The following is a 114,342-nucleotide window of genomic DNA, read 5'->3' as shown; positions in this document are numbered from 1 at the left end:
CGAGCTCAACGTGCCGATCCGCGTCACCTCCGGCCCGGCCATCCAGCACGCGGGCGATCTGGCCTCGGTGCTCAGCGCACTGGAACCGGGGGAGGTGCTGTTCATCGACGAGATCCACCGTCTGCCGCGCGCCGCGGAGGAGCTGCTGTACATCGCCATGGAGGATTTCCGCGTGGATGTGATGGTGGGCAAGGGCCCGGGCGCCACGTCCATTCCGCTCACCCTGCCCCGCTTCACCGTGATCGGCGCCACCACGCGCGAGGGCATGCTGCCCAGCCCGCTGCGCGCGCGATTCGGCTTCACCGCGCATCTGGACTACTACCCGCACGAGGAGCTGGAGAAGCTGGTCGAGCGTTCCAGCACGGTGCTCGGGATCACGCTTGAGGAAGGGGCTGCCGAACAGCTGTCCCTGCGCTCCCGAGGCACGCCGCGAATCGCCAACCGTCTGCTGCGCCGCGTGCGCGACTGGGCCATCGTCCACGATCTGCCCACGGTGGGTGCGGAAGACGTCAAGGAGGCGCTCGAGCTGTACCAGATCGATTCGCAGGGTCTGGACCGTCTGGACATCGCGGTGCTCAACGCCATCGTGCGCAACTTCAACGGCGGCCCGGTGGGACTCAACAACCTTGCCGCCATGGTGGGTGAGGAGTCGGAGACCGTGGAGACCGTCTGCGAGCCGTATCTGGTGCGCGAAGGCTTCCTCGTGCGCACGCCCAAGGGCCGAGTGGCGACCCGGAAGGCTTGGGAACACTTGGGTTTGCAGCCCGGCAACGATGTCACCACAGTGTTTTAGACTCGATTTGTTCTGGCTAAGGAACGTGTGCGCCGCGCGCAGCAGGCCGCGGCCGTTATGAAGGAGAACCCGTTATGCCGTTTGATCCCTCGATGCTGTTCATGATCGTCATCCTCGTCTTCATGATCGGCATGATGTGGTGGCAGTCCAAGAAGGCCAAGAAGCAGCAGGCCAAGGTCAACGATTTCCGCGAGTCGCTGCAGACTGGCACCGAAGTGGCCACCTACTCCGGCCTGCTCGGCAAGATCGTGTCCGTCGATCTGGAGAAGGAACAGGCCGTGATCGACTCCGAGGGCTCCCTGTCCCGCTGGCGTCTGCAGGCCCTCACCGAGCCGCCCATCGTCCCGGCCTACGTGCACGACGACGAGGTGGATGAGTACGGCAACCGCCTGGAGGACAAGGCGGACGACCAGTCCCAGCAGGACGAGCAGGACGCCGACGAGGCCCAGAAGCCGATCGAGGCGACCGCAGAGCAGAACGCCAAGGACGAGCAGACCAAGTAGGCGCTACAGTCGGTAGGGCACATCCGCCGGCAATACCGTCAGCAAATCAAAGGGGCAAGTCATGACCAACGACATTCGCATCGACCAGCTGGACGTGTTGGGCGTCGAGGACGCCGAATACGTCGTCTCCCTGATCCGAACCATCCCCGACTTCCCCAAGCCGGGCATCCACTTCAGGGATTTCACCCCCGCAATGACCGATGCGAGGGGCCTGCAGCTCATGCTCAAGGCCCTTGAGAGGACGCTGCCGGTCCCGGCGGACCAGATCGACCTGATCGCCGGTCTGGAGGCCCGCGGATTCCTGCTGGGTCCCGCTTTGGCGGCTCATCTGGGCAAGGGGTTCGTTCCGGTGCGCAAGGCCGGCAAGCTGCCGCCGGAGACCATCAAGGAATCCTACGAGCTTGAATACGGCACCGCCAGCATCGAGATCGAGACCGCGGCCGTCCACAACGGCCAGCGCGTGCTGATCGTGGACGATCTAATCGCCACGGGCGGCACCGCGGCGGCGGCGGCCAAGCTCATCGAGTCCGCCGGCGGCAAGGTGGCGGGCTTCAGCTTCGTCATGGAGCTGCAGGGTCTGGACGGCCGCGCTGCGCTGGGGGACCACCCGGTCGCCTCCCTGACCGTCATGCCGGCCTGACCGCGAGCCGACGAACATCACCGCGGTCCACAACAGCTCACAATCGCATAGAGCATAAAGAGGATATACGCCCATGGATCTTTACGAATATCAGGCCAGGCAGCTACTTGAGGAGCAGGGCATTCCCACGCCTCAGGCCATCTTCGCGGAAAACTCGCATGACGTGGCCGAGGCCGCCGACAGGATCGGCTACCCGAACGTCATCAAGGCGCAGGTCAAGATCGGCCACCGCGGGCAGGCGGGCGGCGTCAAGCTCGCCAAGGACCGGGAGGAGGCGATTCTCGACTCTGAATCCATCCTGCCCATGACCATCCACGGCCACAAGGTGTCCGGCGTGCTGGTGGCCGAGGCGAAGAACATCCTGCACGAGTACTACGTCTCCATCTCCGTGGACCGCACCTCGCGCGACTACGACGTGCTCGCCACCGCGAACGGCGGCACCGAGGTCGAGGAGATCGCCAAGCAGCACCCCGAGGCCGTCAAGCGCCTGCACATCAGCGCGCTGGGCGATTTCGACATCGAGGATGCCCGCAAGATGGCCGGCGAGATCGGCTTCTACCATGCCGACGTGGAGCAGGCCGCGCAGATCCTGCTCAAGATGTGGGAGGTTTTCAAGAAGAACGACGCCACGCTCGTCGAGATCAACCCACTGGCCAAGATCGGCGATCCGGACGACGAATCGTCCAAGTCGCTGTGCGCGTTGGACGCGAAGATCTCGCTGGACGACAACGCCGCATTCCGCCACGACGGGTGGAAACGCTTCGAGGATCCGATCGTCTCCGATCCGTACGAGCAGAAGGCCCGCGAACGCGGCCTGCACTACGTGCACCTGCACGGCGAAGTGGGCGTGATCGGCAACGGCGCGGGACTGGTCATGAGCTCCCTGGACGCCGTGTCCGGCGCTGGCGAGGACCAGGGCACGGGCATCAAGCCGGCCAACTTCCTGGACATCGGCGGCGGCGCCTCCGCGGAGGTCATGAAGGACAGCCTGAGCATCGTCCTTGCCGATCCGCAGGTCGTTTCCGTGTTCGTCAACGTATACGGCGGCATCACCTCCTGCGTGGAGGTCGCCGAGGGCATCCTCAAGGCGCTTGAGGAGATCAACACCGCCAAGCCCATCGTGATCCGATTCGACGGCAACGCGGCGCAGAAGGGCCTGCAGATCCTGCTGAGCGCGGACAACCCGCGCATCCATGTGGCCCGAACCATGGAGGACGCGGCCCAGCTGGCCGCCAAGCTCGCCGCGGAACAGAAAGGTGAACGCTGAAATGACGCTTTTCATCGACCATAACGCCCCTGTGATCGTCCAGGGCATCACCGGTCATCAGGGCATGACGCACACCGCGCGCATGCTCAAGGCCGGCACCAACATCGTCGGCGGCGTCAACCCGCGCAAGGCCGGCACCGAGGTCGTCTATCCGGGCGCCCGGAACGGCGAGGACGCGCACATCCCCGTGTACGCCACCTGCCAGGAGGCCAGGGAGGCCACCGGGGCGCAGGCCAGCGTGGTCTTCGTGCCGCCGCGCTTCGCCAAGGGTGCCATCGTGGAAGCCGTCGAAGCGGGCATCGGCCTGATCGTGGTCATCACCGAAGGCATCCCGGTCGCGGACACCGCCTACTGCGTGGCATTGGCGCAGCGGCACGGCGTGCGCATCATCGGTCCCAACTGCCCCGGACTGGTCACGCTGTCCGACGATCCGGCCAACCCGGGCGTGAACCTGGGCATCATCCCGGACGGCATCGTGGGCCGCGGCCCCATCGGTCTGGTGTCGAAGTCCGGCACGCTCACCTACCAGCTCATGGGCGAACTCGCCGAGTACGGCTTCACCGCCTGTCTGGGCGTGGGCGGCGATCCGATCGTGGGCACCACGCTGCTGGAGGCACTCCAGCAGTTCAACGACGACCCGGATACCAAGGCCTGCGTCATGATCGGCGAGATCGGCGGCACCGCCGAGCAGGAGGCCGCCATCTGGGCGCATGAGCACATGACCAAGCCGATCGTCGCCTACATCGCCGGCTTCACGGCCCCCGAAGGCAAGCAGATGGGACACGCCGGCGCCATCGTCTCCGGCGGCAAGGGCACGGCCAAGGACAAGAAGGAAACGCTCGAGCGCGTGGGCATCAAGGTGGGCCGCACCCCCGGCCAGACCGCACAGTACATGCGCGAGATCATGGCCAATCTGGACTGACGGCCGATTGTCCAATATGGTCAAACGAGGCCTCAAATCCCTTGGCGCGGGAGCTGTTGCCGCCCTGCTCGCCATCGTCATCTATCTGGCTGCGCTGGGCTGCTTCATCGCCCTGATGCTGCTGGTGATCTCGATGGAGGAGGGCGGCACCACGCTGACCAACGGCACCGTGCCGCTCACGGAGGCGATGGTTTTGCTCTCCCAAGGCTCCGGATTCTCTTCCGGGGTGATCACGCTGACCATCATGCCGCTGCTGCTGACCGTCATGCTCATCGCCATGGTGGCCGTGCTGGCGGCCCGCATGGGAACCAGCGTCCTCGGATATGCGGCCGGTCTGGCCATCTGGGAGGGCGTCAACCTCTATCTGCACATGAGCCTCGCGCAGGGATCGGTCTCCGGGGTCACCCCTCTGGACGAGTCCGGCATGGTCGCGCTCAAGTGCGGGATCGTGTTCACCATCGGCTATGCGATGGCCGCCTTGCCCCGCAGCGCGGCCGTACGTGCATTCCGCGAGAAGCTATGGCCCAAGGTGTCCGCGCAGGTCCGGCGCACGATCGCCCTCGGCGTGGGCATGGCCGTGCTGATCGTCCTCACGCTCATGACGATCGCGCTGGTGACCGTGATCGTGTGGGTCGTGCTCGACTACGACGGCATGGGCACCCTGTTCGCCATGCTGCATATGGGCATGGGCTCGCGCATCATCACCACCGCGGCCATGGTCGCATGGCTGCCGAACTTCATGATCTGGGCCCTGTCGTGGGTGAGCGGCGCGGGATTCTCCATCGGCGAGCTCGCCGCATTCAGCCTGTGGGTGGGACAGTCCACGGACTTGCCCCCGTTGCCGGTGTTCGGCCTGCTGCCCAGCCCGGTCACCTCGGAGGGCCTGCGGATCGCGTTTGTGGTGATGCCCGCCGCCTTCGCCTTCCTGATCGCGCTGACCATGATCCTCATGCGCCGGGGCTTCGGTCTGGCTGGACGCATGCGCGGCAACGGCGAATCGTTCATGTCACGCAGGACCGTGCTTGAGCTGGCTTATCCGGCCGGGGCCTGCTGCATCGCCGCCGCGTTGGTCGCACTGTTCTCCACACTGTGCTTCGCGCTGTCCAACGGTTCGCTGGGCACGGGCAGACTCGCGCATGTGGGCGTGGACGTCACCCAATCGGCGCAGACGATCGGCCACGGCGTGGCTTTGGGATTGCTCGCCGCGTGGCTGTGCGCGCTGATTGGCATCGCCGGCTACTTCGGGATACGCTGGAGTGCAGGGCGCATCCGCTCTCGGGGCGTGCGCGATGCGAAGGACGGGCAGTCGTCGTCCGGCACCGCGGAAACCGGCGGGACGGAGCGTTCCTCACGCTCGTTCCGGTCGCGCGCCGGGGACATCCAGTCCACCGAGACGCTTTCCCGCGTCGCCCGATCCACCACCCGTCCATGATTTCCAATGTTTTTTACCAATGATTCCAACCATTCCAACTATTCCAAGGAGGAACAAGGGATGACCAACAGCCAACGACCGATCAAGCGCGCGCTGGTATCGGTGTTTCACAAGGAGGGCATCGAGGTGCTGGCCCAGGCGTTCATCGACGCCGGCACCGAGGTCGTGTCCACCGGCTCCACTGCGGCCAAGCTGGCCGAGCTGGGCGTGAACGTCACGCCGGTCGAGCAGGTCACCGGGTTCCCCGAGTGCCTCGACGGCCGTGTGAAGACCCTCGACCCCCACATCCACGCCGGCATTCTGGCGGACATGACCAATCCGGAGCACGCGGCCAAGCTGGCCGAGCTGGGCATCAAGCCGTTCGATCTGGTGGTCGTGAACCTCTACCCGTTCGCGGACACCGTGCGTTCCGGCGCCGACGAGGCCGCGACGATCGAGAAGATCGACATCGGCGGTCCGTCCATGGTCCGCGGCGCGGCCAAGAACAGCGCGACCGTGGCCATCGTCACCGATCCGGCCGATTATGCGCTCGTCGCCTCCCGCGTGGCCAACGGCACCGGCTTCACCCTCGAGGAGCGCCGCTGGCTGGCCGCCAAGGCCTTCGCACACACCGCGTCCTACGATGCGACGATCAACGAGTGGACCTCGAAGCACTGGCCCAAGCCCGCCACCATCGAAGCCGCCCCCGCCGCGGAAGGCGAGACGGACGCCGCCGTTGAGGCCGTCGAGGCGAAGTTCCCGAAGACCTTCACCCGCACTTGGGACAAGGCCCACGTGCTGCGCTACGGCGAGAACTCCCACCAGCAGGCCGCCCTGTACGTCGACCCGCTCAACCAGAACGGCTTCGCGCACGCCGAGCAGCTTGGCGGCAAGCCGATGAGCTACAACAACTACGTGGACGCCGACGCCGCCTGGCGCGCGGTGTGGGATCTGGCCCCCGCCATCGCCGTGGCCGTGGTCAAGCACAACAACCCCTGCGGTCTGGCCATCGGGGAAACCGCGGCGGAAGCCCACCAGAAGGCCCACGCCTGCGATCCGGTGAGCGCGTACGGCGGCGTGATCGCCTGCAACTCCACCGTCACCCTGGACATGGCCAACAGCGTGCGCCCCATTTTCACCGAGGTGATCGTGGCCCCCGACTACGAGCCGGAGGCGCTGGAGCTGCTGAAGACCAAGAAGAAGAACCTGCGCATCCTCAAGGTGGCCGAGCCGCCGCACGGCCACGCCCAGTTCCGTCAGATCGACGGCGGCGTGCTTGTGCAGGACATGGACCTCATCAACGCGGTGGGCGATGATCCGAACTCGTGGAAGCTCGTGTCCGGCGAACCGGCCGACGAGCAGACCCTCAAGGATCTGGTCTTCGCTTGGCGCGCGATCCGCTGCGTGAAGTCGAACGCCATCCTTGTGGCGCACGATCAGGCCACGGTGGGCATCGGCATGGGTCAGGTCAACCGCGTGGATTCCTGCCATCTGGCCGTGGAGCGCGCCAATACGCTCGGCGGCGAGGGCGTGGATCGCGCCAAGGGCTCCGTGGCGGCCTCCGATGCCTTCTTCCCGTTCGCCGATGGCGCCGAGGTGCTCATCGACGCGGGCGTGAAGGCGATCGTGCAGCCCGGCGGCTCCATCCGCGACGAGGAGGTCATCGAGGCGGCCAAGAAGGCCGGCGTGACCATGTACCTCACCGGCACCCGCCACTTCTTCCACTGATCGGTCGTCCGGCCCAGTCGGTTCACGCCGATCGGACCAGACGCATCGGTTGCATGCGGCCCGCCCGTCCAATCAGGCAACGGGCGGGCCGCCCATCATTCACACCACCACACGCGCAAGGACGATGACATGAACAGGAAGCATCCCTTCGTTTCCGAATCTCATGAGGGCAATCCCGTCTACGAATGGTGTCTGCTGGCCGTGGTGGTGATCGCGGCCGTCGTCGCCGTGCTCGGATACACAACGGCCGCGACGGTGATCATTGCCGTCGCGGCCGTTCTCAGCGGGCTGCTGCGCCTGTTCCTGCGCGATCGCAGCCCGTTCAAGGTGCGCTCAGTGGCGTTCGATGCCTTCATCAGTCTGGCTCTGGGCATTGGCCTGATCGCCCTGGACTTCTCCGTACGCATACTGTTCTGAACCCATGCCCTGCGCAGGCTCGGAGGCATCGGCAAGGACGCCGGACTGCTCCTGGGCGAGGGCGGATGTCTTGGCCGCAGCGGCGGCAACCATCTGGTTCGCGATCATCGCGACGGCCACCAGCGCGGCGGCGAACACCGGGGCGATCCAGAACACCCACAGCTGGGAGAGCGGTTCCACCGTCAGTCCCTTGCCGTGGGCCATGATCGCCACGCCGGTGGCACGTGCCGGATTCAGCGCGGCGCCCGTGACCGGGTACGTCAGCGCGGCGCCCAGGCCATATGCGACGGCGGTGGCCCAAGCGTGGGAGGAATCGGCCGTGCCGTCCTCGCGCAGCGTGGACACGGCGGCGCCCACCACGATCAGCCCGGCAATGAGCTCCACGGCAACGGCCAGCATCACGCCGAAGGAAATGCCGGCGCCGGACAGCGCGCTGGAGGAGCGGGAGGCGTCATCGAAGCCGTTGACGACAACCGTGAACCACATCTGGCCAGTCACGTTTTCGCTGGTGGGCAGCACGATCGTGTAGAGCGCGGCCGCGGCGATGCCGCCGAGCACCTGGGCGACGATGTATGCGATGCCATCGATCCATCCGGTCTTGGAGGTGAGCATGGCCGCCACGGTGACCGCGGGGTTGAGCTGCGCGCCGGAAACCTTGCCGAACAGGGCCGCGACGGCGCCGTAGGACAGCACGGTCACCAGGATGATTGGGGTGACGCCGGCGTACTGGTAGATGAGCTGGCTGAGCGTGTAGACGATCAGCAGCGGGAAGATCGCCAACGCGGAGCCCGCGAACTCGGCGAGGCAGCGCATGGCGAGCAGACCGGGATGCGCCTGGGCGCCGCCGCGCGGTTTGCCGGTTCCGGAGGGCTGGACGAGTGCGTTTGCGGCGGCATCCTGCTCCTCGAACGGGGACGCGGGGGAGACGGGGGCTGCGGGCGATGGGGCGGCCACAGGGGACGTCTGCGTCTCAGTGGAAACGCCGGCCGGGGCGCCGGACATGTTGGGATTAGACATATGCGTTGTTCCTTTGCCTTGGGATATGGATAGACGCCTCCCGAGTCTAGCAGTCCCGTCTTGGCTCCAATCGATCCGGTTCGACACGCGGGAGGGACTGGTCCGCGGATGCCGTTACAATCATTCTGCTTTATTTGAATTCGGCGCGGCATACGGTCCGCGCCCCGGCCACGTTGGGAGAACGATGCCACATCAGTATTCCCGCGCCAACAATGCGCAAGAAGAATCCCGTAACAACGAAGGCGAGCGCCTGCAGAAGATTCTGGCCCAGGCGGGCTTTGGATCGCGCCGCAAGTGCGAGCAGATCATTCTGGACGGCCGCGTGGAGGTGGACGGCGAGCTCGTCACCGAAATGGGCACGCGCGTCGACATGAGCCGTCAGGAGGTGCGCGTGGATGGTTCCCGCGTTCGCCTCAACGGCAATCACGTCACGCTGGCGCTCAACAAGCCCCGCCGCGTCCTGTCCGCCATGGAGGATCCGAAGGGCCGCTACACGCTGCGCGACATCATCGGAGACAAGTACGAGCGCGTCTTCCACATGGGCCGCCTCGACTACGAGTCGGAGGGCCTGATCCTCATGACCAACGACGGCGAGCTGAGCCAGCACGTCATGCACCCCAAGTACGAGGTGGAGAAGACCTACGTCGCCACCGTCGAAGGCAAGCTGAGCGGCACGGTCGCGCGCCGACTGGTCACCCAAGGCGTCCAGCTGGACGACGGCTGGATCAAGCTGGACCGCTGCGCGATCCTCGACCAGACCCGCGAGTTCACCATGGTCAAGGTGGTGCTGCACTCGGGCAAGAACCGCATCGTGCGCCGCATCTTCGGCGCCATCGGCTTCCCGGTCCGCCGTCTGGTGCGCACGCAGATCGGTCCGATCAAGCTCGGCGAGCTCAAGCCCGGATCCTACCGCGTCCTGTCCCAGCCCGAGCTGCGCTCCCTGAGCAAGGAGGTGGGTCTGTGATCACCGTCGCCATCGACGGTCCGGCCGGCGTCGGCAAGTCCAGCGTCTCCAAGGAGCTGGCCCGCCGCTATGGCCTGGCCTATCTGGACACGGGCGCGATGTACCGCGCCTGCGCCTGGTGGTGCCTGCACGAGGGCATCGACCTCGACGCCGAGACGCCGGATGAGCAGCGCATCATCACCACGGTGGGCGCGTTCTTCACGGATGATCACTTCGACATCTCCGTCGATCCCGATCATCCCGTGGTGACCTGCGATGGCGAGGACATCTCCGAGGCGATCCGCTCCGCCGAGGTCTCCGCGCATGTCTCCGTGGTCTCCGGCATCCTGCCGGTGCGCAGCATCCTCATCGCCGCCCAGCGTGCTTTCATCGCCCGCGAGGCTTCCGCCGAATCGCATTCCGGCGGCGAGGGCATCGTGGCCGAGGGCCGCGACATCACCACCGTGGTGGCGCCCGAAGCCCAGGTGCGCGTGCTGCTGACCGCCCGCGAGGAGGTCCGCGAGGCCCGTCGCGCCGGTCAGGCCGCCGATTCCGGAGCCCATGTGGGCGCCGACGACGTGGCGAAGCGCGATGCGATGGATGCGAAGGTCACCAACTTCACCACCGCCGCGGACGGCGTGGTCACGATCGACAACTCGGACATGACGCTCGAGCAGACCATCGACGCGATCGCCAAGCTCGTGGAGGATGCGTTCGAGGAGCAGGCCTACGAGCAGTACGCCGCCAACCTCGAGGGCTACGATCTGGACGAGGCCGACGAGGCGCTTGTGGAAGGCCATGGCGACTTCGAAGAGGACTCCGCGCCCAGCGAAAGCGCCGTGGGCGTGATCGCCGTGGTCGGCCGCCCGAATGTGGGCAAGTCCACGCTGGTCAACCGCATTCTGGGCCGTCGCGCCGCCGTGGTGGAGGACACCCCGGGCGTGACGCGCGATCGCATCAGCTACGACGCCGAATGGGCAGGCCGCGACTTCAAGCTCGTGGACACCGGCGGCTGGGAGACCGATGTGGAAGGTCTCGACTCGGCCATCGCCAATCAGGCCGAAGTGGCCGTGCGGCTCGCCGACGCCGTGATCCTCGTGGTGGACGGCCAGGTGGGCATGACCGCCAGCGACGAACGCATCGTGAAGATGTTGCGCTCCAGCGGCAAGCCGATCACGCTCGCCGTGAACAAGGTGGACGACGGCGCCAGCGAGTATCTGACCGCCGATTTCTGGAAGCTGGGCATGGGCGAGCCGATGGGCATCTCCGCCATGCACGGCAGGGGCGTGGGCGATCTGCTGGATGAGGCCCTGCGCAAGCTCGACGAGGCGAACACCGCCTCCGGCACGCTCACCCCGACCGGACTTCGCCGCGTGGCCCTGATCGGCCGCCCGAATGTGGGCAAGTCGTCGCTACTCAACCAGCTGGCGCATCAGGAGCGTTCCGTGGTCAACGATCTGGCGGGCACCACGCGTGATCCGGTGGACGAGATCGTGGACATCGACGGCGAGGACTGGCTGTTCATCGACACGGCCGGCATCAAGCGACGCCTGCACAAGCTGTCCGGCGCCGAGTACTACTCGTCGCTGCGCACCACGGCCGCGCTCGAGCGATCCGAACTGGCCCTGGTGCTGTTCGACGCCTCCGAGCCCATCTCCGATCAGGATCTCAAGGTGATGAGCCAGGCCGTGGACGCCGGCCGCGCGATCGTGCTGGTGTTCAACAAGTGGGACGCCATGGATGAGTTCGACAAGCAGCGCCTTGAGCGACTGTGGAAGACCGAATTCGAGCGCGTCACCTGGGCGCAGCGCGTGAACCTGTCCGCGAAGACCGGCTGGCACACCAACCGTCTGGCCAACGCCATGCGTCAGGCGCTTGACTCGTGGGACAAGCGCGTGCCCACCGGCAAGCTCAACGCCTTCCTGGGACGCATCCAGGGCGAGCATCCGCACCCGCTGCGCGGTGGCAAGCAGCCCCGCATCCTGTTCGCGACCCAGGCGTCGAACCGCCCGCCGCGATTCGTGGTCTTCGCCACCGGCTTCCTGGAGCACGGCTACCGCCGCTTCCTGGAACGTTCGCTGCGCGAGGAGTTCGGATTCGAGGGCTCGCCCATCCAGATCTCCGTGAACGTGCGCGAGAAGAAGAAGCGCAAGTAGCCTCACCGGTTCCGGCGGTTTTGGCTTCCCGCCGTGCATAATGGCGGATCGCAGAATGAGCGGATCCGATGCCATGGCATGCCGAATGGGCGTGCTGGCCATCGGATCCGCTCATTCTGCACGGGTTACGGGGCAGAATGAGCAGATCCGATGGCCTGCAGACATATTTCGCTCGTCGCACATCAGATTTGCTCATTCTGCGAATCGCGCACGGCAAAGTGAGCGGATCCGATGGGCAGAGTCGCGCTGAGCCGCCATTGCGGGGTTCCGTCTTCGGCACGCGTGATCGTGTGATCGATCGTGCCTCCAAGCCGTTGGAATTGCGCGGCTTTGGCATGCAGACCGGTGCCGGCGCTCATGCTCTCCTGTGTATGACCGTCGCCCACAACATTGCACGAGTCGAGCATCGCCGTATCCCCACGCATCATGACGCAAATGCGGCACGCGGTGTGCGGCCGCGCATGCTTGGCGATGTTGTTGCAGGTCTCGTCGATGAGATCGTGCAGTGCGTCGATCGCTTCCACGTTACAGCCTGCCGGCAAAGCGCCGTCCAGTCCCGCGTCCACATCGAATCCGATTGCGGTGAGACGGTCCGCCGCTTCGGCCAGATGATCGCGCAGCATGGCCGTTTCGCCAAGGGGATCGGCATCTGAGCCATTCATAACATTTGAGTGCTCAGCGTTCTCGGAATCATCGTCATTTTCATCAATTCCAGCCAGCCGATTGCCATCAAGGATGTCGATCACACCGCGGGTCTCCTCCAGTGCATCGCGTGCGACGGCGGCCAAATCCCGCAACTCCCCGAGCAGACGGCCATCATCAGGCATCGCCGATTCCCAGTCGGCGCGGTCATTGTCCATGCGCAGGATCAGATAGGCGAGCCGATTCGTGACGCGATCGTGGATGCGCGTGGCGGCCCGCGCGCGCCGATCCTGCTCGGCCATCGCGCGACGTCGCTCCTCGAGCTCCCGCTGTGCGGTGCGCGCATGATCGAGCCGCTCCCACCATGCCATGAGCAACCCCAGCAAGGGGGAGACCACCAACGGCAGAACGCCAACGGTCGGCTCGGATTCCATCCCGTCACCGAATCCGCCGGTAACCGTTCCCGCCATCGCGCCCGCGGCCAGAGCCAGCACCTGCACGATCGCGATGCAGCCGCCTCGTCGAGGATGGCGATGCGTGGCGAGCATACAGGTTGCGGCGGCGGGCAACGCCGTCAGCAAGGTGGCGGCGGACAGCGGCGGAATCAGACATGCGCAGATCCACAGCGCCGCATTTGCATAGCCGGCGGCCATCGGACGCCAGTATGCGGCGATCATTACCGTGCAGGAGGCGAGGAGCAAAGCGGCGGAGGGCGGCGTGACGGCTCCGGCCATGATCGCCGCCGCGCCGAACACCGCCGTCAGGCCCGCGCAGGCCGCAATCGTGATGGCCCTAAGGTAATCCAGCACCGGGCGTTCCCCGTTTGAAGTCCTCACGATTCCAGTCCTCACAGCAGCCCCCGGCGTTCGCACAGGGCGATCAGATGCGTGCGGTTGCGCGCTCCGAGCTTGTCGCATGCCCGTCGGACGTAGGTGGCGACGGTGTAGCGGCTGAGCGAAAGCGCGCGGGAGATGCCGTCGGTCTCCACGCCGTCGGCGAGCATGCGGATGATCTGCAGCTCGCGCGCGGACAGCATGCCGGTCGGACATGCCCCGGTCTGATTGGCGTGATCGGCATGGGCAACATCGGGAGCGTCGATCGCAACCCCCACATCGTGGAACGTGACGCCCGGCACCGGCGACGGACTGGCCTGTCCACGCGCGGCGCATTCGATGGCGTCATGGATGCCCGGCAGATCGGTTTTCGAAACGATGGCCTGGGCACCCGCCCCCGCCGCGCCGGCCGCATAGGTCCGCAGGGCGAACGAGGTGATGCACACCAGCCCCACCTTGAGGCCGGCCCCACGGATCCTCGCGCACACGTCGGCTCCAGGCATCGGCTCCATGGACATGTCCACCAGCAGGACGTCCGGACGGCTGTGCGGATCGCGGCACAAATCGATGGCGTCGCCGCCGTTCCCGGTCACCCATGCCACGCGGATGCCCTCCATGCGCGTCAGCAGCGCGCGCAATGCGCCCAGAGTGAGCACATCGTTGTCGACCATGCCCACCTGGATCGGAACATCGTTTACGCGCAACACTTTCGTCATGCTTCCATTATCCGCACGCGGGCGGCGCGAGCACGTTCCGTCACACGGTGGGGGACAGAACTGGAGGCTGCAGCCGGATGCGCATACGGTGAGGCCATCCGCGGCCAATTCGGGATCAGGACCGTTTGGCGAAGTCACGAAGGGGAATGCCATGCATCGCAGATTGCTGATGGCGTCGTCCGCGCTCATCTGCTCGGTTGCCGTGTTCCTTGCCTGGGTGCTGTGCGATCTGCACGACCGTTCCCTGCCGCAGGAGCTGCATCCCACGGCCGTGGTAAGCGTGGCAGCGCCCGATGGAATGGACGACGCCGAGGTATTCCGGCAGCTGGAGGAACGCAATGCTGCACTGAATCTGGGACTGGTGAAAATCGTGCCCGATATGGAACGCGGCACCGATGCGCAGGTGTTCGTGCCGTTGCCCGGCACCGCACTGTATGGTTTGGAGCCGGGGTCGTCGATTCGCCGGTTCGGCTCGCTGCCCGATGGCAGGATCGCCGGCATGGATCGATTGGACAGCGCGTCGGCGAACGGACAGTATCTGGTGTGCGGCAGATGGGACGGCGTGACGCGATCGGCGTTCGACGCATGGGCAGCCGGAACGGGCGTGCGATTGGAATACGGCAGCGATGGTATGGAAGGCGATCTGCGCATGTTGCTGGGGCAGTCCGCCTTCCGCGTGGCCATTGGCGCGACGGTGGCTTTGATGGCCGTGCTGGCGCTGTTCTGGCTGTCCTTCAAGGCCCGGTCGCGCGCGTTGCGGGTGCTGGCCGGCGTTCCCGGATGGAAGATCCAGTTCGACGATGCGATGGGGCTGATGTCTCCCATGCTGGCCGTCGCCGCAGTGGCGGATGCGGTTGCCATGCTGGCTGTGCTGGCACTGCGCGGCGCCGTGTTCGTGCCGTATCTGCTGCGGGTGATGCTGCTGTTTGAGGCGATGGTCTTCGGCTCCCTGCTGGTGTTCGAGATCGCTGTTGCGGCACTGTGCTGGCCGTCCGCCCGCATGATCGCCAGCCGCCGGCCCATGCCCCGTGGATTGCTGCGCGCCTCCGTGCTGGTCAAGGCCATGGCATTCATCGCGGTGCTTGTTGTCATCGCCCCGTCCGCGGCCGCATTCGGCGAGGCGTCCGCATCGGCGCGCGAGCAATCCGTATGGCGCAGGCTGCGCGATCAGGTCTCCGTTTCCACTGCGTTCGGGCCTGATCGAACCGATATGGACGCGAAAGCCGCCGAGTTGGTGCGCACGATGGAGGAGCAGGGAGATGCGGCGCTGTCGTACGCGTTCTTGGATGGGCAGGATGCCGATGCTGTAACCGGGATCGTGACCCGGTCGTGGCTGGACCTGATCGGCATCAACCCAGACGCCACAGCCGGCATCCGGCCGATCGCCAACGCCGAGCTGCCCGAACAGGCCGCGGAAACGATCGGCCAATTCGCCGCCTGGGCCAGGAACGATGCGGCGGCCCGCCATCTGACGGCCGAATCGCGTTGCTACGCGGTAGATGGCGTGGCCGTGCCCTTGCTCAAAGGCGGCTCCGACGAGATGCTGTTCCCCAAACGCGCAACGCTCATTGTGGTTCCGGATATGGCGGATTTCTCTGATTCCGGCTTTCTTGTGCCGGCGTTGTCCTCGCGCAACATCGTCCTGACGGGTCTGAACGCCACCCGGGCGCAGGTGGGCCGATTGGGACTCAGCGGCATGGTCTCGGTGCGGTACGTCGCCGAGGATCAGATTCTGCGCGCGCAGTTCGCCGCGTATTTCGCATGGATGAGGGCGGCGTCGATCATCCTGCTGCTCGCCGCATTCGCCATGGTCGCCTTCGTGGGCGCCGATGTGCGCGCTACCCTGCGCGCGGATCATGATTATCCGCTGCTTTTGAACGGATACGCGCCTCTTCGGCTCGCCGCCCCGACGATCCTTGCGGAAACCCTGTTCGGGACGGTGGTGGCGGCGATGGTCTGCGGTGTGCTGGTCCTGCTGCACAGCGGGGGAGACGCCGCCGCTCCGCTCGGCTCTGCCACCTTGCTCGTATGCGTCACTCTGTTCGCCGCCGCCTTGGCGATGGCGTTCTCCGCATGCTGCCATCGGACGGCCGTAGCCGGCCGGTTCCACTCAATCACGGAACGCACGATGTAGCCGCACGATCGAAATCCTGGTCAAACCCCGATCATAATTCCATGGAAAGGATCCATCATGACCACCATCATCTGCCGTGATCTGGCGATCGGCATCGGCGGACGAACCATCGCCAGCGGCATCGATCTGAATCTGGTCCCCGGCACCATGACCGCGTTGACCGGTCCAAGCGGATGCGGCAAAACCACGTTGCTCAGCACCATCGGGCTGTTGCAGGATCCGATCCGCGGCACGCTGACCATCGACGGCACTGATACGACCGGGTGGAGCCAGCGACTTCGCCGCGGGTTCTGGAGGGACAAGGCCGCGTTCATCTTGCAGGATTACGGCATCATGGACGAGGAAACCGTGGCATTCAATGTCAGTATGCGGCTCAACGCGATCGGCTTGGCCGTGGGCGGCGACCGTCGGCGCATCCGCAATGCACTTGGGCTCACAGGATTGGCATCACGCGGAGGCGAGATCGCTTCACATCTGAGCGGTGGCGAGAAGCAGCGGCTCGGCATCGCACGGGCCATCTACCGCAATGCCTCCGTGATTCTGGCCGACGAGCCCACCGCCTCGCTCGACGCCGGCAACCGCGCCAACATCATCGGACTGCTGCGCGAGCGGGCGGAACGCGGGGCGACTGTGGTTCTGGCCACGCATGATCCGGTGCTGGTGGAGGCATGCGATCAAGCGTATCCTGTCGGTGTTCGCAATATATGAGGATATACTGCCATTCGCATACCCAAACGCTTTCAATTCATCAAAACGAAATTCATCCGCATGAAGGAAATCACATGACTCCAGAAACCAACAGACACACCCGCAGACCTCGCATCATCGTTTTCGCCGCCCTCGGCGCGTTCCTCGCAACCGTTCTCGTTGCGCTGGCCCTTGTGCTTTCCGGCGTCGTCTCGTTCGCGCAAGGAGATAAAGTGCCCTGCAACAGTCTCACCACGTATGATCAGGTCCAAGCCGCGATGACGGACCACGCCGACGTCATCCAGCGCATCCGCTCCGTGGGTGCGGGCTCGGACGTCACCGTCGAACCCATCCGAGCGAACTGTCCAACCTCGGACGGGCAATCCGAACATACCGGACAGGCCGACCAACTCGGATACCTGCGCATCACATACGCCACCGACGCCGAGCGCGACGCCATCCAGAACATGCTGAGCGATGCGACCCTTGGCGTGTGGGCCACGCTGGAAATCCGGTAGCGCTCCGGCAGCGTTCATCACGCATCCGATCCGCTCACTTTGCGACCCGCACAGCGCAGAATGAGCGAATCGGATGGCTGACCGGCCGATTTCGCGTGGCACACATCCGATCCGCTCACTCTGAGGATTCAATCACGCAGAATGAGCGGATTCATTGCCGTGGAACCCGAATCCGGGGCCGAATCCGGGGTGCGGAACATCGGATTTGCTCACTTTGTGGCTCACGCTGCGCAAAGTGAGCAGATCCATTGCCTTACTGGCCCAAAACGGGCTCCACCGCAATGGATTCGCTCATTCTGATGAAAACAAGCTCCAGAATGAGCAAATCGGATGGCTTGGCAGCGGAATCACACAGCACAACCGCGCGCTCAGTGCGACCGGATCCACCAGATGGCCAGCTGGGTGCGGTTCGTCATGCCCAGTTTGTCCAGAATCGCGCTGATGCGGTTGCGCACGGTGCCCTCGCTGAAAAACAGACGGGCGGCGATCTCACGGTTGTCGAGTCCTTCGGCCACCAGCGCGGCGATCTCCCGCTCGCGCTCGTTGAGGCATTCCTCCTCCGGCCCGGAAACGCCATCATGCGTTTCGCTCCCGCGCGCGGAATCAGGCATGTCTCCGGACGCCGACGTGGTCACGGATACGGTGAGCTTGCCCAGCACCTCGGCCCCCAGCACCACCTGACCGGCCATCACCGCCTCCAACGCGGGCCGCACGGAGGCCACGTCCTGCTTGATCAGATATCCTTTGGCGCCCAGTCCCACCGCCTGCGCGATGTACTCCCGGTCCGCGAACGTGGTCAGGAACAGGATGCGCGCGCCCGGATCGCGGGTAAGGATCTCCCGCGCCGCATCCAGCCCGTCCCGACCGGGCATCTGGATGTCGATGAGCAGCACGTCCGGCCGGCTCGACGGATCGCGGAAGTACGCGGCCACGGCCGCATCCCCGTCGTTGGCGGTCCATAGCACGTCGGCCGCGCCGGTGGCCGTCAGAATGGTCTGCAGCGATTGGCAGACGATCGGATCATCGTCGACGATCGCAATTCTCATGGGTTCCTCCTCGGTTGATCGGCGTTGTCAGACTCTTTGTCGTTGCCAGACGCTTTGTCGTTCCAGCGATCCTTCGGCACGGAGACGAACACGCGCCAGCCGCCGCCATACGGACCGCACGTCGCCGAGCCTCCCAGCTGCCGGGCACGCGATTCGATGTCCGCCACGCCCATGCCGCGCGGCAGTCCGTCGTCTCCGCCCGGATCCCCATCATGATTCACCCGCGCCTTCGCCGGTCCGCCGTCACGCACCACAAGCTGCCAAAACGCGGGGAAATCACGCAACGTCACGCTTGCCCCCGGCGCGTCGCTGTGCCGCACCACATTCGTCAGGGATTCGCGGATGATCGTGGCGAAAGCACGCGCCACGGGCGCCGGCGCGGAGTCGATGCCATTGGCAAGCGCGACCGAGAATCCCGCGGTAGCCCCGTCGAACGACCGGACCGCGTCATCGATACGCGCGCCGAAATCGGTGCCTTCATCCTCCAGATCGTGCACCGATCGCCGCACCATCGTCATCGCATCATGCAGCGTGACGCCCACCTCGTCGAAGCCCCTGCCGGCCACGGCGTCGTTGGTGGCATCGGCGACCGCTTTGCCCGCTTCGACCTGCATGATCGCGCGCGTGAGCAGATGGCCCACGTTGTCATGGATTTCCCGGGCGATGCGCGTGCGCTCGGCGAGCGTGGCCATACGCACCGATCGGTCACGCTCCTCGGACAGGTCGGCCAGCCGCACGCGGTTCGACCGGGCCGCGTCTCGCGCGCGGTCCTCGAAGGCGTTGAGATCGGACCGCAATCGTTCGGCCATCGATGCGCGGCTGCCGAACGCGAAGGACGCACACACAGCGACGGCGACCGGGGCGGCGGCGGTCAGCGAGGCCATGTCGATGCTCCCGTCCACCAGCGTCCGCAGCACAGGAACGATCCACATCCATCGCAGCGCCGAGCGCAACGGATCCGTGAGGGACTCGGGGACGCGCGCACGGGCTGCGTCATAGGCGACGGGCGTCATGAACGCGACCCATGACGGGCATGCGACGGCCGCCACGGACATCAGGCACACGGGAATCCACGCGTGATGCGAGCCCATGAGCCATTCGGCCAGCGCGGATGCGCACACGACGGCCAGCAGCCCGGCGATGAACACGGCGTCCAGTGCCGCGGGATGGGGGCCGGTCAGGGCAAGCGCCGCCCCCAATGCGAGCAGCAGCCCCTTGTCGATCATGATGCGCATGCGTCGGGCCTCCCTTACGCTCCTGTTCCCGCTCCAGCGTATCGCAAAACCGGCGCGGAGCGGGGGATCGCGGTCGGCAACGTCCCGCAATGGCAAGTGATGACAAATGTCACCGTCCCGGGAACGAATCGTGACATTCGCCGGTGGCGGCCGCACACCCTCGGGCCGCATGATGGAGCCATCGACGAAAGGAGCGATCATGGAAGACAAGACCACAACCCCGGCCGTGCAGGTCAGCCGGCTGGTCAAGCGCTACGGCGACATGGTGGCGCTAGACTATTTCGACCTGGAGGTGCGCCCGGGGGAGATCTTCGGCCTGCTGGGGCCCAACGGATCGGGCAAGACCACGGCGATCAACTGCATCCTCGCCCTGCTGGCGTACGAATCGGGCACGATCCGCGTGTTCGGTCAGCCGATGACGCCCACCAGCTACGCGCTCAAGCGGCGCATCGGCATCGTGCCGCAGGATGTGGCCGTGTTCAATGAGCTCACGGTCGAGGAGAACATCGACTACTTCTGCTCGCTGTACGTGCCGCGCAAGTCCGACCGCGAACCGCTCGTCAGGGAGGCGATCGACTTCGTGGATCTGGGCGAGTTCCGCGCCTTCCGGCCGGGCAAGCTGTCCGGCGGCCTGCTGAGGCGCCTCAACATCGCGTGCGGCATCGCGCACAAGCCGGATCTGATCTTCTTCGACGAGCCGACCGTGGCCGTGGACCCGCAGAGCCGCAACGCGATCCTCGAGGGCATCCAGCGGCTCAACAAGGCCGGAGCCACGGTGATCTACACCAGCCACTACATGGAGGAGGTGGAGCGGATCTGCGACCGCATCCTCATCATGGACCACGGCCGCCATCTGGCGCTCGGCACCGCGGACGAGCTCAAGGGCATGATCGACAAGGGGGAGCGGATCACCGTGGAGACCCTCGATCTGACCGATGACGCTCTGACGGGCATTCGGGCTCTGCCGTTCGTCATCGACGCCTCGTACGACGGGCGAGAGCTGGAGGTGAGCTGCCGTCGCGGGGAGCACAATCTGGTGGACCTGCTGGCCGCGCTGCGCGAGGATCACGCGAACGTGGGGCATCTGACGAGCCGGCCGCCCACCCTGAACGACGTGTTCCTGGAGCTGACCGGCAAGGCGCTCAGGGACTGACGGGGGATTGCCATGTGGACCACATTCCTCACCGTATTGAAGGTGAATCTGCGCAACAGGACCGCGCTGTTCTGGCTGGTGCTGTTCCCGGTCGTCCTCGCCACCATGTTCACCGGCATGTTCGGCGGACTGGCCGAAGGCTACAAGGTCAAGCCCGTCCCGATGGCGGTGGTGGCCGACGCGAACTGGGACAAGGCCTACAGCGCGCAGGCCGTCGTCACCGCGCTGGCGGACGGAACCGCAACACCGGAGGGGACCGCGACGGGGTCCGGCTCCGGGGCCGCGGACAACGGTGGAACCGCCACGGACGGCCAGCGTCTCCTGACCATCACCGAAACCGATTCCGTCGAGGGCGCCGAACGCCTGCTCGCGGACGGCACGGCGAAGGGCTATCTGGCCGCCGACGGCGACGGTCGCCTCGCGCTCACCCTGAGCCGCAAGGCCGCCATCGCGGCGTCCGATTCCACGGACGGGTCCGGTCTGGCCATCTCCGTGGCTGCCCTCAAGGTGGCGGTGGACATGTACAACCGCACCGACGCCGTCACCCGCCAGGCGCTCAAGGACAATCCCCAGGCCCTGCTGAGCGAATCGTTCTGGAGCACGGTGGGCTACGACGCGCGCATGACCCGCGAGATCACGCTCACCAATTTCAAGCCGGACGTGACGGCCCGGTACTTCTACGCGCTGCTGGCCATGGCCTGCCTGATGGCCATGTCCTACGCGGCCAACGCGGTCAGCATGACACAGGCGAACCTGTCCGCGCTGGGCATCCGCCGCACCGTCGCGCCCCTGAGGCGGTCGAGCCAGCTGCTCGCGGGATTCCTGGCCTGCTGGCTGTGCTCGTTCGCCGCGCTGCTCATCGCCCTGGCCTATATCCGCTACGTGTGCGGCGTCGGGATCGGCGGACGCGAGCCGGCGGCCGTGGTCGCCGTCGCGGTGGCCTCGTTCATGACCAGCTCGGCCGGCACCCTGTTCGGCACAATCCCCAAGCTGCAGGCCTCCGCCGGAGCCGCGCTCATCAGCGCCGTCAGCTGCCTGCTGTCGCTGTTCACCGGCCTGTACGGCGGATTCGCCATGCAGCTGAACGACTGGATCGCCCGCAACGTGCCCGTGCTCGGCGCGATCAACCCCGCACAACAGGTGGTCAACCTGTTCTATTCCCTCATGTACTACGACGGCTACGGCCCTTTCCTGCGCACCTGCGGAACGCTGCTCGCCATGAGCGCGCTGTTCCTCGCAGTCGGCGTGATCCTGCTGAGGAGGCAACGTTATGAACACCTGTAAGGCCACCCTACGCATCCTGTCCGCGCACAAGCTGTATCTGATCATCTATCTGGTGCTTCTGGGCATCCTGATGCTCTCGATGAGCTGGTCGATGCTGTCCTCCAGCGCGTCGTCCGCGAACGCCGGGACCAGCGCCGATCCCACCTACGATCCGGGAAGGCCGACCGTGGCGGTGGTGGACCGCGACGCGAACCGAGGCGGCGTGGCGGACGGCATGCGATCGTATCTGTCCGCGTCGAGCGATCTGACCGATCTGCCCGACGATCCGGAGACGCTGCAGCAGGCGGTCGCCTCGCACTGGACCGATCTGATCGTCATCATCCCAGACGGTTTCGCACAGGGGCTGCTCGACGCGACCGCCGACGGGACGGACGCCAGTGGCAAGGCCGTCGAACCGCCAAGCGTCCAGACCGTGACCAGCTACACGTCCGGCGCGGGCACGATGGCCGGCATGACCGTCAACGGATTCCTCACGATCACGCGCACGGCGCTGGCCGGGTCGATCGCGCAGGTGGATCTGCCCGATCAGGTGCTGGACGGGATCCGGACGGGCATCGAGTCCGGTTCCGCGGGTGCCGGCGCCGCGGGGACCATCGGATCCGGCTCGAATGCCTCCGGTTCCGATTCTTCCGGTTCCACTGTCTCTGGTTCCGTCGCATCGCTCGACGATCTGAAGGCCGCCCTGACCGGACGCTCCGAGACGAAGGATTCCCCCCGCACGCCGACCTTCGACGATCTGTCCAAGGCGGTGACCCGTGCGGTCGACGTTTCAACGGACAAGGACGCGAACCGCGCGATCGCCGTCGTGGACGTGCCGGACCACGATGAGTCGGATGCCGCGAGCGCCGAGCAGGTGGCGGCGGGCGGCTTCGGCAACACGATGAAGACCGCCCTGTACCCGCTGTTCCTCGCCATGACCATCTGCACCTCGATCATCCTGAGCGCGTTCTCCAACGGCGAGGTGAGCCGGCGTCTGATCGCCTCGCCGCAGCGCATGACGACCATGGCCCTGCAGCGGACCGCGACGCTGTGCGTCTTCGCCCTGCTGGTGTGCGTGCTCTATCTGGCGGCGACGATCGCGCTCATGGCGGCCGCCGGCCTCACGGTCGCGGACGTGTCCCCGTCCGGCTTGGCGATGACGTTCGGCTCGACCTGCGTGTACGCGCTCATGACCGTGGCGTGCGGCTTCATGCTCAGCGAGTGCGGCTTCTCGGAGGTGGCGGCGAACGGATTCGCCAACATTTTCGGTCTGGCCTTCCTGTTCTCCTCCGGCCTCTCGGTTCCGCTGGACATCATGCCCGCCGCGATGGTCGCGCTGGCCAAGCTGCTGCCCGGCTGGTGGTACTGCGTCGCGATCGACAACGCGCTCGGCATCGGCACCGCGTCCGCCGCGGGTGCATCCGTGACCGGCTGGCTCGGCTCCCTCGCCCTGGTGGCCCTGTTCGGTGGCGCGTTCCTGTGCATCGGACTCGCCGTGGGCCGCATCCGGCGGAGCCGCAAATAAGGGGCCAGGTGCCCTGCGGGTGCCGGAATGGACGAAAACGCAACCCGGATCGTCCATTCCGGCACGTCCATTTCGGTACCCGCGCGCTGTTGTATCCTGGTGTGCGGTCACAACAAGGGGCAACACAGGACAACAGGAAGGCGGCATTCATGCAGCAGACGGACACCGAGGGCGGCAAGCGCAAGCTGATCAACGTTGTGGGGGCGGCGATTGTGCGCGATGGCAAGGTGCTGTGCGCGAGGCGTGGCCCCGGCAAGGCCCTCGCCGGCTTCTGGGAGTTCCCCGGGGGCAAGATCGAGCCGCACGAGACGCCCCGTCAGGCACTCCACCGCGAGATCGAGGAGGAGCTGCTGTGCGAGGTCGAGGTGGCCGAGCAGGTGCGCACTAGCGAATACGACTACGACTTCGGCACCGTCCGCCTCACCACGTTCGTCTGCCATCTGACGGCCGGTAACCCGCGTCTGACCGAGCACACCGAAATCCGCTGGCTCGCCCCGCAGGACATGCCGTCCCTCGAATGGGCGCCGGTGGACCGCGAGGCCGTCGCGATCATCGCCGGCAAGCGTTTCTTGGCCCCGGAAGCGGCATAGCGCGATGCGAGCCGAGTCCATGGCCGAGCCCCTTCCCCGAACGAGCCACGACGACATCGGTGCAGCCGACGCAGCCCATGCAGCCGATGTAGCCGATGATGCGAAATCCGTCCTGGACGACGTCATCGCCGGCCTGATCGGGTCGAAGCTGGAGGCATCAGGCACATACCGTCCCGTCCTGATCGCCAACAGGCCGGATGGTTTGACGATGGGAGGAGAGCTCAGCGAGGAGATCGCCTCCTGCGATGCGTTCGACATGTCCGTGGCATTCGTTTCGGCGGGCGCACTGCTCACGCTGTTCGAGGATTTTCGGACGCACGGCAGACGGGCATCCGCGCATGGCGGGCAGACGCCGAGCAGGCTGATCACGTCCACGAAGAACTTCTTCAACGATCCGAAGGCGTTCTGGGAATTGCTGCATCTGCACGACGTGGCCGGCGTGGACGTGCGCGTCTGGAACGGCGCATCGCAGGAAGGCTCGGAGGACGCCGGCGCCGCGATCCATGCCCGTCCGTTCCACCCGAAGGGCTATGTGTTCGCGCGCCGCATGCGCAACGGACGACCGTACTACAACCTCTACGTGGGCAGCTCCAATCTCACCGGCCCGGCGCTGGACACGCAGCGGGAATGGAATCTGCGCGTCTCATCACTGGGCGAAGGCGATCTCGTGCGGCAGTTCCGCGAGGAACTCGACTCCCAGATCGCCGACTCCGAACCGCTGACCGAAGATTGGATCCGGCGGTACGAGGAGGATTTCAAGCGCTACGCCCCGCCTCGCCGGGAGATCCTGCGCGATCTGGAGACGCGCACGATCGAACCCAACGCCATGCAACGGGAGGCTCTGCGCAATCTCGCCGATCTGCGACGGCAGGGCGAGCACCGTGCGATCATCATCTCCGCCACGGGCACCGGCAAAACGTATCTGTCGGCCTTCGACGTGCGGGCCGCCAAGCCCAGGCGCATGCTGTACATCGCCCAGCAGCAGCAGATCCTCACCAAGGCCATGGAATCCTACCGCCGCGTGCTCGGCTGCGACGATTCCGAGATCGGCCTGTTTTCGGGCACCAGCAAGCAGCACGATCGGCGCTACGTGTTCGCCACCGTGCAGACGATGCGCAACCCGGAGGTGCTCGCGCAGTTCGCATCGGACGAGTTCGACTATGTGCTGATCGACGAGGCCCACCATGCCGGCGCGGAAGGCTACCGGAAGGTGATCGACCACTTCCGTGACGCGGCGTTCATGCTCGGCATGACCGCCACCCCGGAGCGTCCCGACGGCTTCAACGTCTTCGAACTGTTCGGCCACAACATCGCATACGAGATCCGTCTGCAGAAGGCGTTGGACGAGGGCATGCTCTGCCCGTTCCACTACTACGGCGTGGCGGAATACATCGGCTCGGGGGACGGCGGGACGATCGGCGTGGCGTCAGGGGCGTCCGCCGAGGAGAAACGCCAGCTCAAGTACGAGATCGACCAACTGGCCACGCCCGAGCGCGTGCGCTACATCATCGACAAATTGCAGGAATACGGGCAGTTCGGCCTTCCGGTCACCGGGCTGGTGTTCTGCAGCCGCCAGGAGGAGGCCCGGGAGCTGTCCCGCCTGTTCAACATGCAGATCAACCAGCAGGCGGAGCGCCCGTACCACACCGCCGCTGTGACCAGTACCGACGAGAACGGACGGCCGGTCACGCCCGAACGGCGCGACGAGTATGTGAAGCAATTGGAGAACGGCGAGCTCGACTACCTGTTCACCGTCGACCTGTTCAACGAGGGCGTCGACATCCCCGCGCTCAACCAGATCGTCATGCTGCGCAGCACCGAATCGAGCATCGTATTCACCCAGCAGCTGGGCCGCGGCCTGCGCCGGTTCCCGCACAAGGACAGCGTCGTGGTGATCGATTTCATCGGCAACTACACGAATAATTTCCTGATCCCGGTGGCTCTGTACGGCAATACCGGCGATCGGGACATCGCGCGCCGCAACATGCAGCGCAAATCGATCGGCCTGTCGTCCATCAGCTTCGATCCGATCGCCCGCGAGCGCGTGCTCAGGTCGCTGGATGCCGCCGACTGGTCGGATATGAAGCGCCTGACCCATCAATACCGCATACTGCGATTCGAGCTCGGGCGCATCCCGATGCTGACCGACGTATACCGCCATGACCCGTCCCTGCCGATGACGATGGCTTCGAAGGGCAGCAACTATCTGGACTTCGTCCGGTCGCGCGAGCAGAGCATCGGACGTGGCAAACAGCCGGGCGGGCAGCGGAACGCAACGTTTCTGGACCAATTGGAGCCGGTTTCCGCAACCGCCGACGCCGTCCTGAAGATGGCGACGGAACTGCTGCTGCCCGGTTTGCGGCCGCACGAGCTGATCATTCTCGACCGGCTCATCAACGCGAACGGGCCGATGGGCAGGGATGCGCTGATGGCCGCGATCCACGGCGAGTTCCCCGCGGCGGATCCGTCGGGCGACCAGTTCGACTCCGCCATCCGCGTGCTCGACTACACCTACTTCACCGATCCGAACCGCAAGCGGTTCGGCGGCTCTCCGCTGATCGAAGCGGCGGGGGAGACGTACCGCGCTTGCACATGGCTGACGGACGAGTTGTCATCCAACCGCACGTTCCGCGATTTCCTCGCCGACACGATCCGCGTGGGCATGCTCAACTGCCGCGACCTGCTCTCCGCGTCCGGCGGCCGGCGTCGCGCCTTCGACCGCGCGTTCCGTTACGGACGCAAGTACTCGCTGGCCGACGTGATGCGGCTGTGCGGGTGGGGGAAGGAGAACACCCCGCAGAACGTGGGCGGCTACTGCCTGGACAAGGAAACCGGGACCATGCCGATCTTCGTCAAATACGCGGCCAGCCAGTACGAGGACGAATTCCTCAACGCGCAGGAGATGCGGTACTTCAGCAAGAACGGCCGCACCCCGAATTCGCCCGAATTCCAATGGGTCCGCGAAGGCGAGGGGCCTGATTGGGACGCCTCCCATTTCGTGCCGCTGTTCGTGATGCGCAAGGCCGAAGCGAAGGACGGCAAGTATTACTACGTCGGCCGCGTGACGGCGTTCGATCATCCCACCCTGACATCCAAGCCCAGTGCCGACGGCCGGGGAAGCGTCAAGGTCACGCTGTCCACGCTGCGACTGGCCGAGCCGATCGATCCGGAGCTGTACCGGCATCTGATCGGGTGACGGGATGCGGGGCGACATTGCATCCGTGATATTGCATCCGCCGGCTGCCACGGGATTGACAAGCGCAGCCCGCAGACCGATCATGGGCCCGTGGGCATCAGCATCAAACGCATCTATGACGAGCCGGACGCGCGGGATGGATTCAGGATTCTCGTGGACCGATTGTGGCCGCGCGGCATGCGGAAGGAACGGGCGGGCCTCGACCTGTGGATGCGGGACATCGCGCCCTCTTCGCAGTTGCGCAAGTGGTTCGGTCACGTCCCCGAACGCTTCGCCGAGTTCAGCCAACGGTACCGTGGGGAGCTGGATGCCAACACCGAGGCGGTCGATGAACTCCGCGATCTCGTGCTGGCGCGCGGGACGGTCACGCTCCTGTACGCCGCAAAGGATCCCGTGACCAACCATGCCGCGGTTCTGCGCGACTACATGAACGCGAACATCGCGGACCACGCCTATCACCTGTTCGACGCACGGACGCCCATCGCGGCACTGTGCGACTGCATCCGCGTCGGCAAGGGACTGCGCGACGCCATCGTGATGCGCATCATCGATCCGTCGCTGACCGTTGGAGAGTTCCAAGTCCTCGCGACCCCTGGCGCATCCTGCAGGACCCGTATTCCCGATGCCGTCGGCGAAATCGTCGCCAATGGCCCACGCCATCCATCGGAAAACGATGGGATGCGCATCATGACGGCCGCCGAGGGCATTGCGCACGAGGCATGGGAGCGCAACGATCCGAACCTGCACGCTGTCGCCGGATACCTCATGTGGATCTGCGGGGATCGGGGAACCTGCGGTCTGGAGGCCAAGGCTGCGCTCATGCTCGACCCCAACGATCAACTGGCGCTGATGGTCTTGCGCCTGCTGGATTCGGAAGAGCCTCGAATCATGGCGGAATGAGGGTTGCCCAGCCATGTACCCGATTCGTACCCGATAAACAAAAAAGCGGAATTCCTTGGGTTGAAAACCCGTGGAATTTCGCCAATCTCGTCGGGCCAGCGGGATTTGAACCCGCGACCCCTTGACCCCCAGTCAAGTGCGCTACCAAGCTGCGCTATGGCCCGATCGTCGCCCGATCGCTCGCGGCAACGAGTTGTTAACTTACCACAGAGTGTCCGGATCGCCTAATCCCAGCGTGTCGCGCCAGACATTGCGCAATTCGCATCGCCCACAACGGTTTGTTGTAAGCGCAGGTTGGGCCATATGGCCGCGGCTAGACTGGGAGCGTCAGGCGCACGGCGAGGCGCGCAAGCCATCATCCGATTCAGGAGGCAACCATGTCGGTTGGTCAAGTCATCAAATGCGTGCGCGAGGAATGCGGTCTCACCCAGTCGCAGTTCGCGCACAGGCTGTACGTCACCCAGCAGGCGCTTTCCCGGTGGGAGCAGGGCACGGCCGAGCCGAGCCTCGACATGCTGCGGCTCATCAGCACCCGTTTCGACGTCCCCATGTCAAGGCTCATGGAAATGCCCGGCGCCGGATTCTGCCAAAGCTGCGCCATGCCGCTTTATGATCCGCAGGAGCACGGCACCGAATCGGATGGCACCCGCAACGGCGACTACTGCAGGTACTGCTACGACGACGGCGGATTCCTGCAGGACTATGCCAGCAGCGACGAGCTGATCGCCGCATGCGCGCCGATGATGGCCGAATCCTGTCACATCAGCGTCGAGCAGGCCGAGGACTGCATGTCGGCGCTGCTGCCCGATCTCAAGCGCTGGCGGCAGCAGGACGACCAGCCACAATCCCGGCCATAACGTGCTAGGCTGCCCGTCAGAGCCGCAATGACTCCCGGACGATGGACAAGTACCCGGTTCGACAAGACTTGCCATGACTCCAAGGAGCGTGATGGCCATGTCCTGGCTTGTTCTCATTCTTTCCGGTATATGCGAATCCGTATGGGCGATCGCCCTTGACAGTTCGGAGGGATTCTCCAAAATCGTTCCCACCGTGGTGTTCACGGTCGGTCTTGTCGCCAGCATGGGCGGCCTCGCATACGCGATGAAGCACATCCCACTCGGCACTTCTTACGCCATCTGGGTCGGCATCGGCGCGTCAATCACCGCGGCCTATGGCATGATCAGCGGCGAGGAACCCCTGTCGCCGCTGCGCATCCTGCTTATCTGCGGGTTGATCGCCTGCGTCGCGGGATTGAAGATCGTCGGTTGATGACGGCGAATCGGTTTACGCCGACGACACGATCCGGGGCGCCCAAATTCCGCAAGAATCGCTTTCCTGACGGTTCCGGCTCGGTATATGCACTCGGTATATTGCATAGTGGGGGCGGATTTCAGGCTTTTCCGAGCGATATACATCAAAGTGGGGGCGTGTCCGCGGCGACATGGCGGGTATGCGGGGAAAGCAGCTGTTGGAAAACCGCGGAAAATGGCCAGGCCTATGCCGTCGTTATGGCGGATGTTCGGCATTTCACGCCCCCACTTTGATGTTTATCATCCTGCAAAGGCCGAAATCCGCCCCCATTATGCGAGATAGCCGTCATTACAGCCGGATGGGCCTAAGCAACGATCAGACCCATCCAGCGCTTTGCCCGCCGGCCCACCAACCCGTACAATATTCCGGCTGGCGCGATCGCGCCGAAAAAGTCATACACGGCATATTCAAGAGAGCAGTATGGGATTCAGATTCCGCAAGAGCATTGGACTGGGCAAATTCGGCCGCATCAACATCGGCAGAAAAGGCATCAGCAGCGTGACGCTGGGCAGGCGCGGCGGCCCGCATGTAACGGTCGGCAAGGATGGCACGAGCGTGGGGACATCGATTCCCGGCACGGGGATCAGCTACGAGAAGCGCATCGGCCGGCACAGCGGCGGTAAGAGCGGCGCGGGCAACGATCAGTCCGCAGAGGCCACCCAGGTGATGCCCGCGGTCGCGCAGCCCGCGCCACCCGATCCGGCCACACGGGTCATGGCTCCCGTCGTTCCGCCGGTGGCGGGATCCCAACCGCCTTCCGGCACGGACGGCGGCAGTGGCAACCGCAACGGCGGCAGGCATGGCGGATCAGGCAATGCCAACAAACTCAAGAAGACCAAGAAGCCCTGGTACAAGCGCTGGTGGGTCTGGATGCTCACGGTCCTGTTCGTCGTGGGCGGCGCAAGCTATGCTTTGGAGCCTTCGGCGGAAGTCCCGAACGTGGTGGGCATGAACGCGACCGAGGCCCGGACCGCGTTGAGTGCCAAGGGCTTCACGAAGATCTCGTTTGACCCGCTGGCCGCTGGCGACGACTCTCTGTGGATCGTCAGGGGCCAGACGCCCGCCGACGGCAAGCACAAGACCAGCGAGTCCGTCGAGCTGACCATCAAGAAGAACCTCTCCGGCATTCCCGACGTGGTGCAGGCGGGCATGACCCTGACCGCCGCCGAAAGCGCTCTTACCGAATCCGGGTACACCGCGGACGATTACACGATCGCGAGCGACGACGGTAAAACCGTCACGGACGCCTCGCGCTACACGGTCGTCTCCGTGACGGCGGGTGATCCGCCCACTATTCGCGTGCATGACAGCAAAGCCGACGAAGAGGCCACCGCAGCTCAGAAAACCGCCGAAGAGGCCGAAGCCGCGGCACAGAAGGCGGCGGAGGAGGAAGCCGCCAAGAAAGCCGCCGAGGAAGAGGCAGCCAAGCAGAAGGCCACCGAGGAAGAGGCCGCGCAGAATAAGGCGGAAGAGGAGGCAGCCAAGAAGGCCGCGCAGGAGCAGGAGCAGAAGCAGCAGTCATCCGCGACGCCAAAACCGACGCCCACGCCGCAGAAAACCACGTCGAGCGGCAGTGGTTCGGGCGGCTCGGACAGCGGATCCGGGTCCGGTTCGTCGTCCGGCGGTTCGTCGACGTCCGACAGCGGCGTGCTCGTGGCGATCTGCAAGGACGGCACGCAGTCGACGTCGTCGCCTGGTGCCAAGGACTACCGCGGCATGTGCTCCAGCCACGGCGGCATCGCCCAGAAGCTCGGCAGGCGGTAGCGTCACCCGTTCCCCGCGCCCGCCCATCACACACACATATTGCGGGATGAGCAAATCCCCACACGGACGCGGCAGGCGCGGTAATGGTGTGACATGGAGCGTGACCGGGCGTGCGGGCGTGACGTGGCATGTGACAGGGTAGTGTACACGCCACGTCACGGCTCCCCAAAAACCTTGGAATCAAGCCATTTCCAAACCCGTGTGACCGGGCGTGGGCACCCCGCGTCACGCACCTGCGCCCCGGGTCACACGCCATGTCACGCGTTACACCCCGCGTCACGCACCCGGTCACGCCTTCAAGGCGCACCCACACCGCGTCACACCCGCATGACTGCCCCAGCGCACCCGCCCGCGCGCCCCCACCCATCCGAATCCGGACCGCAACTGGCGTGGCGAAACAATCAACCGCTATTCTTTACGACCGAACAACGTCCAAGCACGCCCAACGACGAACGTCAGGGAGCGATGGAAGAGCCAATCGGGAGAGAAAGGGAAAGCGCGTATGTCCATGCACATATTCCGCACCAAATCGGTCGAGCAGACCATAGCCGAAACAGGGGAGGAGGGCCGCACCCTCAAACGAAACCTCACATGGTGGGATCTGTCCATCATGGGCGTGGCCGTGGCCGTGGGCGCGGGCATCTTCTCGGTGGGCGCGCAGGCCGCGGCGTACCACGCGGGACCGGCCGTGATCATCAGCTTCCTGATCGCCGGCATCGTGTGCGGCGCGGCCGTGATGTGCTACGCGGAGTTCGCCTCCATGATCCCCGTGGCCGGATCGGCCTACACGTTCACGTACACCACGGTGGGCGAGATCATGGCGTGGATCATCGGCTGGGATCTCATCCTGGAGATGCTCATGGCCGGTTCGGTGATCTCCAAGTACTGGGGCGTGTACCTCAACGACTTCATGCGCCTGATGGGCTGGGACCTCAACACCAACATCATGATCGGATCGTTCCATCTGGACGTGGCGCCGATCATCATCGTCGCGTTCTTCACCACGCTGCTGGTGTTCGGCACGAAGATCGGCGCGCGCGTGGACGGCGCGATGACCGTGCTCAAGATCGCGATCGTGTTCTTCGTGGTGATCGTGGGCTTCTTCTACGTGAAGGCCTCCAACTACACGCCGTTCATTCCGCCGAGCGAGCCGGCGTCCGCCTCCGCGGGCGCGACCTCCGCGGTCAGCGGCGAGATGACCCAGCCGCTGTGGCAGTTCGTCACCGGCATGACGCCCACCATCTACGGCGTGCCCGGCATCCTGTCCGGCGCGGCGCTCGTGTTCTTCGCGTTCATCGGCTTCGATGTGGTGGCCACGGCCTCTGAGGAGACCATCAACCCCAAGCGCAACGTGCCGCTGGGCATCGGCGTGGGCATGGCGCTGATCATCGTGATGTACATGCTCGTGGCCATCGTGACCACCGGCATGGTCTCCTACAAGGAGCTGGCCGCGCAGGACAGCCCGTCGCTGGCCACGGCCTTCGAGCTCGTGGGCGCCAACTGGGCCGCGAAGATCATCAGCTTCGGCATCGTGCTGGGCCTGGCGACCGTGGTCATGGTGCTGCTGCTGGGACTGACGCGCGTGGTGTTCGCCATGAGCCGCGACGGCCTGCTGCCCCGCGGCCTGTCCAAGACCGGCCGCCATGGCACGCCGGCCACCCTGCAGATCGCCGTGGGCGTGGTCGTGGCCCTCGTCGCCGCCTTCTTCGACATCGGCGTCCTGTCCGACATGGTGAACATCGGCACGCTCTCCGCGTTCACCCTGGTCGCCATCTCCATCCCGATCATGCGCAGGAAGCGTCCGGAGCTGCCGCGCGCGTTCAAGATGCCCGGCAACCCGTGGGTCCCGCTGCTGATCGCCGCCGCGAATCTGTGGCTCATGCTCAACCTGAGCGTGCTCACCTGGATCCGCTTCGTGGTCTGGCTGGTGGTGGGCTTCGCCGTGTACTTCGGCTACGGCTACCGCCACGCGCGCCTGGGCACCGGCGAGCTCGACGCCGAGGTCAACGGCGCGGTCCCGGCCGCCAAGTAGTACCAAACGCACACCGATCGTGTGCGTTCACCCCTGCATTCACCCCCGTGGAACGGCCCTTTCAGCCTCCGCGGGGGTGTTTTTCATCCCCCGTTCACGCAATCTTCCGCCATCTTTCGGCTCGTTCGGGGCAATAACCCCCGAACATGGGTACACTGGACACTATTGCATATAACGAATGCACATGAATGCATCTCTAGAAAGGGGCTGTATGGCCAACGCCGATCCGTTCGCCGCCTCAGCGGCGAAAATGCGCGAACATGGCATGAGCGAGCTGTCCATCGCACAGTTCGAGCGTCTGTACCGAGTCTGGCAGAACGAGACATCCTCCAGCTGGATCCGCGAATCGGACGTGGAGCCGCTCACCGGCATCCCCAGCTTCCACGACGTCTACAAGACCATCGATCATGACAAGGCCAAGACCGCCTTCGCCAAGACCGCCTTCCTCAAGCTCAACGGCGGTCTGGGCACTTCGATGGGCCTCGAGTGCGCGAAGTCCCTGCTGCCGGTGCGCCGCCACAAGGCCAAGCCGATGCGCTTCCTGGACATCATCCTCGGTCAGGTGATCACCGCCCGCACCCGTCTGGGCGTGGACCTGCCGCTCACCCTCATGAACTCCTTCCGCACCTCGGAAGACTGCATGAAGCTGGTGCGCAACAACCGCAAGTTCCATCAGGAGGACATCCCGATGGAGATCATCCAGCATGCCGAGCCGAAGATCGACCTCGCCACCGGCGAGCCGGTCTCCTTCCCCTCCCATCCCGATCTCGAATGGTGCCCGCCGGGACACGGCGACCTGTACTCCACCATTTGGGAGTCCGGTCTGCTGGACAAGCTCGAGGAGCACGGCTACGAGTACCTGTTCATCTCCAACTCGGACAACCTTGGCGCGCGCCCCTCGCGCACCCTGGCCCAGTACTTCGAGAACACCGGCGCCCCGTTCATGGCGGAGGTGGCCGTGCGCACCTACGCCGACCGCAAGGGCGGCCACATCGTGCGCGACAAGGCCACCGGCAACCTCATGCTGCGCGAGATGAGCCAGGTCCACGAGGACGACAAGGCCGACGCGCAGGACATCGGCAAGCACCCGTACTTCAACACGAACTCCATCTGGGTGCGCGTGGATGCGCTCAAGGCCAAGCTGGCCGAGCACAACGGCGTGATCCCGCTACCGGTGATCCGCAACTACAAGACCGTGGACCCCACCGATCCGTCCAGCCCCAAGGTCATCCAGCTGGAGACCGCCATGGGCGCGGCGATCGGCCTGTTCGAGGGCGCGATCTGCGTGCAGGTGGACCGCATGCGCTTCCTGCCGGTCAAGACCACGAACGATCTGTTCATCATGCGGTCGGATCGATTCCATTTGACGGATTCCTACGAGATGGAGGATGGCAACTACATCTTCCCGAACGTGGATCTGGACCCGCGCTACTACAAGAACATCAACGACTTCAACGAGCGCTTCCCGTACAACGTGCCGTCGCTGGCGGCCGCCAAGTCCGTCACCATCCACGGCGACTGGACGTTCGGCCAGAACGTGAGGCTGTTCTCCGACGCAGTGCTGGAAGACGAGGGCGAGCCGTCCTACGTGCCGAACGGCGAGTTCGTGGGACCGCAGGGCATCGAGTCCGACGACTGGGTGGTCTGATCGCCGTCGCGTCCGAATCGGCCGTGGCGTGCACCCCGATCAGAGCGATCGGGCGCGTAGCATGCCGCGGCCGATTCAGCCATTCAAGAAACATGGACGCGTTATTTTGAGGAAAAGTGCGTAGAACGCGAGAAAACCCCTTACAATGGGGTGAGTGCGCGGAAGCGCATAGTTGATCGATATGCTAATGAGACGTGAGGACTAATGGCAGAGGGTACGAATGGCAGGCGGCGGTTCTCCGACAAGTGGGGAAAGCACGAATTGGACGTGCTGGCCGTGTTGTCATCGGCGTTTCCCCAGTGGCTCACTTCCCGCCAGATTGCGCAGCGTGTGAAGGCGTACGCCGATTCCTACGGCGAGCTGGCGGATCAGGCCGCCAAGGCGGCGTTCGCCAAGCAATTCCAACGTGATCGCGCCAAGCTGGCCGCGATGGGCATCGCCATCGAATCGCGCCAGCCCGAATATTCGTCGAAGTCCGAGGGTCAGGACTTCGCCTCCTACCGCCTGCAGCTCGGGGACGAGCCGCGCGTGCGCCTGCACTTCGAGCAGGAGGACCTGCCGGTGCTCGCCGCGGCGAACTATCTGGCCCGTTCCATCTCCATGTCGCAGGCCTCCGAGGAGGAGCACCAGCAGACCTCCCGCACCGCCCCGCGCGTGCCGCAGACGCCCATCCCGGGCCTCGGCCTCGACTCCATCGCGCCGGGCCTGGGCACGCAGACCATCCCCGCCCAGCTCATGAAGGTGGTGGACTCCCGCCGGTTCGCGGCCACCGTGGACGTGGACGGCGAGCACATCAACGTCGCCTACCGCGACACGGACGACCTCGCCATGTACGTGCTGGAGCATCCGGGCGCCTCCATCATCAGCCCCAAGGAGGCCGTGGAGGCCTTCCACCGCCGCCTGAACGCGGCCGCCGGCCTTCAGGAGCTCGCGGATGCCGCCAAGGGCGAATCCGCGGCCACCGTGGTCTCCCAGCCCCTCGTGAGGCAGGAGCCCGCCGCGGAGGAGCACGCCAAGCCGCACAAGAAGTCCTCCGGATCGTTCCAGACCGGCTCCGAGGTGGACCGCCGCCTGCGCCTGATGCTGTTCCTTTCCGCGCATCTGGGGGAGGAGTACTCCCTCGCGGAACTGGCCGAGCGGTTCATCGGCAGGCCGCGCACGGACGACGAGCTCAAGAAGTCCGTCGCGGTGATCCACAAGGACATCAACACGCTCACCACCGTGTCCGACGACGGCGAGATGGCCGGCAGCCAGTTCTTCGACATCGACTGGTCCCTGCTGGACACCGAGGGCATCGTCTCGGCCACCAATTCCCTGGGCCTCGAGCGTCTCGCGGGCATCTCCCCGCAGTATCTGAGCCTGCTGACGGCCTCCGTGAGCTACCTCGCCCATTCGCCGTTGCTGCCGGACCAGCAGCGCGGACAGGCGCAGTCGCTCTACCAGCGCCTTCGCCCGCACGTCAAGGCCGGCGAGACCCCGTGGCTGAGCCTGACCGGCTACGAGCTCGAGCCGAACTGCTTCACCGCGGTGCGTCGCGCCATCAACGACGGCGCGCTGATCGACATGGAGTACACGGACGGCGCGGGACGCACCCGCCGCAAGGTCGTCGCCCCGGCCAAGATCTTCGTGGACGAGGGCCTGTACTACGTGGCCGTGTGGACCAACGTGGACGCCAAGAAGCGCGTCGCCAAGACGGACGGCGGCGAGGACAGCGCGAACTGGCAGGTGCTGCGCCTGTCGCGCGTGGAGCATGCGGACATCGTCGAGCCGGACAAGCCGGTTCAGATCCCGGACGTGCCGGTTGGCGAGCTGCGCAAGTGGAGCTTCGACAACGGCACGGCCGCGGCGTTCATCACGGACCAGCCGGACCTGCCGTTCATCAAGAACCTGCCCGGCGCCAACGTCGAATCCTACGGCGAGGGCGAAAAGGTGAGCCTGACCGTATCCTCCGACTCGTGGTTCGTGGCCTTCTGCATCGCGCACGCCCGCCACATTCTGGCCGTGGCGCCCGCCACCCTGCGATCGATGATCGTGGCGCGCACCGAGCGCGAGCTGAGCCTCGGAAGCAAGGAGTCGTAGGCATGCCCTGGTGGATCTGGCTGGTGCTCGCGCTGTTCCTGCTGGCGATGCTGGTCATCGGCGCCGCCTACGTGATCATGCACGCACTGAGGGCCCTGCATGTCGTCGGCGAGGTCGGCGAACGGCTCTCCGGTCCGCTGGCCGCCATGGGCGAGCAGCAGGCCGAGCCCGCACCCGCCGAGGATCCATCGTTCGCGCAGCCCCTGCGCGAGCCCCTGAACCGTTACATCGACGCGCACGCCGAGCTTCTGCGCCGGCGCGCGCACAAGGAAGACCGTCACGCCCGCACGTGGGGACGCTGGGCGTCGGACGAGTGAACACCATTCCCCGCAAAGGATCATGCCTGCACATCACCACCGCGCACAGCGCAACGAAGAGGAACGCAACCAGTCGGCCGCCGCACGCTATGCGGCGTTCCAATCGCGCCAGCGCCGCAGCCGTACCGCCGCGGCCCGGTTCGAGGAGACGCTGAGCTTCGCGCTGGATGATTTCCAGCGCGAAGCGATCGACGCGCTTGAGGACGACAGCAACGTGCTCGTCGCCGCGCCCACCGGCGCCGGCAAGACCGTGATCGCCGATTTCGCGATGTTCCTCGCGCAGGAGCGCAACGTCAAGGCGTTCTACACCACACCCATCAAGGCGCTGAGCAACCAGAAGTACCACGATCTTGCCGCCGTGTACGGCGAGGACCGCGTGGGACTGCTCACCGGCGACAATTCGATCAACTCCGAGGCGGACATCGTGGTCATGACCACCGAGGTCCTGCGCAACATGCTCTACGAGCATTCGACCACGCTCAACGCGCTGCGCTACGTGATCCTGGACGAGGTGCACTATCTGGCCGACCGCTTCCGCGGACCCGTCTGGGAGGAGGTCATCATCCACCTGCCCGCCTCAGTGAAGGTGGTGGGCCTGTCCGCCACGGTCTCCAACGTGGAGGACTTCTCGCAGTGGATCGCCTCGGTGCGCGGCGAGACCAAGCTGGTCGTCTCCGAACGCCGACCGGTGCCGCTGGAGCAGCACGTGCTCGTGCAGGCGGACGACCACACCGAGCCGGAGGTCATCGACCTGTACCGGCGCGACGGCAAGGGCGGGCAGACCACGCAGCTCAATCAGGAGCTTGTGCTGCGCCTGAGCCAGCTGGACCGGCAGGCGGCGCGACGGGCCGGAGCCGGACGGCATGCGCACGCATCCAAGAAGGTGGGTCGCGAACGGGTGGCCGGCCGCGACGGCAAGCCGATGCGCCACACGCCGCGCCGATGGGCCGTGGTGGACGAGCTCAACTATCTGGGCATGCTGCCCGGCATCTACTTCATCTTCTCGCGCAACGGCTGCGATCAGGCCGTGGACCAGTGCATCAACGCCGGCCTCGAGCTCACCACCGACGAGGAGGCCGCCCGCATCCGCTCGATCGTGGACGAGATGATCGACGGCCAGCTGTCCCGGGAGGACCTCAAGACCCTGCGCTTCAGCCAGTTCCGATTCGCGCTTGAGGAGGGTTTCGCCGCGCATCACGCCGGCATGGTCGCCCTGTTCCGCCAGATCGTCGAGCGTCTGTTCGAGGAGGGACTGGTCAAGATGGTGTTCGCCACCGAGACGCTGGCGCTGGGCATCAACATGCCGGCCCGCTGCGTGGTGGTGGAGAAGCTGGAGAAGTACGACGGCACCGGCCACGTGAGCCTGACGCCGGGGGAGTTCACCCAGCTGACGGGACGCGCTGGACGCCGCGGCATCGATACGATCGGCCACGCGATTGTGGTGGATCATGCCGGCTTCCTGCCGCAGACCGCCGCCGCCCTGTCCAGCAAGCGCGTCTATCCGCTGCATTCGAGTTTCAAGCCCACGTTCAACATGGCCGTGAATCTGCTCAACGCCAGCGACTACGGCACGGCCCGCGTCACGCTCGACCACTCCTTCGCGCAGTGGGAGGCCAACGAATCGGCCACCGCCCTGGAGGCGCAGATGGCCACGCTGAAGAAGGCGCTGGACGGCTACGAGAAGGCGTTCCGGTGCCAGAACGGCGATTTCAAGGAGTTCATGACGATCCGCATGACCCTGGCCGATCTGCAGAAGGGCGAACGCCGGCAGCTCAAGCATGCGGTCTTCACCTCGGAGGAGGCACGCAAGACCGCTTGGCGGAGTCTTGATCAGCGCATCGCCGCATTGAAGAAGCAGGAGCAGGAGCATCCCTGCCGCGATTGCCCCGATCTGCAGCAGCACTTGAAGTGGGGCCATCGCTGGGCGCGCGAGGCCCGCGAGCTGCAGCGCGTGAACAATCGGTACGATTCGCGCACCGGATCCGTGGCACGCCAGTTCGACCGCATCTGCGCCCTGCTGAGCCAGCTCGGTTATCTGGAGCGCTTCGACGAAGGAGACACGGTCGACTACCGCCTCACCGAACGCGGGCAGCTGCTGCGCCGCATCTACAGCGAACAGGATCTGGTGCTCGCCGAGGCGCTCGAATCAGGGCTGCTGGACGATCTTGACCCGGCCTCGCTGGCGTCGGTGCTCTCCGGCATCGTCTACGAGGCGCGCAGGGGTGCCGGCGGCGAGCCGCGCAACTATCCGGGCGGTGCCAAGGGACGGATCCTCAACACGGCGAGGGCGATCACCGCACTGCGCGGGCAGATCGGATTCATGTGCGCGGACAACGGACTGGACGACCCGCCCAAGCTCGATTTCGGCATCTGCGACATCGTGTTCGAATGGGCGTCCGGGCGGGATCTGGCGACCGTGCTGTACGACGTGGATCTGACCGGCGGCGACTTCGTGCGCTGCATGAAGCGGCTCGCCGATGTGCTCCAGCAGGTGGCGCAGACCGGCGTGTTCCGGGGTGAGGCGGGGGAGAAGCTCGCCGCGACCGCCCGGCGCGCGCACGATGCGGTCAACCGCGGCATCGTGGCGTATTCGGGCATCGAATGATCGGGCCGGAACGGCTCGGGCTGACGGCCCGTTCCGACGACTGGTCTAGCGGCCCGGGATGGACGAACCGGACGATGGGAATAACCCCGTCGTCCCAAGTGTTGAGTAACGTTGTATAGGCTGTTTTGAAGGAGGAAACATGGCGGAACGCTCCCTGAGGGGTATGAGCATCGGCGCGAAGTCGCTCGAGTCCGATGACAATGTGGATTTCGCGGCGAGGAATGACGTGGCGTACGTGTGCCCGAAGGGCCACCGCACCATCCTGCCGTTCGCCGAGGGCGCCGAGGTGCCGGATGAATGGGAGTGCCGCTGCGGTGCGATCGCGCACCGTGAGGGCGACAAGGACGCGGAGGCGGACGAGATCGCCAAGCCGACGCGCACCCACTGGGACATGCTGCTCGAGCGCCGCAGCGAGGATGAGCTGAAGGCCCTGCTGGAAAAGCGCCTGCAGATGCACCGCGACGGCTGGATCCCGGATTACGAGTGATCGCGGGGGATTGCAACGCATCACTCTTGCCGGACGTTTGGTTGTCAAACGATTGACATCATATGTCTGAACAGTGGGTGAACTGTTCGGCGCTTATGCGCATTATGGTATGCCCGGTCTTCGCGACCGGGCATAATGTTACCCGGATTATTCCCTCTGGCACCGATTGGCATTGAAGAGACTGGAGAGCAATCGACATGGCCCATCCCATGAAGGTCGTCCTGCTTGATCTGGACGGCACCCTTACCAAATCCGACGGCGGCATCATCCAAAGCGTCGTCAAGACCTTCGAGGAGCTTGGCCGTCCCGTGCCGGACGACGAGGAGCTGCACCGCTTCATCGGACCGGCCATCAGCGAATCCATGGCACGCAACCATATCCCGGAGAGCGAGATGGATCGCGCCATCGCCATCTACCGCAGCTATTACAACGAAAAGCCCGTGTTCGATGATCCCAACGAGCCCGGCGCCAAGGTGCCCGGTCAGCTCGTCAACGTGGTGTTCCCGGGCATTCCCGAGCAGCTTGAGCGTCTACGCGCCGACGGATACTATCTGGCGCTGGCCAGCTGCAAGCCGGAATTCCAGTGCGTGCCGATCTGCGAGCATTTCCACCTGACCGGCCTGCTGGACGGTGTCTTCGGGGCCAGCAGGGACAATTCGCGCCTCGACAAGGATCAGGTGATCCGATACTGCTTCGAGCGCATCGGATTCGATCCGGCGGCCGGCGACCAAGCGCTGATGATCGGCGACCGCTACACGGACATCGACGGCGCCCGCGCCTGCGGCATCGACACGATCGGCTGCCGCTGGGGCTACGCGCCGGCCGGCGAGATGGAGGAACACGGCGCGTACCGGATCATCGAGCGCGTCGATCAGATCGAGTCGGCGGTCAACGAATACTTCGCCGAGCACTGAGTCGCACCCCTCGGGTGCGGCGGGCGGCCGGCCTGTTTCCCCATGTCCCGTTCCCGTCAACGCGCTTCCTTGCCATGACATGTGCGCGCATGTGCGACAATGGAAGAGTAAGACGACGCACACGGGGCAAGGGGGACTGCATGCCACGATTCGATACCGATCTGTTCATGTTCGGCCTGCCGTTCGTCATCCCCGGTGCCATTTTTGCCATTATCGGGTTCCTCGCCTTGCGCCACGCACGGCTGATGGATGAGCGATGCACGTCATCCACGGAAGGCATTGTGAGCGAACAGGTCGACAACACGTCGGACGACGACGGCGATTCAACGAGTCATTCCTGGTATTTCGAGGTCACGTATGAAGTTGACTGCGAGACATTTACCATAAGCACAAAACCGTCGGACGACGAGAATCGGTTCCATGTGGGCGACCGACTGACCGTCGAATACGATCCGGCCGATCCGGACCGTTCGCGGCTCACCGTTGACGCCGACGACAACGACCGCTCCGGACTGAGAAGCATGGCTGCGATCGGCGTATTCTCCTTTGCGATAGGCGCCGGTGCGATGATCGCATCATTTCTGCTGGTGTAAGGAAACGCAGAGCGGAACGTTTGGTACGTTTCCGAGCCTATTTTGGGCTTCAAAACGTACCGATCGTTCCGCTCTGTTGTATTCGGGACCATATTAAGTTATCCGATAATGTACGTTATGTCAGATTGTATGGGAAAACGCTCCCCTCAGGTATATCGCGTATATCGCATCCGACATACAGCGCGTCCCGCACAAGACTTGCGATCCCATGCCGCTTCAGTGCGCATGATCGGCACCAACCGGTCACACATGCTCCAGGGATGATCGCGCGTCCGCATATATACGCACGAACGCATCGCGCGCAATAGGCCCAAAACGCCCCCATTGACCGTCACCCCGTTTTCTGACATAACGTAATCCCCGACCGAAGATCGCCGCCAAACCTTGGTGAAATCGGTTTCATAAATACATTGGTGCGAATGGATGCGATATGAGACAACCAAACCCCCTCCTGCGTCTCAAATCGCCACCCAAACCGGAATTGGGTGTATTTTGAGACGCAGAAAGGGTCGGGATTGTCTCAAAACGCACCCATTGTTGGTTTGGGTGGCGATTTGAGACCGCTGTATAGCCCCGCCTAGCCTCGCTCGGCCTCCCGCTCGCGCTCCGCCTTGCGCGCCTCGAGCTTCATGCGCAGTCGCGCCGCGGTCAAATCGTCGATCGGCCTGCCGGCGGGCTTGCCGGTCACGCCCAGGGCCCCGTCGGTCAGATCCACATGGTCCTCATGCTCCAAGGCCTCGCTGATCTGATGCCACAGTGATCCCACGGACACCCCGAACACGGCCTTGCCGCTATGCACGAGCTCGATGACCTGCTCATTGGTGGTGCATTCGTGGACCTCGTCGCCGTCGCACATGATCGTGACGTGCTCCAGCTGCGCCGCGGTGCGCTGCGTCAGGAATCCGATGGCCGTCGTGACGTTCTGCAGATTCACGCCGGCGTCCAGCAGACGCTTGGAGACCGCGAGGATCACCACATCCTTGAAGGAGTACAACCGCCGCGAGCCGGAGCCGTGCGACGGATTGATGGACGGCTCCACGATCTGCTTGCGCGCCCAGTAATCCAGCTGCCGGTAGGTGATGCCGGCCACCTTCGAGGCGACGGTGCCCCGGTATCCCCGGCGGCAATCCTGTTCGTCGGCGGTGGCGAACAGTTCACCCTGGACCGCATGGGGGCCGCGGTCCGCGCCGCCCGTGCGCACTGAGAGTTCCACCACGGCTCTCCCCTTTCATGAGAATCGATTGCGTATGGACGCCAATCAGACGCTCATACGCAAAGAAGCCGCGCACTCCACTGGAATGCCACGGCTTCTTCCCTATGATCTTATTGGTCGCATCGTCGTCGCGTCCGCGCCCGGCGTCCCGTCAGCGGATCACCGCGGACTTGGTGAAGAACACCAGACGGAACTTGCCGATCTGGATCTCGTCGCCGTTGTGCAGCTCGGCGTCGTCCTTGCGCTGGCGGTTCACATAGGTGCCGTTCAGGCTACCGGCGTCGATCACGTGGTATACGCCGTTGATGCGGCGGAACACCGCATGGGCGCGCGACACGGTGGAATCGTCAAGCAGGATGTCGGCGTTCGGATCACGGCCGACGGTCACCTCATCCTCGTCGAGCAGGTACCGGGAGCCGGTCACCGCTCCCCTGGTCGAGATCAGCAGCGCGGTCCCCTCGGACAGGCGGGCGATCGTATCCAGGTCCTCCTGCGTGAGCGGACGGTCCCCGGTGGTGGTAATCGGAATGGTGATGGCGGGCAGACCGATGATGGTGGTCTCGCCTGCGGTAGGAATCGGATCAGTCATACGCTCCATTGTACAAACCTTTCATGCCTTTTGTCCGCGATTCGGGCCGTTTCGCTATTCCACCGTCTTGGCGTACTTGTTCGGCGGTAACTGGCGCACGCTGCTGATGAGCACCTCGTCCGATTGTTGGACGCTCACCGTGGCCCCGAAATCGAGCTTGAGGGTGGAGCCCACGCCGCCGGCAATGTCGATGGCGCTCTGCAGCGTGGACGGGTCGCCGATCGCCTTGACGATGTACGGGCTGCTGACGATCTGGTCGTCGCACACCAGATCATCGCCGCTTCGGCGGATGGATGTGGAGGTGATCACCCGCACGCCGCCGAATTCGATCACCTCGGCGCCGGCGTTGCGCAGCTCCTCGATGAGGTGGAACATCGTGGCCGCGTCGATCGGATGGTTGGCGTTCTCGCCGATAGAGATGGTCACGCCCTTGCCCTTCGCGGGCAACCTGCCGGAGAGGATGCCGCTGGTCTGCTCGTTCTGCTGGGCGATGAGTCTGGCCTGTTCCTGCTTGTCCGCAGCGGCCTTGATGGAGTTGAGCTGCGCGATGAGCTCGGTCTTGCGCTCCTCCAGCTTGCTGACCTGCGCGCTGGTTTCGGTGAACAGGCGGCGCAGCTCGTCCTCGGTCATGGACTCGTAGGAGGACTGCGTGTTGTGCATCTGGACCATGTACCCGAATCCCAACAGCGCGCACAGCAGCATCACCAGCACGCTGGTCACGATACGGCTGCGGGTGGCGTTGCGGTTGAGATCGCTCAGCGGGGGCTTGCGGCGGATCACAGGAAACGAGCCGGTCTCGGTGCGGTCGTTCACGCGATCCCGGCGGTGCTGGTGTCGCATCGCGTTCTGCGGGTTCTTGGAATCCCTGTTTTGCGAATCATGCTCGGCGGCCATGCTAGCCCCTGAAGATGAATCGGCGGATGGCGGACACGTTGGAGAAGATGCGGATGCCGAGCACCACGATCACGGCGGTGGTCAGCTGCGAGCCGACGCCGAGCTGGTTGCCCAGGAACACGAGCAGCGTGGCGGTGATCACGTTGGAGAAGAACGAGATCACGAACACCTTGTCCGAAAAGCTGCGTTCGAAGTAGGCGCGCGCGGCACCGAGCAGCGCGTCAAGCGCCGCCACGACCATGATGGGCAGATAGGGCTGCAGCACAATGGGAATGTCCGGCTGCAGGAAAATGCCGATCACGATTCCGATGATCAGTCCGAGGACCGCTGCCATTTATTCGATGCTCCTTGCATACGAGAGGTTTCTTGACTCCGCTGCCTCCAGTCTAATGGTTTTGACGGAGGAGACCTGTGGATGAATGCCCGCGCTCTCCAACTGCGCGGCTACATCGCCCGAACCGCTCCCGGCGACGGCCGCCTTGAGCTTGGACGCGTCGCCGATCGCCTGGATGACATATGGGCTCTCGATCTTCGTCAGATCCACCAGAATGGTCTGGCCGGCCTTGCGGATCGAGGTCTGCACGCCAAGCCGGCACCCGTTCACGGCGATCGCCTCGGCGCCGGCGCCCCACAGCTGCGAGACGTACCACTGCAGGTCGCTGTCCGCCACCACGCGCAGCTGGGCGGACGACGAGCCGGTGCCGTCTGCGCTGGCGGAGATCGGGTTGGTGAGCGTGATCGAAACGCCCGGTCCCTCGACCGGCAACGCGCCGATCGATGTCTCGTCGAGTTCAAGCTGGGTGTTGTCCGCATCGGCGCCCACCTGATCGCTCAGCGTGGTGATCTGGCCGCGCAGATCGATCAGATCGCGATTGAGCTGATCCGACTGCGCCGAGGCTTCATCGATGCGGCTGATGTACCAATCGCGCTGCTGCTTGCGCGGGTCGGCGTGCAGACGCTGCACGACCACGGAACCGCTGATGCCCACCATCACGCAGATCAGGAAGACGATCACGCGCGTGGACCATACGGAAAAGGCCGATCGCTTGCGCTGGTCGAGCAGCGAGTCGGCATAGAGGGAATCCATGGGTCGATTGGTCAGATCGTCGATCAGACGCAGTGATTCGTCGGCCAGACGGCGACGGCGCGTCGAATTCTGCGCGTGAATGCCCAGCGGGCCTTCGGCATGGCGTGCGGTCAGCCGTCCCGCCCCGGAGGAGAACACGGCCCTGCGGCGCACGGGCGTGGCGTCCGCTGGCACGGGTATGGAGATCGGCTCAACCGTCATCAGGCGGTCCGCTCCCCCGCAGTCCCATCCGCGACGGCATCGCCCGCGGCCACGCCGTCGGCGCGCAGCAGATCATGCCCCTGCTTGAGGTAGATCAACCCGGCCATCCAGTACAGCAATACGCCCCAGATCATGCCAGCTACGCAGATCAGATGCAGGCCCTGCGTGAACCGTCCGGCCCACAGCTCGGCGATGATGAACGCGGGAATGGACATCATGAGTATGGCGGTGCCCGCCTTGCCCACGAAGTGCACGGGCAGCGGGCCGTAGCCGTGCTGCGCGAGGACGAGGACCTCGATGGCCATGACCAAATCTCGCAGGCCCACCACGATGAGCACCCACCACGGGATCACGCCGGCGATGCCAAGAGCGACCACCGAGCAGAAGATGAGGAGTCGATCGGCGACCGGATCGAGCACCTGACCGATCTTGCTCACCTGATTGAACTTGCGGGCCAGTGTGCCGTCGAGACTGTCCGAAAACGCGCTGAAGGCCAGAACGATCAGCGCCACGGCCATCTCGCGCCTCGCCACCAGCACGGCGAAGATCGGGATGGAGATGATGCGCAGCAGACTGATCGCGTTGGGGATGGTCCAGATGAGATCACGGGCCTCGGGACTGTACTGCGCATCCGCCTGATGAACCGCCACTCGCGACCTCCTTCGAAAAACCTCTTACGAGACTACCCCAACATGGCGAAAAAATGGCCGGAATATGGCGAATCCGCCCGGATCGAACGCCTCGAACGGGTTCAATACGGACGGATTCGATGAATCTGATGAAATTATGCCGCGGCCAAAGCGCGGACGAAGCCGCCGAAGCCGCCGCGGATCAGATGCGGGAGGCCTGCAACGCGGTCACGATGATGCCGCGCGCACCCACCTCGTACAGGTCGTCCATGAGCTGGTTGACCTTCTTCTTGGGGACCATGACGCGCACGGCCGCCCACTGCTTGTCGTGCAGCGGGGAGATGGTGGGGCTTTCGAAGCCCGGGGTCACGGCCACCGCGGCGGACACCTTGTCCACCGGGATGTCGTAGTCCATCAGCACGTACTGGTGGGCGGTGAGCACACCCTGCAGACGGCGGGACAGCACCGTGAGGCGCGGATCGTCGTCCGCCACGCGGGGCGAGCGGATCAGGCAGGCCTCGGAGTGCATGAGCGGATCGGCGAAGATGCGCAGCCCGGCGTTCCTCAGGGTGGTGCCGGTGGAGACCACATCGGCGATCAGGTCGGCCACGCCCAGCTGCACGGAGGACTCGACGGCACCGTCCAGATGGATGGTCTGGGCGTTGATGCCGTGGTTCGTCAGATAGTCCTGCACGAGCTTGTCGAACGTGGTGGCCACGCGCTTGCCCTCGATGTCCTCGAGGCGCGTGATCGGCGAGTCGTTCGGCGCGGCAAAGCGGAACGTGGACGCGCCGAAGCCGAGCGGCATGTGCTCGAGCGCCGGCGTGCCCGAGTTCCTGAGCAGATCCTCGCCGGTGATGCCCACGTCGATGGTGCCGGTGCCCACGTACACGGCGATGTCCAGCGGACGCAGGTAGAACAGCTCGATGTCGTTGTCCGGATCCTGCACCACAAGCTGGCGCGGGTTGGTGCGCAGCCGGTAGCCGGCCTCGGACAGCATGTCCCATGCGGGCTCGGAAAGCATGCCCTTGTTGGGCACTGCGATGCGAAGCATTGTGAAACCCCTTTTCGATTCGTTCCGGTGTTGCGGCGGGAAAGCCGTCACAGGTACTTGTACACGTCCTCGAGCGTGATGCCGTGCTTGACCATCATGACCTGCACATGGTAGAGCAGCTGGCTCATCTCCTCGGCCATGCGCTCGTTGCCCTCGTATTCGGAGGCGATCCAGGTCTCCCCGGCCTCTTCGACGATCTTCTTGCCGATGAAATGCGTGCCCTTGTCCAGCTCCTCGACGGTCAGGGAGCCTTCGGGGCGGGTCTTGGCCTTCTCGCTCAGTTCGGCATACAGGGACTCAAACGTCTTCATGGGGTGATGCTGCTTTCTTGTGATTGGTTGTTGTTCAGGCCTTGTAGGCGGCCTCGGCCTGGGCGCGGATCTGGTCGATCGCCTCGGCGGGGTTCTCTGCGCCGTAGACGGCGGAGCCGGCCACGAGCACGTCGGCGCCGGCCTCGGCCACGATGTGGGCGGTCTTGGGGCTCACGCCGCCATCCACCTGGATGTGGGTGTCCAAGCCGCGGCGGGTGATCTCGTCGCGCAGGCGGCGGACCTTGTTCATCTGGTTGTCCAGGAACTTCTGGCCGCCGAATCCGGGCTCGACGGTCATGATGAGGACCATGTCGAACTCCTCGAGGATGTCGAACAGGGGCTCGACGGGCTCGGCCGGGCGCACGGCGAAGCAGGCCTTGACGCCCATCTCGCGCAGCTGGCGGGCCAGACGCACCGGCGCATGGGTGGCGCCCATGTGGAAGGTGACGGACTGGGCTCCGCACTTGGCGAACTCGGGGGCCCAGCGGTCCGGATCCTCGATCATCAGGTGGACGTCCACCGGCAGGTCCGTGACCTCGCAGATGCGCTTGACGATCGGCTCGCCGAGCGTGAGGTTCGGGACGAAATGGTGGTCCATCACGTCCACGTGGACCAGATCGGCGTTGGAGATGGCCTTGAGGTCGCGCTCAAGGTTGCAGAAATCGGCGGACAGGATGCTGGGTGCGATTTGAATGCTCATGGTTCCTCATTCTATGAACGGGTAGGTACGGTGGGATCATCCGAAGGGGCCGGGGCATCCGGCGGAACCGGGGAGCCGGGCGCGGCGGACGCGGGCGCATCGGAGGCGGATGCGGGTGCGGGTGCGTCGGTCCCGCCCTTGCCGTCCTCCTCGCCGTAGGTCTCGATCTCGGTGACCGTGCGCAGCTTCTCGGCAAGCAGCGCGGGATCCTTGCCCCGCTGCATGATCAGCACGAGGGCGATCGCGCCGCACACGAACACGGCCATGGAGACCCACACGTTGATGCGCACGCCCAGGAAGGTGTGCGCGTAGTCGATGCGCAGGGCCTCGATCCAGGTGCGGCCGGCCGTGTACCACATCACGTAGATGGCGAACAGGGACCCGGCCTTGAGCGCCTTGATGGCCTTGGAGCCGATCCACACGATCAGCAGCGCGCCGATCAGGTTCCAGATCATCTCGTACAGGAAGGTGGGGTGGAACAGCGTGCCGGTGGGGCAGGTCCGCCCGTCGTAGCACTGCTCACCGGCCCCGATCGCGCTGCCGGCGGCGTCGATCTTCAAGCCCCAGGGCAGCGTGGTGGGGCCTCCGTAGAGCTCCTGGTTGAACCAGTTGCCAAGACGGCCGATGGCCTGGGCCACGAGCAGGGCGGGCGCGATGGCGTCCGCGAGCAGGGCCATGGGATAGTGCTTGTCCCGGCACCACGCCCACGCGCCGAGCGCGCCCAGGGCGATGCCGCCCCAGATGCCCAGGCCGCCGTTCCAGATCTTGAACATCTCCACCCAGTTGCCGCTGGCCCCGAAGAACCGCTCCGGCGTGGTGATGATGTGGTACAGGCGCGCGCCCACGATGCCGCAGGGCACGGCCACGATCGTGATGTCGAAGATCTGGTCGAACGTGCCGCCGTAGCGCTTCCACCGGAGGGTGGAGATCCAGACGGCCGCCACGATGCCCGCAAGGATGCACAGGGCATAGATGTGTATCGTCACCGGTCCGATCTGGAATTGCGAGATGGACGGCGACGGGATGTATGCGAGATTCATGGTCCTCATCCTAGGCGATGCGCATTACCGCGGGCTCGGGACCGCTCAGCGCGCGGCCGCGACGCCGTGGGCCAGCTCGTCGGACTTGGCGGCCAGATTGGCCAGTCCCTCGGCCTCGTCCAGCGCCTTGCGGCCGGAATCGTCCAGCAGCTGGTGGACCAGCGCGGAGCCGACGATCACGCCGTCGGCGTAGGCGCCCACCTTCGACGCCTGTTCGGCCGTGGACACGCCGATGCCCACGCACACGCGGGCGGCCCCGGCCTTGCGCGTGCGGTCCACCAGCGCCTCCGGGGAGTCGGTGATGGTCTTGCGCTCGCCCGTCACACCCATGCGGGAGGCCGCGTACACAAAGCCGCGGGATGCCTTGGAGACGACCTGAAGACGCTCGGCGGCGGAGTCAGGGGAAACCAGGAATATACGGTCCAGACCGTGGCGGTCGGACGCCTCGATCCACTCCCCCGCCTCGTCGGGGATCAGGTCGGGCGTGATCAGGCCCGCGCCGCCGGCGTTCTCGAAGTCGCGTGCGAAACGCTCCACGCCGTAGTGGTAGATGAGGTTCCAGTAGCTCATGATCAGCGGCACGCCGCCGGCGTTGGCCACGGTCTCCACGGCCTTGAACACGCCGTGGATGCTTTCCCCGTTGTTCAGGGCGATCTGGCTGGCGGCCTGGATGACCGGGCCGTCCATGACCGGGTCGGAGTACGGCAGGCCGATCTCGACGGCGTTGACGCCATGGTCCACCAGGGTCTTGAACGCCTTCAGGGAGATCTCGGGGTTCGGGAAGCCGTAGGGCAGGTAGCCGATGAACGCGGGCTTGTTCGCCTTGTCGAGCGCCTCGAACATGGTGGCCGTCTGGCTGGGCTTGTGGCTGATGCCGAGCGGCTGGCCGGACGGCGTGGTTGCGGTGTTGCTCATAATGTGTTTTGTCCTCTCAACGTGTTGCTTGGGTCTCGGCGCGGCCGTCTCAGGCGACGGTGTCCCCGTGCGCGCCGGTGACCTCAAGCGCCTTGGACTGCTCGTCGGTCAGGTAGCCGAACCACTTGCCGGCGGTGGCCATGTCCTTGTCGCCGCGGCCAGAGATGTTGATGATCATGACCGGGTGCTCGTAGCCCTTGGCCTTGAGGTCGGCGGCCGCCTTGTAGGCGCCGGCGACGGCGTGGGAGGACTCGATGGCGGGGATGATGCCCTCGGTCTGGCTCAGGTCGCGGAAGGCGTTCATGGCCTCCTCGTCGGTGGCCCAGGAGTAGTTGACGCGGCCGATGTCCTTGAGCCATGCGTGCTCGGGGCCCACGGAGGCGTAGTCGAGGCCGGCGGAGATGGAGTACGTGTCCAAGGTCTGGCCCTCGTCGGTCTCCAGCAGGTAGCTCTTGGCGCCCTGGAACATGCCGAGCTGGCCGGTGCCGGGGGCGAAGCGGATGGCGTGCCTGCCGGACTCGGGGCCGTTGCCGCCGGCCTCGTAGCCGTAGAGGTTGACGCGCTCATCGTCCAGGAAGGCGTTCATCACGCCGATGGCGTTGGAACCGCCGCCCACGCAGGCGCACACCGCGTCCGGATGGTCGATGCCGTACCAGTCCTTGAGCTGCTGCTTGGCCTCCTCGCCGATGATCTTCTGGAAGTCGCGGACCATCTCCGGGAACGGGTGGGGGCCGGCCACCGTACCGAGCAGGTAGTGCGTGTCCTTGACGTTGGTGACCCAGTCGCGCAGGGCCTCGTTGATGGCGTCCTTGAGGATCTTGTCGCCCAGGGTGACCTCCACGACCTCCGCGCCGAGCATGCGCATGCGAGCCACGTTGAGGGCCTGGCGGCGGGCGTCGATCTGGCCCATATAGATGCGGCACTTGAGGCCGAGCATGGCGCACACGGTGGCGGTGGCCACGCCGTGCTGGCCGGCGCCGGTCTCCGCGATCACGCGGGTCTTGCCCATGCGCTTGACGAGCAGGGCCTGGCCGAGCGCGTTGTTGATCTTGTGCGCGCCGGTGTGGTTGAGGTCCTCGCGCTTGAGGAACACGCGCGGCTCGATGCCCACCTTCTCGGCGATGCGGGCGGCGAAGCGCGGGGCCTCGGTCAGCGGGCTCGGACGGCCCACGTAGCGCTGGTTGAGGGTGACGAGCTCCCTGGTGAACTCCGGATCGGCCTTGGCCTCCTCGTAGACGCGCTGCAGCTCGTCAAGCGCGGTGATCAGGGCCTCGGGCACGTAACGGCCGCCGAACTGGCCCCAGTACGGGCCGTGGTGTTCGCTCAGCGGGGTGGTTTCGGATGCTTTCACTCTGTTGCCTGCTTTCACTAGTCGTTCAACTGCAAGTTCATGGTCGTCGGCGGTGGCCACGCCCTCGCCGACCAGCACGGCGTCCGCTCCGGCCCGTCCGTAGTCCTCCACCTCGACGGCGCCGAACACGCCGGATTCCGCCACCTTGATCACATCATCGGGCAGGTCGGCGGCAAGTTCGTTGTACTTGTTCACGTCCACCCTCAGGTCCTTGAGGTTGCGGGCGTTGATGCCGATCACGCGTGCGCCGGCCTTGCGGGCGCGCGCGATCTCCTCCCGTGTGTGGGTCTCCACGAGCACGGTCATGCCCAGATCGTGCGCGAGTCCCAGCAGGTGGGCGAGCGTGCGGTCGTCCAGGGCGGCCACGATCAGCAGCACCAGATCGGCGCCGTGCGCGCGGGCCTCCCAGACCTGATAGTCGTTGACGATGAAGTCCTTGCGCAGCAGCGGGATGTGCACGGCCTCGCGCACTTTGTCGAAGTCGTCCAGGCTGCCCAGGAAGCGGCGCCCCTCGGTGAGCACGGAGATCGCGCTGGCGCCGCCGCGCTCGTATTCGCGGGCCAGGGCCGCCGGATCGGGAATGTCGCTCAGATGGCCCTTGGACGGCGAGGCGCGCTTGATCTCGGCGATCACCGGGATGCCATCGGCCTTCTTGAGCCACGCGAACGCGTCGATCGGCGCGGGGGCGGCCATCACGGCCTCCTTGAGCTCCTCCAGCGGCGTGACCTTCTCGCGGGCGGCGGCGTCCTCCACGGCACCAGCCACCAATTCATCCAGGACCGACATGACCCTCCCTTGCCTAACGTATGGAACATGCGTCACTGTATGTCCCAACCCCAGACAGCGTCCCCTGCCGTCCCACGTTCCGGGCAAATACGGGCAATCGCGGCTGATCAACGTCATCCTGAGCGCGGCGCGGCTTTGCACCCACCGTCATCCTGAGCGAAGCGAAGGATCCTTTACTTTGCGCACGGACCAAGAATCCTTCGACTCCGCTTGGTTCCGCTCAGCATCGGCGAGGAAACGCGCCCCACGCATTGTTCTGTTTGCCCCACAGAATGAGTGAATCCGATTGCTGGCGGGGTCGGAATCCGTTCCCACGCAGCGGATTTGCTCATTTTGCTGTCGAGGGGCCGTGGAATGTGCAGATCGGGTGCGGCTATGCCGGGTGCATGCCGGTAGGAGGCCGTATCTCTGAAAGTGGGGGCGGATTTCGGCATGTGCATGATGCTATACATCACAGTGGGGGCGTCGATGATCGCACATTTGCCGTCCGGGGGGATGGAATTCGTGCCGAATCGGTCGTATTGGGGCAGGTTTCGAGCTCTTTTTGGCTGTCGTCGCGCCCCCACTTTCATGTATGTCGCTCTGCAAAGTGAGAAATCCGCCCCCACTTGGCGAGATAGCGGCGAAAAGCGCGCGTCATCCTGCGCGCAGCGCTGCGCTCAGCGAAGGATCCCTGGCCATTGCGCACAAGGCTAAGGATCCTTCGACTCCGCTTCGCTGTGCCCAGGATGACGGAAAGCCTACTCCAGCGCGGCGCCCTTGCGGTCGGGCACGAAGAACATCGTGACGAAGCCGACCACGTAGATGCAGGAGATCGTGCCGAGTGCGAAGCCGAACCCGTGGTCCGTCGCGATCGCGGCGATCGCCACCGGGCCCAGGCCGCCGCCGATGAAGCGTCCGGTGTTGTACAGGGCGGTCTGCGCGGTGGCGCGGAGCTCGGTGGGGAACAGCTCGGAGATCAGCGCGCCATAGCCGCCGATCATGCCGTTGGCGAACATGCCCATGAAGAAACCGCCCACGAGCAGGGCCGTCGGATCCTTGAGCTGGCTGTAGACGACCACCATCGCGGCCGCGCCGATCTGGAAGATCCAGAACGCGGGACGGCGGCCCAGATGGTCGGCGAGGAAGCCGAACACGGAGATGCCCAGCATCATGCCGACCACGGTGACGGCGGTCCAGATGCCGGTGGAGGTCAGGGACAGGTTGAGCTCCTTGTTGAGGTAGCTGGGCAGCCAGGTCATGATGCCGAAGTAGCCGCAGTTCTGCACGGTGCACAGCACGATGATCGCGATGGAGAACCGCACGCGCTCCGGCGTGGAGAACAGCTGCCTGATCGAGCCGTGCTCCCCCCGCGGTTTCGCGGTGCTTGAGGTACAGCGGCGGCTCGGGCACGAACACGCGGATCAGGATCGCCACGACGGCCGGCACGATGCCGATGGCGAACAGGCCGCGCCAGCCCCATGCGGTGATGATGGGCGCGCTCAGCAGCGAAGCGAGCAGCACGCCCACCTGGAAACCCAGGCCCACGCCGGAGGTCGCCTTGGCCCGGTTCTTCGGGCTGGATGCCTCGGCGGCGATGGCCATGCCGATGCCGAACTCGGCGCCAATGCCCACGCCCGCCAGAAAGCGGCACGCCGCCATGAACGCGAAGTTGGGCGCGAAGGCCGAAAACAGCGTGAACAGGCCGAAGAACACGACCGAATAGGTCAGCACGCGGATGCGGCCGTACTTGTCCGCCATCCGGCCGAACACCAGACCGCCCAGGAACGCGCCGGCCAGCGTGATCGTGGTGAGCGTGCCCGCCGTGGTCTTGTCGATGTTGAAGCTCGACATGATGCCCGACATCGCGAAGCCGAGGATCATCAGGTCGAGGCCGTCGAGGGCGTGCCCCACGGCCGACGAGAACACCGCCAGACCGGCATAGTGCTTCATGCCGCTGGCTCTGTCCACTGTCTCCTTATCCGCCATGAACATGGTCTCTCCTACTCTTGCTCTTCTGGGAATGAAAAAAACCCCGGAAGAGTGTAGTCGAGGGTGAACACAAGGTAAACGGGGCGTGTCATGACAATGTCACAACACACCCCGTCCCATCACATGGCCCGATCAGGCGCTATATCAGGCGCTCCTGAGCTGCGCGGCGATCTGCACGGATTCCACGCTGGCCTCGGCCTTGTTGCGCGTCTCCTGCCATTCGTTGGCGGGCACCGAATCGAGCACGATGCCCGCTCCGGCCTGCACGCTGGCCTCATGGTCGCGGATGAACGCGGTGCGGATGGCGATGGCCATGTCCATGTTGCCGGAGAAGTCGAAGTAGCCGATCGTGCCGCCGTAGATACCGCGGTCCGAGGGCTCCAGCTCGTCGATGATCTCCACCGCGCGGGGCTTCGGGGCGCCGGAGAGCGTACCGGCCGGGAACGCGGAGGTGAACACGTCGAAGGTGCTCAGATCGTCGCGAACATGGCCGGTGACCGTGGAGCAGATGTGCATGATGTGGCTGAACCGCTTGATGTCCATGAGCGAGACCACCTCGACGGTGTCCGGATCGCACACGCGACTCAGATCGTTGCGGCTCAGGTCCACGAGCATGATGTGCTCGCTGCGCTCCTTGGGGTCGGCCAGCAGCTCCTTGGCGAGCCTCGCGTCCTCCTCGGGGGTCTTGCCCCTCGGACGGGAACCGGCGATCGGGAATGTCATGGCGTGGCCGTGGTCCACCTTGATCAGCGTCTCCGGGCTGGATCCGATCACGTTGAAGTTGCGGCCCTGCGCGTCCGTGAGGGCCATGAAGTACATGTACGGGCTGGGGTTCAGCGTGCGCAGTACGCGGTAGACGTCGAACGGATCGGCCGGAGAGTCGATGTCCAGGCGCTGGGAAATGACCACCTGGAACACGTCGCCGTCCACGATGTGGCGCTTGGCCTCCTCCACGGCGTGCTCGTACTCGGCCTTTGCGGAGCGGAAGCGCAGTTCGGGCTGGGCGACGGACGGGTCCAGCACGCTCACGCGGTTCTCGTGCGGCTGCGGGGTGGACGCGGCCTTCTGCATGCGGTCGAGCCGTCCGATCGCATCGTCGTAGGCGAAGTCGGCGCGCGTGGGACGGTCGTCGAAGTTCACGGCGTTGGCGATGATCCACACCGAGCCGTCCACATGGTCCACGATCGCGATGTCCGTGGCCAGGGCGAGCACGGTCTCCGGCTGTCCGGTCTCATCCGGTGCCTCGGCGCGCAGCGTCGGCTCCCAGTGGCGGATCGCATCCCAGCCGACCGTGCCCACCAGACCGCTGGTGAGCGTGGGCAGACCATCCACATCGGGGGCCTTGAGCGTGGCGAGCGTGGCTCGGGCCACGTCGATCACATCGCCTTCGATGGGCACACCGACCGGCACCTTGCCCAGCCAGTCGGCCTTGCCGTCACGGGAGCGCAGCTGGGCCACGGAGTTGACGCCGATGAACGAGTAGCGGCTCCAGGAACCGCCATATTCGGCCGATTCGAGAATGAAGGTGCCGGTTCGGCCACCGGCCAGACGCTCATAGAAGCCCACCGGGGTCAGGGAGTCGGCGAGCAGGCGGCGCACGATCGGGATCACGCGGTATCCCTTGTCCGCCAGCTCGTGGAACTGCTCGCGGCTCGGCCACGTGCCGCCCCATGCCAGATGTTCGACGCTGCACTCGCTCATCGCTCGTCCTCCTGCTCTTCTTCCTTCACCCTGTGTCCCTCGACCACCGGCAGCGGGCCGCCCTCGAGGAAGCACGACCGCTTGCCGGTGTGGCATGCGGCCCCCACCTGATCGACCTCGACCAGCAGCGCGTCGCCGTCGCAGTCGAGCGAAACGCCCTTGACGTACTGCACATGGCCCGACGTGTCCCCCTTGCGCCAGTACTCCTGACGGGAACGGGACCAGAAGGTTACGCGGCCGGTGGTGAGCGTGCGGCGCAGGGCCTCGTCGTTCATGTAGCCGACCATGAGCACCTCGCGCGTGTCGTACTGCTGGATCACCGCGGCCACCAGTCCCCTGCCGTCGCGCTTGAGTCGCTCGGCGATGCGGGGATCCAGCGTCGTGCTGTTGTCATACGTCGTCATTGCTTCGTTGTTCTCCAATCGAATCGATCGTCGTGTCCGTCCGGGCCGCCGCGTTCAGCGCACGGTGTAGCCGTGCCGGCGCAGCTCGTCCTTCACGTCGCCGATCGTCATCTTGCCGTAATGGAACACGGATGCGGCCAACACCGCGTCGGCCCCGGCCTCGATGGCCGGAGGGAAGTCCTCCACCTTGCCGGCGCCGCCGGAGGCGATGATCGGAATCCTCACCTCGCGTCGCACCGCGCGGATCATCTCAAGGTCGAAGCCCTCCTGCGTGCCGTCGGCGTCCATGGAGTTGAGCAGGATCTCCCCCGCGCCCAGCTCCTCGGCGCGCTTGACCCACCAGATCGCGTCGATGCCAGTGGACTTGCGGCCTCCCATGGTGGTCACCTCGAAGCCCGACCGGGTGTGCTGCTCGCCGCGTTCACGGCGGGCATCCACGGACAGGACAAGCACCTGGTTGCCAAAGCGCTCGGCCACGCGGCTGATCAGCGTGGGGTCGTTGATCGCGGCCGTGTTGACGCCCACCTTGTCCGCGCCGCAGCGCAGCAGGGAGTCCACATCCTCGGGTGTGCGCACGCCGCCGCCCACGGTCAGCGGGATGAAGATCTGCTCGGCCGTGCGGGAGACCACGTCGATCATGGTCTGGCGATGCGAGCTGGAGGCGGTCACGTCCAGGAAGGTGAGCTCGTCGGCGCCCTGGCGGTAGTATTCGCGGGCCAGCTCCACCGGGTCGCCGGCGTCGCGGAGGTTCTCGAAATGCACGCCCTTGACGACGCGCCCGGCATCGACATCCAGGCATGGGATCACACGAACCGCAAGCGACATGGCCAAACTCCTGTTCCCTCGTTTCCGGGTGGCCGCGCGGCTCCGCGGCCGCCCGACCTACAACCGTTCAGCGTAGCTTCCGCCCGTTACAACAGTCCGCATGATGGACGGACGCCGATCGGCACTCACAATGACCGGACGGCTACGCGGCCACGTCCTTCTGCGGGGCAAGGTCCTTCGCGACCAGGTCCTTCCCCCTTGCGGCGAGCTGCCCGCAGGCGCCGTCGATGTCCTGCCCGCGGGTGTCGCGCAGCGTGGCGGTGATGCCGGCCGCATGCAGGATGTCCAGGAAGCGCTGCTCGTCCTCAGGCTTGGAGGCGGTCCACTTGGAACCCTCGATGGGGTTGAGCGGGATCGGGTTGACGTGCGCCCAGTTGTCGCCGTAGTGGTTGAGCCGCTTGGCGAGCAGACGGGCGTGTTCGGCCTGATCGTTGATGCCACGCATGAGCGCGTATTCAATGCTCACGCGCCGCTTGGAGGCGAGGAAGTAGTCATGCGCGGCGTCCAGCACGGCGGTGGTGTCGAAACGGCGGTTCATGGGCACCAGCTCGTCGCGCAGCTGGTCGCTGGGCGCGTGCAGGGAGACGGCCAGACGCACCGGAATGCCCTCCGCGGCAAGCTTTTTGATGCCCGGGACCACACCCACGGTGGAGACGGTGATGTTGCGCGCGGAGATGCCGAAGCCCTCCGGCGGCGCGGCGCTGATCTGACGGACGGCCGAAAGCACAGACCTGTAGTTGCCCATCGGCTCCCCCATGCCCATGAACACCACGTTGCTCAGACGCCCCGGGCCGCCGGCCACCTCGCCGTCGCGCATCATTTTGGCGGCGATGCGCACCTGCTCCACGATCTCCCCCGCGGACATGTTGCGCGTCAGTCCCAGCTTGCCGGTGGCGCAGAACGGACATCCCATGCCGCAGCCCACCTGCGAGGAGATGCACAGCGTGGTGCGCGTGGGATAGCGCATGAGCACGGACTCGATGAGCGAGCCGTCGAACAGCCGCCACAAGGTCTTGATGGTCGTGCCCTCGTCCGCCACCTGGCGGGTCACCTCATGGATGAGCTCGGGGAAGAACATCCTGGCCGCCGCCTCGCGCTTGGCAGCCGGGAAATCGGTGAATTCCTCCGCATTGACGTCGAAGTGGCCGTAATAATGGTTCGCAAGCTGGCTGACGCGGAACTTGGGCAGCCCGAGCTCCTTCGCCGCGGCGATGCGCTCTTCGGGCGTCATGTCCGCGAAGTGCACGGGCGGCTTGCCACGGCGGGCGTGGTCGCGGCTGAGCACGTCACGGAACGCGCCGTCGGTGCCACCTTCGGTGATGCCGGTCTCCGGCTCGTCGCCGCCGGCGGTGTTGGTGTTGCGCTGATCGCTTGTCATGCCTGGTCTTCCCTTTCTAGAATCACCATGCTATGATACGCGATCCGCGCGGCATTACAGGCCCGTGGCGTACAGCAGCAGGGCGATCACGGGCGCGCACATGAGGATCGAGTCGACGCGGTCGAGCACGCCGCCGTGGCCCTTGAGCAGGTGGCCCATGTCCTTGATGCCCAGATCGCGCTTGATCAGGGAGGCGCACAGATCGCCGTACGTGCCGACGAGCCCCACAAGCACACCGGCCAGGATGGGCACCCACCAGCGGGTGGCCCACTGTTCGGGGCCGTAGGTGCAGGCGAAGATCGCGAACGCGCCGGCCATGGCGAACAGCATGGATCCGGCAAGCCCCTCGTACGATTTCTTGGGGCTGATGCGCGGGGAGAGCTTGTGCTTGCCGAACGCCGCGCCGAAGAACAGACCGCCGGTGTCCGACAGGGCCGGCAGGAACACGCTCATGCACGCGTGGGCGAACGGATGCCCGCCGAAGGTGAGGGGGAAGATGAGATAGCAGGCCAGTACCTCGATGTACAGGACCGTGAACAGGGTGACGCCCACGTTGGCCAACCGGCTCGCCTTGGGCGCCTGGCCCTCCTGGTTGAAGGAGGAGGCGCGACGGATGCTCGCGTCCGACGCGGACAGCTTGCGCGCCACCGCCATGGGCACGCGCGTGCCGAAGCTCAGACGCGCGGTGGACGCCGGCAGCATGAGCACCACCGTGGCCATCATGCCCAGCGACATGGTGGCGAAATGCCACGGAGCATAGTAGGTGGCCAGCATGGTGGCGGCCGAGCACAGGCTCAGCGCCACGAAGGGGATGTGCAGGCCCACCGTGGCGAAGTCGATGCGCAGCTCCCACAGGCCGAGCGTCATGAACAGCACGATCAGAAAGACAAAGACGTCGGTTCTGATGGCGAGGGCCGCGAGGATGATCGCGACCAGCAACGCGCCGGTGGCGATGGCCTGCGGCATGTTGCGTCCGGTCTTCTTGTTGATGGTGTCGATCTGTTCGTGCTGGTCCATGACTGTACTGCTCGACTTGGTTGCTTGGCCTTCCCGGATGGGTCAGACCTCGAGGATTTCCTTCTGCTTGGTCTCGAGCAGGGCGTCGATCTCGTCCGTGGTGGCCTTGGTGACCTTGTCCAGATCCTTGAGCAGACGATCGCCCTCGTCCTCGCCCATCTCGCCGTCCTTGACGGACTTGTCGATGGTCTCCTTGGCCTTGCGGCGGATGTTGCGCACCGCGACCTTGCCGTCCTCGGCCTTGCCCTTGGCGATCTTCACGTACTCCTTGCGGCGCTCCTCGGTGAGCTCGGGCATGGTGACGCGGATCACGTTGCCGTCGCGGTTGGGGCTCACGCCGAGGTCGGAATCGCGAATGGCCTTCTCCACGGCCGGGGCCTGGGACTTGTCGAACGGGGTGATGGACAGCGTGCGCGGCTCCGGCACGCCGATGGAGGCGACGGCCTTGATGGGGGTGGGGGAACCGTAGTAGTCCACCGTGATGCCGTTGAGCAGGGCCGGGTTGGCGCGGCCGGTGCGGATGCCGGAGAAGTTCTCCTTGGTGTTCTCGACGGTCTTGGCCATCTGTTCCTTGGCCTGATCGATGACGGTTGCCATGTTTATGCTCCTTTTGCTTGGTTGGTTGTGCTTATGCGCCGATGGACCGCGACGTCACTCGGCGACGGTCGACTCCGCCGAGGACACGAAGGTGCCGATCTCCTCGCCCACGAGCGCGCGCGTGACGTTGCCGGGCTCCTCGAGGCCGAACACGCGGATGCACTTGCGGTTGTCGCGGGCCATGGACAGGGCCGCGGCGTCCATGACGGCGAGGTTGTCCACGAGGGCGCGCTTGTAGCTCAGGGTGACGAAGCGCTTGGCGTTCGGATCCTTGCGCGGATCCGCGGTGTACACGCCGTCCACGCCGTTCTTGCCCATGAGCACCTCGTCGCAGTGGATCTCCAGCGAACGCTGCACGGAGACGGTGTCCGTGGAGAAGTACGGCATGCCCGCACCGGCGCCGAAGATGACCACGCGGCCCTTTTCGAGATGGCGGATGGCCTTGAGCGGGATGTACGGCTCGGCGACCTGGCCCATGGTGATGGCGGTCTGCACGCGCGTGGACTGCCCCTCCTGCTCCAGGAAGTCCTGCAGCGCGAGGCAGTTCATGACCGTACCCAGCATGCCCATGTAGTCGCCGCGCGAACGGTCGATGCCGGCCTGCTGCAGTTCGGCTCCGCGGAAGAAGTTGCCGCCGCCGACCACGATGGCCACCTGCACGCCCTGCCGGACGGCCGGGACGATCTCCTCGGCGATGCGGCGGATCACGGTGGTGTCGATGCCCACCTTGCCGCCGCCGAAGGCCTCTCCCGAAAGCTTCAGCAGCACTCTGCGGGATCTGTCTGCTCCAGTCATATGCGCCCTTTCTTGGGGATCCGGCACGCGGCCTGACATTGCCGCGAAACCGCGAAATTTACCGTATCTCAGCCTATCCGCAAATGACGACAGACGTTGTAGCGACGCGCGGAGGATGCAAAAACGGCGGTCCGTGCGCCCTTATGCGCGCGGACCGCCGTTTCTTTCATGCGGATTGGTCTTGACGACCGCATCCGGCGACCACGGGGGTCAGAGGATCACTCCTCTTCGCCCTTGCCGACCTCGACGCGGGCGAAGGCGAAGGCCTTGCCGCCCACTTCCTCGAAGAGCTTGCCGACGGTCTTGGACGGATCCTTGACGAACGGCTGCTCGAGGAGGACGACCTCCTTGTAGAAGGCGTTCAGACGGCCCTCGACGATCTTGGGAACGATCTTCTCCGGCTTGCCCTCGGCCAGGGACTTCTCGGTGGCCACGCGGCGCTCGGTCTCGACCACGTCGGCCGGGACGTCCTCGCGGGTGAGCCACTTGGCGCCCATGGCGGAGATCTGCAGGGCGGCCTCGTGGGCCACCTTGGCGCCGGCCTCGTCGGTGGCGATCATGGCGACGATGCTCGGCGGCATCTCGGCGGACTTCTTGTGCGCGTAGATCTCGACGTGCGGGCCGGAGATCTTGGCGAACTGGCCGACCTTGACGTGCTCGCCGAACAGGGCGGCGGCCTCCTCGACGGCGACCTTCACGGTGCCGTCCTCGGCGGGGGCGGCCAGCAGCTCGTCGACGTTGTTGGCGTCGGCGGCGATGGCATAGCCGAGCACGGTGTCGGTGAACTCGACGAACTTCGGGGTCTTGGCCACGAAGTCGGTCTCGGAGTTGACCTCAACCGCGTATCCGGTCTCACCCTCGGCGGTCTTGACAACCTTGGAGCCGATGGTGCCCTCCTGGGCCTTGCGGCCCTCGCGCTTGCCAGCGGCCTGGATGCCCTTGGCGCGGATGATCTCCTTGGCGCGGGCCACGTCGCCTTCGGCTTCGGTGAGCGCCTTCTTGACGTCCATCATGCCGGCGCCGGTGTCCTCGCGGACCTGCTTGATCAGAGCGGCGGTAATTGCTGCCATGAAATTCTCCCTTGAGTTAAAACTCGATTACGTTTCCCTGGGAACGGGAGGTGCAACCTTCTTGCACCTCCCATCCTAGCGATTGGAGGTCCCTAACGGACTCACTCGGCCTTGGCTTCGCCTTCGGCGGACTCGGCGGGGGCGGCGGCTTCGGCCGGAGCGGCCTCGGCGCCCTGCTGCAGCAGGTCCTTCTCCCAGGCGGCCATCGGCTGCTCGGAGGTCTCGCCCTCGGCCTTGGCGGCCTGGCCGGAACGCTCGAGCAGGCCGTCGGCGACGGCATCGGCGATCAGGCTGGTGAGCAGCTCGATGCCGCGGATGGCGTCGTCGTTGGCCGGGATCGGGTAGTCGACGGCCTCGGGGTCGGTGTTGGTGTCCACCAGGGCCACGACCGGGATGCCCAGCTTGTGGGCTTCCTCAACGGCCAGCGCCTCCTTGTTGATGTCCACGACGAACATCGCGGAGGGGGTGCGGTTCATGTTGCGGATGCCGCCCAGCTGCTTGGCCAGCTTGTCCTTCTCGCGCTCGAGGAGCAGCAGCTCCTTCTTGGTCAGGCCGGAGCCGTGCACGTCGGAGAAGTCCATCTCCTCGAGCTCCTTGAGGCGGGCGACGCGCTTGGACACGGTCTGGAAGTTGGTGAGCATGCCGCCCAGCCAACGCTCGGAGACGTACGGCATGTTGACGCGGGTGGCCTGGTTGGCGACGGCCTCCTGGGCCTGCTTCTTGGTGCCGACGAACAGCACGGTGCCGTTGTGCGCGACGGTGGCCTTGATGAAGTCGTAGGCCTTGTCGATCAGCTCAAGGGACTTGAACAGGTTGATGATGTGGATGCCGTTGCGCTCCATGAGGATGTACTGCTTCATCTTCGGGTTCCAACGGCGGGTCTGGTGACCGAAGTGGACACCGGCCTTGAGCATCTCGCTCATCGTGATCTGTGCCATAGCACTACCTTTCTGTCGGTTCTTGCCTGGTCATGCGCACCCGTATGCAACCCTCCCTGCGGGATGGCCGACCGACACGGGCCGTCGCGGGCATGACGCGAATTTGGCGTGTGCCGCTAGACGATAATGGGTGGTTCCGGACGCCTGCGACTGCGTCCCTCGCCGGGTTGGCACACAAATGTCCAGAATACCACGGGCCCCCAACTTTTCGGTTGGGGGCCCGTGTACGGAAGCAGGATGCGGCGGCATCGGCGGGAATAGATGAGCCGGATGGGCCCGGATCCCCGCTCGCCGTCACTTGGCGTGGGCGCGCATGTATCGCATGGCCTCGCGGCGCTCCTCCTTTTCAAGGCGGTCCAGATAGACGTGGCCGTCGAGATGGTCGCACTCGTGCTGGAGCATACGGCCCATGAGGCCGTGGCCCTCGAGCACGATGGCCTTGCCGTCGAGGTCGATGCCGCGGACGCGCGCGTAGTCGGCGCGGCGCGTCTTGTACCACAGGCCGGGCACGGACAGGCAGCCCTCGTCGCCGTACTGCTCGCCGCTGGTCTCCTCCATCACCGGATTGAGGATGTATCCCACCTTGCCCTCGATGTTGTACGAGAACGCCCTCAGGCTCACGCCGATCTGGTTGGCGGACAGGCCGGCTCGGCCCGGATCGTCGACCGTGTCCAGCAGATCCTGAACCAGCCTTCTGACGGCCGGGGTGATGGTTGTGATCTCGTCGCATGGGGTGCGCAGCACCGGATCGGGCACGACCCTGATTTCGCGGATGGCCACTGTGGTTACTCCTCGTGGGTTTCGGTGTTCTCGCCGGCATCCCGGGAAGCCGCGCCGGCCTGATCGCCGCCGGCCTCGGCGTCCTCGGAACCGTCGGCCTTGGTCTTCTTCATTTTCCCCTGCACGCTAGCAAGCGAATCCGACACGTTCGTGCGCGCCTGGTCGAACGCCTGGCGAACCTTCGGGCTGACGGACTCAGAGGCCTGCCTGACGGACTCGGAGATCTGCTGGACGGACTCCGTGGTCCGGTCCAGCAACTTCACGGTGGCCGGCGTGGGACGCGGGGAGCCCTTGGGCGCGTAGATCTCGTTCTCGATCACATCAGCGTAGCGCTGGAGCACCTTGGGGCGCACCACCTTCAGGCTCGGCGTGAGCGTGCCGGCGTCCTGGGAGAACTCGTCGGTCAGGATCGCGAACTTGCGCACGGATTCGGCGCGGGACACGCCGGCGTTCGCCTTGTCCACGTACTGCTGGACGAAGGCGCGCACCGCGTCGTTGTCCTTCGCCTCCTCAAGGCCCATGCCCGCGTCCAGGCCCTGGCTCTCCAGCCACGAGCCGAGCATCTCGGGATCGAGCTCGATCAGCGCGGAGACGAAGGGCCTGCCGTCGCCCACCACCACCGCGTGCTGCACGATCGGGCAGGTGTCGATGATGTCCTCCATGGGCGCGGGGCTGATGTTCTTGCCGCCGGCGGTGATGATGATGTCCTTCTTGCGGCCCGTGATGAACACGAAGCCGTTGTCGTCGATCATGCCCAGATCGCCGGTGCGCAGCCAAGTGCTGTCGGCCATGGCCTCGGCGGTCTTCTCGGGGTTTTTGTAGTAGCCCATGAACACGTTCGGGCCGCACACCAGCAGCTCGCCGTCGTCGGCCACGCGCACGCCCATGCCGGGGCCGGGCTTGCCCACCGAACCCACCTCGTTGTCGTCCTCCCAGTTGACGAGCATCGGCGCGGCGGTCTCCGTCATGCCATAGCCCTGGATGAACGTGATGCCGTCCATGCCGTTGAAGAAGTGCGCGAGGTCGTTGTTGATCGGCGCGCCGCCGCAGGCCAGGAACCGCAGGTTCGGGCCCAGCGCGGAACGCACGGAGGATCCGACGGCCGCCATGAAGAAGGCGTGCTCGGCCCGGGCGACCAGGGAGTGGCCGTGGCCGGACTGCGCGTCCTTGCTCCAGGACACGAAGTGGCGGAACGCCTTGGCGAAGATGCGGCCCTTCAGACCGTTGCCGGCCTTCTGCGAGGCGGCGTTGTACACCTTCTCGAACACGCGCGGCACGCCCAGCAGGTAGGTGGGCTTGAAGCTCCTCAGGTCGGCAAGCAGGTGCTTGGCGCCGGGCAGGTAGCCCACCACGCCGTGCCCGCCGATCGCCACGTACTGGATGTAGCGCGCGAAGCAGTGCGCCAGCGGCAGGAACAGCAGCAGGCGGTTCGCGTTGTAGAGCATGTTGGGCAGGATCTCGTAGCCGTTGAGCACGATGTGCGTGTAGTTGCGGTTGGAGAGCATCGCGCCCTTGGGCCGGCCGGTGGATCCGGAGGTATAGACGATCGTGAGCAGGTCGTCGGCCTTGATCCGCCCGATCGCCTCATCGAGCGTGGCGTCGGGCACCGAGCTGCCGAAATCGGCGACGGCGTCCAGCCCGCCGGCCTTGAAGTTGAAGACGTATTTGAGCGCGCTGGCCTCGTCGTCGCGGATCTCCTCGAGCGCCTGGGCATGCTCGAAGTCGCCGGCGAACGCGACCACGGGCTCCACCTCGGCGATGATGCTCGCAGCCTGCCGGATCGAATCGGTCTCGTAGATCGGCACAAGCACCGCGCCGATCGCCGCGCATGCGAAATCGACCACGCCCCACGGATAGCAAGTGGGCGAATAGACGATCACGCGCTCCCCCTTGGTGGCGCCCAAGGCCAGCAGGCCCTTCGCGATCTCGCGCACGCGGGCGAGCATTTCGCCGGCGGTCACATCATGCCACTGTCGGGTCTCGTCGTCCTGCCACTGGGCGATGAGGTCCCCCGGATCCGTGCCGGCCCTGCGGGACAGGAGCGAGAAGACGGTGTCCTCGTCCGTGGTGGTGTATCTGATCGGTTCGATATTCTCCTTGCGCATGCAACCACTATAGGTCATCAGGACATCATCCGACGCCTGCGCCGTCGCCGTTCGGCACGTTCGGGGCGTTCGGGGGCCGGACGGATCCGGCCCGGACTAGCCGAGGTCCAGCGCCGTGCACATCCAGCGCCCGCCGCGGTGGTTGAAGACGACGGTGGACAGGTAGTTGGTGCGGCCCACGGTCAGGTGCACGCACGCCTCGAAGTGATCGGCGCTGCGCACGACCGCGTTGATGCCCCGGGCCCGCACGGGCAGCGTGAGCGCCCGCTGCCTGAGTTCGGGGTGGCGCTGCAGATGGGAATGGTACAGCACGGACATGGTGCTGAGCTTGTTGATCGCCTTCTGCGCCACGGCCCTGACCAGACGGTCGGTCTGCAGACGGCCGCGGATGATCTCCATGGCCTTGCAGGCGAGTTGGGCCGCAGCCACGCCCAGACCTATTCCCTCCCGCCGGTCCATGTCCGAACCGACGTACTGGCACAGTCGCATGCGGATGTCGCCATCCCCCTGCGCGATGGTGACATTTACCTCGAACGACTCTGGTTGACGCTTCATTGCCGGCTCCTTCGCTTCCCTCCGGTCGGGGTCCCTTCTCAATAACCCCACACTTCGGTTCTACCAGCAACGGACGGGCCCGGCCAAATCGCATGGCCGGGCCCGTGGATATGTGCACAACTCGCGTCGCGGTGGATAACCGCGCGGGCGGGTCAGTGCATGTCAGTGCGTGTAGTTGGGCGTGACGACCATGCCGCAGCGCTGGAAGTTCTTCACGTCCACGTAGCCGGTGGAGGCCATCGCGCGTCGCAGGGCGCCGATGAAGTTCACGCGGCCGTCCGCCTGGTGGCTGGGTCCGAACAGGATCTGCTCGAGCGGCGCCACGGTGCCCACGTTCGCACGGTAGCCGCGCGGCAGGGTCTGGTGGCGGGCCTCGGCGCCCCAGTGCATGCCCTTGCCGGGCGCCTCGGTGGCGCGGGCCAGCGGCGCGCCCAGCATGACGGCGTCGGCGCCGAGGGCGAAGGCCTTGACGAAGTTGCCGGACTCGCCCATACCGCCGTCAGCGATGACCTGCACGTAGCGGCCGCCGGATTCGTCCATGTAGTCGCGGCGCGCCTCGGCCACGTCGGCGATCGCGGTGGCCATGGGGGCGTGCACGCCGATCGTGGTGCGCGTGGCGGACACGGCGCCGCCGCCGAAGCCCACCAGCACGCCGGCGGCACCGGTGCGCATGAGGTGCAGGGCGGCGGTGTAGTTGGCCGCGCCGCCGACGATGACCGGCACGTCGAGGTCGTAGATGAACTTCTTCAGGTTGAGCGGCTCGTGGGTCTTGGAGACATGCTCGGCGGACACCGCGGTGCCGCGGATCACGAACAGGTCCACGCCCGCGTCCACCACGGTCGAGTAGAACTGCTGGGTGCGCTGCGGTGACAGGGCGCCGGCCACGGTGACGCCCGCGTCGCGGATCTCGTGCAGACGCTGCGTGATGAGCTCCGGCTTGACCGGCTCGGCGTAGATCTGCTGGATGCGCTCAATCGCCTTGTCCCAGTCGAGGGCCGCGATCTCGTCCAGCAGCGGCTCCGGATTCTCGTAGCGGGTCCACAGGCCCTCCAGATCGAGCACGCCGAGGCCGCCGAGGCGTCCCATGGCGATGGCCGTCGCCGGGCTGGTGACGGAGTCCATGGGGGCGGCGATCACCGGGATGTCGAACTCATAGGCATCAACCTGCCACGATGTGGACACGTCCTGCGGATCGCGCGTCCTGCGGGAGGGAACGATGGCTACATCGTCGAGGGAGTAGCCGAGACGGGCCTTTTTGCCCAAGCCGATTTCAATTTCCTGAGACATGGCTACTAGGCTAATGCCGCCTTGCGACCAACATGTGCCAAGTACGTAACGATTTGGAATCATTCGTTCTGGTATTGCTGTGGATGAATAACGCCCCACCCTATTCGCGAGGAGGACCGCATGGGCAAGATCAAAGTCGAAGGAACCGTCGTCGAGCTTGACGGCGACGAGATGACCCGCGTCATCTGGAAGGACATCAAGGACAAGCTCATCCTGCCCTACCTCGACGTGAACCTCGACTACTACGACCTCGGCATCGAGAACCGCGACGCCACCGACGACCAGGTGACCATCGATTCGGCCAAGGCCATCCAGAAGTACCACGTGGGCGTCAAGTGCGCCACGATCACGCCGGACGAGGCCCGCGTCAAGGAGTTCGGCCTCAAGAAGATGTGGAAGTCCCCCAACGGCACGATCCGCAACATCCTGGGCGGCACGATCTTCCGCGAGCCGATCGTGATCTCCAACATCCCGCGTCTGGTGCCGGGCTGGACCAAGCCGATCGTCGTGGCCCGCCACGCCTTCGGCGACCAGTACAAGGCCACCGATTTCAAGGTCCCGGGCGCAGGTCGCCTGACGGTGACGTTCACCCCGTCGGACGGCTCCGAGCCCATCCAGCATGTGGTCTACGACTACGGCGAGGACGGCGGCGTGGCCCAGGTGCAGTACAACGTCAACGATTCCATCCGCGGCTTCGCGCGCGCCTGCTTCAACTACGGCCTCATGCGCCACTACCCGGTGTACCTGTCCACCAAGAACACCATCCTCAAGGCGTACGACGGCCAGTTCAAGGACATCTTCGCCGAGGTGTTCGAGACCGAGTACAAGGACCGCTTCGCCGAAGCCGGTCTGACCTACGAGCACCGCCTGATCGACGACATGGTCGCCAGCTCCCTCAAGTGGCACGGCGGCTACATCTGGGCCTGCAAGAACTACGACGGCGACGTTCAATCCGACTCCGTGGCGCAGGGCTTCGGCTCGCTGGGCCTCATGACCTCCGTGCTCATGACCCCGGACGGCCAGACCGTGGAGGCCGAGGCGGCCCACGGCACCGTGACCCGCCACTACCGCAAGTGGCAGAAGGGCGAGAAGACCTCCACCAACCCGATCGCCTCCATCTTCGCATGGACCGGCGGTCTCAAGCACCGCGCCGATCTGGACGGCACCCCCGAGGTGCGCGCCTTCGCCGAGACGCTGGAGAAGGTCATCATCAAGACCGTCGAGGGCGGCCAGATGACCAAGGACCTCGCCATGCTCGTGGGCCCGGACCAGCAGTGGCTGGACACCGAGGGCTTCATGAACGCCCTGCAGGAGAACCTCGCCAAGGCCCTCGCCGAGTAGCCCCGCATTCTGCCCGCTTCCTTGCAAAGCGGAACGTTCGGTACGTTTCCGGCCCCCGAAAGGCCTTCAAAACGTACCGAACGTTCCGCTTTGCGTTAAGGTTGAGGGGTAATCAGGCAACCCGACCGAACGAACGAGGTGCGCACCCGTGGAACTGGCAGCAAGGACGTTACGAGGAATCGGCAGGCGCGTGGCCGCGATGGCGGCGGCCGCCGCCATGTCGCTGACGGTGACCGCCTGCGCGTTCGGCCCGTCCCCCTCGCCATCGACGTCCTCCCCCGCCGCGGTCGATGGGCAGTCCTCCGCCGCAGCCGGCACGCCGACGCCCACCGCGGACGCGAAGCCCGGTTCCGTGGCCATCTTCACACCATCGGACGGCATCACGCTCAGCCAGAACACGCCCACCAACAAGTGGGCGGCCCTGACCAAGGACATCCAGCAGGCGCTGAACGATGGGCAGGGCGCATCCCAGAGCGCGGCGACCGCCAAGCCCGAGATCAAGACCACATCGTCCTCCGACCTCGCCGCGCAGAGCCGCGCCGTGCAGGACTACGTAGTCTCCCGACTCAGTGCGGATGACAAGGACGATGGCGCCACCACGATCATCGTGGCCCCGGTCGCGAATCCCGACGCGACCACCAGACAATACGGCGATTACGTGCGCCAGGACGTGACGTGGAACGCGAATGCCTCCACCGACGAAAGCGACGAGGACCGCACCCGGCGCGAGTCGGGCGAGCGGCTGGCCGACGCGCTCACGCTGGCCAGTGATTCGGGCATGCATGTGGTGCTCGTGTCCAACCAGCTGCAGGGGTTCACGCCGGACCTGTTCGTGGCGTTCGCCTCCCCGCGCGAGATTGGCCGCATCCAGGCCCAGCAGCTGGTCAGAAAACTTGAATTGGACCGCACCAGCGCGGACAATCCCAAATACATCGAGGTGCTGCTGCCTTGGGCGGAGAAGCGCAAGGACGGCACGGAGGCGGACTCCATGTTCGTCTCCGAGGCGTTCGCCGGCATCTGGGAGGTTCTTGGCCCGTACTTCCAGAATGGGAAGGCCACGAGCCCGTCGCGCATCCTGGGCCCGTCGTCCACCGAGGACTCCTGGCAGTCCGTCACCTTCGACCCGTCCCAGAGCGACGGGACCAAGATCGAACTGGCCGAACGCCTCGGCACCGGAAACGGGCAAAGCTCAAAGATCCATCGCATCGACGGGGTGCTGGCCATGAACGACTACGTAGCCGCCCAGACGGTCTCCGCGCTGGAGGACATGGGATACACGGGATCCTCCGCGGACATCAACCCGGAGATCAGCATTTCGGACATCGTGGGCAGCTTCGCCGGCAAGGTGGATCTGCAGCGCGGTGCGGTGCCCGACCCCATCAAGGCCCCGTCCGCCACCGAACCCACCGCATCGCCGAGCGCCGGATCGGGCATCACGCTGCCGTTCGGCAACGGCGGATCCTCGATGTCTCCCGACGCCTCGGACGACCCCAGCTGGCCGATCATCACCGGATACGGCGCCTATGTGGACGCCATCCCGCAGATCGTCAACGGCAAGCAGTGGATGACCGCCCTGGGCAACCGCAAGGACACCGCGGCGCTGTTGGCCAAGGCGGTGGCCTCCCTGAACGCGGGGACCGGTCTGGACGGCCTGGACGGGGTCTCCCCCGTCGCCTACGGGTCGCAGGCCACCGGCAATGAGGCCGACGTGCCCACGATCGCCAAGGACCAGCTGCCCGTGGCGGCCTCGAACCTCAAGAGCATCCTCATCGATCCGGGCTACATCACGCCGGCCGACGCGGGCCTGTGACGGGACGCCTGCGCCGGCATCCCGTCAGCGCTTGCCGTTGTAGATCTTCTCGTCGATCAGATCGCGGTATCGCTCGGTGATGGCCTCACGGCGGGCCTTGAGGCTGGGCGTGACCATGCCGTTCGCCTCGTTGAGGTCGTCGGTGAGGATCTCGAACTTGCGGATGGACTCGGCGCGCGAAACCTGCCCGTTGGCGGTGTCCACCGCGCGCTCCACCTCGGAGCGGACGATCGGGTTGGCGGCCGCCTCGGCAAGGTCCTTGACCTCCGGCGCCCCCTTGAACTTCAGCCAGGCGTTGGTCTCCGCAAGGTCCAGGGCCACAAGCGCGGCCACGAAGGGCTTCCGGTCGCCGATCACCACGCACTGGTTGACCACCGGCGAGGTCATGACGGACACCTCCAGCTCGGCCGGGGACACGTTCTTGCCGCCGGCGGTGATGATGAGGTCCTTCTTGCGGCCGGTGATCGACACGAACCCGTCGTCGTCGATGTCGCCCAGATCGCCGGTGTGCAGCCAGCCGTCGACGATCTGGCTGGTGGTGATCTCCGGATGGTTGTGGTATCCGGCGCACACGCTGGGGCTCTTGATGCACAGCTCGCCGTCGTCCGCCACGCCGAAGGTCACGCCCTGCATGGGCAGGCCGATCGTGCCGATCCTGTACCCGGTGGTGGGGTTGACGCTGGCCGGGGCGCACGTTTCGGTCATGCCGTAGCCCTCGAGCAGCGGCAGGCCCACGCCGTTGAAGAAGTGGGCGATCGAGGAGTCCAGCGGGGCGCCGCCGGAGACCGCGTACTCCACATGGCCGCCGAACACGCCCATGATCGTGGAGTAGACGAGCTTGTTGTACAGGGCGTGCCTGAGGGACAGGGCGAAGGGGATGCCCTCGCCCGACTTCTGGGCGTTCTGCTGGGCCACGGACCAGGCGCGCGCCGTTTTGGCGGCATCCGCGAACAGGCGGCCCTTGAGACCCGTGCCGGCCTTCTGGGAGGCGGCGTTGTAGATCTTCTCGAAGATGCGCGGCACGGCGAGCACGAACGTGGGTTTGAACGCGCCGAAGTCCGCGAGGATGGTCTTGAGGTTGCTGGACAGGCCCAGCGTCACATTGCCGGCGAAGCAGAAGTACTGCATGTAGCGGGCGAACACATGCGCCAGCGGCAGGAAGAGCAGGAGCCTGCGGTTCGGCTTCATGGCGATGTCCGGCATGGACCGGATGCCCGAATACGTGATGAACACGAAGCTGCCATGCGTCAGCTCGATGCCCTTCGGCGTGCCGGTGGAGCCGGAGGTATAGACGATCGTGGCGAGGTCGGAGCCGCGCACGGCCCGCTCGCGCTCGCGGAACTCGTCGTCGGTCACGCCCGCCCCGAAGGTCTCCAGCGTGTCCAGGGCGCCCAACTCGATCACGTACACGTCGCCCAGATCGGTGACCTGGTCGCGCACGGATTCGATCTTGTCGCGCTGCATGTCGTTCTCCGCGAACGCCATCTTGACGTTGGAGTCGTTGAAGATCATGCGCACCTGCGCGGCGGAGTTGGTCTCGTACACGGGCACGGTGAGCGCGCCGATGGACATGATCGCCATGTCCAGCGCGGTCCATTCCCAGCGCGTGCGGGAGACGACCGCCACCGCGTCGCCCGGCTGGATGCCGCGTGCGATCAGGCCCTTGGCCAGCGCGATCACCTTGTCCCGGAACTCGACCGCGGTGAAGGACCGCCACACGCCGCCCTCGTCCTTGTATTCGACGAGCGAATCCTGCGGGGCCCGGCCGACGCGCTCCTCGAGGATCGAAAAGATGTTCCTGTCGTAGTCGATGGGTTCGGGCTGCGGCCTGGTGTATTCCTTCTTCATGTATTCTCCTCCGAACGGTACAGTTCGGATTCTACCGTGGCTCGGCCGTGAATCGGCAATTGCGTGGGCAACGTCGCACTCCGCGTCGCGCTCTGCATCGCACTCCGCGTCGCGCTCTGCATCGCACTCCGCGTCACACGTGTAGTGGAAACGGACGAAAATGGGCCCGAAATCGTCCGTTTCCACTACATGGAATTTATTGACTATAATTGACAAATTTCTTCCGATCAGCGTCTCGACTGACCAACCGGGCCCGCGTCAAACACCCCGAAAAGCAAGAAACCCCAGCAGTTTTCGCTGGGGTCCCATCTGGCTCCTGCGACTGGGCTTGAACCAGTGACCGTCCGATTAACAGTCGGATGCTCTGCCAACTGAGCTACGCAGGAATATTCAATTGTGCTCCCCCGCAGCCCTTTGGACCGCAGGCGGAACCAGCTCCTGCGACTGGGCTTGAACCAGTGACCGTCCGATTAACAGTCGGATGCTCTGCCAACTGAGCTACGCAGGAATATTCAATTATCAGCCGGAGCTGAGCTCCTGCGACTGGGCTTGAACCAGTGACCGTCCGATTAACAGTCGGATGCTCTGCCAACTGAGCTACGCAGGAATGGCTTGCTGCGGTGGATTTCTCCAGCGCACAAGTCAGATAGCTTACACCAGAACTTCAGGAATGCAAATCAGACGCTTGCTTCGGCATGTCGCATGGGATTGCAACGATTCAGCCGCAATGGGGCGTCTCGGCCTCCATCCGCAACACGCCGACATTCGACCACAGCCTCCTTCCGATTGGACCCGCGTGCACGCAGCCGCGAAACTGGGCCGCATATGGGCCGGCCAAATGACAGGCCGAAGGCACGCAACAGAACGGGGGGAATCGATATGACCACGCCAGAGGACAACGTCAAACGGGCCAGACGCAGGATGCTTGAGGCATACCGCAGACGGCAGGAGCGGCTATGCATGAAGGCGATGGCGGCGATCGGCATGGCGCTGGCCGCCATCGCGCTGGCGATCGCGTGCGGTCTGACCGGCCCCGAGCCAATGGCGGCGGCCGCGGATACGGGCGCGGACAACGCGGGACAGGGAGGGACAATCAGCTGCCGGGCGACGATGTCATGGCCCCTCGAGCCACCCGCGGGCGCGGCGCATCCCGTCATCGTCGAACCGTTCGATGCGCCATCCCAGCCATGGCTGCCTGGCCATCGAGGCGTGGATTTGGAGGCACGCGGCGGCGAACCGCTGCTCGCCCCGGCGGATGGCCTTATATCGTTCGTGGGCGAGGTGGGCGGAAAGGACGTGGTCAGCGTGAGCCACGGAACGCTCGTCTCCACCTTCGAGCCGGCGCGGACGGAACTGGCGGTGGGTGCGGCGGTCGAACGCGGCCGGCCGTTCGCGCGGGTCGGGGGACGCAGCGACCACTGCGACGGCCGCTGCCTGCACTGGGGCGTGCGTGCGGCCGGCCGCGACTACCGGGACCCCACCCGTCTGGCGTCGAATCATAGGATCGTGCTCAAATCCGCCGACTAACCGATACGGCCGACGCGACACGCCGTAGCCGACGTTTGCCTTGACCCGGCGAAATCGAAGCGGGAGGTCATGCCCGGTGCGTTATGGCCCCGTTGCCCTGACGCAGGGCATGACACCCCATGGAAATGCTAGGGCCGTCATCGGGCGGCGACCGCGATCCTAACGGGATCCATATGCATGCGCATCCCCTTTCGCGGAGTGTTCCTAACGGCTTGCCCACGGACGGGCCCCGCGGACGAATGTCATCGCGGCGTCCAACGCACCGAAGGCACCCGGATCGGATCCATGCGGCCTGTCAACGGAGGTGTACCGCAGCGCCTCCGCTCCCATGCGACGCCCTTAGAATGGCCGCGGCGGCGCATGGAAATCCCATGCCATGATCATATTGGTCGATGGAGGTCGATGATGGCGGCTTTGCTCAAACGCAGGCGCAGATCCGGGGACACCGGCGCCGTGGCGTCGAAGGCCACGCCCGCGGGCATGCTGATCGCGGTCGGCATTGTATACGGGGATCTGGCCACAAGCCCGATCTACGCACCCAAGGCGCTGATGCTCGCGCAGGGCGGTTCGATGACCCGGTTCCAGACACTGGGATCGTTGTCGCTGGTGTTCTGGTTCATGCTCATGGTGGTGACGATCAAATACGTATGCACGGCCATGCGCGCGGACAATCAGGGCGAGGGCGGCGTCTTCGCCCTGTTCGCGGCGGTGCGGCGGTATTGGAGGCCGGCGTCGGTGTTCGCGATGATCGGCGCCGCGGCTTTTCTGGCGGACAGCGTGTTCACGCCTGCGGTCGGCATCACGTCGGCGGTGGAGGGTCTGGCGTCGATCCCGCAGATCGGCTCCAGCGCATATTGGTCGCAGGAGCTGTCGGTGATGATCTCGATCGCGATCATCGCAGCCCTGTTCCTCATCCAGCACGCGGGCACACACCGGCTGGGCGCATTGTTCGGCCCGATCATGTCGATATGGCTGGTCTTCCTGGCGGTGACCGGCGTGATGTACCTGAGCCGCGACTGGAGCGTGCTGGAGGCCCTCAATCCGGCGATCGGCATGCAATTCCTGTTCTCCGGGGAGAACAAGGCGGGCGTGGCGATCATGGGCAGCGTGTTCCTAGCGCTCACCGGCGCCGAGGCGCTGTATTCGGACATGGGCCATGTGGGCCGCGCGAATATCTGGGCCACATGGCCCCTGGTCAACATCGCGCTCATCTGCTCCTATTTCGGGCAGGGTGCATGGATGCTGGAGGGGCACCGCACGATGGTGGAGAACGCGGCCCCGCTGTTCCAGATCATCCCCGACATCGCCCGCCCCTTCGGCGTGGTCCTGGCCCTGCTGGCCGGCGTGATCGCCTCGCAGGCGCTGATCTCCGGCGCATTCACGCTGACGGCCGCGGCCGACGGTCTGAGCTGGCTGCCGCGACTGAACATGCGCTATCCGGGCGTGAGCCGCGGCCAGATCTACATCCCCAGCGTATGCGCGGCGCTGGCGGCGCTCACGGTGTTCGTGGTGCTGTACTTCCGCTCGTCGTCGGCCATGGAGGCGGCGTACGGCCTGGCACTCACGGTGGCGATGCTCATGGACAGCGTGCTGCTGTCCGTGTATCTGTGGCATGTCAAGGTCCGCAGGGTGGCAGCCGTGGTCGCCGGTGCGGTGTTCATCGCCGTGGAACTGCTGTTCCTGTCGGCGGCGGTGAGCAAGTTCATCGAGGGCGGCTATGTGACGGTGGTGATATGGGGTTTGGTGTTCGGCGCGTTTCTGGTCTGCTCGCGCGGCGTGCAGCTGGAGAATGCGGAACGCGGACACATCCACGCGGACGATCTGGCCCATATTCTGGCGATCAGCATGGCGGACGACAAGCGCGATCTGGTGGCCGACCATCTGGTGTACCTGACACCGGACATGGACCGCGACGTGGAGAAGGACGTGGCGGTGAGCATGCTCCACCGGCGCGCCCACACGTACTGGGTGGTTAACGTCGTGCAATCCGAACGTCCGTTCGACCGCGATTGGAGGGTCGTCTCCTACGGCCGCAATCTGCATCGCGTGACGATCAGCCTGGGCTACAAGGTGCCGCAGTTCTACCTGCAGTCGTACATGCGCACGATCATGGAGGACATGCTGTCGCGCGGCGAGATCGGACGGATCGACCCGCCGATCCCCAAGCTGGCGACCAAGACCGAGCGCCTGGGCATCGGTTCGGTGCGCTTCGTGCTCATGCACCGGGTGTTCAGCCCGGAGTCCACGCTGCCGGAGTCCGCCCGCACGCTGCTGCGCACCTATCAGTGGCTCAAGCGGACCATCTCCAAGCCGGTCGAATGGTTTGGTCTGGAGACCAACGATCCGATCGTGGAGACCGTGCCGGTATGGAACGGCGAGGAGGTCAGGGTCCCCATGCGCAGGATCCCCTGACCGGCGCCGCACGCCGCACGGCAACAAGCGGGCCCGGACCGCATCCCCATTCGGATGTCGTCCGGGCCCGTTGTCATTCACGCCCCGTTCGGGTCTCAGATCTGCCGCGCGGCGATCTCGTCGATGCGTTCCAGTTCGTCGTGGCTGAACGTGGTGTTCTTCAGCGCGCCGATGTTGTCCAGGATCTGCTGGGGCTTGGAGGCGCCGATGAGCACGCTGGTGACCTTGCCGTCGTGCAGCAGCCAGGCGAGGGACATCTCCGCCAGGGTCTGGCCACGGTCAAGCGCGATGGCGTTGAGGTCGCGGATCTGCTGGAGGCGCTCGGGGGTCAGGGCGTTGCTCTTGAGGAAGCGGCCGTCGGTGGCTATGCGGCTGTCCGCAGGCACGCCGTCCAGATAGCGATTGGTGAGCAGGCCCTGGGCAAGCGGGCAGAAGGTGATCAGACCCTTGCCGACGCGGCTCGCGGCCTCCTTGAGGCCGTTGCGCTCCACCGTGCGGTCGATGATGTTGTACTTGTTCTGGTTGATGACGAACGGCACATGCAGCTCGTTCAGGATGGCCGCGGCCTTCTCCATGGTGGGGCCGTCGTAGTTGGACAGGCCCACGTACAGCGCCTTGCCGGAGCTGACGGCCTGGGCGAGGGCGCCCATGGTCTCCTCGAGCGGGGTCTCCGGATCCGGGCGGTGGTGGTAGAAGATGTCCACGTAATCAAGCCCCAGACGCTTGAGGCTCTGGTCCAGGCTGGCAAGCAGGTACTTGCGGCTGCCCTTGTCCCCGTAGGGGCCAGCCCACATCTCATAGCCGGCCTTGGTGCTGATGATGAGCTCGTCGCGATGGTCGGCGAAGTACTCTCGGACGATGCGGCCCACGTTCTTCTCGGCGCGGCCCGGCTCGGGACCGTAGTTGTTGGCGATGTCGAAATGGGTGATGCCGTTGTCGAACGCGGTGAACAGGAGCTGCTTCATCTGCTCGTACGGGTTGTGGTCGCCGAAGTTGTGCCAGGTGCCCAGGCTCACGGCCGGCAGTTTGAGGCCGCTGGCGCCGCAGCGGTTGTAGGTCATGGAGTCGTAGCGACCGGGCGCAGGCTGGTACGCGGCGGTGGGTTCGAACATGTGTTCTCCTTCGTACTGGACGTTCGGAATCCGACCCCATCATGATTGCACTTCAAGTAAACTTGAAGGCAAATCGGCCCGAACGATCGGGCCAATCCATGAAAGGAACCGTGAAAGGAAGCGTGCCCATGGCCGAATACACCATCCGCGAGGTCGCCAGAAAATTCCACATGCAGCCGTCGACGCTGCGCTACTACGAGGATGCCGGTCTGCTCACCGACGTGGGGCGCACGGAAACGGGCCAGCGCGTCTATAGGGACTGCCACATCGGCCAACTGGGATCGATCCGCTGCTTCAAGGACGCCGGCATGAGCATCGAGGACATCAAGCTCTTCTTCACGTACGAGGCGGATGAGGCGGGGCACATCGACGAGATCATGGACCTGCTCGAGTCCCGGCGCGCGGCGATTGTGGAGCAGGAGCGGCTGCTGGCCGAAGCGCATGCGCACATCCTGCGCAAGCTGCATTTCTACGGGGCCATCCGCTCCGCTGCGGCCGCCGGGCAGCCTCGCCCCGATTGGCGGGATTTTTGCGACGTCACGTTCAAGGACTGAGGTTCCTTCGGCGCGTCAGTGCGTTGGTCTGGAATGCTCCAAGGCCCTGATGAAATCAACCGCCTGTGCGCGCAAGGCAATTGTCATTCTGGGATCACGCACCATATCCAGACGTCGACGCAGCTCATCAAGGCTAATATCGCCGCCATCGACGAGGGCCGCGATATATCTGCGATCCTTTTCCGCCTATCTGGCCAGTTTGGCGGCGCATAAATCATACGGACCGAGGCACAGTACCACAGAGGAGATGCCGTGGTCACGCCCATCGACCCTTACCAGCCTCCGCTTCCATCCTTCCGGAAGCACTGCCGTGGTTTCGTCAACCGCTTGTGCGTAGATGTCAAATTCATCCTCAAACCACGAATCCTCGCCGATCGAGCCCTCCACATAGTCCGCCAGTTCCTGTGCCGGATCATCGAAACAACACTCGTCCAATTCCGAGGGCAACACGGCGAGATCCATCTCGATCGATGTCGTTACCGACTCGGGCAGATAGTCCTCGTGCCAAGAACCCAGAATCGACTGCGACCCCAGAACCAGCAACGTGGCCGGATTCCTTTCGACATCAATGCCACGTTGACTGCGAACCTCTTCGATGATCCTAGACGAGGCTCTCAGCAGATGATAGAACTCGTCTCTGTTCATCCCTGGAATCCTTAATCACCTGCAGCCGATCCTCTTCGCTCATGATGCCCTTGAACGGATTGATCTGACGCATATCCGCGCCATACTGCGAAATCTCCAATGCAACATCACGCAGCCGATCGGGATCGGCATCGGACAAGACGGCATCCCAATCCCGCACCAACCGTTCATAGTATTCACCATTCACATGCCTAGCCACACGCGGCAAACGTTCTCTTCCCTTGGAACGGATGACGTCAATGGGATAGTCGCGGAAGAGACGATACATGCGCAGCCATTGTCGGTATTCCTCCAGACTGCGAAAATCATGGATCCCGATCAAATCGACCTCCTTCCCGTACGAATGCCGCTTTCATTATAGGTTCCGCCGGCCTCCTTGCGGTCCAGCACCGGCGGACTCACATGGAGATTTTGTCCATCGGCATGGCGGAATCGATCGCGAAGTCGGGCGCAGAGGGGGCCACGCCGGCCTCCACCAGATTCACGCCGAGCATGGCCACCATCGCGCCGTTGTCCGTGCACAGCTTGATCCGCGGGATACGCACCTCGACGCCGCAGCGCTCGCCGTATTCGAGCAGTTTGGCGCGCAGCTGGGAATTGGCGGAGAATCCACCGCCCACGATCAGGGTCTTTGAACCGTACTGCTCGCAACCGCGCATGGCCTTTCTGGCGAGCACGGTGGCCACCGAATCGGCCAGCGAGGCGCACACGTCGTCCACGGGCACGTCGCGTCCGGCGGCCTGCTGGGTCTCGATCCAGCGGGCCACGGCGGTCTTGACGCCGGAGAAGCTGAAATCATACGGGTGCCTGGCGCCGGCCTGGCCCTGCGTGAGGCCCTGCGGCACCCTGATGGCGTGCGGATCGCCGTTCTGCGCGTGGCGGTCGATGTGTGGGCCGCCCGGATACGGGAAGCCGAGCAGGCGGGCCACCTTGTCGAAGCACTCCCCCGCGGCGTCGTCCAGCGTGGTGCCCACCACGTCCACATGCCGAGCCACGTCCTGCACGTGCAGCAGGGACGTGTGGCCGCCGGAGACAATGAGCGCCAGCGTGTCCGGCGGGAACGGGCCGAACTGCAGCTGGGTGACGGCGATGTGGCCGATCACGTGGTTGATGCCGTAGATCGGCTTGTTCGCGGCCCATGCGAGCGCCTTGGCGCCGGAGACGCCCACGGCGAGGCATCCGGCCAGCCCGGGGCCCGTGGACACGGCGATGGCGTCCACGTCCGCAAGGTCCATGTTCGCTTCCGCGAGCGCCTTGGAGACGCACGGCACGAAGGCTTCGGCGTGGGCGCGCGAGGCGATTTCGGGGATGACGCCGCCGTAGCGGGCGTGTTCCTCCATGGATGAGGCGACGACGTTGGAGAGGAGTTCACGGCCGCGCACGATGGCGGCGGCGGTTTCGTCGCAGGTTGATTCGATGCCGAGCACCACGGGTTCGCTCATTGCGCGGTTCCTTCCTTGTCTGTGCGCGTGTTGTCGTCTGTGCGTGTGCTGCATGTATGCGCGTCGTCCGCCTGTGCGGGTGTTTCCGTCCCTGTGCCCGTTGAGGGCTGGAAGCCCACGGGTCGCGGGTTCAGATCCAGCGCCATGACGTGCGCGTCGATGCCTTCGGGCTGGTAGTAGCGCTTTCTCAGGCCTATGGGTTCGAATCCGAAGCGCCGGTAGAGGGCGAGGGCCGGGTCGTTGTTCACGGCGACCTCAAGCAGCATGCGCCGCGCGCCCTGGTTGCGCGCGCGTCGGATGATCTCCCCCATGAGCGCGGCGGCGATTCCCCGGCGCTGGCTTGCCTTGGCCACGCCCACGTCCATGATCTCCGCGTCGTCGCCGTCGTACCAGTAGCCGGCGAATCCGCGGACCGTTCTCCTGCGCGGGTCCGCGTCCGTGTCTGGGCCGTCGTCCACGCTGAACACGTAGGTGCGCGCGGGGGCGGAGAGCTCGCCGCGGATCAGGTTCTCGCTCCATGCGTGGCGGCCGAACAGTTCGACCTCCAGTGCGCGCACGGCGGCTACCGAGCGTTCGAAGCCCAGTTCGTTCATGTCGATGATCATGGGCTCAGTCGTCCTTGCGGGTGCCGCCGTGGCCCAGCACGTGCTTGAGCGGGTTGGGCACCTCGGCGTCCGGCCTGCGCAGGTAGAGGGGCTCCACGGGCGCGTCCGGCCTGGCATCGTGGGCCAGTATGGCGTCGAGCGCGAAGATGCCGAGCCCCTGTTCGCCCTGGTCGAGCACGGAGGCGTCAACGACGTCGCCAAGGTGTTCGATGCCGGCGAGCTCGCTGGCGTACTTGGCGGCGCCGTGGCCGATCACGTCCACGGTTACGGCGCATTCGGGATGGGCGGCCGCGTAGGTCTTCACGGCGTCGTTGACGCGGCTGGCGATGTTCGCCGGATAGTCGATGTCCATGGCGATCAGCGGTTCGCTCTGGACGGGGCGTGCGGGGGTGCCATTGCCCGCGGCGGGCGCGGCCTGAGGTTGCTGGTCGCACAGTTCGAAGTACAACTGCCGGCGTCGGGCGTCGTTCACGGCGAGCGTGAGCACGCGCGTGGCCCCGGGGTTCGCGGCATGCCCGTCGCCGCCGCGCCGGATGGGGTTCCACTGCGCCTGCGGCTCGAGCACGTTCTGTCCGATCAGTTCGGCCCCCGTGGCGAAGGCGAGCGCCTTGGCGGTCACGATGCCGGCCCTCAGCCCGGTGAAGGGCGCGGGGCCCAGTCCCACGATGATGCGGTCGATGTCGCCGGGTTCGAGTCCGGCGGCCTTGGTGGCGCGCGCGATGTTGACCTGCAGTTTCTCCACATGGGTGCGCGAATCGGCCTCCACGATCGGCTCGTGCCCCACGATGCCCACGGTGGAACCGTATGAGGTGTCGATCACCAGCGTTGCCGCCATGCGTGCCTCCCTATCCAAGCGTTCCTGTTCCAAACGTTCCTGTTCCAAACGTTCAGAGTGTTGCGATGCGATCGGCCCAATTGCCGCCGACCGGCACCAAGGTGACGATTCTAGTCCCATCGCTGGTCGGGTCCTGCAGGGCCGCCGATGAACCCGCTCCGCCGTCCGTATCCGGGGCCGGACGGTCGATGTGGATTTCCAGTCGTTCGTCGATCAGCGCGGCGGCCATCTGCTCGCCCCATTCCATGAGCACCACGGTGTCGTCCTGGGGATCCTCGAGTTCCTCGTCGAGGCCCAGTGATTCGAGCTCGTCCAGCAGCGCGTCCCTGGCGTCCTGTCCGGGCGCGTAGCCGGAGCCGCCGAGCCGGTAGGCGTCCACGTGCACCAGATGGGCCGGCGATCCGTCGCGGAACCGGCCGGCGAGCTCGCGGGCGATGGTGAAGGTGGGCGAGACGATGGGTTCGGCTATGCCCAGACCCCTGCCGATGCCCTGGGCGAAAGTGGTCTTGCCGGCGCCGAGCGGCCCGGACAGGAGCAGCACGTCGCCGCCGCGGAGCAGTCCGGCCACGCGCTCGCCGAGGGCCCGCATGTCCTCGCCGGTGGGCGCCTCGATGGTGATGGATTGGTTGTCTGTGCCGGTCATGCCTACCGCTGTCCCTTCCTGCTGATCAGTTCGATGCTGGTTTCCAGTGCGTACAGCGGGTCCCCGCCGTTCGTCTTGCTTTGCTCGTCGGCCCATGCGAGCGTGCGGATGCACCGGGCGAGGCCGGCCGATGTCCATCCGCCCAGCTGGCGCGTGGCGTTCCGGAGGACCCACGGGTTCACTTTCGCCTCCGCGTTGCTGATGACGCCGGCGCGCACGGCGGACGCCTTGGCGAGCGTGCGCAGCTTGCTGGCGAGCGCGCCGATCAGCGCGATGGGCTCGATGCCCTGCTCCACGGCGGAGCGCATGGCGATGATCGCGTCCGCGGTGCGCCCCTCCACGGCGCGGTCGGCGACCATGAAGCCGGTGACCTGCGGGTTGGCGGTGAGGTACTGGTTGACGCGCTCGAGCGTCATCGGATCGTCGTCGAAGTCGAAGGCGAGCTGGTGGCACATGGCGGCGAGCTCACCGGTTTTGTCGCCGAGCACGCTGACGAGCTGCTGGGCGGCGAGAGGCTCCACGCGGCGGCCGTCGCGCTCGAAGCACTGGTAGACGAAGTTGAGCTTGGCGTCGGCCTTCTTCAGGTCCGGCACCTCCACCTTCACGGCACCGGCGCCAAGGATGCGATCCACGATCCGCTTGCCCTTGTTGCCGCCCTCGTGCCGGCAGATGACAATGCTGGAGTGTGCGGGGTCGGCCGCGCACTGGCGGGCGTAGGCGGCCATGGCGTCGCCGAGCTTGTCGTCGGCGGACTGCAGGTTGTCCACGCGCACGATCGCCACGTCGCTCAGCAGGGACGGACTGACGGCCTCGTCGAAGGCGTACGCGTCGCACGTGGAGGCGTCGAGTTCGATGGATTCGGCGTCCGGCCGCGCCTGTTCGGCCTTGCGCAGCAGGTCGCGCGCCATGCGGTCGTTGAGGTACGGGTCTCCCCCGAAGACCACCCTGAACGGCGGTTCACTGCCTTGTTGCGATGATCGAGCCATGGTGTCCAATCAAGCCGCATCGGTGGACAACATCCGCCGGGTTTCCTCCAGCCATGCGCCCACCCGTTCGGATGGGGAGGGCCGGTATTCGGCTCCCCCATCGCCGCCCGGGCCGTCGCAAACCGAATCCTCCCGGGCAGCGCCCCGCCGACGCGCACGACGTCTGAACGCCCATCGGACGGCCAGCATGGCGGCGGCTTCGCACCCGGCCAGTGCGATCGCCGCCGCAGGGCCCTTGCCCCAAGGCAATACGGCGAACGGGGATTCGGCGATCCACAAGGCCACGGCTTCCATGACGCGCGTGCCGCAGGAGGCGACCCACGCACAGCAGAATCCCGCCGATGGCGCAAGCCAGCTGACCGCGAGGCCCAGCAGGCCGGCGAGCGTGGCAAGGCAGACCACCGGCGCGGTCAGGAGGTTCGCGAGCACGCCGAGCACGGGCAGGTCCGGATCCATGAGCGCCTGCAGGGGCAGGGCGGGGATCTGCGCGGCCACGGTCACGCCGATCGCCTCGGCCAGTGCGGTGGGCATGATGCGGGACAATCCTCCGGCGATCGGTTCGGTCCACAGGATGATGCCGGCCACGGCCGCGCAGGACAGGGCGAATCCCAGACTCGAGGCCATGCCGGGCCGGATGATGATGACGCCGGTCGCGGTGACGCACAGCATGCTCATGCCCTGCGAGCGACGGCCGATCAGCAGGGCGAGGGCTCCCATGAACCCCATCGCCATCGCGCGCAGCACCGAGTCCGACGGGGCCATGAGCGCGGCGAGCGGCACATACGATCCGGCCACGATGGCGGGCATCCACGGCCGTTCGACGCGCAGCAGCCCGCACAGGCGTCTGGCCAGCACGGCGACAAGTGCGAAATGCCCGCCGGAGACCGCCATGAGATGCATGATGCCGCTGACGCGGAAGGCGTCCTCGAGACGTTGCGCGTAGGCGGGGTCCACCGGCTCCCGGGCGGACCCGCCGCGCATGGACGGGTCCGCCACTTCGCTGCCCAGCATGCCGATCGTCAGCCCCGGCACCAGCACGCGCCCCTGATCGTCCAGCCCATCGGTGACATGCAGGAACGCGGCCTGCATCCGGCGCACGGCCCTCAGGGGCAGGGATGGCCGGCGGATGAGCGATGGGGCGACCTCCTCGGACACCGTGAGCCACGCGTCCGCCGATCCGAACGTGGGCCGTTCGACCTTGCCCCGCAGCCAATAGTCGCCGCCCTGCTCCAGCACGCAGACGTCCCCGACGGCGTACAGGCGCGCTTGGGCGCGGGATGAGGTCAGAACCCCGTCCCGTTGCAGCGCAGTGACCACGACGTCCGTGCGGCAGTCGAATCCGCGCCGGTCGGAGGAGACGGCCGGGCCGCTCACGCGCACCGCCGCGCCCACGTACGCGCCGCGCTCGGATGCGGCGACGATCCGCTGCACCGGATTGGACGAGGAGATCCATCCGTGCAGGCACGCCGAACATCCCGCCGCCAACACCGCGGCTGCCGCCACGGCCGCGTAGCACGCAATCGCCTGCGGCATCGCATGGCCGCCTTCGCGCGCCGCGCCCATGGCCACCATGGCCGCACACGCCGCCAGAGCAACCGTCACCGCCGCGCCCACGGCCCAGATCATCCACAGCATCCATGTGGCACCGCCGACCAACCGTCCCAGACCCGTCCATGAGCAGAGCAGCGCCGTGGCCCACACCAACGCGGCCACGGGCATGAGCCGCCAGTCGCGGCTGCCCCGCTCGCGATCGGCCGGACGGATCCCGTGAACGGCCGTCATCGCACCACCAGCTCGCCGCGCATCTTCTCCAGCGTCCTGACGCCGATGCCGGGCACGTCGAGCAGCTGGTCCACGCTGGTGAACCGCCCGATTTTGCGTCGATGGTCAATGATGCGCTGCGCGATTGCCGGGCCGATGCCCTTGACCGCGTCCAGCTCGGCGGCGGAGGCCGTGTTGAGATCGACGCGGCCGTCCTCCACGGGCGCGGGAGCCTGCGATGCCACCGGCGGGGAAACCTGCGGTGAGACCGGGGAGACGACTGGCTGCGATGGTGTGGGCGCGGCCGGCGCATCCGACTGCGGAGTCGACGACGGAACGGACGTTGGAACCGGAACGGACGTTGAGAGCGAAGCGCTCGCGGACGCGGAGGGCTCCCCGGCCTGCTGCGGCGCGGGATGATCGCTGACGGCCGCCGCCGTCAGCTCCCCGTCCACAGCCGCGGAGCTGACGGTCTGCTGGGCGAGCAGCGTCAGGCTCAGGGCCAGCGCGGCGACGAGCAGGAGGATCACCGTCACCGCATGCACGGGCGACAGCAGCACGCGCGGGCGGGAGCGCAATTTGGCCGCGGCCGCGGATTCGCGGGCACGGACCATATCGTCACCGCGGTTCACGCCCGCCAGGCGACCCAGCACAGGGCGGCCGGCGACGGGCGAGACAGGGACGGACGAGACGGGGACGGACGTCCCGTGCTGGGCCGGCGGCAACGGGGGTGGAGGAGGAGGCGGAGGCGTAATCGATGCGTTCATATTCATGGAACCACCGTGGACCAGTCCCATGCGCGGGTCCATTTCGTCCACACCGGTGGACGAATGTGGCAAAACGGCCGAATAACGGGAAAACCCCACCCGCACAGGCGGATGGGGTTCGCTCAGAGCGCAGAATGCGTCACGCGGTCATGATGCTCACTCGGCCGGAACGATCGAAACGATCTTCGGGGCCTTGACGATCACCTTGCGCGGAGCCTTGCCGCCCAGACGGTCGGCGACGGCCTCGAGCGCCAGCTTCTCCAGCTCGGCCGGATCGATATCCGGGGAGACCTCCAGCTTGGCGCGCACCTTGCCCTTGATCTGCACCACGGCGGTGACGGAGTCCTGGCCCACGTAGCGCTCGTCGGCCACCGGCCACGGCTCGTAGGTGAGGGACTCGTCGTGCCCCAGACGGTTCCACATCTCCTCGCAGATGTGCGGCGCGATCGGGGCGAGCATGAGGATCAGCGGTTCCACGGCGGCGCGCGGCACGGACGGCAGGGAGGTCAGGTGGTTGTTGAGCACGATCAGCTTGGCGATCGCAGTGTTCGGGCGCATACCCTCCATCTCCACGGTCACGTCGGCGATCGTGTTGTTCAGGAGCTTGAGGGTCTTGGCGTCCAGCGGGTCATCGGAGACGTGCGCCTCGCCGGTGGTCTCGTCGATCACATTGCGCCACAAGCGCTGCAGGAAGCGCATGCCGCCCACCACGTTGCGCGTGTTCCACGGACGGGACTCGGCCAGCGGGCCCATGCTCATCTCGTACAGGCGGAACGTGTCCGCGCCGTAGTTCTCGTACATGAAGTCCGGGGTGACGATGTTCTTCAGGCTCTTGCCCATCTTGCCGAACTCGCGGTTGGCGTGCTCGCCGTGCCACGTGAAGGTCGGCTCGCCGTCCGGGCCGGCCGGACCCTCCACCACCTCGTCCGCAGGCACGTACTGGCCGCGGTCGTCGGTGTAGGCGTAGGCCTGGATCATGCCCTGGTTGAACAGCTTGTGGAACGGCTCGGCCGAATCCACGAAGCCCAGATCGTAGAGCACCTTGTGCCAGAAGCGCGAGTACAGCAGGTGCAGCACGGCGTGCTCCACGCCGCCCACGTACAGGTCCACGCCGCCCTCGTCGCCCGAATACTTGTTGTGGTTCGGACCCATCCAGTAGTCGAACTCGTCCTTCTCCACCATGTGGGCGGTGTCGGACGGGTCGATGTAGCGCATGTAGTACCAGCAGGAACCGGCCCAGTTCGGCATGGTGTTCGTGTCGCGGTAGTAGGTCTTCTCACCGTCGCCCAGATCGAGCCTGACCTTGACCCAATTCTCGTTGCGGCTCAGCGGCGCCTCCGGGTTGGATTCGGCGTCCATCGGGTCGAAGGTGCGCGGGCTGTAGTCCGGCACGTCCGGCAGGTTGATGGGCAGCATGGAATCGGGCAGCAGGTGCGGGGTGCCGTCCTCGCCGTAGACGATCGGGAACGGCTCGCCCCAGTAGCGCTGGCGGCTGAACAGCCAGTCGCGCAGGCGGTAGGACGTGGTGCCCTTGCCCACGCCTGCGGCCTCGAGCCAGGCGTTGACCTTGGCGATCGCGTCGTCCACGCGCAAACCGTTGAGGCTCAGCGCGTCGCCCTTGGCCTTGGTGGCGTCCACGGCGGAGTTGATCACGATGCCATCGTGGCTGACGAACGGGGCCTTGCCCTCGTAGTTGGCCAGATCGTCGCCCGACTCGGGCAGCGGCTGGACGGTGTAGATGACCGGCAGGCCGAACTTCACGGCGAAGTCGTAGTCGCGCTGGTCGCCGCCGGGGACGGCCATGATCGCGCCGGTGCCGTAGTCCATGAGCACGTAGTCGGCGGTGAACAGCGGCAGCTTGGCGCCGGTGATCGGGTTGACGGCGTACAGACCGGTGAACAGGCCGGTCTTCTCGCCACCCTCGTCCACGCGGTCCTTGGCGGTCTTGGATTCGGCGGCCAGACGGTAGGCCTTCACGCCCTCCGCCGGCGTCGCGTAGCCGCCCTTCCACGCCTCGGGGGTCTCGGCCGGCCACTCGGCGGGCACGTCGGCCAGCAGGTCGTGCTCCGGGGAGACGACGGCGAAGGTGGTGCCGAACAGGGTGTCCGGACGGGTGGTGTAGATCTCCATGTCGCGCTCGCCGTTGGGGGTCTGAACCGCGAAGTGCACGGAGGCGCCGTGGGACTCGCCGATCCAGTTGCGCTGCATGAGCTTGACCTTCTCGGGCCAGTCGATGCCGTCAAGGTCGTGGATGAGGCGGTGGCCGTACGCGGTGATGCGCATGGACCACTGCTTGAGCTCGCGCTGGAAGACCGGGAAGTTGCCGCGCTCGGACTTGCCCTCGGCGGTGACCTCCTCGTTGGCGAGCACGGTGCCCAGGCCCGGGCACCAGTTCACCGGGGACTTGGAGATGTAGGCGATGCGGAAGTCGTTGAGCACGTCGGCCTGCTCGGCCTCGCTCAGATCGGCCCACGCCTTGCCCTCATGGCCCGGAATGGCGCGGGCGCCGGACTCGAACTGCTCCACGAGCGTGGAGATGGGGCGCGCGCAGCCTTTGCCGCCGTCGCGGTTGGTGGCCTCGTCGTCGTACCAGGAGTCGTAGATGCGCGAGAAGATCCACTGGGTCCAGCGCACGTAGCCGGGGTCGATGGTGGCGAAGGAACGGCGGTTGTCGAAGCTCAGGCCCATGCGGTGCAGCTGGCGGGACATGTTGGCGATGTTCGCCTCGGTGGTCACGCGCGGGTGCTGGCCGGTCTGGACCGCGTACTGCTCGGCGGGCAGGCCGAAGGCGTCATAGCCCATGGCGTGCAGCACGTTCTCGCCCTTCATGCGGTGGTAGCGGCTGACCACGTCGGTGGCGAGGTAACCCAGCGGGTGGCCCACGTGCAGGCCCTTGCCGGACGGGTAGGGGAACATGTCCATCGCGAAGTAGGCGGGACGGCCGTCGGCGTTGCGGCCCTTGCCATCCTTCAGGTCGCCGTGCACGTTGGCGGCCCAGAAGGTGCCCCTCTCATCCCAGATCTTCTGCCATTTGGTTTCGATGTCCTGCGCGAGGGCCGCATTGTAGCGGAACTTCGGCTCCTCGGACGCGGACGCTTCAATATGGTTTTCGGTGTCACTCATAGGCTTGATTATTGTGTTTCTGCTGGACACGCCCTCCATGCGTATCACATCATGATCGTTCCGTCCGCGCCCCGCGCACCGCCTGAGGGACGACCGCGGCCGAACCACCGCCGCCCGGATGCGAAAATGGCACGATCGCGCCAGCCCGCATCCGCATTGCGGGAGGTTGGCGCGATCGTGCCATTCATGGTTCGGGCCGGGCCATCTGAGCGACAGAGACGTCTCTGGCGGGCCGGCGGACGTCACTCCGGACGCTGGAACAGCTTGGGCTTCATGTCCGGGTGCTTGGGATCGTGCCCGTGCTCAAGATGCGACGTGCGCCAATCCTCGGTGACCGCATTGGAGCCGTGGTAGTGGTCCGGGTAGAGCGGCTCGGTGCCGCCCTGCGGACGCTCGCGCTCCTGGGCGCGCTCCTGCAGGGGCACGTTGGACGGGTCCATGATGGCGATCGGCGCCTGGACCGGGGGCTTGGCGATGCCCATCGTGCGGCGCTGCATGCGCGCCGGCAGGCTTTCGGACAGCTTGGAGAGCAGGTAGCTGAAGATGAAGTAGATCACCGCGGCCACCACGAGCGCCTGCAGCATGTTGAAGTACATGGAGCCGAGGCGGCGGGACTCCTGCAGCAGATCGGTGTACATGATGATCGAGCCCAGGGCGGTGTCCTTGAGGACCACCACGAGCTGGGTGATCATGGCCGGCAGCATGGCGATCAGGGCCTGCGGCACCTCGACGCTCATCAGGGCGCGCACGGGGCCCATGCCCAGCGCCACCGCGGCCTCGTGCTGGCCCTTGGGAAGGTTGCCCACACCGGAGCGCACCAGCTCGGCCACCACGGAGCCGTTGTACAGGATCAGGCCCCAGACCACGGCCCAGAAGGAGGCGTCATCGCTCATGCCCATGAACGAGAAGCCTCGCCACAGGAAGATCATGAACAGCAGCACCGGCACGGCTCGGCAGAATTCCACGATCACGGCGGCCACGTACTTGACCGGCCAGAATTCGAGGAGGCGTCCGATGCCGAAGACCACGCCGAAGATCACTGCGCCGATGATGGCGATCACCGAGGCCTCGAGGGTCTTGGCGAGACCCGGCAGGTAGAAGTCGATCCACGCCTCGCCGTCGAGCGCGGGGCCCCACAGCTCCCAGCTCAGCTGGTTCTGGCCTTGGGGCGGGTTGGCGAGACGGTGCAGCACCGCGACCAGCAGGCCGATCAGCAGCAGGCCGGCGATGATGTTGGCGATGAAGATCTTGCGGCGGCCCTTGGGACCGGGCTCGTCGAACAGGACGGACGCGGAGGTGGAGGCGCCTTTGGCGCTGGTTGCCTTGTTGGCCATAAGTGCTTCCTTTCTAGCGACGGACCGCGAGCTTGTTGGACAGGTATGTGGTCAGCAGGCCGATCGGGATGATCATGACCACGTAGCCGATGGCGAAAATAAGGAAGATCGACACGATGAGGTTCGCGTTGTACTCGATCATCGTGCTCATCAGGCTGGATGTCTCGGTGGCCACGGACGCAGCGGCCGCGACGGTGGAGTTCTTGAGCAGGGCGATCAGCGTGTTGCCGAGCGGCGCGACCGATCCACGGAACGCCTGGGGCAGGATCACGATCGACGCCGACTGGAAGAAGCTCAGGCCCAGCGAACGGGCGGCCTCGGCCTGGCCCAGCGGAACGGTGTTGATGCCGCTTCGCAGCGACTCGCACACGAACGCGGACGTGTAGACGGACAGGCCCGTGACGGCGAGCCAGAAGAAGTTCGTGTCGAAGTTGTCCGAGAACTGGAACTTGAGCTGGCCGAACACGCCGAGCACCATGAACACCATGATGATGGTCAGCGGCATGTTCTTGAAGAACTCCACCCATGCGGCGGCGAATCCGCGCAGCGAGGGCACCGGGGAGATTCGCATCGTCACCAGGATCACGCCCAGGATCAGGGAGAACAGCGCGCTCCACAGGGTCAGTTCGATGTTGACCAGGAACGCGGCCAGAATGTCATATTGGCTGAACAGATCGGCGAATCCCGACATCACACCTCATTTCTCTGAAAAACAAACATTGTGCCGAACGCCGTTCCGGGCGGGGGCGGGGACTGTCCCCTCCCCCGCCCGGAACGAACGGTCTGGCGGATGGACGTCAGGACAGCTGGGACTCCAGCGTGTCCTTGGCGTTGAGCTTGGCGTCCGGGGTGTAGCCGGTGCCCTGCGTGTTGGAGTCGAGGGCCTTCTGCCAGGAGCCGTCCTCGATCATGTCCTTGATGGCTGCGTTCACCTTGCTCTTGAGCTCGGTGTCGCCCTTCTTGAGGCCCACGCCATAGGGCTCCTCGGAGAAGGTCTTGCCCACGACCTTGAGCTGGCCGTTGCCCTTGGCGGCGGCGAGGCCGGCGAGGATGATGTCATCCGTGGTCACCGCGTCCACGGTGCCGGAGATCAGGGCGGTCACGCACTCGGCGTAGCCGGTCTGCTCCATGAGCTGGACCTCGTTTGCGAACTTGTCCTTGACGTTCTGCGCGGAGGTGGAGCCGGTCACGGAGCACAGCTTCTTGCCGTTGAGGGACTCGGGGCCGGTGATGGTGCCGGCGTCGGAGTTGCGGATCAGGAGGTCCTGGCCGGCCACGAAGTACGGTCCGGCGAAGTCGACGACCTCCTTGCGCTTGTCGTTGATGGTGTAGGTGGCGAAGATCAGATCCACGTCGCCGTTCTGAATCAGGGTCTCACGCTGCTTGGAAGGGGCTTCCTTCCACACGATCTGGTCCTCGGAGTAGCCGAGCTTCTTGGCCACGTACTTGGCCACGTCCACGTCGAAGCCGGTGTAGTCGCTGCCCTTCTTGAAGCCGAGGCCGGGCTGGTCGAACTTGATGCCGATGGTGATCTTCGGACCGTCGGACTTGGCGCTGTCGTTGGACGAGCCGCAGGCGGCCATGGAACCGAGGCAGGCGACGGCGGCTACGGCGGCCAGCGCCTTCTTGAACATGTGCTTCATAGTGTTTCCTCTCTTGTGTACGGCCCGTATTCCCGAACCGCTCTCGATCATAGGAACGTCATATTTCGTAGGACATTCCCCGTTTACGCAGAATTTACGTGCTGCGTCTTGACGGGCGCCGCCGATTCCCGACGGCGGCGCACCGCGGGCCCTCGCCCCGGCCGGCTCAGTGCTCGAGGATCTTGCTCAGGAAGTCGCGGGCGCGCTCGGTCTTCGGATGCGAGAAGAACTCGTCCGGCGTGCCCTGCTCGAGGATCTCGCCGTCTGCCATGAAGACCACGCGGTCGGCCACCTGGCGGGCGAAGCCCATCTCGTGGGTGACCACGATCATGGTCATGTCCTCCTTGGCGAGGTCAACCATGACGTCCAGCACCTCGTTGATCATCTCCGGGTCCAGCGCGGAGGTGGGCTCGTCGAACAGCATGACCTTCGGATGCATGGCCAGGGAACGAGCGATGGCGACGCGCTGCTGCTGGCCACCGGACAGCTGGGCCGGCAGCTTGGACGCCTGGGAGTCCACGCCCACGCGGGCGAGCAGCTCCATGGCCTCCTTCTCGGCCTGGGCCTTGGGGATCTTGCGCACCTTGCGCGGGGCAAGGGTCACGTTGTCCAGAATGGTCTTGTGCGCGAACAGGTTGAACGACTGGAAGACCATGCCCACCTCGGCGCGCAGCTTGGTGAGCTCCTTGCCCTCCTGCGGCAGCGGCTTGCCGTCGATGCGGATGTCGCCCGAATCGATGGACTCGAGGCGGTTGATGGTGCGGCACAGCGTGGACTTGCCGGAGCCGGAGGGACCGATGATGACGAGCACCTCGCCCTTGCCGACCTTGAGATTGATGTCCTTGAGGACGTGCAGCTCGCCGAAATGCTTCTCGACGTGGCTCAGCTCGACCAGCGGGTGGTCTGCGGATTCGACGGCGGCGGTCTCGGTGTTCTCGGTCATACTGACACCCCTTATCACTTGGCTTGGCGCGGAATGCTGTTCTCCGCGCTATCGGAGGGTCAGGCTAACACGGTTTTGTAACGGATGGGTATAGTCGGCGGCGAGATCATGCCCATCGGCTCACAATGCGGACAACTTGTGGACGCATCGTTAACAGAGCGCGGACACCTTGTGGACGCATCATCAACACAGCGCGGACACGCTGTGGACGTAATATCAACACCGCGTGGGCCATTGCGGACGCGCTGTTTGCTCTACTTGAACATTCGCGAACGGGTAAGGAACCACGTGACCACCGCCGAGATGGCCAGGGAGATGAGGATCACCACCGCGAAGCCCCACGGCTTGTCCGTCAGCGGCATGCCGAGCATGCCCTCCTGGAAGTTCATGCCGTACATGGAGAACACGAGCGTGGGGATGGACAGCGTGATGGAGATGATCGTGAAGATGCGCATCACGTTGTTCAGGTTGTTGGACACGATCGAGGCGAAGGCGTCGGTCATGTTCGCAAGAACGCCGCTGTAGATGTTGGCCATCTCGATGGCCTGCTTGTTCTCGGTGATGACGTCGCTGAGCAGGTCGGCGTCCTCCGGGTACTGCTTGATGCGCGCGAGCGTGCCCAGCTTCTCGAGCACGATTTCGTTCGACTTGAGGGACGTGGCGAAGTAGACCAAGGTCTTGCTCAGCTCCAGAAGCATCAGGATCTCGCGGTTCTGCATGGAGTGGCGCAGCTTCAGTTCCAGCTTGTCGCTCTCGCGGTCGATGATGCGCAGGTAGCGCAGGTACATCGTGGCGTTGCGATACAGGATCTGCAGGATGAAGCGCGACTTCATGAACGTGTTGAAGCCGCGGATCGTGCCCTCCATGAACGGATGGAGCACCGGCGTGTCCTGCATGCACACGGTGATGATGAGCCCCTCCGTGACGATGATCGACAACGGGATGGTCTCGTACCAGTCGCGCCCACCGCGCTCCTCGACGGTCGGGATGTCCACGATGACCATGGTGTAGTCGCCCTCGACGTCCACGCGGGAGCGCTCCTCGTCATCCAGCGGGGCGCGCAGATCGGCCAGATCGATGCCGGTCTGGGAGGCCACCGTGGCGAGTTCCACGTCGGTGGGTTCCGACAGGCACAGCCACGATCCGTTCTCGGGTTTATTGATCTGCTCCACCTGGCCGTTGATGGTGCTGAAAATGCGCAACATGGTCCTCACCCGCCTCCCGTTTGTTCGCTGAGCGGGAACCATCCCGCCATTCACCTCGCTCTAGGATAGTCCCCCTCGGGACGCGAATCGGTCCCGGGGAGGCGTTTTCCTCCGTTTTCGAGGGCGAATCCCCGCGAATTCAGCCGGCGTTCACCTTTCGGGGACGTCCACCCGCCAGCTTCCCGCGGCGAAGTCCACGATCACCGCGGTGCCGTCGGCGAATTCGGTGCGCTGGACCTTCGGGTCGCCGCCCACGAACGAGAAGCCGGTCATCTCCTCCATGGCCACGCGCCGGTGCATGTCCGCCACCTCGCGGCACCGGGCGACCGCCTCCCTCAATTCGGCGGCCTTGGCGTCGTCGATGTCCCCGTCGAATCCGGCGTATGCGGCGTCGCGGATCAGGTAGGGGGCACCGCCGTTGAGCAGGGCGTAGAGCATGTAATCCTCGCCACCCTCCACGTCGTCCATCATCCACGGCTCGATCACGCAGTCGTGGTAGACAAGGTTCTGCAGCGGGACGGGCACGCCGTCGCGCGGGGCGCCGGGACGGTTCATCTGGAAGTCGTAGGGCGCGTAGTGGCAGAACACCAGACTGCGCATGGCCCAGTCGGACACCTCCTCGGAGGAGGTGAGGATGCCCTGCGCGAGCAGCCAGTCGAAGCATTCGGCGCGTTTGGCGAAGCAGTCCCTCCGGCTCATGCGGTGTTCCGGATTCGCGCATTCGTCGCCCTCGTTGCAGGTGAACACGTCCAGATACGTGCCGTCGAGCCGGACGCCGGCGTGCATGATCTCACGGTAGTTGCGCTTCACGTAGTCGGGCGCGAGTTCGGCGCACAGGTAGTTCTGCCGGCCGCCCGCCCACAGCGCGTGCTCGGGGTGCGAGCCGTCCGGCAATTGGACCGCGTTGGCGATGCTGTGGCTGGCGGCCGTGTGGTAGTAGTCGCGGTACTGGTCGTGCAGGCCGAACCGGTACCCAAGCTCATGGGCGGTGTCCGCGAGCGCCTTCAGTCCCTCCCATCCACCGGCCTCACGGCAGGCGGGCGTGTAGTCGGGGTGGGCGTTGTCGTAGCCGGGCTGTCCCCAGCCGTCGAGGTGCATGTAGAGGCGTTCGACGCCGAAGTCGTCGTGCAGCTGCCTCAGCTGTCGGGCGCGCTGGTCGAAGGTGACGAGGCTGTGGTTGTTTTCGGGGTGTTCGGCGTCCCAGAAGCGGGAGTCGGGCTGGACGACGGTCTTGGCCCCCACGTGGAGCCACATCGCGCCGGCGAGGTCCGCGACGCTTGGATTGGCGGCGGCCTTCTGCTTCAGCGTGACGAGATTGCCGTGCTCGGCGGCGTGGCGGCGGTATGCCTTGGCCACGCCGGTGACGGTGGCCTGCACGCCGGTCAGGATGCGCAGCCGGAGCACGCGGCGGTAATCCATGCGCCCAAGGCTTGGCTCGAACCAGATGCCGGCATGCGTGTATGGGCCGCCGGCGGGGGTGGTCGATCTCATAGCCGGTGTTCCACGGGGTTTCGCAGATGGCCAGCAGCGCGTCGGCGTCCGGCCGGGCGATGCCGGGGCCGCCGTCCGCTTCATTGGCGTCCATCCCGGCGAACGCGCCGCCGCGCAGCTGGGCGAAGAAGGGCATGTAGCCGCCTTCGGTTTCGAAGCGGCCGTTGAAGGGGATGGGGCCGGTGGAGTTGGGCCAGTCGTTGGGGATCAGCGTGCCCTGGCAGTGAGTGATGAGGGTGGCCCAGTCGGCGCGCGGCTGGTCGAAGGCGAAGGGCGCGGGCCATCGCACGGCGGCGATGGGCGCGGGGTACCTGTCGCATTCGCTCATGGGGATCCATTCGGCCACCACGTCGCCGCTGCTCGCCTCGATCCAGATGAGCGTGCGGAAGGTAAGCCCGTCCAACCCGGGCAGTCCGGCGTAGTCGGAGACGATGCCGGCGCCGGTGCCGAAGTCGCGCGTGCCGTGGTGGATTTCGGCGGCCTGCGAGAACGGGATGCGGGTGTGGGCGTCGTCGTTGAGCTCGATGGATGGCGTCAGGCCCTCGGCCGTGCGCCAGAGGTGTCCGTCGCGCTCCAGCGTGATGGCGAGGGTTTCGGGGTCGAGGGTGATGGTGCCGCCGCCTTGCGTGCACCTGATGGGATCGGGATTCATGGTCATGGGCAGCACTGTAGCAGCCGCGCAGCCGGGATCGCCGGCATGGAGGCGCATGTTCCGGTTCACGATTTTTCGGGGCTCACAAATCGTGAACCGAAGCCTGTTCGTATGAACATTGGATATCGTTGCGATTCCGCCGTTTTCTCCCCCAATTGGACTCCAGTTGATCCCCAGTCGCCCAGTTGCCTCATCGCAGTGGATTTACTCATTCCACCCCGCCCATTCCGCCTCCCAGCCCCGCCAGCCCCGCAAACTGGGCAATTCCAGCCGCTTTCCCCGCAAACTGGGCAGATCCGGTCATCTGGAGCCCCAAAATCGCCTCTAGACGACCGGATCTGCCCAGTATGCAAAACCGACGTCCCGATCTGCCCAGTTTGCGCCCCGGCTTACCCGGCCCGCTTACCCGGCCCGCATCATCAACCGGACGGATCGGAACAAGACGGACCAATCACCAGAGCGAACTGGGCGCACCGGGACGCGACGAGGCATGGCGCAAGGTGGCGTTGTAATGGGCGTGCAGCATAGCGGCTCGATGATGTCACAGGTCATACGCTTGCGGATCAGCCAAATACGGGCCGTGCAGGCCGAAATCCGCGATTCGCAGCATGATCGGGCCGATTTCCGGGCATTTTTCGGCCCTATAGTGCTGCGAAGAGCCGAAATCGGCCCGCGAAGCCCGTAATGTTGCGCGGATATCACGCGCCGGCAGCCCCTCCCACAGGCCCCGCATGTCCCGAGAAGCAGAATGAGCGAATCCGATGTCCCGCACCCCGGCGAATGTGCGGGAATGTGCGTTTCCGGTTCACGATTTTCAGACCCGGAAAATCGTGAACCGACATAGCGCGCAATCCCGTTCCGATCCGGCCCGATACAATGGCGGCATGCCGAATTTGCCGAACATTGACGAGCCGACCCGCGCGTTCATCGCCGCGCACCGCGACGAGGATGTGCGCGAGCTGGCCCTGCACCCGGGGCATGCGGAGGGCGTGGACCTGCCGTTTGCGCTCGACCAGATCGCCGGCCGGCGCAAGGCCCTGTCCAAGCTGCCCGAATGGGCCGCCTGCGAGGACGTCGTCTATCCGCCGCATCTGGCCATGGAGCAATGCTCCTCGCAGTTCACCGCCCGGTACAAGGCCGATCTGGCGCGCCGGCTCATGGCCGCGCGCACGGGAGGAGCCCCGACGAACGACAAACCGGCAGCCAGCGACTGTGCGGACGGAGCCGCTCCGGGACGTGAGCTGATCGACCTGACCGGCGGCTTCGGCGTGGACTTCTCCTACATGGCGCGCGCATTCGAACACGCCACCTATGTGGAACGGCAGACCCAGCTGTGCGATCTGGCCGGGCACAACATGGCCGCGCTCGGGCTCGAAGGCAGGACGCGGATCATCAACGGCGATTCGGTCGCCTATCTCAATGGTCTGCCCGCCGACGCCGCCTCGATGGTGTTCGCGGACCCGGCCCGGCGCGACGAGCATGGCGCGCGCACCTACGCCATCGCCGACTGCACGCCGGACGTGCTGGCTCTGAAGGACCGGCTGCTGGAGGTGGCGCCCATCGTCATGATCAAGCTCTCCCCCATGCTCGACTGGCGCAAGACCGTCGCCGACTTCGGCGGGGCGGTGTCCGAGGTGCACATCGTGTCCACCGGCAACGAGTGCAAGGAGCTGCTGGTCGTGCTGCGCCGGCGGCCCACCGCGGCGGACGACGTGTGGATCGCGTGCGTCAACGACGGCCAGCGGCTGGAATACGCGCTCGGCGAGGAGACGGAAGCGGCAGCGGCGGCAATCATGGAAACGGAATCCATCCCGCCCATCCCGATCGGCGAGGCGACGACCCTGTACGAGCCGAACGCCTCGCTGATGAAGGCCGGCTGCTTCGCGCTGCTCTCCCGCAGGTTCCATGTCCGCCAGATCGCCCCGAACAGCCATCTGTACGTGGGCTCGGGCACGGCGGACCCGACTTTCCCGGGACGCGCGTTCGCCGTGCAGGCCACGTCGACCATGAACAAGCGCGAGCTGAAGGCCGCGCTCGCCGGCATCGATCAGGCGAACGTGGCCGTGCGCAACTTCCCGCTCACCGTCGCACAGCTGCGCAGGAAGCTCAAGCTGCGCGACGGCGGGGGCGTCTACCTGTTCGCCACCACCACGGCCGACGGCACGCACACGCTGTTCGTCACGCGCAAGGCCTGACAGTGCGATGAGCGGCGAGACCCGTTCAGAGCGCCGGCTGCTCGGGCGCGGGACGCTCGTCGATCGCGGCGAGATCGGCCACATCGGCCGCGTAGAAGCGGGTCAGATCGGCCGTGAACTTCGCCAGGCTCTCCTCCGAGCTGTAGAGCATGTGGCCGGCCGGGTAGTACGTGAACGCCACGTTGCCGCGCAGGGGCTTGGGCAGCCCAAGGTGGTCGATGTCCTGCTCGGTCTGGAAGAACGGGGTGCACAGGTCGTACACGCCGTTGCCGATGAGCACCTTCAGCGTGTGCTGGTGGGCGATCGCCGCGGCCAGATCCGGCACCACGTTCGGGAACGGGATCTTCGGGCCCCACGAGCTTTTGGTCATGTCCGGCTGGGTGTGCCACCAGGTCCAGCCCTTGCCCGGCTCGGTGGACTCCCAGTCGAAGTCCGCGAACCCTAGGCGCTCCCGCTCGCCCTCCCATCCCAGCTCGTCGCGCAGATAGGCGTTGGCCAGCGAGGAGTAGGCCGGATCGAGGAAGGCGTCGTCCACCACGAAGGTCTCCTCGTCGCTCATGCGGTCCAGATCGTAGCCGGCCACACGACCGTCATAGCGGCCCACGATCCGGTCCTCGCCGCGCAGCAGCTGCTTGCGGAAACGCATGTCCAGCACGCGCAGGTTGGAATCGTAGACGTACTGCGCGTCCAGGCCGGTCAGTTCGGCGTAGCGTTCGGCCACGCGGCGCTTGGCCGCCTCATCCAGGGAATCGCCCATGGCAAGGGCGAGGCGCAGCGGGCCGTTGGCGAACGCGCGGGCCGCCTTCAGATGATCGGCGAGCTCCACGCCGGACGCGGCGCGGCCATGGTACTTGGCCACGGAGGCGAAGGTCGGGAAGTAGCCGATGTAGTACTGGTCGCCGGTGTCCAGCGTGAAGGCGTAGTCGAGGATGTTGGAGATGAGCGTCAGGCCGTTGAGGGCCACGCCGTCGGACTGCAGGCGGTATGCGAGCGCGGCGCCGCGCGTGGTGCCGTACGATTCGCCGAGCACGTACTTCGGAGAGTTCCAGCGGTGGTTGGCACTCAACCAGCGGCGGATGAACGCGGAGAAGCCCTTCACGTCGCCGTCCACGCTCCACAGTTCGGCCTTGGCCTTCTCCGCGATGGTGGAGAAGCCGGCGCCGGCCGCGTCGATGAACACCAGATCGGAGACCGGCAGCAGCGTGTGGGCGTTGTCCACGAGCGCGTAGGGGGCGGCGGGCACGGGTGCCGCGTCGGGCACGCTGATGCGCTTGGGGGCCAACGAGCCCATGAGCAGGAAGGTGGTGGACGATCCGGGGCCGCCGTTGAAGATGAACGTGACGGGGCGGGTGCGGTCCGTCTGTCCGTTGGTGGGATCCACCACGGTGAAGGCCGCGTAGAAGATGTTGGCGGCGGGCTTGACCTTGCCCGCGTCGATGTCCAGCGTGCCCACGGTCGCGTCGTACGCCCATTCGCGCCCGTCGATGGTGATGTTGTGCCGGGTGGTGTGGCTGGTGGGCTCCGGCAGCCCGTTGCGCTTGTCCGCCTGCTCCTTGGCGGCGTTCTCCGCCTGCTGCTTTGCGGCGTCCTGTTCGGTCATCGTTTGCCGTTCCTTTCGATGTGGATTGTCTGATGGGGATTGCGTACGAAGACGCCCCTCGCCGCGCATGGCGCGGAAGGGGCGTTCCGATTGCTGGATTGGTACCGATCAGTCCTTGGCGATGGTCTTGCCGGCGTTCGCGCCGGAGGAGAGGTCCTGGATCTCGATGACCTCGAGCACGGGGATGACGGCCGGCTTCTTGGTGCCCTTCTCCTCGGCGACCTTCACCTGGGCCTCGTAGATGTCGTCGTCCACATGCAGGACCACGTTGCCGCGGAAGCGGTAGCCCTTCTTCTCGGCGAGGTTGGCGTAGGCGATGACCAGCGGGGAGCCGTCCTTGAGGTTCTGGTAGGCCTGGCCGGCGGTGCGCTCATGGTAGGCGATGTGGTTCTCATCGAGCACGAACAGGCTCATCTTCGGGCCGAGGTCCAGCTGGCCGTCCTTGGACACGGTGGAGATCCAGCCCAGGTTGTTCTCGATGAATTCCTTGATCTCGGGGGTAATGGTTGCCATATCGGCTCCTTTCGAAGGCTTGTGCATTCCTTTCTTAGCGTACCGAAAACGGGTTCGCTGCGCACGGTTTTCGCCCTGCGTTTCGCGCAGCGACAATCGATTGTGACCAACATCACCCGCGGGCGGGTTCATGACGACACGCGCCCGCCGGACATGCGCGAATCGGGACACGGCGGCGGCTAGTGTGTTCTCGGATGGGCGCGCCGAGGCGCCGAACATCCCGAGAACAACATCAGACGTATGAACTTGAAGGAGTGCAAGGCAGTATGGCAGTCCGCAGTCGGTTCCAGCAGTTGCGCAGCAAGTGGTCGCGTACGTTCCCGCCGAATCTGGCGCGGCTCATGCTGCTGACCTGCGCCGCCCTGTGGGGCGGCAGCTACCTGATCGCGAAATTCGCCATGGTGGCCATCCCCCCGCAATGGCTCATGGGCATCCGCGTGCTCGGCGCCTGCACCTGCATGATGCTGCTGTTCCATCGCGTGATCCTGCCCGCGCTGACGCCCAAAATCCTCGTGCCCGCGCTCGTGGTGGGCGTCACGTACTGGGGCACGATGGTCACGCAGACGATCGGCCTGCAGACCATCGACCCGGGCCGCAGCGCGTTCCTGACCGCCGCATACTGCGTGCTCACGCCGTTCGCCTCCTGGCTCGTCGCCAAGACCAGGCCGGGCATGATCAACCTTGTGGCGGCCGTGATCTGTCTGGTCGGCGTGGGCTTCGTGTCCCTCAAAAGCGGCGGCAGTCTGGCCCTGAGCACCGGCGACTGGCTGACCATCGCCACCTCGGTGATCTTCGCGTTCAACCTCACGTTCCTGGGCGTCTACGCCAAGCGGTTCCATCCGATCGCGCTCACCTGGGTGCAGTTCTTCGTGGCGGGCGTGCTGTTCATCGCCGGCGCGCTGTTCACCGAGCCGATGCCCAACGGCGCATGGCTGCAGCCGAGCGTGGTCGCCGCGTTCCTCTACCTGTTCCTGGGCGCCACCATGACCGCGCAGATCATGCAGAACATCGGTCTGGCGCACGTGCCGCCGGCGCAGGCGTCGATCATCATGTGCACGGAAAGCCTGTTCGCGGTGGTGTTCTCGGCCATGTTCTGGGGCGAGGCGATCACATGGAACTCGATCGTCGGCTTCTCGCTGATCTTCGCCGCCGTGCTGCTGTCGATCATCAGAAAACGCAAGAACTGAACCGCCGACGGCATGCCGGAAACGCGCGGCGGGCGGCTCAGCCCTCCCAGGCGCGCAGCACGCCGGCCGGCACCTTCGACGCGTCGAAGCGGTAGTGTCCGGTGACGGTCATGCGCAACGGCGCATCAAGATAGTCGTTGTCTCGGTCGGGAGCGCCCATGTTGTGCAACAGGTACGGGGTGCCGGTTGCGCTGCTGGCCTTGTCCGAGACGACGGCGATGTGCTTCGTGGTCTCGAACGTCACGATGTCTCCTGGCTGCCACTGCGCATGGTCCGCCGCATCCGTGGTCAGGGATTGTCCGTATCGGCTGAAGAACACGCCCAGCACGCCGGTGCGGCGGAAATCGATGTTCGGGTCCGGCTTGGGGGCCACCGCCCGGTAGGCCTGCGGATGGGCGGCCACATCCGCGTCCACCATGGCCTTGAGATCGTAGCCGGCCTCGCGGAAGGCGCGCCACACCAGATCGGTGCATGCCCCACGGTCCGCCGGCGGGTAGCCGCCCGCATAATACCCGTCGTCGTACGCCGGTTCCGCCTCGGCATCCTTGCGGGCGCCGATGACAATGTCCGTGGTGTCATCGATGCCGTTGCCGTTGTAGTCGGTCGGGCTCTTCACAATCGCGAGCGGCGTGGTCGCGGGCGGCTGGGACTGCGGAGCCGCGACCTGCCCGGAGGTCTTCGGGATGCGAGGGATCAGCGCCGCGACGCCTCCGCGGCCGAGCACCGCGAGCGCTCCCCCGCCCAGTATCAGCAGCAGGAGCGTCGCGATCACCAGCACGGCGGCGATGCGGCCGGCACCGCGCTCGGCGTCCCGCCCGGAAGCGCTCCGATGCCCGGCCCCATCATCCTTCGCATGTTTCCAAGCCATGCGGACCTCCTCGCATACGACCCCGTCAGATGATGTCCTCAAGTGTAGGAAACGGGGGAAGGAGGACGACGATGGAATGCGGGATTCCCATGGGATGCACACGGATCGGATACGAAAAAGGGCCGGTCATCATCTGACCGGCCCCTGTTGTCCATTTATTCTTTGCAATGTCAAAACAAAGTCGGCTGCTCGCCAACACCGCGATGCTCATGAACTTTTACGATGGCGACGTAACGCGTTGTGAGTCTGTTATTCTCGTCCAATGCCTTCTCCACCCTCATGTCCACGCGGTAGATGTCATTGGCGCGCATAGCCTCCTCGCCATCAAGCACACGCTTCTTGAACTGCTCGTCCGCCAAAGTGACGAACTGCGTCTTGATGCCATCGGTGATTCGCCATTTGCCATTCTCCCGAAAGGACACATCAAGCGCCTGAATGACGATCTCCACGGTATCCTCGGTACGCTCTTTCTCCTTGGGATCGTAATGGGAGATGGCGTCCGCCTCTTCCGTATCAACCGTCTCATCGCGCGTGCCGGATTGGAACTGCACGAGGTCGATGCCATCCTCCAATGTCGGTGCGACCGCCCCCTTGATGGCCTGGACGAACTCCGGATTTTTCAAAGCCTCAACGGACGCCTTCAGTTCACGCATCTTCGACCCATCGGGGAAGATGATGTCCACAAGGTCGAGCCCATTCTCGTCCCTGCCGGCATCCTCGACCGTCGCCGGGTTCACATGATTGGCAAATCGTTTGACAAGCCTTACCGCGCCGAAATAAATGGCCATCAGCCCGGAAGCGTTGACCACCGCGGTCACGCCAGGCCCGGCGAGCAGCCCCTCCGCCTCGTTGACAAAGTGAAGAAGCAGGTCGATGGTGAAGGAGCCCTCGCGGGTCGCCTGTGCGTTGAGATGCACCCGGGCTTCGGGAGCCACATCCTTCTGGATGACGTCAAATGCCTTGGCAAGGGATAGGAGAGCCGGGGCAAGCTGTTTTACGTCCATTTCATGGGAGCGCAGAACCTCGCCGTCATAGCGCACATACAGGGTGTCCGCTTCAGGGCCCCGCACGGTGCCAACACCGCGCCCGCCAGCAGCAAGCCGCTGGGAACTGGTCATGTTAGCACGGACATTCTTCCGAGTCATCATTCCTCCCACACCTTTTCAGGATGCATCAATCGTAACCGGGCAACCTTAACAGGACATGAGGGAAAAATCATCAGATGGCCAACATCGCGTAATAGCAATCCGCCAAGGGCGCATTCCTCTGGTAGCCACCTTTGAGCGCCTATTGGTATTCGCCGTGATCGAAAGCAGGCTTCAGGGGTTTGACATGGCGTTGCCGGCGACTGAGGAATGGCGCCATTCCAACGATAAAGGGCCGGTCATCATCTGACCGGCCCCTGTTGTCTGTGGAGCTAAGGGGATTCGAACCCCTGACCCTCTCCATGCCATGGAGATGCGCTACCAGCTGCGCCATAGCCCCGTGTGAAGTTATCGGATCCCGCGAGCCCGAACGGCCCACCGCGAATCCGGCGGCAAAACCCTCGACATCCACCGATCGCAAAGGCTTCGCATCGTGGAGCTAAGGGGATTCGAACCCCTGACCCTCTCCATGCCATGGAGATGCGCTACCAGCTGCGCCATAGCCCCGTGCTCGTTAAGCAACTCGAGTAAATATACTCACTTTTCCTCAGTCTGCAACCGCCCGCGTGTCGCACGCTGTGTCCGCGACTCACGCACCGCGGACACAGCAACGAAGGCATGCCGGGCTCACGCCCAGACGAAGTTCCCCTCGCCCGCGCCCAGCTCGAAATGCAGCTTGGCCACGCCAAGGCAGATCTCCGCCTGCACGCCCTCCAATGCCTCGCCGCGAACCGTGCGGCCGTCGGCGAGCAGCGTGAAATGGACCGGCTGCTTGCCCAGCGCGCTCGGGGCCAGCTGGACGGCTTCAAGGCCCTTGATGAACCATTCGGGGGCACCGGCCAGCGGATCGTCCGCGGGAGCGCCCTCGACCGCACCCAATTCCTGGACGGGCTTGCTGCGATGCGGTCGGCCGGGACGGTTGCCATGGCCGAATGCGATCACGGCGGGCATGCGCTCATCATCGCCCAGCAGCCACGCGCCGGCGTGTTCGCGGGACTCGTGCAGCACGGCCCAGCCGGTGTCGAGGCCGCGCATCACGGCCTCCAGAGCCAGTCGCTCGCCGCAGTAGCCGGCGCGCTCGTCCAGATCGGCGGGATCGTCGTCGCGGCCGATCAGCGCGAAGCAATGGTGCACGCCCTTGAAGCGCCCGTAGTGGGTCGGACATTCGCCGAAGGCGTCGCCGTCGTCGATCACGAGTTGGATGTTGAGCCCGTGACGCTCGTTGAGCTGGTCGACGAGGCTGCGCAGATCGTCCAGCGTCGCCTCATCGACGGGCTGGTCGCTGTAGTCGCGCACGGCGTGGCGCGCGGACATGGCTTCGATGATGTTCAATTCACTCTCCTTGTTCGCTACCCATCCTAGCGGCGGGACCGACGAGCAAGGCAAAGGCGGTCGCAACGTGGCATGCGCCATGCTGCGACCGCCCGGAAACCTATGAAACGATGCCGCTTCCGACGCTCGTCAGCGGGATGCGGAAGTGCCCGCGCTCACCGAGGATTCGGCGTTCGTCCCGGACGCGCTGTTGTTCGATCCGCTGCCCGAATTCGACGATGAGCCCGAACCCGAGGAGGAACCGGAACCGTTGCCCGAGTTGGACGAGCTTGACCCCGAATTCGACGAGCCGGAATTGGACGACGAGGAACCGGAACCCGAAGTGGAATCCGACGACGAGCCCGAATTCGACGATGATCCCGAACCCGAGGAGGAACCGGAACCGTTACCCGAGTCGGACGAGCTGGACCCCGAATTCGACGAGCCGGAATTGGACGACGAGGAACCGGAACCCGAAGTGGAATCCGACGACGAGCCCGAACCCGAGGAGGAACCGGAACCGGACGTGCCGGAATCGGCGCCGGACGTGCCCGAGGCCGTGCCCGAATCGGACGAGGAGCCCGAGTTTGCGCCGGATGTGGCGTTCGATCCCGCCGTGGAGCCCGAGGTGGGCTCCGACGTGGACTCGGAGGTCGAATCCTTGTCCGCATCGCCGGACTGCTCCGTGGAGGAACCGGACGGCGTGCTCTCGGTCGCCTTGGGCTTGGGCGTCTGCGTGGTGGTGCTGGTGCTGACCAGATCGCGCACCACGGAGTCGGTGCCGTGCCCGTTGGTGACCAGCATGATCACGGCGCTGGTGGCGGCCACGGCGAGCAGGGCGCTGGCGATGGTGATGATGATCGCCGTGCGCTTGCGTTTGGCGGCCGCGCGGCTCATGGCCAATGCGCCCGAATTGGTGACATGGCGGGACATGCCGGCGTGCGATCCGACGACCCGCGGCGCGTTCGGCGCGCCGGAGGAGGATGCGGACGCCTCGCCTACCGCCACGCGGCCCACCGCATCGTCCGATGCGATCGTCTCCGCCACCGCGGCGCGTTCGGCGGCGTCCAAGCCGGCCTCGGCATCCTTGACCTTGGCCGCATCGGAGGCCTTGGCATCGGACACTGACTTGCCATCGGCCGCGGCTTTGGCACCGTCCTTGGCATCATCCGCCGAGTCCGGATCCGGGCCGCCGACAACGGTCTCCTGGATCTTCTTCGTGGATTCGCGAAGCACGTTCTGGTAAATCTGAGAGGAAATGGCGGTGACGATGGAACTGATCGCCACGCCGATCACCGAACCCGCCAGCCCGATCCGGGCCGACAGCAGGAACGACGTCACCGCCGCCAGGGCACCCGCGGTGATGGGCACCCATGAGATGTTCCGGAAGAAACCTTTCAACCAACGACCTCCTCCGCGTCCGGCGCTCCCGCGCCCGGCGTACGGAACCTGATAACAACAATTATGTGCAATCAGGCAAGGTAGCACGTCGGGAGACAGAAACGCTGGGGATTACGCGCGCGGAGGGTGTTGGCGGCCGGTTATTTGCAGAATCCTTACATATTCCTTACGGCCGGGACTGCGGATCACTCCGCAGGCCACTGTCCGCAGGTCGCAGTCACAGCGAGGGATTGTCCCACTGCTCGGTGTCCGCTTCGGCCGGACCGTGGTTGTAGTCCACCAGACGCCAGTGCTCGCGCCCGTCGGCCACGTCGGTCAGGGACAGACGGGCCCAGTGGGCGTTGCGCATGGAGACGACGCCGCAATAGTTCGGATTGTCCGAGGCGTCGCCGAGCAGCGTGTACACCACCTGCGAGATCCAAGCGCCATGCGAGAAGACGAACAGCGTGGTGTCGTTGCCGGCGCGGTAGGCCCAGTCGTTCAGGGCCGCCACGCCGCGCTCCCCCACGTCATGCCGGCGTTCGGCACCATGGTTGAGCTCGCCGCCCTGCCAGTTGGCGTAGGAGCGGTAGTCCTCGGGGTACTTCTCGCGCAGCTCGGTCACGGCCACACCCTCCCAGTCGCCGAAGCTGCGCTCGCGCACGCGCTCGTCGGGATGGACCTCAAGGCCCAGCGGGTCGGCGAAGGCGTGTGCGGTGGCGGCGGCGCGGGACAGGTCCGAGCAGACCACCAGCTGTTTGGTGCCGGGGCGGCGATCCACGTACAGGGACTTGAGCGCCTTGGCGGTCTGGGCGACCTGCCATTCGCCCGTCGCATCCAGCGGGATGTCCACCTGCCCCTGAAACCGGCCGGCAAGGTTGTAGGAGGTGCGCCCGTGACGCACGAGGATCACGGTGGAGACGTGCCTCGGATGGCTGTGCTCGGTGTCGCCGTACAGATCGGTGATGGAAACCATGGTTCGCCTTTCGATTGACGGATTGCTCCGGACGGATGGGCCGGACCGGCCTTGCGGTTTACGCCCGGACCGCTTCGGGCGAGTCCTGCGCCGTGACCGGCGCGGGCTCCTCGGGAAGATCGAGCTCGATGAGCGGGCAGTCCTTCCAGAGTCTTTCAAGGTTGTAGAACTCCCTGGTTTCATCATGCATCACATGGATGACGAAGTCGCCGTAGTCGAGCAGCACCCACTGCGCCTCGGTGAGGCCTTCGCGTTCGCGCGGCTGGAGCCTCTCCGCCTTGTACAGCTTCTTCTCGATCTCCTCGGCCACGGCCAGCACCTGGCGTTCGTTGCGCGCGGAGGCGATCATGAAGATGTCGGTGATGCCCAGGGGCTGGGAAACGTCGAAGGCGACGATGTCGGTGGCCTTCATCTTGTCCGCGGCGAGCGCGGCGATGCGGACGGAATCGATGGAGCTTTGCAGTGCGGCCATTCGATCAGCGCTCCCAGGCGGGCTTCCAGCCCTCCACCACGTGCTGCGTGTTCTCCGAATAGGCCATGGCGTCCTGGGGCACGGCATGGCGGATCACGCTGCCGGCGCCGGTGGTCACGCCGTCGCCCACCTGGACGGGGGCGACGAACAGGTTGCCGGCGCCCACGTGCACGTTGGAGCCGATCTCGGTGTGGTTCTTGTGCACGCCGTCGTAGTTGGCGGTGATGGTGCCGCCGCCGATGTTGGTGTGCGAGCCCAGATGCGCATCGCCGATGTAGCTCAGGTGCGGCACCTTGGTGCCCTCGTCGATGTGGGCCTTCTTCATCTCCACGAACGCGCCGGCCTTGGTGTCCTCTCCCAGATCGTTGCCCTGGCGCATGTAGGTCCACGGGCCGATGTTCGCGCGCGCGCCGATATGGCTTTCCTGCACGCGGGAGCGCTCCACGTGCGCGCCTTCGTCCACGGTGGCGTCGATCAGCGTGGTGTACGGTCCCACCACGGCATCCGCGGCGACCACGGTGTGGCCCTGCAGGAAGGAGCCGGGCAGCACGGTCACGTCGCGGCCCAGCTTGACGTCGTCGTCGATCCACGTGGTCTCAGGGTCGAGGATCGTCACGCCGTCACGCATCCAGCGCTCGCACACGCGGCGGTTGTGGGCCTTGGCCAGGGCGGCCAGCTGCACGCGGTCGTTGACGCCCTCCACGCTCATCGAATCGGGCGCGGCGAAGGCACCCACCACGCGACCCAGGCCGCGGGCGGTCTCCAGGGCGTCGGTCAGGTAGAACTCGCCCTGGGCGTTGTTGGAGTTCAGCCCGGCGATGGCCTGCTCGAGCACGTCCGCCTCGAACACGTAAACGGAGGTGTTGACCTCCTTGACGGCCAGCTCGCTTTCATTGGCGTCGCGCTGTTCCACAATGCGCAGCACGGAGCCGTCCTGCTTGCGGATGATGCGGCCGTAGCCGGTGGGGTCGGCCAGTTTGGTGGTGAGCACGGTGGCGCCGTCGTGATGGGCGGCATGGAAGTCGATCAGCGAATGCAGCGTGTCGGCGTCCAGCAGCGGCATGTCGCTGGCGGCGATGAGCACCGGGCCGTGGAGCTTGCCGTCCGGGCTGCCGGCTGCCAGCTGGGCCATCGCGCACTGCACGGCGCGTCCGGTGCCGGGGATTTCATCCTGCTCGACGATCACCACGTCCGGATCGTAGCTGCGGGCCGCCTCGGCCACGCGCTGGCCCTGATAGCGGACCACGACTGCAAGCACGTTGGCGTCGAGCGCCGAAACGGAGTCCATCACCCGGTGGAGGAATGTCTTGCCGGCGAAGGTGTGCAATACCTTCGGCGTGGCTGAACGCATGCGGGTCCCCTCGCCCGCGGCCAGGATGATGGCGGCTGAAAGCTCCATGAATTCGATGTCCTTTCCGTGAGATTTCGCCGGATATGAGCCGGATATGCGAATGGGGCCGCCCGCCTCGAAGTTTCGAAGCAAGCGGCCCCATTCTCGGCAGTTCCCCCACCTGGACTCGAACCAAGACAAAGGGTTCCAAAGACCCGTGTGCTGCCATTACACCATGGGGGAAGGCGGCGGGCCGAAACCCGCCAAGTGTTTATTATGCCATACGCAAGGACGTGGTCGCCACGCGCACGGCGAACACGATGGGATTGCGTCCGCTAGGCGAGCAACGTCAGCCGAACAGCATCAGGCGAACAGGAAGCCCTGGCCGTGATGTTCGGGGTACGTGTCGAACAGCTCGGCCACGGAACCGTCGTCGAACACCGCGCGGATGGCGCTTGCCAGCAGCGGGGCGATGGACAGGACGGTGAGGCCGGGCCAGCGCTTCTCCTCCGGGATCGGCACGGTGTCCGTGACCACGACCTCGCGCGCGCCGCATTCCTTCAGACGCTCGATGGCGGGGCCGGAGAACACGCCGTGGGTGGCGACCACGGTCACCGAGTTGGCGCCCGCGTCCCTGAGGACGTTGCAGGCGCCGGCGATCGTGCCGGCGGTGTCGATGAGGTCGTCCACGAGCACGCAGTCCTTGCCCTTGACGTCGCCGACGACGCGGTTGGCGACGGCCTGGTTGGGTCGCGTGATGTCGCGGGTCTTGTGCACGAAGGCGAGCGGGCCGCCGCCGAGGCGCTGCGCCCACTGCTCGGCCACGCGGATGCGGCCGGCGTCCGGGGAGACGACCGCCACGTTGTCCAGCTGGCCGCGGAAGCGGTCGCGGATGTAGTCCACCAGCACCGGCATGGCGATGAGGTGATCCACCGGGCCGTCGAAGAAGCCCTGGGACTGCGCGGCGTGCAGATCGACGCTCATGATGCGGTCCGCGCCGGCGGTGGCGAGCATGTCGAACACCAGACGGCAGGAGATGGGCTCGCGGCCGCGGTGCTTCTTGTCCTGGCGGGAGTAGCCCAGCAGCGGGCAGACGGCGGTGATGGAGCGGGCGGACGCGCGCTTGAGGGCGTCGATCATGATGATCTGCTCCATGATGGCCTTGTTCACCGGCGCCGCATGGGTCTGGAGGACGAACACGTCTGCGCCGCGCACGGATTCCGTGTACCGCACGTACATCTCGCCGTTGGCGAAGTCGTAGGCAGTGGTCTCCAGCACGTCGATGCCGAGTTGCTCGGCCACGTCCGTCGCCAGCTTGGGATGGGCCCGGCCGGTGACCAGAATGAGATTCTTATCGGGCTTTCCTTCGAGGATTGCGCTCACCATTGTCTCCAAATGTACGTCGCGTAGTTGACCCTCAACAGTGTAACGATCGCCGCAGACCGCCGACTACGTACCGGTGTCGGCGGATCGCCGCGACCGGCCTCCCGTCATCCGCGCCCGTACAGGCCGTGCTTGCCGATGTACTGCACCACTCCGTCGGGCACCAGATACCACACGGGCTCGCCGGCCTCGCTGCGCCGGCGCACATCGGTGGAGGAGATCGCCAGGGCGGGGATCTCCAGAAGGTCCACCTTGCCTTCGGGCAGGGCGTCGATGTTGAGGCCCTTGATGCTCGACGAGTATCCGGGGCGCGTGACGGCCACGAAATGGGCCAGGTCCCACATCCGGTCCGCGTCCTTCCATCGCACGATCTCCGCCACGGCGTCCGCGCCGGTGATGAAGAACAGCTCGGCGTCGGGCCTCAGCGCGCGGATGTCGCGCAGGGTGTCGATGGTGTAGGTCACGCCGGGCCGGTCGATGTCCACGCGCGAGACCGTGAACTTCGGGTTCGACGCGGTGGCGATCACGGTCATGAGGTATCGGTCCTCGGCGTTGGTGACGTGCTTGTCCAGCTTGAAGACGGGCCGGCCGGTGGGCACGAAGATCACCTCGTCGAGGTCGTACACCCACGCCACCTCGGAGGCCGCCACCAGGTGGCCGTTGTGGATCGGGTCGAACGTGCCGCCCATGATGCCCACGCGGGGCACGGCATGGCGGTTGCCGCGCGTGGAGGTGCGCCCGCCGCGCCCGCCGGTCAGCGCGGAAAGGTCGGACATGCGGCGGCGGGTGGCGGGGATGTTGGTCTCGTCCACGCTCATGCGGCTTCCTCGCGGGCAACCTCGGCGGCCTGCGACTCCTCGTCGCGGGCCTCGCTCTTGATCTGCGCGGCGGTCGGATCGTCCTCGCCCGGGTCGATCTGGTTCATCTCCTCGTCCCACTCGTCCTGGACCACGCGGCGGATCTCCGCGAACGTGGGCAGGGGGAAGTCGGGCTGGAACGTGCGGCGCACCTCGGCCACGCGCTCGGTGATGCGGATGAGCGTGTCCGTCATGCCGTCGATGTCGTTCTCGCGCTCCATGGCGCGGAAGCGGCCCACATACTGCTCCATGATGGTCATCTGCTCGCGGATGAACCTGACCTGCGCCTCGTCGAGGTCAAGCACGTCGGGATCGTGCTCGTCGGGCCAGCGGATGAGCACGGCGTCCGCGTATTCCAGCGAGGCGCGCTGCTCGGCCGTGGCGATGCCGTCCTCGATCTGCACCAGGAAGACGTAGCGGACCATGCTCAGCCGCTCGGAGGCGATCCTGAAGCCGAGCTTCGGATCGCTCGTGTCGATGTCCAGCACCTTCATCACGTCGTCGTTCATGCGCGTACCTGTCCTGTTCCGTATCCGATCCATTTGGTGGTGGTGAGTTCCTCGAGCCCCATGGGCCCGCGGGCGTGCATCTTCTGGGTGGAGATGCCCAGTTCGGCGCCCAGGCCGAACATGCCGCCGTCGGTGAAGCGCGTGGAGGCGTTGACCATGACCACGGCCGAGTCGATGCGGCGGGTGAAGCGCTCCACGGCGGAATAGTCCTCCGCGAGGATGGCCTCGGTGTGTCCGGTGGAGTGCGCGTTGATGTGGTCGATCGCCTCGTCCAGCGAGTCCACCACCTTCACGCCCATCCTGAGGGCCAGGTACTCGGTGTCCCAGTCCTCCTCCTCGGCATGCAGCAGACTGAGCCCGTCGATGGCCGCGCCGCCGATGATGTCGAACGCCTCGCGGTCGGCTCTGAGCTCCACGTCGCGTTCGGCGAGCGCGCGGGCGATGACGGGCAGGAAGGCCTCGGCCACGTCGCGGTGCACCAGCAGCTTCTCGGCCGCGTTGCACACGCCCACGCGCTGGGTCTTGGCGTTGAGGATGACCGGCACGGCCTTGGCGAGGTCGGCGGAGCGGTCCACGTAGATGTGCACGTTGCCGGCGCCCGTCTCGATGACCGGCACCTTGGAGTTGCGCACCACGGCCTGGATGAGCCCCGCACCGCCACGCGGCACCAGCAGGTCGATGTGGCCGCGGGCCTCCATCATGGCCGTGGCGCCCTGGCGCCCGAACGGGTCAACGGTGGCCACGAGGGCCGGATCGAAGCCGTGGTCCCTGAGCACGCCGGCGATCACGGACAGCGTGGCCGCGTTGGTGCGCTCGGCCGCGTGACCGCCCCTGAGGATCACCGCGTTGCCGGACTTGAGGCACAGGGCCGCCACGTCCACGGTCACGTTGGGACGGGCCTCGTAGATCATGCCGATCACGCCGATCGGCACGCGCACCTGCGTGAGCCTCATGCCGTTGGGCAGGTTGCGGCCGCGGACCATTTCCCCAACCGGGTCGGGCAGGGCGGCCACATTGCGCACGCCATTCGCGGTGGCGGCGACGCGCTCCACGCCGAACTTCAGACGGTCGAGCTTGCCCTGGTCCATGCCCGATTCGAACGCCTCGTCCATGTCCAGATCGTTGGCGGCCGCGATGCGGTCGGCCTGTTCGTCCAGAGCGTCCGCAATGGCCAGCAGCAGTTCGTTCTTCGCCTCGCTGTTGGCCTGGGCGAGCGCGCGCTGCGCCTCGGCCGACCGGTCCGCCTTCGCGCAGACCTGGCGGAACACCTCCGGGTCGAGCGCATCATCCGATGACCCCATGCCAACCCCCTTTCCCGCACGCCCCCTTTGGGGACGATGGTTGCCTATGAATCACTATGGGCCACGATGATAGTCGCATCCCGGTCCCGCGGCGGATCCGATGCCCGCGGACCGGTCGGCGGAACGGTCGGCGGAACGGTCGGCGGATCGGCCTGCTGATCGGACGGTCAACGATTGGCAACGCCGCCCGCATGGGGTCTTCACGCGCTAAGGTGTTGGTCGGCAATGCAGCGCGCCGGCCAATGTCGGGCCGGCGAGAGAAAGAGAAAAAAGGAGACGTCGTCATGTCCCAACCGCAACCATCCGTGAACGCGCTCACCCCCGCCCAGGTCGAGGAGGCGGTGGACTCGGCCGCCGAAAAGAAGGTGGCCACCCCATTCCTGCGCCTGCTGGTCTCCGCCATGTTCGCCGGCGCCTTCATCGGCTTCGGCGCCTTGTTCTTCACCGTGGTCACCTCC

At 65.6% G+C, this 114,342-nt stretch carries 99 protein-coding genes, 7 tRNA genes, 5 pseudogenes and 1 riboswitch (2 of these 112 only partly in view); of the genes and pseudogenes, 42 read left to right on the top strand and 69 right to left on the bottom strand.

Annotation, left to right across the window (positions count from 1 at the left end):
• From ruvB to EMO90_RS00945, 8 genes are all read left to right on the top strand, one after another.
• Nucleotides 1–793, top strand: the 3' portion of a protein-coding gene (gene ruvB / locus EMO90_RS00980) for a Holliday junction branch migration DNA helicase RuvB (RefSeq protein ID WP_150353595.1). 260 nt of this gene lie to the left of the window's left edge; the window shows 793 of its 1,053 coding nt (coding positions 261–1,053); the start codon falls outside the window, past its left edge; its stop codon occupies nucleotides 791–793.
• Nucleotides 794–867: 74 nt separating this feature from the next.
• Complete coding sequence (locus tag EMO90_RS00975; protein WP_150353528.1) at nucleotides 868–1,296, top strand: preprotein translocase subunit YajC; 429 nt, start codon at nucleotides 868–870, stop codon at nucleotides 1,294–1,296.
• A gap of 61 nt (nucleotides 1,297–1,357) precedes the next feature.
• Complete coding sequence (locus EMO90_RS00970) at nucleotides 1,358–1,936, top strand: adenine phosphoribosyltransferase (protein WP_150353529.1); 579 nt, start codon at nucleotides 1,358–1,360, stop codon at nucleotides 1,934–1,936.
• 73 nt (nucleotides 1,937–2,009) lie between these two features.
• Nucleotides 2,010–3,203 carry an ADP-forming succinate--CoA ligase subunit beta gene (gene sucC / locus EMO90_RS00965; protein ID WP_150353530.1) on the top strand — a complete coding sequence of 398 codons (1,194 nt, stop codon included), beginning with the start codon at nucleotides 2,010–2,012 and terminating at the stop codon, nucleotides 3,201–3,203.
• A 1-nt stretch (nucleotide 3,204) separates the two neighbouring features.
• Nucleotides 3,205–4,125 (top strand): succinate--CoA ligase subunit alpha, encoded by a 921-nt coding sequence (gene sucD, locus EMO90_RS00960; protein ID WP_150353531.1) that lies wholly within the window; start codon nucleotides 3,205–3,207, stop codon nucleotides 4,123–4,125.
• 16 nt (nucleotides 4,126–4,141) lie between these two features.
• On the top strand, nucleotides 4,142–5,557 hold the full coding sequence (locus tag EMO90_RS00955) for a cell division protein PerM (RefSeq protein ID WP_150353532.1): 1,416 nt from the start codon (nucleotides 4,142–4,144) through the stop codon (nucleotides 5,555–5,557).
• 60 nt (nucleotides 5,558–5,617) lie between these two features.
• Nucleotides 5,618–7,264, top strand: a complete 1,647-nt coding sequence (gene purH / locus EMO90_RS00950) for a bifunctional phosphoribosylaminoimidazolecarboxamide formyltransferase/IMP cyclohydrolase (RefSeq protein ID WP_150353533.1) — start codon at nucleotides 5,618–5,620, stop codon at nucleotides 7,262–7,264.
• A gap of 129 nt (nucleotides 7,265–7,393) precedes the next feature.
• A complete protein-coding gene (locus EMO90_RS00945; RefSeq protein WP_150353534.1) occupies nucleotides 7,394–7,681 on the top strand; it encodes a DUF3017 domain-containing protein in 288 nt (95 codons plus the stop codon).
• Here the strand turns inward: EMO90_RS00945 and EMO90_RS00940 are convergent.
• Nucleotides 7,598–8,698: an MIP/aquaporin family protein gene (locus tag EMO90_RS00940; protein ID WP_223849686.1), complete on the bottom strand. Its 1,101-nt coding sequence runs from the start codon at nucleotides 8,696–8,698 to the stop codon at nucleotides 7,598–7,600. The two genes, EMO90_RS00945 and EMO90_RS00940, sit on opposite strands and share 84 nt — an antisense overlap.
• A gap of 184 nt (nucleotides 8,699–8,882) precedes the next feature.
• Between EMO90_RS00940 and EMO90_RS00935 the strand changes: the two genes are divergently transcribed.
• Together EMO90_RS00935 and der are read left to right on the top strand one after the other, a co-directional pair.
• Complete coding sequence (locus EMO90_RS00935; RefSeq protein ID WP_150353535.1) at nucleotides 8,883–9,662, top strand: pseudouridine synthase; 780 nt, start codon at nucleotides 8,883–8,885, stop codon at nucleotides 9,660–9,662.
• The gene (gene der, locus EMO90_RS00930) at nucleotides 9,659–11,797 is read left to right on the top strand and encodes a bifunctional cytidylate kinase/GTPase Der (protein WP_150353536.1); all 2,139 of its coding nucleotides are present in this window, start codon (nucleotides 9,659–9,661) and stop codon (nucleotides 11,795–11,797) included. The genes EMO90_RS00935 and der overlap by 4 nt, the downstream gene beginning before the upstream one ends.
• Nucleotides 11,798–11,979: 182 nt before the next feature.
• On the opposite strand, the gene EMO90_RS00925 is transcribed toward der, so the two are convergent.
• Together EMO90_RS00925 and EMO90_RS12070 are read right to left on the bottom strand one after the other, a co-directional pair.
• Nucleotides 11,980–13,248 carry a sensor histidine kinase gene (locus EMO90_RS00925; RefSeq protein ID WP_150353537.1) on the bottom strand — a complete coding sequence of 423 codons (1,269 nt, stop codon included), beginning with the start codon at nucleotides 13,246–13,248 and terminating at the stop codon, nucleotides 11,980–11,982.
• Nucleotides 13,249–13,286: 38 nt separating this feature from the next.
• Nucleotides 13,287–13,988 (bottom strand): response regulator transcription factor, encoded by a 702-nt coding sequence (locus tag EMO90_RS12070; RefSeq protein ID WP_190971954.1) that lies wholly within the window; start codon nucleotides 13,986–13,988, stop codon nucleotides 13,287–13,289.
• A 151-nt stretch (nucleotides 13,989–14,139) separates the two neighbouring features.
• On the opposite strand from EMO90_RS12070, the gene EMO90_RS00915 reads away from it, so the two are divergent.
• From EMO90_RS00915 to EMO90_RS00905, 3 genes are all read left to right on the top strand, one after another.
• Nucleotides 14,140–16,122 (top strand): hypothetical protein, encoded by a 1,983-nt coding sequence (locus EMO90_RS00915; RefSeq protein WP_190971955.1) that lies wholly within the window; start codon nucleotides 14,140–14,142, stop codon nucleotides 16,120–16,122.
• 57 nt (nucleotides 16,123–16,179) lie between these two features.
• A complete protein-coding gene (locus EMO90_RS00910) occupies nucleotides 16,180–16,830 on the top strand; it encodes an ABC transporter ATP-binding protein (RefSeq protein WP_150353540.1) in 651 nt (216 codons plus the stop codon).
• A gap of 74 nt (nucleotides 16,831–16,904) precedes the next feature.
• Nucleotides 16,905–17,327 (top strand): hypothetical protein, encoded by a 423-nt coding sequence (locus EMO90_RS00905; RefSeq protein WP_150353541.1) that lies wholly within the window; start codon nucleotides 16,905–16,907, stop codon nucleotides 17,325–17,327.
• A gap of 368 nt (nucleotides 17,328–17,695) precedes the next feature.
• Here EMO90_RS00905 and EMO90_RS00900 read toward each other — a convergent pair whose 3' ends face one another.
• Both EMO90_RS00900 and EMO90_RS00895 read right to left on the bottom strand, forming a co-directional pair.
• The gene (locus EMO90_RS00900; protein WP_150353542.1) at nucleotides 17,696–18,373 is read right to left on the bottom strand and encodes a response regulator transcription factor; all 678 of its coding nucleotides are present in this window, start codon (nucleotides 18,371–18,373) and stop codon (nucleotides 17,696–17,698) included.
• The gene (locus EMO90_RS00895; protein WP_150353543.1) at nucleotides 18,370–19,608 is read right to left on the bottom strand and encodes a sensor histidine kinase; all 1,239 of its coding nucleotides are present in this window, start codon (nucleotides 19,606–19,608) and stop codon (nucleotides 18,370–18,372) included. The genes EMO90_RS00900 and EMO90_RS00895 overlap by 4 nt, the downstream gene beginning before the upstream one ends.
• Nucleotides 19,609–19,777: 169 nt before the next feature.
• Between EMO90_RS00895 and EMO90_RS00890 the strand changes: the two genes are divergently transcribed.
• The 6 genes and pseudogenes from EMO90_RS00890 to EMO90_RS12295 all read left to right on the top strand — a co-directional run.
• Nucleotides 19,778–20,761, top strand: a complete 984-nt coding sequence (locus EMO90_RS00890) for an ABC transporter ATP-binding protein (protein ID WP_223849687.1) — start codon at nucleotides 19,778–19,780, stop codon at nucleotides 20,759–20,761.
• Between the two features lie 12 nt (nucleotides 20,762–20,773).
• Entirely contained in the window at nucleotides 20,774–22,045 is a 1,272-nt protein-coding gene (locus EMO90_RS00885; RefSeq protein WP_150353545.1) for an ABC transporter permease, read from the top strand.
• A complete protein-coding gene (locus tag EMO90_RS00880) occupies nucleotides 22,032–23,549 on the top strand; it encodes an ABC transporter permease (RefSeq protein WP_150353546.1) in 1,518 nt (505 codons plus the stop codon). The genes EMO90_RS00885 and EMO90_RS00880 overlap by 14 nt, the downstream gene beginning before the upstream one ends.
• A gap of 149 nt (nucleotides 23,550–23,698) precedes the next feature.
• Nucleotides 23,699–24,139, top strand: coding sequence for a (deoxy)nucleoside triphosphate pyrophosphohydrolase (locus tag EMO90_RS00875; RefSeq protein ID WP_150353547.1), 441 nt, complete (start codon nucleotides 23,699–23,701; stop codon nucleotides 24,137–24,139).
• A 4-nt stretch (nucleotides 24,140–24,143) separates the two neighbouring features.
• Complete coding sequence (locus tag EMO90_RS00870; protein ID WP_395952548.1) at nucleotides 24,144–27,335, top strand: DUF3427 domain-containing protein; 3,192 nt, start codon at nucleotides 24,144–24,146, stop codon at nucleotides 27,333–27,335.
• Nucleotides 27,336–27,425: 90 nt separating this feature from the next.
• A pseudogene (locus EMO90_RS12295) lies at nucleotides 27,426–27,767 on the top strand (DUF488 domain-containing protein); the annotation flags it as partial.
• Between the two features lie 558 nt (nucleotides 27,768–28,325).
• On the opposite strand, the gene EMO90_RS00860 reads toward EMO90_RS12295, so the two are convergent.
• Nucleotides 28,326–28,399, bottom strand: a tRNA-Pro gene (locus EMO90_RS00860).
• Between the two features lie 213 nt (nucleotides 28,400–28,612).
• On the opposite strand from EMO90_RS00860, the gene EMO90_RS00855 reads away from it, so the two are divergent.
• The 12 genes and pseudogenes from EMO90_RS00855 (at nucleotide 28,613) to EMO90_RS00805 (ending at nucleotide 41,985) form a co-directional block, all read left to right on the top strand.
• Nucleotides 28,613–29,092 (top strand): zinc ribbon domain-containing protein, encoded by a 480-nt coding sequence (locus EMO90_RS00855; RefSeq protein WP_150353549.1) that lies wholly within the window; start codon nucleotides 28,613–28,615, stop codon nucleotides 29,090–29,092.
• A 16-nt stretch (nucleotides 29,093–29,108) separates the two neighbouring features.
• Nucleotides 29,109–29,168: riboswitch (guanidine-III (ykkC-III) riboswitch) on the top strand.
• Between the two features lie 15 nt (nucleotides 29,169–29,183).
• The gene (locus tag EMO90_RS00850) at nucleotides 29,184–29,504 is read left to right on the top strand and encodes a DMT family transporter (protein ID WP_223849688.1); all 321 of its coding nucleotides are present in this window, start codon (nucleotides 29,184–29,186) and stop codon (nucleotides 29,502–29,504) included.
• A gap of 462 nt (nucleotides 29,505–29,966) precedes the next feature.
• Entirely contained in the window at nucleotides 29,967–31,310 is a 1,344-nt protein-coding gene (locus tag EMO90_RS00845; RefSeq protein WP_150353550.1) for a DUF4236 domain-containing protein, read from the top strand.
• 508 nt (nucleotides 31,311–31,818) lie between these two features.
• Nucleotides 31,819–33,342, top strand: a complete 1,524-nt coding sequence (locus EMO90_RS00840) for an amino acid permease (protein WP_150353599.1) — start codon at nucleotides 31,819–31,821, stop codon at nucleotides 33,340–33,342.
• Between the two features lie 211 nt (nucleotides 33,343–33,553).
• On the top strand, nucleotides 33,554–34,990 hold the full coding sequence (locus EMO90_RS00835) for a UTP--glucose-1-phosphate uridylyltransferase (RefSeq protein ID WP_223849689.1): 1,437 nt from the start codon (nucleotides 33,554–33,556) through the stop codon (nucleotides 34,988–34,990).
• A 204-nt stretch (nucleotides 34,991–35,194) separates the two neighbouring features.
• Nucleotides 35,195–36,653, top strand: a pseudogene (locus EMO90_RS00830) (helix-turn-helix transcriptional regulator); the annotation flags it as partial.
• 56 nt (nucleotides 36,654–36,709) lie between these two features.
• A pseudogene (locus EMO90_RS12810) lies at nucleotides 36,710–37,069 on the top strand (helix-turn-helix transcriptional regulator); the annotation flags it as partial.
• A 2-nt stretch (nucleotides 37,070–37,071) separates the two neighbouring features.
• Entirely contained in the window at nucleotides 37,072–37,386 is a 315-nt protein-coding gene (locus tag EMO90_RS00825) for a DUF2254 domain-containing protein (protein WP_150353553.1), read from the top strand.
• A 22-nt stretch (nucleotides 37,387–37,408) separates the two neighbouring features.
• Entirely contained in the window at nucleotides 37,409–39,991 is a 2,583-nt protein-coding gene (locus EMO90_RS00820; RefSeq protein ID WP_150353554.1) for a DEAD/DEAH box helicase, read from the top strand.
• Nucleotides 39,992–40,130: 139 nt separating this feature from the next.
• Nucleotides 40,131–40,478, top strand: a complete 348-nt coding sequence (locus tag EMO90_RS00815; RefSeq protein ID WP_150353555.1) for an RNA polymerase-binding protein RbpA — start codon at nucleotides 40,131–40,133, stop codon at nucleotides 40,476–40,478.
• Nucleotides 40,479–40,675: 197 nt separating this feature from the next.
• Complete coding sequence (locus EMO90_RS00810; RefSeq protein WP_150353556.1) at nucleotides 40,676–41,392, top strand: HAD hydrolase-like protein; 717 nt, start codon at nucleotides 40,676–40,678, stop codon at nucleotides 41,390–41,392.
• A 140-nt stretch (nucleotides 41,393–41,532) separates the two neighbouring features.
• On the top strand, nucleotides 41,533–41,985 hold the full coding sequence (locus EMO90_RS00805; RefSeq protein ID WP_190971956.1) for a DUF3592 domain-containing protein: 453 nt from the start codon (nucleotides 41,533–41,535) through the stop codon (nucleotides 41,983–41,985).
• 577 nt (nucleotides 41,986–42,562) lie between these two features.
• Here EMO90_RS00805 and EMO90_RS00800 read toward each other — a convergent pair.
• From EMO90_RS00800 to EMO90_RS00675, 27 genes and pseudogenes are all read right to left on the bottom strand, one after another.
• A complete protein-coding gene (locus EMO90_RS00800) occupies nucleotides 42,563–43,201 on the bottom strand; it encodes a MerR family transcriptional regulator (RefSeq protein ID WP_150353558.1) in 639 nt (212 codons plus the stop codon).
• Between the two features lie 148 nt (nucleotides 43,202–43,349).
• The gene (locus EMO90_RS00795) at nucleotides 43,350–43,787 is read right to left on the bottom strand and encodes an FHA domain-containing protein (protein ID WP_150353559.1); all 438 of its coding nucleotides are present in this window, start codon (nucleotides 43,785–43,787) and stop codon (nucleotides 43,350–43,352) included.
• Between the two features lie 54 nt (nucleotides 43,788–43,841).
• Nucleotides 43,842–44,681 carry a DUF881 domain-containing protein gene (locus tag EMO90_RS00790; RefSeq protein WP_190971957.1) on the bottom strand — a complete coding sequence of 280 codons (840 nt, stop codon included), beginning with the start codon at nucleotides 44,679–44,681 and terminating at the stop codon, nucleotides 43,842–43,844.
• A 1-nt stretch (nucleotide 44,682) separates the two neighbouring features.
• Entirely contained in the window at nucleotides 44,683–45,015 is a 333-nt protein-coding gene (locus EMO90_RS00785; RefSeq protein ID WP_150353560.1) for a small basic family protein, read from the bottom strand.
• The gene (locus EMO90_RS00780; protein ID WP_150353561.1) at nucleotides 45,016–45,969 is read right to left on the bottom strand and encodes a DUF881 domain-containing protein; all 954 of its coding nucleotides are present in this window, start codon (nucleotides 45,967–45,969) and stop codon (nucleotides 45,016–45,018) included. It lies immediately after the preceding gene.
• Complete coding sequence (locus EMO90_RS00775; RefSeq protein WP_150353562.1) at nucleotides 45,969–46,619, bottom strand: CDP-alcohol phosphatidyltransferase family protein; 651 nt, start codon at nucleotides 46,617–46,619, stop codon at nucleotides 45,969–45,971. Before EMO90_RS00775 ends, EMO90_RS00780 begins: the two co-directional genes overlap by 1 nt.
• 181 nt (nucleotides 46,620–46,800) lie before the next feature.
• Nucleotides 46,801–47,652: an ATP phosphoribosyltransferase gene (hisG, locus tag EMO90_RS00770; protein ID WP_150353563.1), complete on the bottom strand. Its 852-nt coding sequence runs from the start codon at nucleotides 47,650–47,652 to the stop codon at nucleotides 46,801–46,803.
• Between the two features lie 47 nt (nucleotides 47,653–47,699).
• Nucleotides 47,700–47,963: a phosphoribosyl-ATP diphosphatase gene (locus tag EMO90_RS00765; protein ID WP_150353564.1), complete on the bottom strand. Its 264-nt coding sequence runs from the start codon at nucleotides 47,961–47,963 to the stop codon at nucleotides 47,700–47,702.
• Between the two features lie 34 nt (nucleotides 47,964–47,997).
• Nucleotides 47,998–48,663 (bottom strand): ribulose-phosphate 3-epimerase, encoded by a 666-nt coding sequence (rpe, locus tag EMO90_RS00760; RefSeq protein WP_150353565.1) that lies wholly within the window; start codon nucleotides 48,661–48,663, stop codon nucleotides 47,998–48,000.
• 11 nt (nucleotides 48,664–48,674) lie between these two features.
• A complete protein-coding gene (gene lgt, locus EMO90_RS00755; protein WP_150353566.1) occupies nucleotides 48,675–49,703 on the bottom strand; it encodes a prolipoprotein diacylglyceryl transferase in 1,029 nt (342 codons plus the stop codon).
• A gap of 45 nt (nucleotides 49,704–49,748) precedes the next feature.
• Entirely contained in the window at nucleotides 49,749–50,618 is an 870-nt protein-coding gene (gene trpA / locus EMO90_RS00750; protein WP_150353567.1) for a tryptophan synthase subunit alpha, read from the bottom strand.
• A 49-nt stretch (nucleotides 50,619–50,667) separates the two neighbouring features.
• The gene (locus EMO90_RS00745; RefSeq protein WP_150353568.1) at nucleotides 50,668–52,755 is read right to left on the bottom strand and encodes a bifunctional indole-3-glycerol phosphate synthase/tryptophan synthase subunit beta; all 2,088 of its coding nucleotides are present in this window, start codon (nucleotides 52,753–52,755) and stop codon (nucleotides 50,668–50,670) included.
• Nucleotides 52,756–53,495: 740 nt separating this feature from the next.
• Nucleotides 53,496–54,059, bottom strand: a complete 564-nt coding sequence (locus tag EMO90_RS12565; protein ID WP_263390659.1) for an MFS transporter — start codon at nucleotides 54,057–54,059, stop codon at nucleotides 53,496–53,498.
• 106 nt (nucleotides 54,060–54,165) lie between these two features.
• Nucleotides 54,166–54,588 (bottom strand): annotated as a pseudogene (locus EMO90_RS12695) (MFS transporter); the annotation flags it as partial.
• A gap of 282 nt (nucleotides 54,589–54,870) precedes the next feature.
• The gene (locus EMO90_RS00735) at nucleotides 54,871–56,427 is read right to left on the bottom strand and encodes an anthranilate synthase component I (RefSeq protein WP_150353569.1); all 1,557 of its coding nucleotides are present in this window, start codon (nucleotides 56,425–56,427) and stop codon (nucleotides 54,871–54,873) included.
• Nucleotides 56,424–56,831 carry a phosphoribosyl-AMP cyclohydrolase gene (gene hisI / locus EMO90_RS00730; protein ID WP_150353570.1) on the bottom strand — a complete coding sequence of 136 codons (408 nt, stop codon included), beginning with the start codon at nucleotides 56,829–56,831 and terminating at the stop codon, nucleotides 56,424–56,426. Before hisI ends, EMO90_RS00735 begins: the two co-directional genes overlap by 4 nt.
• Before the next feature lie 54 nt (nucleotides 56,832–56,885).
• Entirely contained in the window at nucleotides 56,886–57,656 is a 771-nt protein-coding gene (gene hisF / locus EMO90_RS00725) for an imidazole glycerol phosphate synthase subunit HisF (protein WP_150353571.1), read from the bottom strand.
• 142 nt (nucleotides 57,657–57,798) lie between these two features.
• Entirely contained in the window at nucleotides 57,799–59,034 is a 1,236-nt protein-coding gene (gene rlmN / locus EMO90_RS00720) for a 23S rRNA (adenine(2503)-C(2))-methyltransferase RlmN (protein WP_150353572.1), read from the bottom strand.
• Between the two features lie 54 nt (nucleotides 59,035–59,088).
• Entirely contained in the window at nucleotides 59,089–60,051 is a 963-nt protein-coding gene (locus EMO90_RS00715; protein WP_150353573.1) for a phosphatidate cytidylyltransferase, read from the bottom strand.
• 42 nt (nucleotides 60,052–60,093) lie between these two features.
• The gene (frr, locus tag EMO90_RS00710) at nucleotides 60,094–60,648 is read right to left on the bottom strand and encodes a ribosome recycling factor (RefSeq protein ID WP_150353574.1); all 555 of its coding nucleotides are present in this window, start codon (nucleotides 60,646–60,648) and stop codon (nucleotides 60,094–60,096) included.
• 54 nt (nucleotides 60,649–60,702) lie between these two features.
• Nucleotides 60,703–61,443, bottom strand: a complete 741-nt coding sequence (gene pyrH, locus EMO90_RS00705) for a UMP kinase (protein ID WP_150353575.1) — start codon at nucleotides 61,441–61,443, stop codon at nucleotides 60,703–60,705.
• 218 nt (nucleotides 61,444–61,661) lie between these two features.
• Nucleotides 61,662–62,513, bottom strand: coding sequence for a translation elongation factor Ts (gene tsf, locus EMO90_RS00700; RefSeq protein ID WP_150353576.1), 852 nt, complete (start codon nucleotides 62,511–62,513; stop codon nucleotides 61,662–61,664).
• Nucleotides 62,514–62,614: 101 nt separating this feature from the next.
• Nucleotides 62,615–63,451, bottom strand: coding sequence for a 30S ribosomal protein S2 (rpsB, locus tag EMO90_RS00695; protein ID WP_150353577.1), 837 nt, complete (start codon nucleotides 63,449–63,451; stop codon nucleotides 62,615–62,617).
• A 294-nt stretch (nucleotides 63,452–63,745) separates the two neighbouring features.
• Nucleotides 63,746–64,231, bottom strand: coding sequence for a peptide deformylase (gene def, locus EMO90_RS00690; RefSeq protein WP_150353578.1), 486 nt, complete (start codon nucleotides 64,229–64,231; stop codon nucleotides 63,746–63,748).
• Nucleotides 64,232–64,236: 5 nt separating this feature from the next.
• The gene (locus EMO90_RS00685; RefSeq protein WP_150353579.1) at nucleotides 64,237–66,336 is read right to left on the bottom strand and encodes an AMP-dependent synthetase/ligase; all 2,100 of its coding nucleotides are present in this window, start codon (nucleotides 66,334–66,336) and stop codon (nucleotides 64,237–64,239) included.
• A 96-nt stretch (nucleotides 66,337–66,432) separates the two neighbouring features.
• Nucleotides 66,433–66,891, bottom strand: coding sequence for an Rv3235 family protein (locus tag EMO90_RS00680; protein WP_150353580.1), 459 nt, complete (start codon nucleotides 66,889–66,891; stop codon nucleotides 66,433–66,435).
• Nucleotides 66,892–67,053: 162 nt separating this feature from the next.
• Nucleotides 67,054–68,178 carry a GuaB3 family IMP dehydrogenase-related protein gene (locus EMO90_RS00675; protein ID WP_150353581.1) on the bottom strand — a complete coding sequence of 375 codons (1,125 nt, stop codon included), beginning with the start codon at nucleotides 68,176–68,178 and terminating at the stop codon, nucleotides 67,054–67,056.
• A gap of 120 nt (nucleotides 68,179–68,298) precedes the next feature.
• Here EMO90_RS00675 and EMO90_RS00670 point away from each other — a divergent pair, with 120 nt between their 5' ends.
• Both EMO90_RS00670 and EMO90_RS00665 read left to right on the top strand, forming a co-directional pair.
• The gene (locus EMO90_RS00670) at nucleotides 68,299–69,519 is read left to right on the top strand and encodes an NADP-dependent isocitrate dehydrogenase (protein WP_150353582.1); all 1,221 of its coding nucleotides are present in this window, start codon (nucleotides 68,299–68,301) and stop codon (nucleotides 69,517–69,519) included.
• Nucleotides 69,520–69,718: 199 nt separating this feature from the next.
• On the top strand, nucleotides 69,719–71,329 hold the full coding sequence (locus tag EMO90_RS00665; protein ID WP_395952587.1) for a hypothetical protein: 1,611 nt from the start codon (nucleotides 69,719–69,721) through the stop codon (nucleotides 71,327–71,329).
• A gap of 24 nt (nucleotides 71,330–71,353) precedes the next feature.
• Here the strand turns inward: EMO90_RS00665 and EMO90_RS00660 are convergent, their stop codons facing one another.
• The 4 genes from EMO90_RS00660 to EMO90_RS00645 form a co-directional block, all read right to left on the bottom strand.
• A complete protein-coding gene (locus EMO90_RS00660) occupies nucleotides 71,354–73,177 on the bottom strand; it encodes an AMP-dependent synthetase/ligase (protein WP_150353584.1) in 1,824 nt (607 codons plus the stop codon).
• A gap of 310 nt (nucleotides 73,178–73,487) precedes the next feature.
• Nucleotides 73,488–73,563 (bottom strand) — tRNA-Asn (locus EMO90_RS00655).
• Between the two features lie 49 nt (nucleotides 73,564–73,612).
• Nucleotides 73,613–73,685, bottom strand: a tRNA-Asn gene (locus tag EMO90_RS00650).
• A gap of 26 nt (nucleotides 73,686–73,711) precedes the next feature.
• Nucleotides 73,712–73,784, bottom strand: a tRNA-Asn gene (locus EMO90_RS00645).
• A gap of 272 nt (nucleotides 73,785–74,056) precedes the next feature.
• On the opposite strand from EMO90_RS00645, the gene EMO90_RS00640 reads away from it, so the two are divergent.
• Both EMO90_RS00640 and EMO90_RS00635 read left to right on the top strand, forming a co-directional pair.
• Nucleotides 74,057–74,704, top strand: coding sequence for a M23 family metallopeptidase (locus tag EMO90_RS00640; RefSeq protein WP_223849852.1), 648 nt, complete (start codon nucleotides 74,057–74,059; stop codon nucleotides 74,702–74,704).
• Between the two features lie 402 nt (nucleotides 74,705–75,106).
• Nucleotides 75,107–77,116, top strand: coding sequence for a KUP/HAK/KT family potassium transporter (locus EMO90_RS00635; protein WP_190972110.1), 2,010 nt, complete (start codon nucleotides 75,107–75,109; stop codon nucleotides 77,114–77,116).
• Between the two features lie 95 nt (nucleotides 77,117–77,211).
• On the opposite strand, the gene EMO90_RS00630 is transcribed toward EMO90_RS00635, so the two are convergent.
• Nucleotides 77,212–78,228, bottom strand: a complete 1,017-nt coding sequence (locus EMO90_RS00630; RefSeq protein WP_150354966.1) for an aldo/keto reductase — start codon at nucleotides 78,226–78,228, stop codon at nucleotides 77,212–77,214.
• A 128-nt stretch (nucleotides 78,229–78,356) separates the two neighbouring features.
• Between EMO90_RS00630 and EMO90_RS00625 the strand changes: the two genes are divergently transcribed.
• Complete coding sequence (locus EMO90_RS00625) at nucleotides 78,357–78,782, top strand: MerR family transcriptional regulator (RefSeq protein WP_150354967.1); 426 nt, start codon at nucleotides 78,357–78,359, stop codon at nucleotides 78,780–78,782.
• 186 nt (nucleotides 78,783–78,968) lie between these two features.
• On the opposite strand, the gene EMO90_RS00620 is transcribed toward EMO90_RS00625, so the two are convergent.
• The 16 genes and pseudogenes from EMO90_RS00620 to EMO90_RS00545 form a co-directional block, all read right to left on the bottom strand.
• Nucleotides 78,969–79,427, bottom strand: coding sequence for a hypothetical protein (locus EMO90_RS00620; protein WP_150354968.1), 459 nt, complete (start codon nucleotides 79,425–79,427; stop codon nucleotides 78,969–78,971).
• The gene (locus EMO90_RS00615; RefSeq protein WP_150354969.1) at nucleotides 79,384–79,749 is read right to left on the bottom strand and encodes a hypothetical protein; all 366 of its coding nucleotides are present in this window, start codon (nucleotides 79,747–79,749) and stop codon (nucleotides 79,384–79,386) included. Before EMO90_RS00615 ends, EMO90_RS00620 begins: the two co-directional genes overlap by 44 nt.
• A gap of 76 nt (nucleotides 79,750–79,825) precedes the next feature.
• Nucleotides 79,826–80,869, bottom strand: coding sequence for a tRNA (adenosine(37)-N6)-threonylcarbamoyltransferase complex transferase subunit TsaD (gene tsaD, locus EMO90_RS00610; RefSeq protein WP_150354970.1), 1,044 nt, complete (start codon nucleotides 80,867–80,869; stop codon nucleotides 79,826–79,828).
• Nucleotides 80,866–81,474: a ribosomal protein S18-alanine N-acetyltransferase gene (gene rimI / locus EMO90_RS00605; protein ID WP_150354971.1), complete on the bottom strand. Its 609-nt coding sequence runs from the start codon at nucleotides 81,472–81,474 to the stop codon at nucleotides 80,866–80,868. The genes tsaD and rimI overlap by 4 nt, the downstream gene beginning before the upstream one ends.
• Nucleotides 81,475–81,478: 4 nt before the next feature.
• Nucleotides 81,479–82,309 carry a tRNA (adenosine(37)-N6)-threonylcarbamoyltransferase complex dimerization subunit type 1 TsaB gene (gene tsaB, locus EMO90_RS00600; protein ID WP_150354972.1) on the bottom strand — a complete coding sequence of 277 codons (831 nt, stop codon included), beginning with the start codon at nucleotides 82,307–82,309 and terminating at the stop codon, nucleotides 81,479–81,481.
• 52 nt (nucleotides 82,310–82,361) lie between these two features.
• A complete protein-coding gene (tsaE, locus tag EMO90_RS00595; RefSeq protein ID WP_150354973.1) occupies nucleotides 82,362–82,952 on the bottom strand; it encodes a tRNA (adenosine(37)-N6)-threonylcarbamoyltransferase complex ATPase subunit type 1 TsaE in 591 nt (196 codons plus the stop codon).
• Nucleotides 82,953–82,954: 2 nt separating this feature from the next.
• Nucleotides 82,955–83,938, bottom strand: coding sequence for a DNA polymerase III subunit delta (holA, locus tag EMO90_RS00590; protein ID WP_150354974.1), 984 nt, complete (start codon nucleotides 83,936–83,938; stop codon nucleotides 82,955–82,957).
• A 9-nt stretch (nucleotides 83,939–83,947) separates the two neighbouring features.
• Entirely contained in the window at nucleotides 83,948–85,720 is a 1,773-nt protein-coding gene (locus EMO90_RS00585; protein ID WP_150354975.1) for a ComEC/Rec2 family competence protein, read from the bottom strand.
• A complete protein-coding gene (locus tag EMO90_RS00580; RefSeq protein ID WP_190972111.1) occupies nucleotides 85,717–86,331 on the bottom strand; it encodes a ComEA family DNA-binding protein in 615 nt (204 codons plus the stop codon). The genes EMO90_RS00585 and EMO90_RS00580 overlap by 4 nt, the downstream gene beginning before the upstream one ends.
• A gap of 291 nt (nucleotides 86,332–86,622) precedes the next feature.
• Nucleotides 86,623–89,589, bottom strand: coding sequence for a leucine--tRNA ligase (gene leuS / locus EMO90_RS00575; protein ID WP_150354977.1), 2,967 nt, complete (start codon nucleotides 89,587–89,589; stop codon nucleotides 86,623–86,625).
• A 242-nt stretch (nucleotides 89,590–89,831) separates the two neighbouring features.
• A complete protein-coding gene (locus EMO90_RS00570) occupies nucleotides 89,832–90,923 on the bottom strand; it encodes an amino acid ABC transporter permease (RefSeq protein ID WP_150354978.1) in 1,092 nt (363 codons plus the stop codon).
• Between the two features lie 13 nt (nucleotides 90,924–90,936).
• Nucleotides 90,937–91,614 (bottom strand): amino acid ABC transporter permease, encoded by a 678-nt coding sequence (locus tag EMO90_RS00565; protein WP_150354979.1) that lies wholly within the window; start codon nucleotides 91,612–91,614, stop codon nucleotides 90,937–90,939.
• Between the two features lie 106 nt (nucleotides 91,615–91,720).
• Nucleotides 91,721–92,566 carry a glutamate ABC transporter substrate-binding protein gene (locus EMO90_RS00560; protein WP_150354980.1) on the bottom strand — a complete coding sequence of 282 codons (846 nt, stop codon included), beginning with the start codon at nucleotides 92,564–92,566 and terminating at the stop codon, nucleotides 91,721–91,723.
• 166 nt (nucleotides 92,567–92,732) lie between these two features.
• A complete protein-coding gene (locus EMO90_RS00555; RefSeq protein WP_150354981.1) occupies nucleotides 92,733–93,509 on the bottom strand; it encodes an amino acid ABC transporter ATP-binding protein in 777 nt (258 codons plus the stop codon).
• A 254-nt stretch (nucleotides 93,510–93,763) separates the two neighbouring features.
• The gene (locus EMO90_RS00550; protein WP_150354982.1) at nucleotides 93,764–94,714 is read right to left on the bottom strand and encodes a magnesium transporter CorA family protein; all 951 of its coding nucleotides are present in this window, start codon (nucleotides 94,712–94,714) and stop codon (nucleotides 93,764–93,766) included.
• 150 nt (nucleotides 94,715–94,864) lie between these two features.
• Nucleotides 94,865–96,857: pseudogene (locus tag EMO90_RS00545) on the bottom strand (DUF5696 domain-containing protein).
• 884 nt (nucleotides 96,858–97,741) lie between these two features.
• On the opposite strand from EMO90_RS00545, the gene EMO90_RS00540 reads away from it, so the two are divergent.
• Nucleotides 97,742–99,052, top strand: coding sequence for a class I SAM-dependent methyltransferase (locus EMO90_RS00540; protein ID WP_150354983.1), 1,311 nt, complete (start codon nucleotides 97,742–97,744; stop codon nucleotides 99,050–99,052).
• 25 nt (nucleotides 99,053–99,077) lie between these two features.
• On the opposite strand, the gene EMO90_RS00535 is transcribed toward EMO90_RS00540, so the two are convergent.
• Both EMO90_RS00535 and EMO90_RS00530 read right to left on the bottom strand, forming a co-directional pair.
• The gene (locus EMO90_RS00535) at nucleotides 99,078–100,652 is read right to left on the bottom strand and encodes a S10 family peptidase (RefSeq protein ID WP_150354984.1); all 1,575 of its coding nucleotides are present in this window, start codon (nucleotides 100,650–100,652) and stop codon (nucleotides 99,078–99,080) included.
• Nucleotides 100,653–100,760: 108 nt separating this feature from the next.
• Entirely contained in the window at nucleotides 100,761–101,165 is a 405-nt protein-coding gene (locus tag EMO90_RS00530) for a pyridoxamine 5'-phosphate oxidase family protein (protein ID WP_150354985.1), read from the bottom strand.
• Between the two features lie 266 nt (nucleotides 101,166–101,431).
• Here EMO90_RS00530 and EMO90_RS00525 point away from each other — a divergent pair, with 266 nt between their 5' ends.
• Nucleotides 101,432–102,352 carry a DMT family transporter gene (locus tag EMO90_RS00525; RefSeq protein WP_150354986.1) on the top strand — a complete coding sequence of 307 codons (921 nt, stop codon included), beginning with the start codon at nucleotides 101,432–101,434 and terminating at the stop codon, nucleotides 102,350–102,352.
• A 37-nt stretch (nucleotides 102,353–102,389) separates the two neighbouring features.
• On the opposite strand, the gene EMO90_RS00520 is transcribed toward EMO90_RS00525, so the two are convergent.
• Together EMO90_RS00520 and EMO90_RS00515 are read right to left on the bottom strand one after the other, a co-directional pair.
• Nucleotides 102,390–103,220 (bottom strand): DUF1287 domain-containing protein, encoded by an 831-nt coding sequence (locus EMO90_RS00520; RefSeq protein WP_150354987.1) that lies wholly within the window; start codon nucleotides 103,218–103,220, stop codon nucleotides 102,390–102,392.
• Nucleotides 103,221–103,390: 170 nt separating this feature from the next.
• The gene (locus tag EMO90_RS00515) at nucleotides 103,391–104,338 is read right to left on the bottom strand and encodes a hypothetical protein (protein ID WP_223849855.1); all 948 of its coding nucleotides are present in this window, start codon (nucleotides 104,336–104,338) and stop codon (nucleotides 103,391–103,393) included.
• An 85-nt stretch (nucleotides 104,339–104,423) separates the two neighbouring features.
• Here EMO90_RS00515 and EMO90_RS00510 point away from each other — a divergent pair, with 85 nt between their 5' ends.
• Nucleotides 104,424–104,615: a hypothetical protein gene (locus tag EMO90_RS00510; protein ID WP_150354988.1), complete on the top strand. Its 192-nt coding sequence runs from the start codon at nucleotides 104,424–104,426 to the stop codon at nucleotides 104,613–104,615.
• A 17-nt stretch (nucleotides 104,616–104,632) separates the two neighbouring features.
• Here the strand turns inward: EMO90_RS00510 and EMO90_RS00505 are convergent.
• The 3 genes from EMO90_RS00505 to EMO90_RS00495 all read right to left on the bottom strand — a co-directional run bounded on the left by EMO90_RS00505 (nucleotide 104,633) and on the right by EMO90_RS00495 (nucleotide 105,697).
• Nucleotides 104,633–104,705, bottom strand: a tRNA-Ala gene (locus EMO90_RS00505).
• A gap of 94 nt (nucleotides 104,706–104,799) precedes the next feature.
• Nucleotides 104,800–104,872: transfer RNA gene (locus EMO90_RS00500), tRNA-Ala, on the bottom strand.
• 120 nt (nucleotides 104,873–104,992) lie between these two features.
• Nucleotides 104,993–105,697, bottom strand: a complete 705-nt coding sequence (locus EMO90_RS00495; RefSeq protein ID WP_150353161.1) for a nitroreductase family protein — start codon at nucleotides 105,695–105,697, stop codon at nucleotides 104,993–104,995.
• A 145-nt stretch (nucleotides 105,698–105,842) separates the two neighbouring features.
• Here EMO90_RS00495 and EMO90_RS00490 point away from each other — a divergent pair, with 145 nt between their 5' ends.
• Both EMO90_RS00490 and EMO90_RS00485 read left to right on the top strand, forming a co-directional pair.
• Nucleotides 105,843–106,922 (top strand): hypothetical protein, encoded by a 1,080-nt coding sequence (locus EMO90_RS00490; RefSeq protein ID WP_150353162.1) that lies wholly within the window; start codon nucleotides 105,843–105,845, stop codon nucleotides 106,920–106,922.
• A gap of 18 nt (nucleotides 106,923–106,940) precedes the next feature.
• Nucleotides 106,941–107,129 carry a hypothetical protein gene (locus EMO90_RS00485; RefSeq protein ID WP_150353163.1) on the top strand — a complete coding sequence of 63 codons (189 nt, stop codon included), beginning with the start codon at nucleotides 106,941–106,943 and terminating at the stop codon, nucleotides 107,127–107,129.
• Between the two features lie 165 nt (nucleotides 107,130–107,294).
• On the opposite strand, the gene EMO90_RS00480 is transcribed toward EMO90_RS00485, so the two are convergent.
• The 8 genes from EMO90_RS00480 to EMO90_RS00445 form a co-directional block, all read right to left on the bottom strand.
• Nucleotides 107,295–108,032 carry a histidine phosphatase family protein gene (locus tag EMO90_RS00480; RefSeq protein ID WP_150353164.1) on the bottom strand — a complete coding sequence of 246 codons (738 nt, stop codon included), beginning with the start codon at nucleotides 108,030–108,032 and terminating at the stop codon, nucleotides 107,295–107,297.
• A gap of 58 nt (nucleotides 108,033–108,090) precedes the next feature.
• Entirely contained in the window at nucleotides 108,091–108,504 is a 414-nt protein-coding gene (gene rsfS, locus EMO90_RS00475; RefSeq protein WP_150353165.1) for a ribosome silencing factor, read from the bottom strand.
• Nucleotides 108,505–108,508: 4 nt separating this feature from the next.
• Nucleotides 108,509–109,903: a bifunctional UDP-N-acetylglucosamine diphosphorylase/glucosamine-1-phosphate N-acetyltransferase GlmU gene (gene glmU, locus EMO90_RS00470; RefSeq protein WP_150353166.1), complete on the bottom strand. Its 1,395-nt coding sequence runs from the start codon at nucleotides 109,901–109,903 to the stop codon at nucleotides 108,509–108,511.
• 103 nt (nucleotides 109,904–110,006) lie between these two features.
• Nucleotides 110,007–110,077: transfer RNA gene (locus tag EMO90_RS00465), tRNA-Gln, on the bottom strand.
• Nucleotides 110,078–110,197: 120 nt separating this feature from the next.
• Complete coding sequence (locus EMO90_RS00460) at nucleotides 110,198–111,220, bottom strand: ribose-phosphate diphosphokinase (protein ID WP_150353167.1); 1,023 nt, start codon at nucleotides 111,218–111,220, stop codon at nucleotides 110,198–110,200.
• A 104-nt stretch (nucleotides 111,221–111,324) separates the two neighbouring features.
• The gene (nadD, locus tag EMO90_RS00455) at nucleotides 111,325–112,035 is read right to left on the bottom strand and encodes a nicotinate-nucleotide adenylyltransferase (RefSeq protein WP_150353168.1); all 711 of its coding nucleotides are present in this window, start codon (nucleotides 112,033–112,035) and stop codon (nucleotides 111,325–111,327) included.
• Nucleotides 112,032–112,583 (bottom strand): phosphoribosylglycinamide synthetase, encoded by a 552-nt coding sequence (locus EMO90_RS00450; RefSeq protein WP_150353169.1) that lies wholly within the window; start codon nucleotides 112,581–112,583, stop codon nucleotides 112,032–112,034. Before EMO90_RS00450 ends, nadD begins: the two co-directional genes overlap by 4 nt.
• On the bottom strand, nucleotides 112,580–113,884 hold the full coding sequence (locus EMO90_RS00445) for a glutamate-5-semialdehyde dehydrogenase (protein WP_150353170.1): 1,305 nt from the start codon (nucleotides 113,882–113,884) through the stop codon (nucleotides 112,580–112,582). Before EMO90_RS00445 ends, EMO90_RS00450 begins: the two co-directional genes overlap by 4 nt.
• Before the next feature lie 284 nt (nucleotides 113,885–114,168).
• Between EMO90_RS00445 and EMO90_RS00440 the strand changes: the two genes are divergently transcribed.
• Nucleotides 114,169–114,342, top strand: partial view of a formate/nitrite transporter family protein gene (locus tag EMO90_RS00440; RefSeq protein WP_150353171.1) — the start only. The gene runs 687 nt beyond the window's last position; the window shows 174 of its 861 coding nt (coding positions 1–174); it begins with the start codon at nucleotides 114,169–114,171; its stop codon lies beyond the right edge, outside the window.

This window comes from Bifidobacterium vespertilionis, from assembly GCF_008698145.1.
Taxonomy (GTDB): Bacteria; Actinomycetota; Actinomycetes; order Actinomycetales; family Bifidobacteriaceae; genus Bifidobacterium; species Bifidobacterium vespertilionis.
This window is presented reverse-complemented; position numbering and strand designations above follow the sequence as displayed.

Bases quoted from the DNA above. Each gene is read 5' to 3' on its own strand.
- EMO90_RS00765 (WP_150353564.1), bottom strand. From the start codon at position 47,963: ATGAAGACGTTTGAGTCCCTGTATGCCGAACTGAGCGAGAAGGCCAAG.
- EMO90_RS00635 (WP_190972110.1), top strand. From the start codon at position 75,107: ATGATGGCGGCTTTGCTCAAACGCAGGCGCAGATCCGGGGACACCGGC.
- EMO90_RS00875 (WP_150353547.1), top strand. From the start codon at position 23,699: ATGCAGCAGACGGACACCGAGGGCGGCAAGCGCAAGCTGATCAACGTT.
- EMO90_RS00570 (WP_150354978.1), bottom strand. From the start codon at position 90,923: ATGGCCAACAAGGCAACCAGCGCCAAAGGCGCCTCCACCTCCGCGTCC.
- EMO90_RS00880 (WP_150353546.1), top strand. From the start codon at position 22,032: ATGAACACCTGTAAGGCCACCCTACGCATCCTGTCCGCGCACAAGCTG.
- holA (WP_150354974.1), bottom strand. From the start codon at position 83,938: ATGGCTCGATCATCGCAACAAGGCAGTGAACCGCCGTTCAGGGTGGTC.
- EMO90_RS00780 (WP_150353561.1), bottom strand. From the start codon at position 45,969: ATGACGGTTGAGCCGATCTCCATACCCGTGCCAGCGGACGCCACGCCC.
- EMO90_RS00680 (WP_150353580.1), bottom strand. From the start codon at position 66,891: ATGAAGCGTCAACCAGAGTCGTTCGAGGTAAATGTCACCATCGCGCAG.
- EMO90_RS00955 (WP_150353532.1), top strand. From the start codon at position 4,142: ATGGTCAAACGAGGCCTCAAATCCCTTGGCGCGGGAGCTGTTGCCGCC.
- EMO90_RS00550 (WP_150354982.1), bottom strand. From the start codon at position 94,714: ATGTTGCGCATTTTCAGCACCATCAACGGCCAGGTGGAGCAGATCAAT.
- rpsB (WP_150353577.1), bottom strand. From the start codon at position 63,451: ATGGCACAGATCACGATGAGCGAGATGCTCAAGGCCGGTGTCCACTTC.
- EMO90_RS00940 (WP_223849686.1), bottom strand. From the start codon at position 8,698: ATGTCTAATCCCAACATGTCCGGCGCCCCGGCCGGCGTTTCCACTGAG.
- EMO90_RS00675 (WP_150353581.1), bottom strand. From the start codon at position 68,178: ATGTCTCAGGAAATTGAAATCGGCTTGGGCAAAAAGGCCCGTCTCGGC.
- tsaE (WP_150354973.1), bottom strand. From the start codon at position 82,952: ATGACCGGCACAGACAACCAATCCATCACCATCGAGGCGCCCACCGGC.
- EMO90_RS00525 (WP_150354986.1), top strand. From the start codon at position 101,432: ATGGCAGTCCGCAGTCGGTTCCAGCAGTTGCGCAGCAAGTGGTCGCGT.
- tsaB (WP_150354972.1), bottom strand. From the start codon at position 82,309: ATGGCGGCAACGCTGGTGATCGACACCTCATACGGTTCCACCGTGGGC.
- rpe (WP_150353565.1), bottom strand. From the start codon at position 48,663: ATGAGCATTCAAATCGCACCCAGCATCCTGTCCGCCGATTTCTGCAAC.
- hisI (WP_150353570.1), bottom strand. From the start codon at position 56,831: ATGACGACGTATGACAACAGCACGACGCTGGATCCCCGCATCGCCGAG.
- EMO90_RS00795 (WP_150353559.1), bottom strand. From the start codon at position 43,787: ATGACTGATCCGATTCCTACCGCAGGCGAGACCACCATCATCGGTCTG.
- nadD (WP_150353168.1), bottom strand. From the start codon at position 112,035: ATGAGCGTGGACGAGACCAACATCCCCGCCACCCGCCGCCGCATGTCC.
- sucC (WP_150353530.1), top strand. From the start codon at position 2,010: ATGGATCTTTACGAATATCAGGCCAGGCAGCTACTTGAGGAGCAGGGC.
- EMO90_RS00905 (WP_150353541.1), top strand. From the start codon at position 16,905: ATGACTCCAGAAACCAACAGACACACCCGCAGACCTCGCATCATCGTT.
- EMO90_RS00480 (WP_150353164.1), bottom strand. From the start codon at position 108,032: ATGGTTTCCATCACCGATCTGTACGGCGACACCGAGCACAGCCATCCG.
- EMO90_RS00845 (WP_150353550.1), top strand. From the start codon at position 29,967: ATGGGATTCAGATTCCGCAAGAGCATTGGACTGGGCAAATTCGGCCGC.
- EMO90_RS00665 (WP_395952587.1), top strand. From the start codon at position 69,719: ATGGCGGCGGCCGCCGCCATGTCGCTGACGGTGACCGCCTGCGCGTTC.
- EMO90_RS00975 (WP_150353528.1), top strand. From the start codon at position 868: ATGCCGTTTGATCCCTCGATGCTGTTCATGATCGTCATCCTCGTCTTC.
- EMO90_RS00625 (WP_150354967.1), top strand. From the start codon at position 78,357: ATGGCCGAATACACCATCCGCGAGGTCGCCAGAAAATTCCACATGCAG.
- EMO90_RS00630 (WP_150354966.1), bottom strand. From the start codon at position 78,228: ATGTTCGAACCCACCGCCGCGTACCAGCCTGCGCCCGGTCGCTACGAC.
- EMO90_RS00555 (WP_150354981.1), bottom strand. From the start codon at position 93,509: ATGACCGAGAACACCGAGACCGCCGCCGTCGAATCCGCAGACCACCCG.
- EMO90_RS00585 (WP_150354975.1), bottom strand. From the start codon at position 85,720: ATGACGGCCGTTCACGGGATCCGTCCGGCCGATCGCGAGCGGGGCAGC.
- EMO90_RS00835 (WP_223849689.1), top strand. From the start codon at position 33,554: ATGGCCAACGCCGATCCGTTCGCCGCCTCAGCGGCGAAAATGCGCGAA.
- EMO90_RS00560 (WP_150354980.1), bottom strand. From the start codon at position 92,566: ATGAAGCACATGTTCAAGAAGGCGCTGGCCGCCGTAGCCGCCGTCGCC.
- EMO90_RS00510 (WP_150354988.1), top strand. From the start codon at position 104,424: ATGAGGGAAAAATCATCAGATGGCCAACATCGCGTAATAGCAATCCGC.
- EMO90_RS00945 (WP_150353534.1), top strand. From the start codon at position 7,394: ATGAACAGGAAGCATCCCTTCGTTTCCGAATCTCATGAGGGCAATCCC.
- EMO90_RS00460 (WP_150353167.1), bottom strand. From the start codon at position 111,220: ATGGTGAGCGCAATCCTCGAAGGAAAGCCCGATAAGAATCTCATTCTG.
- EMO90_RS00820 (WP_150353554.1), top strand. From the start codon at position 37,409: ATGCCTGCACATCACCACCGCGCACAGCGCAACGAAGAGGAACGCAAC.
- EMO90_RS00785 (WP_150353560.1), bottom strand. From the start codon at position 45,015: ATGGCAGCGGTCCTCGGACTGATCATCGGAATCGTGATCGGCATTTTC.
- EMO90_RS00670 (WP_150353582.1), top strand. From the start codon at position 68,299: ATGGGCAAGATCAAAGTCGAAGGAACCGTCGTCGAGCTTGACGGCGAC.
- EMO90_RS00790 (WP_190971957.1), bottom strand. From the start codon at position 44,681: ATGGCCGCCGAGCATGATTCGCAAAACAGGGATTCCAAGAACCCGCAG.
- hisF (WP_150353571.1), bottom strand. From the start codon at position 57,656: ATGTCGCTTGCGGTTCGTGTGATCCCATGCCTGGATGTCGATGCCGGG.
- EMO90_RS00840 (WP_150353599.1), top strand. From the start codon at position 31,819: ATGCACATATTCCGCACCAAATCGGTCGAGCAGACCATAGCCGAAACA.
- rsfS (WP_150353165.1), bottom strand. From the start codon at position 108,504: ATGGCCGCACTGCAAAGCTCCATCGATTCCGTCCGCATCGCCGCGCTC.
- tsf (WP_150353576.1), bottom strand. From the start codon at position 62,513: ATGGCAGCAATTACCGCCGCTCTGATCAAGCAGGTCCGCGAGGACACC.
- EMO90_RS00805 (WP_190971956.1), top strand. From the start codon at position 41,533: ATGCCACGATTCGATACCGATCTGTTCATGTTCGGCCTGCCGTTCGTC.
- EMO90_RS00825 (WP_150353553.1), top strand. From the start codon at position 37,072: ATGCCCTGGTGGATCTGGCTGGTGCTCGCGCTGTTCCTGCTGGCGATG.
- EMO90_RS00890 (WP_223849687.1), top strand. From the start codon at position 19,778: ATGATGGAGCCATCGACGAAAGGAGCGATCATGGAAGACAAGACCACA.
- EMO90_RS00910 (WP_150353540.1), top strand. From the start codon at position 16,180: ATGACCACCATCATCTGCCGTGATCTGGCGATCGGCATCGGCGGACGA.
- leuS (WP_150354977.1), bottom strand. From the start codon at position 89,589: ATGAGTGACACCGAAAACCATATTGAAGCGTCCGCGTCCGAGGAGCCG.
- EMO90_RS00530 (WP_150354985.1), bottom strand. From the start codon at position 101,165: ATGGCAACCATTACCCCCGAGATCAAGGAATTCATCGAGAACAACCTG.
- trpA (WP_150353567.1), bottom strand. From the start codon at position 50,618: ATGAGCAACACCGCAACCACGCCGTCCGGCCAGCCGCTCGGCATCAGC.
- EMO90_RS12070 (WP_190971954.1), bottom strand. From the start codon at position 13,988: ATGACGAAAGTGTTGCGCGTAAACGATGTTCCGATCCAGGTGGGCATG.
- EMO90_RS00815 (WP_150353555.1), top strand. From the start codon at position 40,131: ATGGCGGAACGCTCCCTGAGGGGTATGAGCATCGGCGCGAAGTCGCTC.
- hisG (WP_150353563.1), bottom strand. From the start codon at position 47,652: ATGCTTCGCATCGCAGTGCCCAACAAGGGCATGCTTTCCGAGCCCGCA.
- EMO90_RS00900 (WP_150353542.1), bottom strand. From the start codon at position 18,373: ATGAGAATTGCGATCGTCGACGATGATCCGATCGTCTGCCAATCGCTG.
- EMO90_RS00565 (WP_150354979.1), bottom strand. From the start codon at position 91,614: ATGTCGGGATTCGCCGATCTGTTCAGCCAATATGACATTCTGGCCGCG.
- glmU (WP_150353166.1), bottom strand. From the start codon at position 109,903: ATGGAGCTTTCAGCCGCCATCATCCTGGCCGCGGGCGAGGGGACCCGC.
- EMO90_RS00540 (WP_150354983.1), top strand. From the start codon at position 97,742: ATGCCGAATTTGCCGAACATTGACGAGCCGACCCGCGCGTTCATCGCC.
- EMO90_RS00735 (WP_150353569.1), bottom strand. From the start codon at position 56,427: ATGAGCGAGTGCAGCGTCGAACATCTGGCATGGGGCGGCACGTGGCCG.
- purH (WP_150353533.1), top strand. From the start codon at position 5,618: ATGACCAACAGCCAACGACCGATCAAGCGCGCGCTGGTATCGGTGTTT.
- sucD (WP_150353531.1), top strand. From the start codon at position 3,205: ATGACGCTTTTCATCGACCATAACGCCCCTGTGATCGTCCAGGGCATC.
- EMO90_RS00445 (WP_150353170.1), bottom strand. From the start codon at position 113,884: ATGGGGTCATCGGATGATGCGCTCGACCCGGAGGTGTTCCGCCAGGTC.
- EMO90_RS00620 (WP_150354968.1), bottom strand. From the start codon at position 79,427: ATGAACAGAGACGAGTTCTATCATCTGCTGAGAGCCTCGTCTAGGATC.
- rimI (WP_150354971.1), bottom strand. From the start codon at position 81,474: ATGATCATCGACATGAACGAACTGGGCTTCGAACGCTCGGTAGCCGCC.
- EMO90_RS00870 (WP_395952548.1), top strand. From the start codon at position 24,144: ATGCGAGCCGAGTCCATGGCCGAGCCCCTTCCCCGAACGAGCCACGAC.
- EMO90_RS00970 (WP_150353529.1), top strand. From the start codon at position 1,358: ATGACCAACGACATTCGCATCGACCAGCTGGACGTGTTGGGCGTCGAG.
- EMO90_RS00685 (WP_150353579.1), bottom strand. From the start codon at position 66,336: ATGCGCAAGGAGAATATCGAACCGATCAGATACACCACCACGGACGAG.
- tsaD (WP_150354970.1), bottom strand. From the start codon at position 80,869: ATGAGCGAACCCGTGGTGCTCGGCATCGAATCAACCTGCGACGAAACC.
- EMO90_RS00855 (WP_150353549.1), top strand. From the start codon at position 28,613: ATGTCGGTTGGTCAAGTCATCAAATGCGTGCGCGAGGAATGCGGTCTC.
- EMO90_RS00895 (WP_150353543.1), bottom strand. From the start codon at position 19,608: ATGCGCATCATGATCGACAAGGGGCTGCTGCTCGCATTGGGGGCGGCG.
- EMO90_RS00935 (WP_150353535.1), top strand. From the start codon at position 8,883: ATGCCACATCAGTATTCCCGCGCCAACAATGCGCAAGAAGAATCCCGT.
- EMO90_RS00640 (WP_223849852.1), top strand. From the start codon at position 74,057: ATGACCACGCCAGAGGACAACGTCAAACGGGCCAGACGCAGGATGCTT.
- rlmN (WP_150353572.1), bottom strand. From the start codon at position 59,034: ATGACAAGCGATCAGCGCAACACCAACACCGCCGGCGGCGACGAGCCG.
- EMO90_RS00885 (WP_150353545.1), top strand. From the start codon at position 20,774: ATGTGGACCACATTCCTCACCGTATTGAAGGTGAATCTGCGCAACAGG.
- EMO90_RS00915 (WP_190971955.1), top strand. From the start codon at position 14,140: ATGCATCGCAGATTGCTGATGGCGTCGTCCGCGCTCATCTGCTCGGTT.
- lgt (WP_150353566.1), bottom strand. From the start codon at position 49,703: ATGAATCTCGCATACATCCCGTCGCCGTCCATCTCGCAATTCCAGATC.
- frr (WP_150353574.1), bottom strand. From the start codon at position 60,648: ATGGCAACCGTCATCGATCAGGCCAAGGAACAGATGGCCAAGACCGTC.
- EMO90_RS00810 (WP_150353556.1), top strand. From the start codon at position 40,676: ATGGCCCATCCCATGAAGGTCGTCCTGCTTGATCTGGACGGCACCCTT.
- EMO90_RS00850 (WP_223849688.1), top strand. From the start codon at position 29,184: ATGGCCATGTCCTGGCTTGTTCTCATTCTTTCCGGTATATGCGAATCC.
- EMO90_RS00660 (WP_150353584.1), bottom strand. From the start codon at position 73,177: ATGAAGAAGGAATACACCAGGCCGCAGCCCGAACCCATCGACTACGAC.
- EMO90_RS00715 (WP_150353573.1), bottom strand. From the start codon at position 60,051: ATGGACCAGCACGAACAGATCGACACCATCAACAAGAAGACCGGACGC.
- EMO90_RS00535 (WP_150354984.1), bottom strand. From the start codon at position 100,652: ATGACCGAACAGGACGCCGCAAAGCAGCAGGCGGAGAACGCCGCCAAG.
- EMO90_RS00450 (WP_150353169.1), bottom strand. From the start codon at position 112,583: ATGAACGACGACGTGATGAAGGTGCTGGACATCGACACGAGCGATCCG.
- EMO90_RS00515 (WP_223849855.1), bottom strand. From the start codon at position 104,338: ATGACCAGTTCCCAGCGGCTTGCTGCTGGCGGGCGCGGTGTTGGCACC.
- EMO90_RS00520 (WP_150354987.1), bottom strand. From the start codon at position 103,220: ATGGCTTGGAAACATGCGAAGGATGATGGGGCCGGGCATCGGAGCGCT.
- EMO90_RS00745 (WP_150353568.1), bottom strand. From the start codon at position 52,755: ATGTCGGTCCTGGATGAATTGGTGGCTGGTGCCGTGGAGGACGCCGCC.
- pyrH (WP_150353575.1), bottom strand. From the start codon at position 61,443: ATGACTGGAGCAGACAGATCCCGCAGAGTGCTGCTGAAGCTTTCGGGA.